General features: G+C 40.0%; 106 protein-coding genes, 2 pseudogenes and 1 riboswitch (2 of these 109 only partly in view). Of the genes and pseudogenes, 69 read left to right on the top strand and 39 right to left on the bottom strand.

What is annotated here, in order from left to right; translation table 11 throughout:
• Positions 1 to 1529 carry the 5' portion of a PTS transporter subunit EIIC gene (locus MUN87_RS11930; RefSeq protein WP_244740389.1) on the bottom strand. It extends 22 nt beyond the left edge of the window, so the window shows 1529 of its 1551 coding nt (coding positions 1–1529); its start codon is at positions 1527 to 1529; its stop codon lies off the left edge, out of view.
• Positions 1530 to 1637: 108 nt separating this feature from the next.
• On the opposite strand from MUN87_RS11930, the gene MUN87_RS11925 reads away from it, so the two are divergent.
• The 4 genes from MUN87_RS11925 to MUN87_RS11910 all read left to right on the top strand — a co-directional run bounded on the left by MUN87_RS11925 (position 1638) and on the right by MUN87_RS11910 (position 4171).
• The gene (locus MUN87_RS11925) at positions 1638 to 2138 is read left to right on the top strand and encodes a PTS sugar transporter subunit IIA (RefSeq protein WP_244740387.1); all 501 of its coding nucleotides are present in this window, start codon (positions 1638 to 1640) and stop codon (positions 2136 to 2138) included.
• A gap of 131 nt (positions 2139 to 2269) precedes the next feature.
• Entirely contained in the window at positions 2270 to 2833 is a 564-nt protein-coding gene (locus MUN87_RS11920) for a hypothetical protein (RefSeq protein WP_244740386.1), read from the top strand.
• 283 nt (positions 2834 to 3116) lie between these two features.
• Positions 3117 to 3416: a hypothetical protein gene (locus tag MUN87_RS11915; protein ID WP_244740384.1), complete on the top strand. Its 300-nt coding sequence runs from the start codon at positions 3117 to 3119 to the stop codon at positions 3414 to 3416.
• Entirely contained in the window at positions 3413 to 4171 is a 759-nt protein-coding gene (locus MUN87_RS11910; protein WP_244740382.1) for an RQC-minor-1 family DNA-binding protein, read from the top strand. Before MUN87_RS11915 ends, MUN87_RS11910 begins: the two co-directional genes overlap by 4 nt.
• A gap of 50 nt (positions 4172 to 4221) precedes the next feature.
• Here MUN87_RS11910 and MUN87_RS11905 read toward each other — a convergent pair whose 3' ends face one another.
• The 4 genes from MUN87_RS11905 to MUN87_RS11890 form a co-directional block, all read right to left on the bottom strand.
• Positions 4222 to 4485, bottom strand: a complete 264-nt coding sequence (locus MUN87_RS11905; protein WP_244740381.1) for a hypothetical protein — start codon at positions 4483 to 4485, stop codon at positions 4222 to 4224.
• Positions 4486 to 4502: 17 nt separating this feature from the next.
• Positions 4503 to 4868 (bottom strand): hypothetical protein, encoded by a 366-nt coding sequence (locus MUN87_RS11900; protein WP_244740379.1) that lies wholly within the window; start codon positions 4866 to 4868, stop codon positions 4503 to 4505.
• Positions 4869 to 5411: 543 nt separating this feature from the next.
• Entirely contained in the window at positions 5412 to 5591 is a 180-nt protein-coding gene (locus MUN87_RS11895; RefSeq protein WP_244740377.1) for a DUF3951 domain-containing protein, read from the bottom strand.
• Positions 5592 to 5614: 23 nt separating this feature from the next.
• Positions 5615 to 6358, bottom strand: coding sequence for an amidohydrolase family protein (locus MUN87_RS11890; protein ID WP_244740376.1), 744 nt, complete (start codon positions 6356 to 6358; stop codon positions 5615 to 5617).
• A gap of 145 nt (positions 6359 to 6503) precedes the next feature.
• Here MUN87_RS11890 and MUN87_RS11885 point away from each other — a divergent pair, with 145 nt between their 5' ends.
• The 4 genes from MUN87_RS11885 to MUN87_RS11870 all read left to right on the top strand — a co-directional run bounded on the left by MUN87_RS11885 (position 6504) and on the right by MUN87_RS11870 (position 8182).
• Complete coding sequence (locus MUN87_RS11885) at positions 6504 to 6986, top strand: DUF2975 domain-containing protein (protein ID WP_244740374.1); 483 nt, start codon at positions 6504 to 6506, stop codon at positions 6984 to 6986.
• Between the two features lie 10 nt (positions 6987 to 6996).
• Complete coding sequence (locus MUN87_RS11880) at positions 6997 to 7206, top strand: helix-turn-helix domain-containing protein (RefSeq protein WP_244740372.1); 210 nt, start codon at positions 6997 to 6999, stop codon at positions 7204 to 7206.
• 133 nt (positions 7207 to 7339) lie between these two features.
• Positions 7340 to 7804, top strand: a complete 465-nt coding sequence (locus tag MUN87_RS11875; RefSeq protein ID WP_244740370.1) for a helix-turn-helix domain-containing protein — start codon at positions 7340 to 7342, stop codon at positions 7802 to 7804.
• 78 nt (positions 7805 to 7882) lie between these two features.
• A complete protein-coding gene (locus MUN87_RS11870; protein WP_244740369.1) occupies positions 7883 to 8182 on the top strand; it encodes a DUF4306 domain-containing protein in 300 nt (99 codons plus the stop codon).
• A 646-nt stretch (positions 8183 to 8828) separates the two neighbouring features.
• Here the strand turns inward: MUN87_RS11870 and MUN87_RS11865 are convergent.
• The gene (locus tag MUN87_RS11865) at positions 8829 to 9017 is read right to left on the bottom strand and encodes a hypothetical protein (RefSeq protein ID WP_244740367.1); all 189 of its coding nucleotides are present in this window, start codon (positions 9015 to 9017) and stop codon (positions 8829 to 8831) included.
• 188 nt (positions 9018 to 9205) lie between these two features.
• On the opposite strand from MUN87_RS11865, the gene MUN87_RS11860 reads away from it, so the two are divergent.
• From MUN87_RS11860 to MUN87_RS11830, 7 genes are all read left to right on the top strand, one after another.
• Entirely contained in the window at positions 9206 to 9892 is a 687-nt protein-coding gene (locus MUN87_RS11860; protein ID WP_244740365.1) for a response regulator transcription factor, read from the top strand.
• The gene (locus MUN87_RS11855; protein WP_244740363.1) at positions 9867 to 11927 is read left to right on the top strand and encodes a HAMP domain-containing sensor histidine kinase; all 2061 of its coding nucleotides are present in this window, start codon (positions 9867 to 9869) and stop codon (positions 11925 to 11927) included. The genes MUN87_RS11860 and MUN87_RS11855 overlap by 26 nt, the downstream gene beginning before the upstream one ends.
• A gap of 142 nt (positions 11928 to 12069) precedes the next feature.
• Positions 12070 to 13434, top strand: a complete 1365-nt coding sequence (locus tag MUN87_RS11850; protein ID WP_244740361.1) for a copper amine oxidase — start codon at positions 12070 to 12072, stop codon at positions 13432 to 13434.
• Positions 13435 to 13507: 73 nt separating this feature from the next.
• A complete protein-coding gene (locus MUN87_RS11845; RefSeq protein WP_244740359.1) occupies positions 13508 to 14161 on the top strand; it encodes a class F sortase in 654 nt (217 codons plus the stop codon).
• A gap of 82 nt (positions 14162 to 14243) precedes the next feature.
• A complete protein-coding gene (locus MUN87_RS11840; protein ID WP_244740357.1) occupies positions 14244 to 14633 on the top strand; it encodes a hypothetical protein in 390 nt (129 codons plus the stop codon).
• 120 nt (positions 14634 to 14753) lie between these two features.
• Positions 14754 to 15212 carry a GNAT family N-acetyltransferase gene (locus MUN87_RS11835; protein WP_244740355.1) on the top strand — a complete coding sequence of 153 codons (459 nt, stop codon included), beginning with the start codon at positions 14754 to 14756 and terminating at the stop codon, positions 15210 to 15212.
• Positions 15213 to 15225: 13 nt separating this feature from the next.
• Positions 15226 to 15558: a CHY zinc finger protein gene (locus MUN87_RS11830; RefSeq protein ID WP_244740353.1), complete on the top strand. Its 333-nt coding sequence runs from the start codon at positions 15226 to 15228 to the stop codon at positions 15556 to 15558.
• A 21-nt stretch (positions 15559 to 15579) separates the two neighbouring features.
• Here MUN87_RS11830 and MUN87_RS11825 read toward each other — a convergent pair whose 3' ends face one another.
• Positions 15580 to 16158 (bottom strand): biotin transporter BioY, encoded by a 579-nt coding sequence (locus MUN87_RS11825; RefSeq protein ID WP_244740351.1) that lies wholly within the window; start codon positions 16156 to 16158, stop codon positions 15580 to 15582.
• A 336-nt stretch (positions 16159 to 16494) separates the two neighbouring features.
• On the opposite strand from MUN87_RS11825, the gene MUN87_RS11820 reads away from it, so the two are divergent.
• Entirely contained in the window at positions 16495 to 17991 is a 1497-nt protein-coding gene (locus MUN87_RS11820) for a right-handed parallel beta-helix repeat-containing protein (protein WP_244740349.1), read from the top strand.
• Positions 17992 to 18119: 128 nt separating this feature from the next.
• Here the strand turns inward: MUN87_RS11820 and MUN87_RS11815 are convergent, their stop codons facing one another.
• The 3 genes from MUN87_RS11815 to MUN87_RS11805 all read right to left on the bottom strand — a co-directional run bounded on the left by MUN87_RS11815 (position 18120) and on the right by MUN87_RS11805 (position 22751).
• Entirely contained in the window at positions 18120 to 18590 is a 471-nt protein-coding gene (locus MUN87_RS11815; protein ID WP_244740347.1) for a DUF4188 domain-containing protein, read from the bottom strand.
• A gap of 2 nt (positions 18591 to 18592) precedes the next feature.
• Entirely contained in the window at positions 18593 to 19147 is a 555-nt protein-coding gene (locus tag MUN87_RS11810) for a PadR family transcriptional regulator (protein ID WP_244740345.1), read from the bottom strand.
• Positions 19148 to 19316: 169 nt separating this feature from the next.
• Positions 19317 to 22751: a DUF2339 domain-containing protein gene (locus tag MUN87_RS11805; RefSeq protein ID WP_244740343.1), complete on the bottom strand. Its 3435-nt coding sequence runs from the start codon at positions 22749 to 22751 to the stop codon at positions 19317 to 19319.
• Between the two features lie 385 nt (positions 22752 to 23136).
• Between MUN87_RS11805 and MUN87_RS11800 the strand changes: the two genes are divergently transcribed.
• The 9 genes from MUN87_RS11800 (at position 23137) to MUN87_RS11760 (ending at position 27205) form a co-directional block, all read left to right on the top strand.
• Positions 23137 to 23589 (top strand): hypothetical protein, encoded by a 453-nt coding sequence (locus MUN87_RS11800; protein ID WP_244740342.1) that lies wholly within the window; start codon positions 23137 to 23139, stop codon positions 23587 to 23589.
• Between the two features lie 48 nt (positions 23590 to 23637).
• Complete coding sequence (locus tag MUN87_RS11795) at positions 23638 to 24138, top strand: hypothetical protein (RefSeq protein ID WP_244740340.1); 501 nt, start codon at positions 23638 to 23640, stop codon at positions 24136 to 24138.
• A gap of 145 nt (positions 24139 to 24283) precedes the next feature.
• On the top strand, positions 24284 to 24493 hold the full coding sequence (locus MUN87_RS11790) for a helix-turn-helix transcriptional regulator (RefSeq protein WP_305037392.1): 210 nt from the start codon (positions 24284 to 24286) through the stop codon (positions 24491 to 24493).
• A gap of 4 nt (positions 24494 to 24497) precedes the next feature.
• A complete protein-coding gene (locus tag MUN87_RS11785) occupies positions 24498 to 24818 on the top strand; it encodes a hypothetical protein (RefSeq protein WP_244740338.1) in 321 nt (106 codons plus the stop codon).
• Between the two features lie 118 nt (positions 24819 to 24936).
• On the top strand, positions 24937 to 25389 hold the full coding sequence (locus MUN87_RS11780) for a GNAT family N-acetyltransferase (RefSeq protein WP_244740336.1): 453 nt from the start codon (positions 24937 to 24939) through the stop codon (positions 25387 to 25389).
• A 76-nt stretch (positions 25390 to 25465) separates the two neighbouring features.
• On the top strand, positions 25466 to 25636 hold the full coding sequence (locus MUN87_RS11775; protein ID WP_244740334.1) for a Fe3+ hydroxamate ABC transporter substrate-binding protein: 171 nt from the start codon (positions 25466 to 25468) through the stop codon (positions 25634 to 25636).
• A 15-nt stretch (positions 25637 to 25651) separates the two neighbouring features.
• On the top strand, positions 25652 to 25882 hold the full coding sequence (locus tag MUN87_RS11770) for a hypothetical protein (protein WP_439649627.1): 231 nt from the start codon (positions 25652 to 25654) through the stop codon (positions 25880 to 25882).
• A 136-nt stretch (positions 25883 to 26018) separates the two neighbouring features.
• Positions 26019 to 26171: a hypothetical protein gene (locus MUN87_RS11765; protein WP_244740331.1), complete on the top strand. Its 153-nt coding sequence runs from the start codon at positions 26019 to 26021 to the stop codon at positions 26169 to 26171.
• 368 nt (positions 26172 to 26539) lie between these two features.
• Positions 26540 to 27205, top strand: coding sequence for a DNA alkylation repair protein (locus MUN87_RS11760; protein WP_244740329.1), 666 nt, complete (start codon positions 26540 to 26542; stop codon positions 27203 to 27205).
• A gap of 740 nt (positions 27206 to 27945) precedes the next feature.
• Here the strand turns inward: MUN87_RS11760 and MUN87_RS11755 are convergent.
• The 4 genes from MUN87_RS11755 to MUN87_RS11740 all read right to left on the bottom strand — a co-directional run bounded on the left by MUN87_RS11755 (position 27946) and on the right by MUN87_RS11740 (position 31343).
• Complete coding sequence (locus MUN87_RS11755; protein ID WP_244740327.1) at positions 27946 to 29250, bottom strand: TRAP transporter large permease; 1305 nt, start codon at positions 29248 to 29250, stop codon at positions 27946 to 27948.
• Between the two features lie 19 nt (positions 29251 to 29269).
• Entirely contained in the window at positions 29270 to 29758 is a 489-nt protein-coding gene (locus tag MUN87_RS11750; protein WP_244740325.1) for a TRAP transporter small permease, read from the bottom strand.
• A 4-nt stretch (positions 29759 to 29762) separates the two neighbouring features.
• Entirely contained in the window at positions 29763 to 30776 is a 1014-nt protein-coding gene (locus MUN87_RS11745) for a TRAP transporter substrate-binding protein (protein WP_244740323.1), read from the bottom strand.
• A gap of 312 nt (positions 30777 to 31088) precedes the next feature.
• Positions 31089 to 31343, bottom strand: coding sequence for a hypothetical protein (locus MUN87_RS11740; RefSeq protein WP_244740322.1), 255 nt, complete (start codon positions 31341 to 31343; stop codon positions 31089 to 31091).
• A 348-nt stretch (positions 31344 to 31691) separates the two neighbouring features.
• Positions 31692 to 31771: riboswitch (ZMP/ZTP riboswitch) on the top strand.
• 39 nt (positions 31772 to 31810) lie between these two features.
• Between MUN87_RS11740 and MUN87_RS11735 the strand changes: the two genes are divergently transcribed.
• A complete protein-coding gene (locus MUN87_RS11735) occupies positions 31811 to 32653 on the top strand; it encodes a class I SAM-dependent methyltransferase (RefSeq protein WP_244740320.1) in 843 nt (280 codons plus the stop codon).
• 278 nt (positions 32654 to 32931) lie between these two features.
• Here the strand turns inward: MUN87_RS11735 and MUN87_RS11730 are convergent, their stop codons facing one another.
• The 4 genes from MUN87_RS11730 to MUN87_RS11715 all read right to left on the bottom strand — a co-directional run bounded on the left by MUN87_RS11730 (position 32932) and on the right by MUN87_RS11715 (position 41794).
• Entirely contained in the window at positions 32932 to 33486 is a 555-nt protein-coding gene (locus tag MUN87_RS11730; RefSeq protein ID WP_244740318.1) for a hypothetical protein, read from the bottom strand.
• A 205-nt stretch (positions 33487 to 33691) separates the two neighbouring features.
• Positions 33692 to 36631 (bottom strand): phosphatase PAP2 family protein, encoded by a 2940-nt coding sequence (locus tag MUN87_RS11725; protein WP_244740316.1) that lies wholly within the window; start codon positions 36629 to 36631, stop codon positions 33692 to 33694.
• Positions 36632 to 36838: 207 nt separating this feature from the next.
• Positions 36839 to 40918, bottom strand: coding sequence for an endo-1,4-beta-xylanase (locus MUN87_RS11720; RefSeq protein ID WP_244740314.1), 4080 nt, complete (start codon positions 40916 to 40918; stop codon positions 36839 to 36841).
• 378 nt (positions 40919 to 41296) lie between these two features.
• Positions 41297 to 41794: a lactoylglutathione lyase family protein gene (locus tag MUN87_RS11715; protein WP_244740312.1), complete on the bottom strand. Its 498-nt coding sequence runs from the start codon at positions 41792 to 41794 to the stop codon at positions 41297 to 41299.
• Positions 41795 to 42405: 611 nt separating this feature from the next.
• Between MUN87_RS11715 and MUN87_RS11710 the strand changes: the two genes are divergently transcribed.
• Complete coding sequence (locus MUN87_RS11710) at positions 42406 to 44337, top strand: fructose-1,6-bisphosphatase (protein ID WP_244740311.1); 1932 nt, start codon at positions 42406 to 42408, stop codon at positions 44335 to 44337.
• Between the two features lie 54 nt (positions 44338 to 44391).
• Here the strand turns inward: MUN87_RS11710 and MUN87_RS11705 are convergent, their stop codons facing one another.
• Positions 44392 to 45438: an NAD(P)/FAD-dependent oxidoreductase gene (locus MUN87_RS11705; RefSeq protein WP_244740309.1), complete on the bottom strand. Its 1047-nt coding sequence runs from the start codon at positions 45436 to 45438 to the stop codon at positions 44392 to 44394.
• A gap of 237 nt (positions 45439 to 45675) precedes the next feature.
• On the opposite strand from MUN87_RS11705, the gene MUN87_RS11700 reads away from it, so the two are divergent.
• Entirely contained in the window at positions 45676 to 47304 is a 1629-nt protein-coding gene (locus MUN87_RS11700; protein WP_244740307.1) for a rhamnogalacturonan lyase B N-terminal domain-containing protein, read from the top strand.
• 155 nt (positions 47305 to 47459) lie between these two features.
• On the opposite strand, the gene MUN87_RS11695 is transcribed toward MUN87_RS11700, so the two are convergent.
• Positions 47460 to 48092 (bottom strand): YesL family protein, encoded by a 633-nt coding sequence (locus MUN87_RS11695; protein ID WP_244740305.1) that lies wholly within the window; start codon positions 48090 to 48092, stop codon positions 47460 to 47462.
• Between the two features lie 1034 nt (positions 48093 to 49126).
• Between MUN87_RS11695 and MUN87_RS11690 the strand changes: the two genes are divergently transcribed.
• The 6 genes from MUN87_RS11690 to MUN87_RS11665 all read left to right on the top strand — a co-directional run bounded on the left by MUN87_RS11690 (position 49127) and on the right by MUN87_RS11665 (position 55787).
• On the top strand, positions 49127 to 50089 hold the full coding sequence (locus MUN87_RS11690; protein ID WP_244740303.1) for a carbohydrate ABC transporter permease: 963 nt from the start codon (positions 49127 to 49129) through the stop codon (positions 50087 to 50089).
• Positions 50090 to 50108: 19 nt separating this feature from the next.
• Positions 50109 to 50942, top strand: a complete 834-nt coding sequence (locus MUN87_RS11685; protein ID WP_244740301.1) for a carbohydrate ABC transporter permease — start codon at positions 50109 to 50111, stop codon at positions 50940 to 50942.
• A gap of 46 nt (positions 50943 to 50988) precedes the next feature.
• Positions 50989 to 52308, top strand: a complete 1320-nt coding sequence (locus tag MUN87_RS11680; protein ID WP_244740299.1) for an ABC transporter substrate-binding protein — start codon at positions 50989 to 50991, stop codon at positions 52306 to 52308.
• Between the two features lie 75 nt (positions 52309 to 52383).
• Positions 52384 to 54177 (top strand): sensor histidine kinase, encoded by a 1794-nt coding sequence (locus MUN87_RS11675; RefSeq protein WP_244740297.1) that lies wholly within the window; start codon positions 52384 to 52386, stop codon positions 54175 to 54177.
• A gap of 11 nt (positions 54178 to 54188) precedes the next feature.
• Complete coding sequence (locus tag MUN87_RS11670) at positions 54189 to 55022, top strand: response regulator (protein ID WP_244740295.1); 834 nt, start codon at positions 54189 to 54191, stop codon at positions 55020 to 55022.
• A 12-nt stretch (positions 55023 to 55034) separates the two neighbouring features.
• Positions 55035 to 55787 (top strand): helix-turn-helix transcriptional regulator, encoded by a 753-nt coding sequence (locus tag MUN87_RS11665; protein WP_244740294.1) that lies wholly within the window; start codon positions 55035 to 55037, stop codon positions 55785 to 55787.
• A 39-nt stretch (positions 55788 to 55826) separates the two neighbouring features.
• Here the strand turns inward: MUN87_RS11665 and MUN87_RS11660 are convergent, their stop codons facing one another.
• Positions 55827 to 56156: a winged helix-turn-helix transcriptional regulator gene (locus MUN87_RS11660; RefSeq protein ID WP_244740292.1), complete on the bottom strand. Its 330-nt coding sequence runs from the start codon at positions 56154 to 56156 to the stop codon at positions 55827 to 55829.
• A gap of 254 nt (positions 56157 to 56410) precedes the next feature.
• Between MUN87_RS11660 and MUN87_RS11655 the strand changes: the two genes are divergently transcribed.
• Both MUN87_RS11655 and MUN87_RS11650 read left to right on the top strand, forming a co-directional pair.
• On the top strand, positions 56411 to 57616 hold the full coding sequence (locus tag MUN87_RS11655) for an MFS transporter (protein ID WP_244740291.1): 1206 nt from the start codon (positions 56411 to 56413) through the stop codon (positions 57614 to 57616).
• A gap of 3 nt (positions 57617 to 57619) precedes the next feature.
• Complete coding sequence (locus MUN87_RS11650) at positions 57620 to 58453, top strand: aldo/keto reductase (RefSeq protein ID WP_244740289.1); 834 nt, start codon at positions 57620 to 57622, stop codon at positions 58451 to 58453.
• A gap of 113 nt (positions 58454 to 58566) precedes the next feature.
• On the opposite strand, the gene MUN87_RS11645 is transcribed toward MUN87_RS11650, so the two are convergent.
• The gene (locus MUN87_RS11645; protein WP_244740287.1) at positions 58567 to 59832 is read right to left on the bottom strand and encodes an FAD-binding protein; all 1266 of its coding nucleotides are present in this window, start codon (positions 59830 to 59832) and stop codon (positions 58567 to 58569) included.
• 294 nt (positions 59833 to 60126) lie between these two features.
• On the opposite strand from MUN87_RS11645, the gene MUN87_RS11640 reads away from it, so the two are divergent.
• From MUN87_RS11640 to MUN87_RS22435, 11 genes are all read left to right on the top strand, one after another.
• The gene (locus tag MUN87_RS11640; protein ID WP_244740285.1) at positions 60127 to 60747 is read left to right on the top strand and encodes a YesL family protein; all 621 of its coding nucleotides are present in this window, start codon (positions 60127 to 60129) and stop codon (positions 60745 to 60747) included.
• Positions 60748 to 62079, top strand: coding sequence for an ABC transporter substrate-binding protein (locus MUN87_RS11635; protein WP_244740283.1), 1332 nt, complete (start codon positions 60748 to 60750; stop codon positions 62077 to 62079).
• Positions 62080 to 62144: 65 nt separating this feature from the next.
• Positions 62145 to 63071, top strand: coding sequence for a carbohydrate ABC transporter permease (locus MUN87_RS11630; RefSeq protein ID WP_439649626.1), 927 nt, complete (start codon positions 62145 to 62147; stop codon positions 63069 to 63071).
• On the top strand, positions 63068 to 63892 hold the full coding sequence (locus MUN87_RS11625) for a carbohydrate ABC transporter permease (protein WP_244740281.1): 825 nt from the start codon (positions 63068 to 63070) through the stop codon (positions 63890 to 63892). Before MUN87_RS11630 ends, MUN87_RS11625 begins: the two co-directional genes overlap by 4 nt.
• Before the next feature lie 1180 nt (positions 63893 to 65072).
• Positions 65073 to 66242, top strand: coding sequence for a ParM/StbA family protein (locus MUN87_RS11620; protein ID WP_244740280.1), 1170 nt, complete (start codon positions 65073 to 65075; stop codon positions 66240 to 66242).
• A gap of 9 nt (positions 66243 to 66251) precedes the next feature.
• Positions 66252 to 66842 carry a hypothetical protein gene (locus MUN87_RS11615; RefSeq protein ID WP_244740278.1) on the top strand — a complete coding sequence of 197 codons (591 nt, stop codon included), beginning with the start codon at positions 66252 to 66254 and terminating at the stop codon, positions 66840 to 66842.
• 178 nt (positions 66843 to 67020) lie between these two features.
• Positions 67021 to 67869 carry a ParA family protein gene (locus tag MUN87_RS11610; RefSeq protein WP_244740277.1) on the top strand — a complete coding sequence of 283 codons (849 nt, stop codon included), beginning with the start codon at positions 67021 to 67023 and terminating at the stop codon, positions 67867 to 67869.
• Entirely contained in the window at positions 67866 to 68219 is a 354-nt protein-coding gene (locus tag MUN87_RS11605) for a hypothetical protein (RefSeq protein WP_244740275.1), read from the top strand. The genes MUN87_RS11610 and MUN87_RS11605 overlap by 4 nt, the downstream gene beginning before the upstream one ends.
• A gap of 54 nt (positions 68220 to 68273) precedes the next feature.
• Entirely contained in the window at positions 68274 to 68459 is a 186-nt protein-coding gene (locus MUN87_RS11600) for a PspC domain-containing protein (protein ID WP_244740273.1), read from the top strand.
• A gap of 308 nt (positions 68460 to 68767) precedes the next feature.
• The gene (locus MUN87_RS11595) at positions 68768 to 69733 is read left to right on the top strand and encodes an iron-hydroxamate ABC transporter substrate-binding protein (RefSeq protein WP_244740271.1); all 966 of its coding nucleotides are present in this window, start codon (positions 68768 to 68770) and stop codon (positions 69731 to 69733) included.
• 54 nt (positions 69734 to 69787) lie between these two features.
• The gene (locus MUN87_RS22435; RefSeq protein ID WP_369414027.1) at positions 69788 to 69967 is read left to right on the top strand and encodes an ArdC-like ssDNA-binding domain-containing protein; all 180 of its coding nucleotides are present in this window, start codon (positions 69788 to 69790) and stop codon (positions 69965 to 69967) included.
• Between the two features lie 239 nt (positions 69968 to 70206).
• Here the strand turns inward: MUN87_RS22435 and MUN87_RS11585 are convergent, their stop codons facing one another.
• The gene (locus tag MUN87_RS11585; RefSeq protein WP_244740270.1) at positions 70207 to 70359 is read right to left on the bottom strand and encodes a hypothetical protein; all 153 of its coding nucleotides are present in this window, start codon (positions 70357 to 70359) and stop codon (positions 70207 to 70209) included.
• A 119-nt stretch (positions 70360 to 70478) separates the two neighbouring features.
• Between MUN87_RS11585 and MUN87_RS11580 the strand changes: the two genes are divergently transcribed.
• A complete protein-coding gene (locus MUN87_RS11580) occupies positions 70479 to 70754 on the top strand; it encodes a hypothetical protein (protein WP_244740268.1) in 276 nt (91 codons plus the stop codon).
• A 567-nt stretch (positions 70755 to 71321) separates the two neighbouring features.
• On the opposite strand, the gene MUN87_RS11575 is transcribed toward MUN87_RS11580, so the two are convergent.
• Positions 71322 to 72083, bottom strand: coding sequence for a TerC family protein (locus tag MUN87_RS11575; RefSeq protein WP_244747960.1), 762 nt, complete (start codon positions 72081 to 72083; stop codon positions 71322 to 71324).
• 221 nt (positions 72084 to 72304) lie between these two features.
• Here MUN87_RS11575 and MUN87_RS11570 point away from each other — a divergent pair, with 221 nt between their 5' ends.
• Positions 72305 to 72661 (top strand): DoxX family protein, encoded by a 357-nt coding sequence (locus MUN87_RS11570; RefSeq protein ID WP_244740266.1) that lies wholly within the window; start codon positions 72305 to 72307, stop codon positions 72659 to 72661.
• An 893-nt stretch (positions 72662 to 73554) separates the two neighbouring features.
• Here the strand turns inward: MUN87_RS11570 and MUN87_RS11565 are convergent.
• The 9 genes from MUN87_RS11565 to MUN87_RS11525 form a co-directional block, all read right to left on the bottom strand.
• Positions 73555 to 75276: a CocE/NonD family hydrolase gene (locus MUN87_RS11565; RefSeq protein ID WP_244740264.1), complete on the bottom strand. Its 1722-nt coding sequence runs from the start codon at positions 75274 to 75276 to the stop codon at positions 73555 to 73557.
• A gap of 75 nt (positions 75277 to 75351) precedes the next feature.
• Complete coding sequence (locus MUN87_RS11560; RefSeq protein WP_244740262.1) at positions 75352 to 76233, bottom strand: glycine betaine ABC transporter substrate-binding protein; 882 nt, start codon at positions 76231 to 76233, stop codon at positions 75352 to 75354.
• 16 nt (positions 76234 to 76249) lie between these two features.
• Complete coding sequence (locus MUN87_RS11555; protein WP_244740261.1) at positions 76250 to 77080, bottom strand: ABC transporter permease; 831 nt, start codon at positions 77078 to 77080, stop codon at positions 76250 to 76252.
• Positions 77077 to 78279, bottom strand: a complete 1203-nt coding sequence (locus MUN87_RS11550; protein WP_244740259.1) for a quaternary amine ABC transporter ATP-binding protein — start codon at positions 78277 to 78279, stop codon at positions 77077 to 77079. Before MUN87_RS11550 ends, MUN87_RS11555 begins: the two co-directional genes overlap by 4 nt.
• 88 nt (positions 78280 to 78367) lie before the next feature.
• Positions 78368 to 78841 carry a thioesterase family protein gene (locus MUN87_RS11545; RefSeq protein WP_244740257.1) on the bottom strand — a complete coding sequence of 158 codons (474 nt, stop codon included), beginning with the start codon at positions 78839 to 78841 and terminating at the stop codon, positions 78368 to 78370.
• 57 nt (positions 78842 to 78898) lie between these two features.
• Positions 78899 to 79843, bottom strand: a complete 945-nt coding sequence (locus MUN87_RS11540; protein WP_244740255.1) for an L-carnitine dehydrogenase — start codon at positions 79841 to 79843, stop codon at positions 78899 to 78901.
• On the bottom strand, positions 79843 to 80736 hold the full coding sequence (locus MUN87_RS11535) for a beta-keto acid cleavage family enzyme (protein WP_244740253.1): 894 nt from the start codon (positions 80734 to 80736) through the stop codon (positions 79843 to 79845). Before MUN87_RS11535 ends, MUN87_RS11540 begins: the two co-directional genes overlap by 1 nt.
• A 291-nt stretch (positions 80737 to 81027) precedes the next feature.
• The gene (locus MUN87_RS11530) at positions 81028 to 81564 is read right to left on the bottom strand and encodes a TetR/AcrR family transcriptional regulator (protein WP_244740251.1); all 537 of its coding nucleotides are present in this window, start codon (positions 81562 to 81564) and stop codon (positions 81028 to 81030) included.
• Positions 81565 to 82088: 524 nt separating this feature from the next.
• Positions 82089 to 82922, bottom strand: coding sequence for a TetR/AcrR family transcriptional regulator (locus tag MUN87_RS11525; RefSeq protein WP_244740250.1), 834 nt, complete (start codon positions 82920 to 82922; stop codon positions 82089 to 82091).
• Between the two features lie 98 nt (positions 82923 to 83020).
• Here MUN87_RS11525 and MUN87_RS11520 point away from each other — a divergent pair, with 98 nt between their 5' ends.
• The 9 genes from MUN87_RS11520 to MUN87_RS11480 all read left to right on the top strand — a co-directional run bounded on the left by MUN87_RS11520 (position 83021) and on the right by MUN87_RS11480 (position 95956).
• Positions 83021 to 86104: an efflux RND transporter permease subunit gene (locus tag MUN87_RS11520; protein ID WP_244740248.1), complete on the top strand. Its 3084-nt coding sequence runs from the start codon at positions 83021 to 83023 to the stop codon at positions 86102 to 86104.
• Positions 86105 to 86818: 714 nt separating this feature from the next.
• Positions 86819 to 88198: an amino acid permease gene (locus MUN87_RS11515; RefSeq protein WP_244740246.1), complete on the top strand. Its 1380-nt coding sequence runs from the start codon at positions 86819 to 86821 to the stop codon at positions 88196 to 88198.
• Positions 88199 to 88453: 255 nt separating this feature from the next.
• The gene (locus MUN87_RS11510; protein ID WP_244740244.1) at positions 88454 to 89257 is read left to right on the top strand and encodes a transporter substrate-binding domain-containing protein; all 804 of its coding nucleotides are present in this window, start codon (positions 88454 to 88456) and stop codon (positions 89255 to 89257) included.
• A 63-nt stretch (positions 89258 to 89320) separates the two neighbouring features.
• A complete protein-coding gene (locus MUN87_RS11505) occupies positions 89321 to 89974 on the top strand; it encodes an amino acid ABC transporter permease (protein WP_244740243.1) in 654 nt (217 codons plus the stop codon).
• Positions 89975 to 89976: 2 nt separating this feature from the next.
• Positions 89977 to 90699: an amino acid ABC transporter ATP-binding protein gene (locus tag MUN87_RS11500; protein WP_244747959.1), complete on the top strand. Its 723-nt coding sequence runs from the start codon at positions 89977 to 89979 to the stop codon at positions 90697 to 90699.
• A 487-nt stretch (positions 90700 to 91186) separates the two neighbouring features.
• Entirely contained in the window at positions 91187 to 92263 is a 1077-nt protein-coding gene (locus MUN87_RS11495; RefSeq protein ID WP_244740241.1) for a diguanylate cyclase, read from the top strand.
• Between the two features lie 207 nt (positions 92264 to 92470).
• Entirely contained in the window at positions 92471 to 93421 is a 951-nt protein-coding gene (locus MUN87_RS11490) for a collagen-like triple helix repeat-containing protein (RefSeq protein ID WP_244740239.1), read from the top strand.
• Positions 93422 to 93645: 224 nt separating this feature from the next.
• Positions 93646 to 95217 (top strand): histidine kinase N-terminal 7TM domain-containing diguanylate cyclase, encoded by a 1572-nt coding sequence (locus MUN87_RS11485; RefSeq protein WP_244740237.1) that lies wholly within the window; start codon positions 93646 to 93648, stop codon positions 95215 to 95217.
• 25 nt (positions 95218 to 95242) lie between these two features.
• Entirely contained in the window at positions 95243 to 95956 is a 714-nt protein-coding gene (locus tag MUN87_RS11480) for a response regulator transcription factor (protein ID WP_244740236.1), read from the top strand.
• A 12-nt stretch (positions 95957 to 95968) separates the two neighbouring features.
• On the opposite strand, the gene MUN87_RS11475 is transcribed toward MUN87_RS11480, so the two are convergent.
• Positions 95969 to 96115 carry a hypothetical protein gene (locus MUN87_RS11475; protein ID WP_244740234.1) on the bottom strand — a complete coding sequence of 49 codons (147 nt, stop codon included), beginning with the start codon at positions 96113 to 96115 and terminating at the stop codon, positions 95969 to 95971.
• A 111-nt stretch (positions 96116 to 96226) separates the two neighbouring features.
• Here MUN87_RS11475 and MUN87_RS11470 point away from each other — a divergent pair, with 111 nt between their 5' ends.
• The 3 genes from MUN87_RS11470 (at position 96227) to MUN87_RS11460 (ending at position 102420) form a co-directional block, all read left to right on the top strand.
• Positions 96227 to 101428, top strand: coding sequence for an ATP-binding sensor histidine kinase (locus tag MUN87_RS11470; protein WP_244740232.1), 5202 nt, complete (start codon positions 96227 to 96229; stop codon positions 101426 to 101428).
• A gap of 114 nt (positions 101429 to 101542) precedes the next feature.
• Positions 101543 to 101836 (top strand): hypothetical protein, encoded by a 294-nt coding sequence (locus MUN87_RS11465; protein ID WP_244740230.1) that lies wholly within the window; start codon positions 101543 to 101545, stop codon positions 101834 to 101836.
• A 59-nt stretch (positions 101837 to 101895) separates the two neighbouring features.
• On the top strand, positions 101896 to 102420 hold the full coding sequence (locus tag MUN87_RS11460) for an acyl-CoA thioesterase (protein WP_439649625.1): 525 nt from the start codon (positions 101896 to 101898) through the stop codon (positions 102418 to 102420).
• Positions 102421 to 102481: 61 nt separating this feature from the next.
• On the opposite strand, the pseudogene MUN87_RS11455 reads toward MUN87_RS11460, so the two are convergent.
• Positions 102482 to 103786: pseudogene (locus tag MUN87_RS11455) on the bottom strand (NtaA/DmoA family FMN-dependent monooxygenase).
• Positions 103787 to 103971: 185 nt separating this feature from the next.
• Here MUN87_RS11455 and MUN87_RS11450 point away from each other — a divergent pair.
• From MUN87_RS11450 to MUN87_RS11430, 5 genes are all read left to right on the top strand, one after another.
• Positions 103972 to 105546, top strand: a complete 1575-nt coding sequence (locus MUN87_RS11450; RefSeq protein WP_244740226.1) for an AraC family transcriptional regulator — start codon at positions 103972 to 103974, stop codon at positions 105544 to 105546.
• A 77-nt stretch (positions 105547 to 105623) separates the two neighbouring features.
• Positions 105624 to 106634 (top strand): iron-hydroxamate ABC transporter substrate-binding protein, encoded by a 1011-nt coding sequence (locus MUN87_RS11445; RefSeq protein ID WP_244740224.1) that lies wholly within the window; start codon positions 105624 to 105626, stop codon positions 106632 to 106634.
• 17 nt (positions 106635 to 106651) lie between these two features.
• Entirely contained in the window at positions 106652 to 107671 is a 1020-nt protein-coding gene (locus tag MUN87_RS11440) for a FecCD family ABC transporter permease (protein ID WP_244740222.1), read from the top strand.
• Complete coding sequence (locus MUN87_RS11435; protein ID WP_244740221.1) at positions 107655 to 108683, top strand: FecCD family ABC transporter permease; 1029 nt, start codon at positions 107655 to 107657, stop codon at positions 108681 to 108683. The genes MUN87_RS11440 and MUN87_RS11435 overlap by 17 nt, the downstream gene beginning before the upstream one ends.
• Positions 108684 to 108699: 16 nt before the next feature.
• Complete coding sequence (locus tag MUN87_RS11430; RefSeq protein ID WP_244740219.1) at positions 108700 to 109494, top strand: alpha/beta hydrolase; 795 nt, start codon at positions 108700 to 108702, stop codon at positions 109492 to 109494.
• Between the two features lie 104 nt (positions 109495 to 109598).
• Here the strand turns inward: MUN87_RS11430 and MUN87_RS11425 are convergent, their stop codons facing one another.
• Positions 109599 to 109964, bottom strand: a complete 366-nt coding sequence (locus MUN87_RS11425; RefSeq protein ID WP_244740217.1) for a GIY-YIG nuclease family protein — start codon at positions 109962 to 109964, stop codon at positions 109599 to 109601.
• Between the two features lie 4 nt (positions 109965 to 109968).
• Positions 109969 to 110736: a DUF2087 domain-containing protein gene (locus tag MUN87_RS11420; protein ID WP_244740215.1), complete on the bottom strand. Its 768-nt coding sequence runs from the start codon at positions 110734 to 110736 to the stop codon at positions 109969 to 109971.
• A gap of 172 nt (positions 110737 to 110908) precedes the next feature.
• Between MUN87_RS11420 and MUN87_RS11415 the strand changes: the two genes are divergently transcribed.
• Complete coding sequence (locus MUN87_RS11415) at positions 110909 to 111064, top strand: hypothetical protein (protein WP_244740213.1); 156 nt, start codon at positions 110909 to 110911, stop codon at positions 111062 to 111064.
• A gap of 202 nt (positions 111065 to 111266) precedes the next feature.
• Here the strand turns inward: MUN87_RS11415 and MUN87_RS11410 are convergent, their stop codons facing one another.
• Positions 111267 to 112430, bottom strand: coding sequence for a DUF4317 domain-containing protein (locus MUN87_RS11410; RefSeq protein ID WP_244740211.1), 1164 nt, complete (start codon positions 112428 to 112430; stop codon positions 111267 to 111269).
• A 128-nt stretch (positions 112431 to 112558) separates the two neighbouring features.
• Here MUN87_RS11410 and MUN87_RS11405 point away from each other — a divergent pair, with 128 nt between their 5' ends.
• The gene (locus tag MUN87_RS11405; RefSeq protein WP_244740209.1) at positions 112559 to 113428 is read left to right on the top strand and encodes a gamma-glutamylcyclotransferase family protein; all 870 of its coding nucleotides are present in this window, start codon (positions 112559 to 112561) and stop codon (positions 113426 to 113428) included.
• A gap of 231 nt (positions 113429 to 113659) precedes the next feature.
• On the opposite strand, the pseudogene MUN87_RS11400 reads toward MUN87_RS11405, so the two are convergent.
• Positions 113660 to 114154: pseudogene (locus tag MUN87_RS11400) on the bottom strand (GNAT family N-acetyltransferase).
• Positions 114155 to 114461: 307 nt separating this feature from the next.
• Between MUN87_RS11400 and MUN87_RS22370 the strand changes: the two are divergent.
• Positions 114462 to 115343 carry the 5' portion of a glycosyl hydrolase 53 family protein gene (locus MUN87_RS22370; protein ID WP_305037390.1) on the top strand. The gene runs 2268 nt beyond the window's last position, so 882 of the gene's 3150 nt are visible here — the first part of the coding sequence; its start codon is at positions 114462 to 114464; its stop codon lies beyond the right edge, outside the window.

Here is a 115343-nt window from a genome sequence, read left to right as displayed (position 1 = left end):
TCGACTTCATTTTTTATTCCAGTTACTTCTGGTCCATAGATAACTTGCACACCATTTCCACTTGTTACAACACCATGAGCACCTGTTTTCTTCAAATCGTCTTTGTTGACAAGGTCCGCCTGATTAACGGTAACTCGTAAGCGGGTTGCGCAGTTATCTACATCTTTAATATTAGCTTCTCCACCTAAACCAGCAATGATGGCACTGGCTCTTTCTGTTTTTGTGAAGGAGTAACTTTCCATTTCTTCTTCACGTCCTGGTGTTTTAAAGTTGAATTTTCTAATTAAATATTTGAACGTAAAGTAGTATAGGAAGAACCAAGGTATACCGATGATGGGTACCCAAATCCAGTTTGTTTTTTCCACCCCTTGAAGCACACCGAATAAAACGAAATCAATAAAGCCACCTGAGAAGGTTTGGCCAATGGTAATTTCAAAGATATGAGCGAACATAAAAGCAAGTCCGTCAAAAAAGGAGTGAATGACATATAGTATCGGTGCGACGAATAAGAACGAAAATTCCAGCGGCTCGGTTATACCAGTTAAGAATGAGGTAAGACCTGCAGAAAGCATCAAACCAAGCACTTTCTTTTTATGTTGCGGTTTAGCAGTATGATAGATTGCCAAGGCTGCACCAAGTAAACCAAACATCATCGTAATATGACGACCAGACATAAACCGTGCTGTTCCAATAAAGAATTGATTAACAGGTTCAGAGCTTCCTAGTTGAGCGAAGAATATTCGTTGTGTCCCCTCTACCAAAGAGCCGTCTACGATCATTGATCCACCAAGGCTTGTTGTCCAAAATGGCAGATAAAAAATGTGATGAAGTCCGAATGGTCCTAATAAGCGCAGGACAAAGCCATAAATTAAGGTGCCAATATATCCCGTTGCTTCGACTAAACCACCTAATGAGAAAATGCCTGATTGTACAATTGGCCACGCATAAAATAAAAGGATGCCTAAAAAGATGGAAGCAAAGGATGTCACAATCGGAATGAATCGTGATCCGCCAAAGAAACCTAAGAATCTAGGTAACTCGATTTTGTTATAACGGTTATGAAGATAATAGGCTAGCAAACCTAATACAACTCCACCGAACACACCAGTTTCTAAGGATTGAATCCCTAACACCATTCCCTGACCAACTTCAGCGATATTCTCGTTGGCCAATTTTCCTGTAATCACAAGCATCGCGTTAATGGTCGCATGCATCACCAGGAAACCTAACATGGCAGCGAGTCCTGCTGTTCCTTTATCCGATCGTGCAAGGCCGATAGCGATACCAACTGCGAAAATAACAGGTAAATTGGCAAAGATAATATTACCAGCAGTACTCATGATCGTAAATATTGCCTGCAAAAATGCTACATCTAAAAATGGATAAGCTTCAATCGTTGCCGCATTACTGAAAGCCCCACCAATTCCGAGAAGCAAACCTGCTGCAGGAAGAACTGCAATCGGTAACATAAAAGATTTACCAAAACGCTGGGCTTTCTCAAAAAACACATTGTTTTTCTTTTTACTCATAATAGCACCTCTTTCTTTAACGTGATAACTGTTTACAGTTTTATTATATTATCGTAAACTATTTTCATCAAGTCTTTTTTGAAATTGTCTTAAATCAGGAGTGATCATATGTTGAAAAAATTATTCGGTAAGAGAGAGGAAAAACAATGGAGTGTTTCGGTCTATGCACCAGTCAATGGAAAAGTAGTCCCGTTGGAGGACGTGCCTGACCCTGTATTCGCTGAAAAAATGATGGGGGAGGGGGTTGCAATTTGGCCGGATCATGATCTGGTTGTAGCGCCGGTCAATGGTACAATAATTCAGCTTTTTCCCACTAAACACGCCATCGGTATCCAAGCTGAAAATGGCGCGGAAATTCTCATCCATATTGGCTTGGAAACAGTAGGTTTGAAAGGAGAAGGATTCACTTCTTACGTTCAGGAGGGCGACAAAGTAAAAGTAGGTGAAAAACTGATCGGATTTGATCAATCTATTATTCGGGAGCAAGCTGCAAGCCCCATCATACCGATGATTATTACCAATTCAGCTGAAATGCGTGACATTAAAATGAAAGATGGCATTAATCAAGTGACAGCAGGTGTAGAGGAAATTATCCATATAAACAAATAGTATGCAGAAAAAGAGGATTTCTTTTAGGAGAAATCTTCTTTTTTTAAGGACGTAATTATCGGAGAATAATGATAAAATGTATATATATGTAAGCTGTCTACATATCTGATCCTACCGAGGAGCTGCTGAACGTGGGAAAATCATTCTTGCTAATAATGATACTGGTGTGTGTACTGGCGGGGTGCGGTCAAACATCAAGCACAGCCATTGATGATTACCTCCAGACAGGAACCCAATTGGGTGAAGACGTGAAAGACATCATGCCAGTGCTTGATGATTTGCCTGATTATGAGGATGTTGAATATGTCTATACGCACAAAAGAATGCTGTTGTTTCAGGCTCACTCTGCTGCATTGATTGTTCACTATGATCAGGAGACATACGAGAGTGAAAAAGAAAAATTAGCAGATCACTACACCTTTTTAAACCATGAAATTTCGTCTGATCATTCTGAAGGTATGATTATTCCTGATTTTGAATTTGCAATAAATAGTTATACCTTTAAGGTAGTGAAAGGAAACGAGGAAAGTCATACAGATTATCCAAAGTCCTTTGGGATGATCGCAAATTCTGATGAGAAACAGCGCGTTGCCTATTTATATTTCTATGATTTTGACCTGGATTTGATTGGAGATAAAGGGGATAGGAATGCGATGGTGGACTTTGTTAAGGATTATTTTGATTATGATTTTTAGGATTGATTCTTATGGACACTTTAATAGAGTTCGTTGAATTTTTGTCCATAAGAATTGATCTTATGACCATTTTAAAAGGGAAATCGGAAATCTTGTCCATAAGAATCAATCTCGCGACCATTTGAAAAGAGAAACAAAAAATTCTGTCCATAAGATTAACCAACAGAACTAACTAATGCAAACAGAGGGCGCCTCCTCTTATCACTAAAAGGAGTTTGTGGAAATTCTATTCAGAATTTGCTAGAATCGAAACAAACAAACTAGATTACAGGGGGCCATGTAAATGGCTAAAAAGAAAAATGCAGAGAAATGGAAAGAAGCGAAGAAAAAGTGTCGGCTAAATCAGGCGGATATTCAGATGGCGAAGGAATTGGGGTTGAATCCGAAGAGTCTTATCCGAAATATTCCCGGACCTAAAGAATTGTGGAAAGCGCCTGTGAAAGATTGGATTAGTGAATTATATGGGAAAAAGTTTGGAAAGGTGCTGACTGTAAAGCCTCAGCACAATAAAGGATCGAACAAAAAACAAGATAAGGTAAAAGAACCTTTTTACACAGAGGATTGGGAGGACTTGCCGTTTTGAAAGATACTAACAGAAATAACCCATCAGTCGAAGAAATCAAGGTGATATTGCGAGCAGCTGACGAGTTGATTGGACAAGGAGGGAAAACACTCCTTGCTAAGATTTTAAAAGGCTCACGTGAGAAAAGAGTATTAGAATTAGACCTGGACGAGTGCCCGGTTTACGGCTATTTCAAATCTGAAAAAATCGATGTAGTGAAGGAAAAGATCGATTGGATGATCGATCATAAATTCCTTGAGATCCAATATAGTGGCAAGCTCCCTATGATTATTTACACGGAACGGGGCTGGATCATTGAGCGTGATCAAAGGGTAGATGAATTCCTGGATGAGTGGCAGGAATGGATCAAGCAGGGCATGCAAGATGTGGACATGACCTATTTAAAAGGTCGAAACAGGGAAATGCTTTTTTTGTTGTTGGAAAAAGTGTATGAATCCGGCAATCAAGCGTACATCCCCTACTTGAAATTATGGAAGCAGGTTGATTACAAAAAGGTAAAAGCCGCGATCCAGGAAACGATCGAAGCATTGGAAAATCAGGCTCCGATTGATGAGGAAGCGATTCAGGAAAGAAATAATGAGATCAATAAGCTGTTAAAAGGTTACACCCCGCGAGATGAAACGTTAAAATGCTGGGAATGTGGAGAACGGTTTGTTTTTACGGTTGGCGAACAGCAATTTTTTAAGCAAAAAGGTTTTCATTGGCCAAAAAGGTGTGAATCGTGCCGCTTTGACAGGAAAATGCAACTTTTATAGAAACGTAACCACGCAGGACGCTTGTGTATTCAGGCGTTCTGTTTTTGTTGTTAGTCAAGCTTTTCTATACTTTTTATATAAAAATCATCCGGGTCCCAAACGTCTTCAGATGTTGTGTCAATGAATGTAACTTTTACTTTTTGACCAACGTGAAGGTGCGCAGTTTTTCCAACGTTAAATGGTTCTTCGTCTACATAAACCAATTTTTCGTCGATCTTGGTAATTTCACCAGTCTTCGTCAGTTCTTCCGAATAGCTGGAACACCCGACTAATAAAATCATGATAAGGAAAAAGACGGACTGAAGATTCATCATTGTTTTCCCCCTCGTTATTACCCTTCGACCATTTTCAAATAGACCCTTTCCTCCCCATCAACAATGGCGATGTACACAGGCGAATCTGTTTCAAATATCTTCGTTCCAACCGGCAGTTTATTCGCTGTGCCATTTGTGAACCGGATGGCCTTATTGGTTTGTTTGGTGATTTCACCGACATGCTTGCCTAAGGCATACTCTAATTCCTGTGCCCATTCAACATCTTGTGCATTGGAAAATACATAATCATCAAGCTGAAAAATATCAGCGTCGTCATACTGCAAGAATTCTCTCGGAGTGGGATTGCCGGTACTGCTCATTGTGCACCCGACTAAACAGATAGAAATGATCATGATGGGAACTAGATATTTGGAGAATGTCATGTGGATACCTCCTCGTAAAAGACTTCTGCTGTTTTTCAAGAAGTAAGAAAGCATAAAAGTACAGTCATAAAAGTAATCAATGCCGAACATGAAGATGGGTTCTTATAATATAGTTTATGTCAACTAGCCGCTTTATGCTTAGTGGTAATTTTGAAATGATTCATGTGCTGGGGTACCGCTCCGTCCAACCACTCCGCGTCCTGCGGGGCACGGCTGAAGCTAACTTTGTGAAGAAAGATCGCTTCACAAAGTTAGCTTCAGCGCCTGCCTGTCCCGCGGGAGTCTCCGTGGTTGGCCTACGCTAGGATTGGTGCTCTACAACCTTTGTAAAAGATAGCATATTGATCACTCATGACTATATATAACAGGAATTGCATGTATAACATAATGCCTAGCACCACTGCTTTTAGCTGTTTCAAATGATGTAATTATGGTGCGTCACTTCTGCACATGCTGTTAACATTACTACGGATAAACATAATAGCGATAAACATTACTTCATATCATTTTCTCCTCTAAGCGTTTGGCTCTAACGCGGTGCGGTCATTCATCATCATCTTCTTCCTTTTGTTCGTTACGAAATTCGCTATCCATCTGGCCAGTAATATGGTCGTATGGTGTATAGCTATTATTAGGTTTCCTTTTTCCAGAAACCATTTTAAAAATCGTAATGCTGACAACTAAAATAACTAACAGGATAAAAATAACTGCTATCGAAAACACCGTCCTTTCAAAAATGGTTCCGCTCACTTGCCATACCATTGTAAAGCATTGGTGTACAAAACCTTATCGGCTGCTTTTTCATCAAAGATGCGCTGGATCAATGTGATATCAGATATGGCAAATGGTCTCCTTGCTCTTGTCGATGGCAAATCTGTGCCAAACATAAGGGCGTCAGGATTTGCTTGATAGATCGCTTTCAACGCATGTTCAACATCGAGGTCGACACGGCCGAAGCCTGTTGCTTTGACATGAATTCCTTTATCGGCGAGCTGTAATAAATAGGGCAATCCTTCCTCAGACAAGCCTAAATGGTCAATAGAAATGGCAGGGAGCTGCTCAATTGTTGGCATGATTTCGGGTAAGTCTTTCGCGTCGATATACAGTTCACTATGCCAGCCAGCTACGTCATATACTCTTCTTGCCAAGTAATTGAGCTCGGATAACGTCGCCGAACCACCTCGTTTGATATTAAAACGTATGGCTCTGATTCCTCTGTTATGTAAGTGGATGATTTCTTCGTCTGTCACGGTTGCAGGTAATTGCGTGACACCACAAAAACTGGAGCCCAACTCATTCAAGGCATGTGCCAGATATTCCTGATCAAATTCTTGGAAGGAGCCAGATACAACCGCTCCACCCGCTACATGCAAGGCTGCGGTTTCCCTCTGATAATCGGAGACTACATAGTTCGGTGGCAAATAGCCCTGGTTCTCCTTGATTGGAAAGCTATCATCAATAATATGAAAATGTGCATCGAAAATTCGCATCGTATTTCCTCCCTAAGCAACCATGCCTTCATATTAACATAAAATACCATCTGTTAACACGTTTGATTGAAACAACAAAAATTTATTGCAAAACGATAAATGACGTGCTACATTATAATAGACAAAAACGAATTGAGGTGTTCTTATGAAAAAAGGATCTACCATTTTTCTAAAATTGGCTGTAATCCTGATGGGGGTTCCGGTTCTGGCTCTTTGTATATTTCTAGTTCCGAAAATTGGGGATTTCGCCGCAGAGCTGTATCCGGATTTTACTATCATAAAATATTTAGTCATGTTTGTTTTTTATGCGTCAGCTATTCCATTTTATTATGCGTTGTATCAGGCGTTTCGACTGTTGAGTTACATTGACAGAAATCATGCTTTTTCCACGTTGTCGGTTACGTCGTTACAACATATCAAATGGAGTGCGATTACGATTAGTGGTTTGTTCGTAATCGCAATGCCACTTTTTTATCTGGTGGCAGAAAGAGATGATGCACCAGGAGTGATCTTGGTGGGCATGGTACTTATATTTGCAGCGATGGTGGTAGCAGTCTTTGCTGCTGTTCTCCAACGATTGCTAAACGAAGCGATCCACATAAAATCTGAAAATGATTTAACGGTTTGAGGTGACGATTATGGCGATTATCGTAAATATAGATGTAATGCTGGCTAAAAGGAAGATGAGTGTAACCGAGCTGTCAGAACGGGTCGGAATAACGATGGCGAATCTGTCTATTTTGAAAAATGGTAAAGCAAAGGCGATACGAATCTCGACGTTAGATGCGATATGTAAAGCGTTGGATTGTCAGCCTGGGGATTTGTTGGAATATAGAGAGGACGAATAGTGAGCGTTTTGAACAGGAACTGCCAATGCCAGGCAGTTCCTGTTTTTAGTTATGCAAAAAAACAAGAGAACTTTGCCATTCAAGTTGACATATGACACTATTAGTGTAAAATTACACCAAAGAGGTGAGCGGAATGGAAAAAATGCAATTCGTTAAGCTGATATCTGACAATATGAAGTTAGTTCGAACAGAACAAGGTTTTTCTCAAGACAAAATGGCTGAAATACTAGGGATTTCCAAAAAAACGCTTGTGCAAATTGAAAAGGGAAGAACGACAGCTAATTGGACCACCGTGGCTGCCTTCTGTGCTTTGTTTCAACACAGTTCGTTGCTGTTTTCCATTATTGGCGATAACCCTGTCGATTTTCTTCAGTTAATTATTTCCGATAATCAGGCTATGCCAGGAGATAAGACGATGGGTGGTAAGATCTGGTGGAAAGATATTGAATCTACAAGTGATTTCCGCTTGCAACAGAACTTAATTAGTCATCATTATCGTATTTTAGATAAGCAGGATTATCGCTGGCATAGTTCTTTTGACAAGGAGATAAGTCTAAAGCGCCTTAATGAAATCCAGATTGACAAGAAAAATGTATAAATGTTGAGAATGTATCGCGGCGCTAACGGTCCATAATACCCCGCTTATGGTTGAGATTATTAAAAGGGAGTGGTTACGTTGAAATGGTGGATTCTATGGTTTTTGAGCATCCCATTGTTTCTCATTAGCTATTTGTATTCTTTCTTTATCGAATCTAAAATTGCATTCTGGTCACAGGAAGAGTGTAAGCCTGAATTTATTTTCACACCGAAAGACGTGGGTTATTGCAGTGATATCTATACAATTGATGTGGTTTTAATCGCTTTAAAGAATAACCCTGTTTCTTATGTATGCATTATTCTAGGTTTGTACATAATTGTTTTTTTAGTCTGTCAGGCAGTTAAATTAGTAAGGTACGTACGCAACAAATGGTTGTAAATTTAATGGAGGGTGATTGTAATGAGAAAAACGGATATTATCATAGTTGGCATTTTCAGTTTAGCAACTATTTTCGGAATATTCGGTCAATCTGTCGCTTATTTTTTGAATGGGGTTCTTGCAATAATTCCCCCCTCATATACTATTTAACTGTCGTCACGGTAACTAGTATTATTTTATTTATCAGTTCTTTTGTTTTGGTATATCTTCAATATAGGTAAAAAAGAATGAAAAGGGTTAAAATGAAAGTCTATTTTTCATTATTCTGTGTAAGTGATGGTTTATTTCCTGTTGGTCTATGTTTGTTTTAATTATGTGGTGGGGCTAACTTAGGTGGTAGAGGAAACCAAAAGAACAGATGCTTATCTATCCTTTTGGTTTTCTCCTACAGTTCACTTATTATCATCTTATTCTGCGGTTTGCATATCTTCAGGATAGTTTATTGTGTCAAAAACTTTACCATCGCCCTGCAGGACGCGAAGTGGTTGAACGGAGCACATCTAATATACCAAAGTGGGCGCAACGTTAGCATTAGATCATCCGCCGTATAAGTAGTTGTATATTATCCTGTTAGTGGACCACCGTCTATTTCAAATTGTCCGAAAACCAAATGATGTCAACCCCACAAAGTCTATATTGTCTCCTATTATAAAACAATCTCACATTTCAAGCTGTTTCGATTTACAATAATATATTTCCCTGTTGATTTATTCATCACTTGTGACACTTTCTTGGTATGCGTTATCTCACACCAATCATTTTGTATATCGACTAATAATTTTATTTCGGCATCACTTTCCCCGTATTTCACACCACTATAAGATAATTTCGTCATCAACATCATTCCTTTCTGCATCTCTTAATTAATTATACGAAACAATTCGTACGAAAACAGCTTTTTCTATTAAGAAAATCTTAAGAAATACATCATCCATATATTAAGATTTCCTTGCTATGATACCAATAGTACCGATCATAAAGAGGTGATATACTTGGAGAAAATACGTGTAGGAGTGGGCGTGAATGAATATATTGGTGTGCGATGACGATCAGGCAATAGTCGATGCGATCGCGATCTATCTGGAAAATGAGGGCTATCACATTTTTAAGGCGTACGATGGGACAGAAGCGATTGCGGTTGTCGCGGAGCAGGAAGTCCATCTCATTATCATGGATATTATGATGCCGAAAATGGACGGGATTAAGGCAACAATGAAGATCAGGGAGGACAATAATATTCCATTAATCATGCTCTCGGCCAAATCAGAGGATGCCGATAAGATTATCGGACTCAATCTGGGAGCGGATGATTACATTACCAAGCCGTTTAATCCCTTGGAATTAATCGCACGGGTGAAATCGCAACTGCGGAGATTTACTGCGTTAGGTGGTATGGAGACGAGAAGCGGTCTCTATCAGTCTGGCGGTCTGGCAGTCGATGATGAAAGTAAAACCGTGACAGTTGACGGTGATGAGGTGCATCTGACACCGGTGCAATACAAGATTCTATTGCTATTGACGACGAACGCCGGCAAGGTCTTCTCGATCGAAGATATTTATGAAAAAGTATGGAACGAAACTGCCTACAGTCCGGAGAATACCGTGTCTGTACATATTAGAAAAATAAGAGAAAAGATTGAGATCAATCCGAAAGAACCAAAATATTTGAAAGTGGTGTGGGGTATTGGATACAAAGTGGAAAAAATTTAGCCGGTCACGCATAACGAAGGTTATTCTGTTTGTACTGATGGTTGCCTGTTTTACAGCAGGCATTCATGCACTTATTGATGCCATAGAATCAACAAACGGCGAGATAGAAGATGTGTGGGTAGAGGATTATTATCAGAGTCAATCCTATATCGAGGAAAGTAACGTGCTGATCGAACATCTGACGAGACTTTTAGGAGAGTATAAGAGTGAGGAGCACATCTTAGAAGGTGGTACGATCAGTGCGGAAGATATGGAAATGAGGAAAAACGATTTACTTAACGAGCATTATAATGAGTTTCATGATTCGTCATTACCTGAAGAAGACTATATGGAGCAGTTTGAACAGGAGTATGCGGAAGAGATCGCAGAAGCAAAGGACGAGATGATTCAGGAGGATCTGCGGGAGTACCATTGGATTTTGCAGCAAATCGAACAAACAGGTCCGCCCTTATTCTATGCAACGGATGGTGAGAATGTCTTTACCAACACAACGATTACAGAAAAGAGAGAGTTTGAAAAACACCCGGCCTTTATGATTTTTGAAGGGTATGATCAATCAGTTTTTCCCCAATCAACGATGGAAAATGAGTCGTTTCACTGGATTACCAATTACCTGTCGAGCTTAGACCCGCAGGAAACGACGGTTTATTTAGCCTTTACCGAACAATCTCTAAATGAACTGGCGCACGATTGGCAGGAACAAAAAGAGCTGGTTAAGGACGCTGTCTATCAATTAGCCATATTTCTGATTGGGTTTCTGCTCACGTTCGGTTGCCTGGCATGGGTAATAGGCAAAAAATCCGAAGATGAAGCGATTCATTTTCACGGACTGGATAAGCTGTACAATGATATCAATATTGGCTTATGTTTTCTGCTTATCCTGCTTTGGTTTTACCTCATGGGTATTGTGTACCATAGCATGGATGTTATGCTTATTCCGGTTACCGCCCCGATCGCAGCGGTTGGCTTGCTTTTGATAATGTCACTCGTCAAGCATGTGAAGCATCAGTCATTTTTCAGGCATATGCTGCTGTATCGCTTGTTCTACCATGTTGTGAAGTTTGTCGGTGATGTCTATCGGAGTGGCGGGGTTGGGATCAAGACCGTCCTGATTGTAGCCGGTTATCCATTATTAGTAGCGGTTACCTTTTTCATGTTCCCAGTGACTATAGCTGTTGCCGCATGGTTTGCCTTCAAAAAGGTGAAAGAATTTCGTTCGATTCAAGCGGGAGTAGAAATTGTAAAGGAAGGGAAGCTGCATCATCGGATTGATGTAGAGGGGAAGGGTGAATTCGCTCGGCTCGCTTCCAATATTAACGGGATCACAGATGGCTTGAGCAAGGCGGTCGACAGCGAGCTGAAGAGTGAGCGGATGAAGACCGAGCTGATCACCAATGTCTCGCATGATATTCGCACCCCGTTAACCTCGATTATTACGTACGTCGACCTTTTGAAAAGGGAAGAGGATCCGGCTAAGAAAGAAGAATATATCGAAGTGCTAGATCAGAAAGCAAAAAGGTTACAGCTGTTAACCGATGATCTTTTTGAAGCGGCGAAGGCCTCCAGTGGCAATATTCCGGTTGAGTTGCAGCAGATTGATGTGGTGTCGCTGATCAGTCAGGGGCTTGGCGAAGTGAATGATAAGATCGAAGCGGCCGATCTGGATCTGAAATTCCGTCATTCCGATGATAAGTTATATGTGACAGCAGATGGCAGGCTGTTATGGCGATCGATCGAAAATGTCCTGTCTAACATTTTTAAATACTCACTGCGAGGGACGAGAGTATATATAGATATCGAGGACGTGGGCGATCAGGTCTGTCTGTCGTTTAAAAATATTGCGGCCTATGAATTGAATATTCCAGCTGATGAATTGCTGACACGTTTTAAGCGAGCAGACGAATCGCGCACGAGCCAGGGTAGCGGATTAGGTCTGTCGATTGCCAAGAACCTGATCGAGACACAGAACGGCAGCTTCGAGATCCAGATTGATGGCGATTTATTTAAAGCACTGATTTGTTTGCCAAAAAAATAAGCTGGGCTAAATGCCTGCTATGACCGGTTTCTGATAAGGGAACCGGCTTTTCTTTTAAACTTTTTTTCGTAATAAGTGATCCAACTCCACATTCCTTGCGTAAGCCTAGTAGATTTATTAAAAAAGGGAGAGTGGATTTTAAATGAATTGGAAAAAAGCATTAGTAGTCGTACCAATGAGTGCAGCTTTATTGATACCGACAACAGGGGAGTATGTCAGCGCAGCAAGTGAAGATTCGATGCCAACGGTTAGTACAGCAGGAGCAGACTTGCGGGCAACGCTTTCTACTTCATTATCTGAGCATGCGAACTTAGCCGTCATCACGATGCGTAAAGGAATTGAAGGTGCAGAAGATTTTGATGCAGCAAAAGCACAACTTTCTGAGAACACGGATGATTTATCTGCGGCCATTGCGTCCGTCTATGGCGATGAAGCAGGACAAGCGTTTAAAGATATGTGGAGCGCACATATTGGCTATTTCGTTGACTATGTAATGGGAACAGCAGAAGAAGATGAGGCGAAAAAACAAGCAGCATTAGATGAGTTAAAGCAATATCGTCAGGAATTTTCCACCTTTTTAGATGATGCAACAGAAGGACGTGTCGAAGCTGATGCATTAGCAGAAGGCTTACAGCAGCACGTCAATCAATTAATTGGTGCATTTGACGCGTATGTAGATGGCAATTATGAGGAAGCATTCAACTTGCATGCAGAAGCAAGTAATCATATGTTTATGCCGGCAAAAGGCTTATCAAGTGCGATTACCAGCCAATTCCCGGACAAATTTAACAACACGATGGCAGTAACACCAGCATCTGATTTACGTCAGACGTTAAATAACATTTTATCAAATCATGTTGTATTTGCGGTAACAGCAATGCAGAATGGTATCGAAGGGGAAGAATCTGCTGAAATTTTTGAAGCGAACGCAGCGCAATTGTCAGAGAATACCGATAAGCTGGCGAAGACGATCGAATCGGTATATGGTGCAGAAGCTGGGGAACAGTTCAAGTCAATGTGGAGTGACCATGTCAGCTACTTCGTTGATTATGTGAAAGCAACAGCTAATGAAGATGAAGAAGCAAAACAAGCAGCATTAGATGAACTGGCGCAATATCGCGAAGATTTCTCCGCGTTCATGGAAACAGCAACAGATGGCAACATTTCTGCTGATGCTGTAGCGGCCGAATTACAAGAGCACGTTAATCAGTTAATCGGTTCGTTCGATGCGTATGCAGCAGGTAATTATGAAGAGGCGTATGATTCTTTCCATGAAGGTTATGTCTATGCCAATGATATTTCCAAAGCACTGTCAGGAGCGATCGTGGCGCAACATCCGGACAAATTCGAATCATCCATGCCAAGCGATATGCCGAAGACCGGTATGGGCGGTACAGATAAAGATATGATGGACTACATTGCTTATATCGTAGCATCTGTCTTCGTCATCATGGCAGCAGCAGGATATACGACGTATCGCAGAAGAAATGCCGCACAGTCTAAATAACAGCTTAGAAGGAAAAGAGAGGGCATGGATCCTCTCTTTTCTACTTTAAATGTATGGGCGAGGTGAAGTGAATATGAAATGTCTGAAAATGATGATGGCTCTTTTCATAGTTGGCTTGATAGCTGGCTGCAGTCAATCGGAGCAAAATGTCAATGGTTCTGGTTCAGCGCAGCCATCAGAGATGGAGCAGAAGGAAGAGCGGAGTGCTGTGGAAACGGCGCAGTGGGAAGATATATATGCAAGTGGTGAGGCGGAAGATGATTCAGGGGAAAATGAAGGTGGAAGCATTATTCCTGCAACCATTTCAATCCCTGCTATCGACGTTTCAGCCGCTATCGAGCATGTTGGAAAACTATCGAACGGTCAAATGGGCGTGCCAGAGCAAGACGAAAATGTCGGCTGGTACGAATTCGGTGCCAAGCCAGGCGAGCAAGGCAGCGCAGTAATGGCCGGCCATGTCGATAACAAAACAGGACCAGCCGTTTTTTATCACTTGGAAGACATGCAGGAAGGTGACAAGATTCATATCACCAATGAGGAAGGCGAGCAGTTAACCTTCGAAGTCTATCAAACCAAGAGCTACCCAAAAGACGAAGCCCCGATCAGTGAAGTATTCGGCTACTCCGCTGCCCGAACACTGAAGTTGATAACCTGTACAGGTGAATTTCTCGATGATGTCGGCACACATGAGAATCGCCTGGTCGTCTCCGCACAGCTTGTGAAATAGAGATTGCGCTTATGCTTATGGACAGGAAAACGCGTAATCGTGGTGAACGAGTCCGGAAGATTGGACTCGAGGACAGAAAAATATGAAATTGGGAAAAGTTGTCCATAAGACCGGATCTCGTGGACAGAAAAATGCAAAATCGAGAAAAGCTGTCCATAAGACCGAATCTCGTGGACAGAAAAATGCAGAATCGGTAAAAGCTGTCCATAAGATCGGATCTCGTGGACAGAAAAATGCAAAATCGCGAAAAGTTGTCCATAAGATCGAATCTCGTGGACAGAAAAATGCAGAATCGGTAAAAGCTGTCCATAAGACCGGTTCTCGTGGACAAAAAAAAGCAAAAAGGGTAAAAGCTGTCCATAAGATTGCCTCTCAACAACAAGAAAAAGACTTACCAGCTAACATGGCCGACGAAAACCTCTGCATAATATGCTATCATGTATACAACGCTATTTTTTTATCACGGCGCTAAGTGGGGGATAAACGGACGATAACTTCCAGATAAGTTTCGCTAGCAATCAGTAGGAGCCAAAAGCTCCCTCACTGATAGCAGTCCCGCTTTATAACGCCAACAATAAAGGAGTGACCCGTCATGGTAACACTACAACCAATGACCACAGCTCAATTTCAACAATTTTTCCAAACAGCGATTACAAATTATGCAGCGGAAAAGGTGAAAGCTGGTAATTGGACAGAGGAAGATTCGCTTCAACATGCCAGGCAAGATTTTGATAACCTGTTGCCAGACAGGGAACACACGAAAGACCATTATTTATTTGCGATTATGAGCGAGAATGGTGATCAGGTCGGCATCATCTGGCTGGCCAGACAAACTGCCGAAAAAGGGTTCATCTATGATATTTTGATAGAGGAAGCATATCGTGGCAAAGGCTATGGGAAAGCGGCGATGCAGCAAATCGAGGTAGAAGCAAAGCAATTGGGCATGCAGAAAATAGGCCTTCATGTATTTGGCCATAACAAAACAGCTGTTCATTTATACGATTCATTAGACTATCAAACTACCAATATTGTCATGGAAAAAGAATTATAAAGAAGGTGTCGGTGTGAAGAAGATACATGGTGTCCATGTTCATGGAGCAGTTATAGATCAGGAAACTCGTTGCAAGCATTACCGTTTGCCGGAGGATATCGTTGCGATTAAATTTAAATGTTGCAACACGCATTATCCTTGCTACAAGTGTCATGAAGAAGAAGCAGATCATCCAGCCGAAGTATGGCCGGAAGAGGAGTACAATCAGCAAGCGATTCTCTGTGGGAAATGCGGGACAGCATTAACGATCTCCGCATATATGCAGTGTGATTCCGCATGTCCGCATTGCGGCAGTTCTTTCAATCCAGGCTGTCGACTTCACTCCCACCTTTATTTTTCCAGATGAAAAAGAGGTCTCCAAGCAAGCTTAGGAGGCCTCTTTTTTGGCGATGACTGGTGTGTTACGGTTGATGCTTTTATAGAGACGTGGTGCTAATGTGCCGGCGAAGACTGCGAGAATAAGGTCTTTTGGCAGAGGAGCTGCCATCCATAGCCATGCCACCTTGTAACTGATCTCCTCGGCGGAGGCCAAAAATTGATAGGCAAAGTACATCCAATTTGTGCCAAAGCCATAATTAATGCACAAACCGACCAGTGCAGCAATGACAAAATTCGTTTTGCTAGCCTTTCGTTCTACTATTTTTCCGACGACGTACGCTACGATAATGTAAGATAGAATAAATCCGAAGGTCGGACTGACGATGGCGGACCACCCGCCTGAGAAATGAGAGAAGACAGGTGCGCCAGCAAGCCCTACCAATGCATAGACTATCATCGAAATAGCCCCTAATCGGCTGCCTAGCAACAATCCTGCTAATATACAGAAAAAGGTGGTCAGTGTAATAGGCACGCCGCCAATGACAATGAAGGACGTAATATTGGCGCCGATTGCCATTAGGGAAGCAAACATCCCCGCTAGTGTGATATCAACTGCTCTTAATTTCATCTTTTTTTCTCTCCTCCACGGTAATTGTTTTTTCTAGCATAACGGAAAGTCTTATCTATTGTCAACTAAATTTAATAAAGGTTAACAATATTGACTGAGATAAAGTGGAAATGTTTTCGTACCAACGATTCACCTCTAATGTTGGAGTAAAGCAGAAGAAGCACGCTCAGACAATTTTCTGGAAAAATGGAACACTTTCAGAACATGAATGACAGAATTTATTACGCTATACTATTAATGTAATCGTTTTCATATAATTATTTTTCCGTAGAAGGGAGGATTATTAGCAGGCAACACTATGGAAAACTATCGCTAATAAAGAAGGGAGAACTATCGTTGAAGAAAATTAGTTTGACGTTGATTGGGGTTATGTTCGCCGTTATCTTTATGACAGGCACGGTTTATGCAAGTGAGGCGCATCATACTTATTTCATTTCTCCAACTGGCAGTGACAGCAATCCTGGAACGAAAGCAGAACCGTTTAAAAGTCTGATGAAAGCTCAATCTCAGGCATCTGACGGTGACACAGTATATATTCGTGAGGGAGTCTATGATGAGTTCGAAATAACTGAAACGGACAATCCGCTTGAAGATGTTTTTCACTATGTGAATGATATGTATAAGAGTGGCATTACCTACAAAGCTTATCCTGGAGATGATAGACCAGTTTTTGATTTTAGTGATATGCCTACCGATCAGCGTGTCATTGGTTTTTATGTTGGGGAGGATGTAACAGACATTAACTTTGAAGGTTTTGATGTGACAGGGATAAAAGTAGGCGAACAGAAGCAAGCTGCCGCCTTTAGAATGATGGGCGAAGCAAACTTTTGGAATATGTCTGTGCATGATAATGAGGCAATCGGTTTTTACTATGCGGGCGGCAATGCCTCAGGGATTGTCTACAATTCCGATGCCTATAACAACATTGGCCCTACTTCCAGGTCAGCTGGTAACATAGACGGTTTTGGTGCTCATGGAAAAGAAGTATTATTCATTAATAACCGTGCATGGAATAATAGTGACGATGGTTTTGACAGTATCAGTTCAGAGGGGAATGTGATTTTTCATGGGAACTGGGCTTTTGGACATCAGGGAAATCAGGATCGTTTAGGCGATAAAAATGGCTTTAAGGTTGGTGGGTATAGTTATAACACGACCGGTCTCCCGGACCCTTTGCCGGTTCATACTGTGCAATATAATCTCGCTGCCAATAATGGCGGGAACAACTTCTATGCCAATCACCAGCCTGGTCAATCCGCTTATTGGTATAATAACACGGCTTACCAACCTGGCTATGGTTCCAATTTTAATATGCTCGAGCGTGTCAGCCCAAGCAGTGAGGAGGACATTGCTGGGTACAGAGAGGTGTTACACGGCAATATTGCTTTCGAAGGTGTATTAACATCGAACAATAATACGCCGCCAGAAAATGAAACAAATAATTCCTGGACGATTGATGGAGGGCTAGCGCTGACAGCTGAGGATTTTAAAAGTCTGGATATGTCTGAGCTAACAGCACCTAGAAAAGCAGATGGAAGCTTGCCAGATGTTGATTTCATGGAACCTGCGCGTAGCAGTGCACTGTATCCGTACCACTTAGGATACCTGTCTTATCAAAAAGATCCGCTTCTAGCACTGAAAAGACTAGTAACGGTATTTGTTGAGAACGGAATGATTGATAATCTCGGCATTACTCATAGCTTGCAGAAGAAATTAGCGTACGAACATGTCACTTCTTTTAGCAATCAAGTAGAAGCGCAATCAGGCAAACATATCGATGATGGAATTGCCCGCGTGCTGCAGCTTGAAGCGGAGGCTTTGTTAAACAAATAGGAAAAAGAGAAGCACCTGCGTATACTTTTACAGGTGCTTCTCTCTTATCTAATAGGCGCTACTCGTTGCAAGATCCATCGGACGGTAATTTGCTCGATTTCACCTCATTAATAATATCAAAACAGACATCAGCCTAACCGCTTGCTTGCTGTTTTTCTGTCAGTCGTAACAGGTAAATGTTCCAAAGCCTTCCCAAGACCGTATCGTGGCATGTTGCCGTAAATCGATTCGTAATTGCCTTTCTGCAATCGATACGTTTCATGGTAAATGCCGACTGTTTCATTGTTACCGACTTTTGTGTTGAAATTTCTCCACGCGGTTAAATGCTTTTCGTTTTTTGCATAGGCTAGCAGGTCTTCGGTTGAACGCCAATATTGAATCATGACAGTGGTTCTCAGGCCGAAGTAGCTTTCCATTGACAGAAATCCCAATTCTTCCTTGTTCGTATACAGCTCTTTTATCATGCCAGGCATAGCGTTGAACACCGGTAACCACTTATGGATCGCCAACCGCTTATTTATTCTCATACCAATCAGAAACACAACGATATCCTCAGAATTATCAGTGGTATAACGCCCTGTATAGATTTCCTTTGGCATTACTATTCCTCCTTAGTGGAAAGTTGAGCAAGTGTTACATGACACCAATCGATCGCCGCTTGTGTCGACCTTTTTCCGTAGTCTAGTGTAAACAGCCAGTACTTCGTATCTTCTTCGTCCTCTTCGTGTTCCATAATGGATCGCTCAATGGCTTCATATGTGAAATACCGTTTTTTCAGCTCCTGTTTATAATCCTGCAGCAGTATTCTCGACTGTTCCTCGCTCTGTTGGCGGCCGAAAAAAAGTTTGAGCAAAATCTCATTTCGTTCTACAGGCAATTGCCCGGTCGGCTGCGCTAACCATTTTTTAAGCAGCTCCATGCCTTTCGTTGTAAGGTGATAATCCTTACTGGCTGGTTTTCCTGGTACAGATTCGGTTTGAACTTCTGCTAAGCCATCTTGTACAAGTAATTTTAGGGTGGGGTATATTTGGCCATAGCTGATTTTCCAGAAATGATTCAAGCTTTGATCAATGAACTTTTTAATCTCATATCCGCTTTTGCAATTAGTTGTTAAAATTCCTAATATGGCGTAGGTTGTATCGTTATATGTCTTCATTCTCACCCACCTATCTAAAAGATATATATCATTTAGATATATAGTAAAACATATAGGAAAAAAATGCAAGAGAAAAAAGCCCTCTGCTAATATAGCAAAGAGCTTTTTCTTTTATCTTTAAATTGATTCCTATTGTAAGTATGGCAAGGAAGAGTGAGGTGAATACAGATCAATTCCACTCTCTAAACCGGACAATCATCCCTTTTACTTTCTTCTCCAATCTGCCTTCATCGTCTCGTTGTTTTTTCCATTCATTGTAGCTTGCGATTGCAATTAACAGAATACCTGCCATTAACAGATACGCCCACCACGGCATATTGCCCCAGTAAGGTTTGGTCTGATAGATAACGTTGAACAGTAATGTCCCAAGCCCGATAAAGAAATACGATTTGATCTGAAGATACATTCCTGCCAGCAGCGATGCAAGTGACAGAACCCCGATGATAACCGCATCCCAGACCGTGTGACTAACAATCGCATCCTGTACGAGATATACGGTAATGAAGGCAAGTATGACGGTTTGCGCATGTGTCATGACGTATGGATAGGATCGCCAGACTTTCTTCGTTAACAGAATCGACAGGACAAACACAGGTACCATTGCTATTTCCGCATGGAACAGTTCTGGGATATAAGTTAAATATTCCTGATAAATCAGGTAATAGGCAGGCAGCAGGCATAGTGCTCCTGCTGACATGATCACCTTTTGCATGACAGGCTGACTGATCCGCTTCACCTGAAGGAACAGCCACCCCGCAATCAGTAAGTATGGCAGTATCCGAACCCATACACTGTCGATGGCTTCCGCATATGCAAAGGTAAACCCTGCATACAGTACGGCAAAAAGTGAATACCAGTCGATCAGAAGCTTGTGCTTGTCGTCATCAAATAACTTCTCGAATAAAACTCTTCCAGCTATCGTTAAGGCAACAAAACAACCGCCATAAATCAGCAGCATCCCGACATCGCCAGTCACATACTGTTGGCTTTGCCACATCAACAGCAACAGCATCAATGGTACAATCAGTGCTAATGTCCAGTTGCGTCGGTGCAGCAGATAAAGGTTCACTATCCCAAATCCAAATACAATCGCTACTTCACCCAGTGTTGGCAATGTTTCGAATGTCGTGACGATCAGCAAGCTGAGATTGCCAAACGGAATCAGATACCATTCCATTCGCTGCTTCCAATCGGTTTGGAAGAACAAGCTGATTAGTACAAGCAATACACTCGATGTAACAAAGCTAAACGCAATCGAAATCGTTTCTGTCCAGTCATAGAACAGGACGTGAAAGATGACCAGAAAAGAAATCAAAGTCATTGCCGCATAGAGAAACAGTTTAAGCTGCCATTCTGTTCGTTTTATCCAAATGCTGTAGAGATAAATTGTAAGTGGGATCAGGAACAGACCAGGGTGAATCGTGTGTATCGTTAATTGGTTCGCTATTACCCCGAGAATCGTATAGGCAAGCATAATATGTGCCGTCCAGAAAAAATAAGGCTTTAACGCAGTGACATATTTGCCGGCAACCCAATCTACCCCAAGTAAGAGCAATGGTCCAAACAGCATATACACAGTTATCGCGTCCATTTTGGTAATAGCGAAAGTGCTTGTTAAGGACATGTAAAAGGCAAACGTCATCACAGAGACAACGGCCCATAAATAATTAATTCGTACGTAACGTACCAGCCAAATAGCGATCATGATCCCGCCAAGCAGTATAGCTGGACGGATAAATTGTGTATCTGTCGCTGTGCTGCTTGTTAGTAGCATCAGTACTGCTAATCCATAGCTTGCTTGCCCCATATAGAAGACGGCTTGTGCCAGTATTTTTTGCTGACCCTTTTGCCACAACAGGCTGACCATCAGCAGTATGACACCAGAAATTGCAAGGTGAAAGGCAAGATGTAAGTGCTCTTCATAAGCAGGCAGAGCCGAAATCAGTTTCGGATAGACGATTAAACAGGCAAACAGCCCGCAGAAGGCATGTGTCCAAGGTGCGAGTGCTTTCGCTGACGTCTGTTTCGCCAGGATGGAGACGTAACCAGCTAGTAAGCTTGCGATAAACGTCATCCATGCCACTTCGATATATCGTGCTACTGTTATTCCTTGAATGACTGACAGCAGCATCACGAAGATAGCGAGATATGCTGTACTCGTTTTTATCGTAGGCAGAAACGACTTTTTACCAGGCATAGCATGGATGATATAAGATAAGACGGCGAACAGGAACATAAATAATTCGATGTTAACCGGCACAAGCTGTTCGAAGGCTACTTCCCAAAGTTGCATCCCGCTGAAAAAGAGAAACACCGGTGCCAGCCAGCGAAACACCTGTCTGTTGGTTATTTCGGCAAGATACAGGTAGGTACCTGTAATGACCAGATAAGCGAGCAGTAACACCCATGAATCCTGCTCCTGTCTGATCGCCAGTGCTTGAAAACTGATGAAAAGAAAGGCACAAAGCGATATCACACCACTAGTGTAGTGAAATACCTTCGCCAACGTCGCGTCTTTTTTTACGAGTGTTGCAAAGCCGAGATAGCTCGCCCCTAATATCCCGTAGATTAATAAATCAATATTCTCAAGCCATGTCTGCTCTGTCAGCTGATAGATACCATATGCAAACAAAGCAGAGAACACGAGCTGATAGGCTTTGGTGTTATAAACGAAGACCATCGCCATATACAAGGCAGCGGTCAGCAAGACATTAAAGCTGTAAAAGAGCGCAGAATCAAATACCACTAACATCAGTAACGTCGAGACAATCAGGTTTAACTGCGCATATGACGGTAACTCTTTGATAAAAAGAGGCAGCTTCGGCTGTTGGCGGAATCGGTGATAGCCGAACAACAGCGCGGCATTAAACAGCATAATCAGTAAATAGAATACGTCCGCTGACACGTCGATGGCAGCGATCGTAAAGCCGACAAAGAAGGATAAGAATAAGTAAAAGATCCAGACAAATAATCGGGAGTTATTTTTGACGGCATTGCGGAAATAAAGTGGTAATGGCAATAGGGTACACAGCATTCCCAAAACAAATTTTCCCTCGCCATATAAGCTCAAATAGGAGCCAAACAGCTCAAAGTAACCAATCGCAATGATCGCGATCGGCAACAGCAAACTGCCCAACGTCAAAAATGCAAAGGCTGTTTTACTAATTTTTAGGATCGAGGACGATATCCCGCTTAAGATAAAGAAAAATCCGGAAACACCAAGAAGTGTGACTACTTTTAAGGCGGCTCCCATTTGCTCCCACGTACTGGTGGCGACGACCAATCCACTGATAAGTAAGAAGGAGACACCGAGGATAAGGAGCCAGGTAATGTTCCGTTCTCTGATTTGTTCCGGGCTTTTCGGTTTTGGCTGCTTCGGTTCTTTCTTCGGTGCTTGTGTTTGGACAGGCTCTGCTGCAGGAGTTGCATGCGTGGCGGTAACCGGTTCAGCGGCTTTGACAGGTTGTGCTTCGTGTTGGGTATAGTCTTTGTAGGCCTTCATAATGTACATAAAATCTTGTTCGTTAATATAGCCAGCCTGCAGCAAGTTAACCATCTCCTGGCCAACTATTTTTTCTTTTTCCGATTTCGACTGTTTACTCACTTGTTCACCCCATTTTTTCACGGCGCTAACCGTCCGTAATACCCCGACATCAAGATTCGAGAGATAACTAAGAAGCGAAGTGCGGGATAAACGGACGATAACTTCCTGATAAGTTTCACTTTATCGTGATCACCGTTGTACTATGCATATGAAAAAATTAACAGTTTTTAGTACTGTTATTGTAACATGTATTTATTTGTTATAACATAAAGAAAATGGATAATTTTCACTTTTTAGAGTGGTTTATATTCGCTTTTATAGTGTTACGTAAGAAGACAGTAATTTTTTCATCAGTGATCCGCTTTGGTTTTTGGGAGTTGGCATGATACTGGTGATCGGTGTTGTGGTGGGCTGGAGACTATGAAGAAGGAAATAGCGGCAAGGGGTGAGGATAGTTCAATTAATCAACAATACGCAGGTTAAGAAATTATTAGCCTTTTTGTTATTGGCAAGTATCGTTGCGGGCATTTCTTATTATATGGTTTTCGAATTTCCCATTTTACCAAAAGGTTATTCTATTGTAGAAATGCAAAACAATAGCATGACATTGCAATCATACAATATAGCGGGGATTGAGAGGGATATCGCAACGGTAAGTTTCTCGGAAGAAGATACCTGGAAGATTGCTGCTATCGAACACGAAATAAAAAGACAAAAAGAATTCTTATGGCTGCTATATTTTGCGGTTATGGTATCTATCTTTTTGTTCTTTTATAAGGTTCGTAACAGTATGAAAGTATGGAAAGCAATATTAGATAGTAATCTTATTTTTTCTTTTTTGATACCGCTCTCTATAATAAGTAATTCGTTAGATCGGATCCAGCATTTAATGAGTTGATTTTGAACCAATAGCGGGGCAGGTAGATATAATCGAAGGAGTGGGTCTTTGTTTAAGCATCATGTAATCGAGTTCATTTTTAACGAAAACAAATTTAGATTAGAGAAGTTTTTTCTCCTGCTCGTTTTAGGATGGGCAGTTATCTATTCATATACGGTCTTTCGTGTTTCATTATTGGTACCTGTTTTCATACTGATTGTCACAACGTCTGTAATCAAATTAACGTGGTATAACAGGAAAGAGAATATAAAAGTAAAGGTGATCGATTGGATAGGAATCATATTATGTTTCATTGTTTTAACCACAGCGGTTTTTCTTCATCTGAAAGAAAATAAAGTGGAACAAGCTATACATAATGAGATTGAAGAAAAAGCAGGTAGCGAATCGTTTACTATTGAATCTATAGACGAGATGAAGAGCGAAGAAAATTATTATGTAGTTGGCTACACCCTAGAATGCGAGGACACTAAGTATATGGAATGGTATTATTGGCGGGATGGGGAGTTGATTCATAATCTTACTAGGAAAATTGAATATGACAATCGGTGAATATTATCAGCCTCAACAGGGAAGACAAAAATGCAACATTGCAAACCAACCATTGTGTAAAAAGTATTTGACAACTTGGTTGGTTTTTTTATTATATTAGGTGTAAAAGGTTTTTGACACATCGAGATAAGGGATTGATGACATATTGAAAAATAATATTAAACAATTAAGAGAAGGCCAAGGTATTTCCCAAGGAAAATTAGCTTTAATTTGCAGTGTAAGCAGACAAACCATTAATGCTATTGAAAATAACAAATATGACCCAAGCTTAGAATTAGCATTTGCGATTGCTGATGCTTTGGAAACTAAGGTAGATTCATTGTTTAACTATCAAAAAAATAAGAAAAGAGGATGATAATATGAATATTGTTTTAGTAATCATTGCTGGATTACTAGTATTGGCAGCAATAACATCTGCAAAAAGGTTATCCGGTGATGGTTCATCAAAGGACGACGAACGCCAAAAGAAAATTCTTAAAGATGCAGCACTTACAAGCTGGCAAGTAATAATGTTATATGCTTTTATTTGTCTTATGAACATGTTGCCATTCGTAAATGAATTGGTAGATCCATCAAAGATTCAACATATAGCTTTCTTTTCTAACGGTGGGGACATTCTTTTAATAGCTATTTTAGGTTACTTTATGGGTGGGATGATTTCCTATTTTCGCTATTCTTAATGCTTGAAACTATGGATGATTAAGTTGATGGGTAACTTACTTGAAATCATTTTTGTAACTTTAAATTAGCCACAACTTATTTTGGGTTAGTATAAGAATCGAAAGGAGATTACAAACAGTGAATTACAAAGCAAAAAAGCTCTCTAATCAAAATATGGAAGAGTGTACGCTTCTATATAAGGCGGTTTTTAACGCTGAGCCGTGGAATGATGGTTGGGAATATAAGGATGCCAAAGAAAGGCTAACGGATATTTTTAGTAATAGAAAATTTTTAGGTATAGGTATATACGATGATGATCAAAAATTGATTGGATTCCTGTTGGGCCATATAGAAAGATGGTTAACCAGTAATCACTTTTATTTAAATGAAATGTGTGTGAAGACGGAACTTCAAAGTAATGGAATTGGTTCAAGATTGCTATCAGAATTTGAGATTACTTGTAAGGAACATAATATTAGCCGCATCTACCTTTTGACCGCAAGAGAAGGACAGGCAGAAGCTTTTTATAACAAGAATGGATTTTATAAAAGTCCCAAAATGATGATGATGGCAAAAAGGTTAGAAGGTTAGTGCATAATCTAAGGAAATTTTCAGGGGTTATTTTCGTACAGGTAGTATGAAAAGCATTGTCTGGAGGTGTGTGAAAATGTTATGGGATAAACCAGCATGCACTTTTTGCAGTAAAGAAATCAAAGGGGATGACGTAGTCTTTGTCAAAATGCGTTATCCTAAGAAAAAAGGCATCACCGAAATCAAGGCGTACTTAAGCAATGAAGGGGAATTTATATGTGAAGCATGTTTTAACAATAATAAGTAAAAGGGAGTGAGAGGCTTGAAAAAGTATGTTGTATTCATTTTAAGTTTTGGTTTGCTGTACAGTATATTTCAAATTGTTTCAGGTTTGCTCCTGACAGCTTCTTTTACACCAGATTTTTCTTCCCTGAGCAGTAAGCTGAGTCAGGAGACCGTGTTTGGACAGACTTCCATCATGCCGTTCGTAGCCGTTTTATTAGTTGCTACTTTCGCTTACTTTTTGTCTCAACGAATAGTTAAATCGAGTTAGAGTTAGTGAGTATCAGTAAGAAAAACGGATGCTTCTCTCGAATTTGGGTAGGCGCCTCATTCGTATGTTTTTGTGATACAAGGTATACCAAAGTTATAGAATAGAAGTACCAATAAGAATGGGAGGCAGTTAATCTGTGAGTAAAAAGACGATACATGGTGTTAACGCTATCATAGGTGTTTTGCTTTTTGGATTTTCTTTATTTTTATCTTGGTTTGGATTAGTATTAGTGCCTGTAATGGATATAACAACAGGTATCATTCTTCCCATTATTATTCTTTCAATATGATTAACTGCATATTACCTGCAAATTAAATTTCGTACTTCTGTAGCCTTCTTATCTTCTGTAACTGTTGAACTCCTTGTTTTTGTAATCATAATAATGATGGCAAGCCAACAAATTGGTATAACGATAGTGGGATGAGGGTGGCACCTTAAACAAACGAGCAGACGTGGAGTATAATTCTGTATTAATGGAAATGGTGCGTGATTGAGAGTACTCGTAATTAAAAGAAGCAATTGTGATTAAAGTTAGTCACTCTATTATAAGTAGAAAACTGCAATAAGCTATATGCTACAATATAAATAAACCACTGCAATAAAACGCTTAACGAAATGACGTTCTAGCAGAGTGCTTTAATAAAGGAGTTGAATAAAATGGACGAAAAAAATGCAGTAACAAAACGCTCATCAAAAGCAGAAAACATTCTGCTTCAGATCAATAGTAATACCAAGTTAGGCGACTTACGTAAAATCGCGAAGGACATTAAAAAGGATCACGAATTAGCTATGGAACTTTGGTCAACGGAAGAATTTATGCCCAGACTATTAGCGATCTTAATTATGGACAAAAAACTTCTTTCAGAAGATGTGCTAAACAAGTTTGATAAGGATATGCAGACCCATACTTATGATGAGCGAAATAACTTAATGGACTGGTTATTGGCTAATCAGCTCACCAAAGACAAAAAGAAAATTGCGTTGATGGAGTCATGGGAAAATAGTCCGTCTGCTCTGCAAAGGCGAGCTTTCTGGTATTATCAAGGTCGATTGAGATGGATGGGAAAAACCTCGCCTGATAACACCGCAGACTTGTTATCTGCATTAGAAGCTAATCTTGCGCAGGAAGAACCGGAAGTTCAATGGGCGATGAATTTCACCGCTGGCTGGATAGGTGTTTATGATGAAAAGAATCGTGCACGTTGTATGCAGCTTGGTGAGGAAACGGGTCTTTACAAAGATGAAAAAGTAGCAAAAGGATGTACGCCCAGCTATTTGCCGGAGTTCATTAGGATTGAGGTTAACAAACGACAGAATAAGTAGTCACCTTAATGTTAAAAATACAGTAGTGTACGTGAAGTAAAGCGTTAGTTCCAGTTTATCAACTCTAATATCTAAAAAGAAGAGGCTGTGACAAAAGTATATTAGATAATCGATAGCCGAACGTAACAAGAAATGTTTCGAATTAACATTTGTGGTACGTTCGGTTTTTCTATTGTGCCGTATCTATATACTGCGAAGTAACAAGAACCGCGAAATATAGGTATCGCGATCAGCTAGGAGACCATTTTGACATGGTTTGTCTGCTAGAATGCCACTCCGTCCAACCACTCCGCGTCCTGCGGGGCACGGCTGAAGCTAACTTTGTGAAGAAGGGCGCTTCACAAAGTGGATCTTCAGCACCTGCACAATCCCGCGGGAGTCTCCGTAGTTGGACTACGTTAATGTTAGATACTACAATTAATGTAAGAGGACGCATGCTGAGCGGTATCCTCATGTGTTTATACTACTTTCTTGAAAATGTATGGATAGCAGCAGACATATTTTCTTATCGCATTTTTCCCGCTGTAATAAGATAAAGTATTGGAGGAACTGCCCTCTTTTGATATACATTGTATTACTTCGCAGTATGCTTTCACTACGGATTACGGTTAGATAGGGCAGTAACTACTTTTTTGGGATTGCTCGTATTTTACATCCGCGCTTCTGTTTTGTCACAGTCTCTTTTTGTTTTTTTATATTAATTAACAGTCACACAGCCGATCACGATTGATCCACTTCACTTACAGCCCCAACAAATTAGGCAAAAACAGACTAATCTGCGGAATATACGTTACCACCATCAATAGCACAAATATCGCAATATAAAAAGGTGCTAGCGGCTTGATCAGGTTTTCGACTTTCTCTTTCCCGACCATCGAACCGACGAATAAACCAGTTCCTACAGGTGGCGTGATTGTACCAACGCAGAGGTTCAAGATGAAGAATATCCCGAAATGGACCGGGTCGACACCAATGTTTTCGGCAATTGGTAAGAAAATAGGTGTAAAAATCAAGATCGCTGGCGCCACATCCATGAACATACCAACAATTAATAAGAAAATGTTAATCAGTAACAGGATCACCAACGGATTCGTCGATAAGCTGAGAATGAAGTCACTTAACGCGCCAGGAATTCCTGTGAAAGCCATGGCAAACGACATCATCGAGGATGCCGCGATTAATAGCATGACGACACCGGACATTTCGACGGATTTGATTAAAACTTCTGGCAATTGTTTCAGGCTTAACGAGCGGTAGTAGACCAATGCTAAAAATAAGGAATACACGACACAAACCGCTGATGCTTCAATCGCTGTGAACACGCCTGTTAAGATCCCGCCGATAATGATGAAAATTAATAGAATACTAGGGATCGCATCAAGAATGACTTTCTTCTTATTAATTTTGGCTAATTCAGCTTTATCCACTATCGGATAATTTCTTTTTTTAGCTGTGAAAAAAGCAACGGCCATAATCGTTACCGCCCACAACAAACCGATGATGTAGCCACCCATGAATAAGGCAGCAATCGATGTCCCCCCACTAATTAAGGAAAAAATGATGAACCCTGTACTCGGCGGGATCACCATGCCAGATGGGGCGGAGGCGATGTTAACTGCTGCAGCGAATTTTCGGTCATAGCCCTCTTTTTCCTGCAAAGGTACCATCACACCGCCGATCGCAGTAGATGCCGCGATGGCAGAGCTGGAAATCGAGCCGAATAAGGCGTTACCGACTACGTTTGTATGAGATAAGGAACCGGGAACTCTCCCGACCATTAATTTGGCAAAGTCGACTAATTTCTGGGCAATCCCGCCATTGTTCATAATCACGCCAGACAGAATGAAGAATGGCACGGCAATTAAGGAGAAACTGTCCAGACTCGCGACCATTTTCTGTCCTGTTGTAAAAACAGCGACATCTAACGGCAGCATTAAAAGTACTGTCGCCAGGGAAGCGATTGCGATACAGATGACAATCGGAATCCCTACAGCGAGTAATATAGCAAATACAAGGACTAACATAATACTGGCTTCTGCAACCATAGTGAAGTCACCTACTTTGTTAAGAGTTTTCTTGCGGTTGTGTTGGATTGCTGGTATCGAGTAAATTGATCACCGCATAGCAAAGGATGATGACACCTGATACTGGTAGTGCTAAATAGACATACCCCATCGGCAAATGCAAGGATGGAGATATTTGTGCCATTGTTAGGGATACGGCTTTCGTGCCACCTGTTACCATGATGATCGCTAACAAGATAAAGCTGATTTGAACGGTGATTTCCAGCCAACGCTTTTTCGATTCACTTTTTACACGGTCACGAAGAAAGGTAATCGCGATATGGCCTTTTTTGCCAACCACATAGGCACCAGCTAATAAGGAAAACCAAATCAGGCTGAATCGGAGAAACTCATCTGTAACAGAACTTGGGTTATTCAGGATATAGCGGCTGATAACCTGCCAGCTAGTAACGACGACCATCACCATCAGCAGTGTAGTAGTGATGATCTCGATCGTGCGGTTAAGGTATTTTCGAAAAGCTTGATTCATATAGTTACTCTCCCTCTTCGCTGGTACTTTCATTTCGAATCGCTTGATAAAGACCGCCTAATTCCTCGTCATCTTTAAATTGATCGTGAATAGGCTGAACCGCTTTCAAAAACGGTGCTTTATCGACGTCGTTGAATTCGACATTATATTTTTCCTTGGCCTCTTCTTTTTCCGCCTGAACGGCCTCTTCAAACACTCGTTTTTCATATTCGGTTGATTCTTTCGCAGCTTCATGAACCGCTTGCTGTTGCGATTCGGTCAGTTGATTTAATGTGTCATCGTTCATGACGACGATGTCAGGTACACGGGTATGTTCGTCATACGAATAGTACTTGGCCACTTCACCATGCCCAGCCGTAACCAGGACGAACTCGTTGTTCTCAGCACCATCAATAATGCTTTGCTGCAGTGAGGTATATACTTCACCACTTCCGAGTGGTACAGCTGTTCCACCCATTAACTCGATCATTTGGATAGCGGTTTCACTTTGCATCACGCGGATTTTCTTGCCCTTAATATCTTCAGGCGACTCCACAGGTCCGTCCATCATATAGAAACTGCGTTGTCCAGAATTATAATAGGTGAGACCGACAAATCCTAAATCTTTAGTAGATTGATAGACTGGCTTAATAATCTCTTCATTTTCCATGACACGGGTAAAGTGATCAATATCGTCGAACAGATACGGAATACCAAAGACAGAATACTGATCAGAAAAGCTTTCAAGTGCGGAACCGCTTACCTTTGTAATATCGATCGCACCGGTTTGGGTTAATTCAATTAATTCACGTTCGCCACCCAGCTGGCCATCAGGGAAGTATTCGACTGTTACTTCTCCATTTGTTTTCTCTTCGACTAACTCGCCGAATTTAGCCATGGCATCCTTTACTGGCTGTGCGTTGCTGGCATAGGCAAATCGTAAGACAACATGCTCCTTCGCTTGTGTCTGTTGACTGCATCCGGTTACAATTATCAGAATACTCAGACTCGTAAGTAACCAAAAGATTGTACGCTTCATGATAGTCCCTCCAAGCATTTTAGACCTTATTTGATAGATTAAGTGCTTACATTACCATTTAGTTAGCATTATACAAACGAACAAAAGCAAAGTCAAAAATATAAGAATATTTTTTGTTGAAATATGTGGTTTTGTTTCTGTTTTTTGTTCAATAAATTGTCACATTTTGAGGGGTTATGAAAGTGAATCGATTACTATCGCGAATCCATCGAATGAAAATATTAAGTTAAAACATTCGTAACATTTGGTAATATAGGATTAAATAATTCCGTTGTTTTATCATCCATCGAGCCCCGAAAGTTAATTTTCCTTTTATGGCATAGAGGAGATTGCTATCTCTATTAAACTTGTAACAACTAGCAAAAAAAACATAAAGGAACTTGAATACAGGATAAGCTTCCTTGTCATGTTTTTGTCTTTTATCTGTTTATAAGCAATAAAACCTAACACAATAGCAATAAACCATATAATCATACCCAACACCGAAAATAAATAAGGTGAATTTGCTAACCACAATACGCTAACAAATAAATGAAAAAGCATTAAAACCCAAGCTAACCGTTTCATATCATCTCTCCCTTTGTAATCAGTAATGCCTAATGCTATCAATGTTCAATTTAGTAAGTTTGTTCTTATTTACATTTTCGATATACCGTTAATGAAAATGCCATGATGCTCATCCCTTTCAAACTTTTATTTTAAAATAATATTTATTATTTTGCAATAAAAGTTTATTGAAATTTAATAAATATATTGTTTATTTATTTAGGTTTTAAAGAATTAATCAGCTTCACTAATTAGAAATTTTTAATAATTTAAGTGTATCTATCATTTAGTTTGGCAGCCCTCACAGAAATAGATGGCCAATCTTGGTAGTTGTATTTAGTGTATTGCTAGCATATAATAAAACCAATAATTGGTATGTGTAACTGGCGTAAATGTGGAAAACCACAAGGAAGCACATATCTATAATGCCGTACGCCTGGGCAGAGGTAGAGGATTTTTTTCTCTGCCTCTTTATTTTGGAGGAGGTTATGAAAATAAACAGTTCCTATCAATTTGACCGATTCAAACCAGAGCGAATGCAATCTGAAGGAAGAAGATTAACAAAAAATGTAGAAAGTCATTCTCAAACATTAATGCAATTATTTCTTGAGAAGGGTTTGTATGAAGCCCAAAAGGTATTAGATGTAGGTTGTGGAACAGGAGCGATGATTGATTTATTTTCGAATGTGTTAACAGATAAGATTTATTATGGCGTGGATAATAGTAGTGAAATTTTAGATATTGCCAAAAAACAGCATGAACGTAAAGAGGAACGGGTTACATTTGTCCAAAGTAATGCAAACCATTTACCATTCTCGGATAATAGCTTTGATTTTGTATATACTCGGCTTGTGTTAATGCATAACTCTAATCCAAATGATATTATCAGGGAAATGATAAGAGTGTGTAAGCCAGGTGGGGTAATTTGTGCGGTGGAGATAGATGATGGGACACAGGTATTCCATCCATATGGTGAAGAGCTTTCGAAGCTGATTAATGCCAATATAATGTATGCTCATTTAAATGGTACAGACAGGACTATTGGCAGAAAACTATACTCATTTTTTGTGAATGAGAACAGTGTAAGTGATGTAAACATAATCATTCAAACGAGTGATTATAGTAATAAAAATAGAAAAAATGAAGAAATGCCTATCTTATTGAAGTTTGCGCTAGGGGAAGATGAAGGAAAACGATTTGTGGAGCAAGGTTTATTAACCGAGAACGAGAGAATGGAATTAGTTTCAACGTTTATTCCTGAATTTTGCAGTGATCCAAATCGCTTTGAATCTTCCTCATTTATGTATGCTTTTGGAAAAAAAGTTGATTAATATTTTATGGTAATTAACCGTTCTTTTTATAGATACCGGTTTGCTTTACAAAATGTTATATTTCACATCCTTAGAATAATGAGGAAACAAAATGGTCGTTCCAATTCATTTTTGCTAAAAGGGAGAGCATTATTGTTGCGATAATGCTCTCTATCAGTTGAAGAAGAAATCCATATTGTTTTCATTTAATGTAAAGATACTTTTATGTTTCATTCTATCTCTCTGATAGCTTTCTTTCGGTTATACATGACGATAAAATCGTAATACGTTTATTTTTATTATTCATTGAAAATATTAGTTAAATCGCCATCATCAAGGTAATCAATTTTAGCTATTCTTGATTCCTCATTTACAATAGCTTTACCTGATATTTCGGCTTTTTCTTCTTTATTACCTTCCTTTTGATACAAAACATTAACTCTGAAGTCATAGGAACTTTCTGCTGATTCACTTTGTTTAACATCAATATTCTTCACGCTGATTTGATAATTTCCATAATAAGCAGAGGTTTGGAAATCCATTGCATATGCTCCGATGAATTTGTCATACATTGTATCAGTGAAATATGTTTTATATTTTTTTTCTAACAATTTGTCTAGTGCGGTGGGGTTTTCCGGGGGAGAGGTTTCTTCTTCTTTTATAATTGATGCATTTTCAGGCTTTTCCAATAGATTAATCATTTCTAAGTCTGGTCCTGTAAATTGTTCTTGTAATACTGTTTTTATAGTAGTGATATTGTTATCTTCTGCAATGGTTTGTGATTCTGAAGAGCAGCTTGCTAATGAAAACGTAGCTAATAATAAGCTAATCAAAAAAGTCGCTTTAATTTTCAAAATATCTATCCCTCCATATATTTTAGAAATGTCTTAACTTTATCTAAGGTATTACTATAATACGATTAAAACTATTGAAAGTTTCATTTTTTCACTACGACTATATTGTAATGATTAAATGGTGTGAACATACCAAAACAAAAGCAAACCAAATCAATGATGATTTGGTTTGCTAATTATTTTCATATATTTACTCAAATATCGGCTATGCTTTTCTTCTTATGAAGAGAAAGATCACGCCACTTAAGAAGAATAACATCCCTGCCAACAAATACTGATACGTCGAAGTAGCAGTGTCAGGCAATGTTTGCCCATCGTCCGTAGCAGGCTGCTGTTCTTTCACTTCCTGTTCGAAAACGGTATAGGTGCTGAAGTGACCGGTTTGTGCTGTCACGTTTCCATCCTGCCATTCTCCGCCAATTGCTTCCCATTCTTCAGTCTCTGGGTTCCAATAGAACAGTTGCACCTGATTTTTATCCTTTACGTTGTCGCTATCCACAGAAAAACGCAGCGTTACTTTTTCCTCAAAGGTATCTATTTGTTTGTCGCCTTGTTTGATTTCAAAGTCGTAGACCACACTTAATGCGTCATCGATATCAGCTAAACGTTCTAACTGGATCGTTGCTGCCTCGGATCCATTCGTGAAATTAACGGCAGCGAGTTGCAAGCTTACATTTTTCAACTGGATGAGGATCGTTATATCATGTTCCTTCAGCCATTTTATTTGTTCTGAAGTAAATGACAGGTTGATAGAGTCATTGTGGCCAGCTAAATCGATCGGTAATTCACCTTGATCGGCTAATATATGAAGCGAATCAGTTTCGATCGTTGCTTCGCCATTGGTAACGTCAGGTGTTAAGGTAACGCGAGTTTGTTTCTCCGGTTCTTCTGGATCTTCCGGATCAGCAGGATCTTTTGGATCTTCTGGATTGACGGGCTCTTCGGGATCTTCCGGATCAGAAGTATCGATTTCATCAATATGTGCAACGACACTATCATTGTTGTAAGTGACAGAGACATCGTAAACACCAGCTGTCACATTATCGAATGTACCTTTTACCTGGTTGGCAGTCATTAAAGTAATATCTGCAGACTGGTCTATTTCATAATCAGAAAGATCCAAGTTCAGATCGCCACCATCAAGGTATATCTGTCCATCTATATTTAATTGCGTTCTGTCATTATCCATTGCAATATTTAGGCTTCCGGCTTCCATTGTTACGTTGCCATTTACCTTCAGTTGTTCATCTGCATTAACTAAAACTGTACCATTTTCTACATAAAGATCGCCTTCTCCAAAAGCAGTCGCAGAAGTAGCTTCTAGCGTTCCCCCTTGTAGCAATGTGCCTCCTGAATAACTATTAGTACCTGTCAATGTAAGGGTCCCTGTTCCTTGCTTTGTAAGCATACCACTGCCAGTAATATCATTTCTCCACCAATCATGGGCATTGAATCTTCCTTTTGAAGCATCCATATTCACGGTTACATTGCTTAGAAACGCACCATATCCATCAGATGCTGTGACCAAATCAAGTCTGCCCCAACCATTGGATTCGTCTATGACAGGATAACCTGAATCAATTTCTGTGGTATATAATACTTCTCTGCGTTGGCTATCTGTTAAATAAGGCTGACGAGTTTCTAATAAAACTTCTGCCCCTTTAGGTACTACAGGGTCTAGACCTTTTGTTCCTGTTTGAGGTAATCCGTAAGTTAGTTTTTCCCGATAGAATGCTTTATTTGCTTCATGATCTTCCCACTTCTCTTCATCGTACGCACTTTCAAACGTATAATCCTCTGTTACGGTATGTGCATATTCGTACAAGCTCATATCTTGTGATGCAGCTATTTCACCGAATACTTGTCCAGCATTTTGATAAGCTTTATCCAATACCTCTTGGTTTTCGGAAAGATTGTATGCATAGGCAGTCATTGCGGTTGATTGTATTCTTGCACCGATAACATCAAGAGGAGAGTGCATGCCAGTCACAATTCTATTTTCTCCCATTTGAGCTGCTCTTGTTAAAAACTCAGCATATCTTTCTGGTGTTGCGTATGCAAATCCGAACGTGGAAAGATAAGAGGCACTTGTATGCCCGCTAGGAAAAGCTCCGTCTTTGCCTCTTCCGTCTTCTGCTTTTCTTTTTACATATTCTAACGCAGGAATAACTTCCACATTTGTTTCATATTGCTGATAATGTCTTTCTCCTGTTTCTTTTTTACCACCTGAAGGTAATTCTTCTACTGTACTTTCACCGCTGCCGATGGTATCCCAAACAGGTAAACCGTTCTCATCAACAACTTCTATCACTTCTCCGGTTGCATTCATTCTGTACGGTCTCGGAGAGGAGAAAAAGTACTTAGAAGGATTTGACGAAGAAGGATTTCTAAATCTGATTAAATGAACTAAATCCATTGCATCTGACAGTTCAGATTCCTCCCATTGTCCCATTCCTTGTGCCTGGTCCTCAACAGTCGTTTCTTCAAGTACGCTATTCATATCCTCTGCTGACCTGACAACACTTGTGACCGGATTGACAATATCTGCGTAGGTATTCGCTAAAGGACCATAAGCTTCCATCATACTGTATATCTTATCTCTTTGGTCATCATAGTAGGCTGCTAACGCCTCTTCATCCGTTCTGTCTTTCGTAACGTCTTCTACATATTTTATGTTAGCTGTCCAAGTCTCCGGATCCCTGATTTCTGCGTTAGCATATGTAAGCTTATCCGCTACTGCCTTTGTCTCATCATTTTTATATCCATCAAAATACACGGTAGGTCCGTCACCATATTTAGCAACCTCACCATTTGCACCAGGTATGGTTAACGCTGTTCCGTCTCTCCAATCTGATTGATTCATAGACCAGACCTGATCAAAACCATCTAAGATATTTATAAAAGGGTTAGTAGCAGATATATTTTTTAAGATAGAATCATTAGCATTTCCGCCATTATCTACTGCTGGTAAAGGTTGTTCGACATCTGGAGCATCTGTATTTAGTACTTCAGTAGTTCCTTGTGGTTTTGAAGGCTTTGATTGCTCCATATCAGAATATTGATTAGCGGCCTGAACAGGAAGCTGAGAAGGTGCCATAATCAGCACTGCAAGTAATATTATTGCGATTTGTTTTATGAATTTCATAACTTTTTGATTTCTCCTTTTCTTCTGCAAATTTTGAAATTAAGTAACCACACAAACCACTCTAAGGACTGTATGTTAAATAAATGTAGGGAAACTGTTAAAATTGTGTGAAGTTTATATTGATAGAGAGAGCGGAAATTGTAGTATCTTTGCACAAAAAGAAACAAACCAAATCATATGCGTGATTTGGTTTGTTTTTATATAAGATTATGCTTTTCTTCTTATAACGAGGAAAAATATGCCACCTATAAGGAGCAACATCCCTGCCAACAAATACTGATACGTCGAAGTAGCAGTGTCAGGCAATGTTTGCCCATCGTCCGTAGCAGGCTGTTGTTCCTTCGCTTCCTGTTCGAAAACGGTATAGGTGCTTAAGTGACTGGTTTGTGCTGTCACGTTTCCATCCTGCCATTCTCCGCCAATTGCTTCCCATTCTTCAGTCTCTGGGTTCCAATAGAACAGCTGCACCTGATTTTTATCCTTTACGTTGTCGCTTTCAACAGAAAAACGCAGCGTTACTTTTTCCTCAAAGGTGTCTATTTGTTTGTCGCCTTGTTTGATTTCAAAGTCGTAGACCACACTTAATGCGTTATCGATATCAGCTAAGCGCTCTAAGTGGATCGTTGCTGCCTCGGATCCATTCGTGAAATTAGCTGCAGCGAGTTGCAAGCTGACATTTTTTAATTGGATGAGGATCGTTATATCATGTTCCTTCAGCCATTTTATTTGTTCTGAAGTAAATGACAGGTTGATAGAGTCATTGTGGCCAGCTAAATCGATCAGTAATTCGCCTTGATCAGCTAATATATGAAGCGAATCAGTTTCGATCGTTGCTTCGCCATTGGTAACGTCAGGTGTTACGGTAACACGAGTTTGTTTCTCTGGTTCATCTGGATCTTTCGGGTCTTCAGGATCTGCCGGATCAATAGGATCTTTTGGATCTTCCGGATCTGGCTCAGCTGTATCGATCAGCGTAAGTTCACCGAAGACAGAGGTGTCCTGGAAGCCAGCCCCGGTTGTGTCGTTCCATGTAGCAGCGCTTTGGCGGGCGCCGTCTGCTCCGTCATTAATTTGGACATCAAAACCGATCTTTTGCTTGTTAGCCGGTGAAATATGACGCAACGGTATCTTCATTTCTACCATGTATCCATTATCTGATACATGTGTAGCAGATTCGAAGCCTTCTGCTATACTGGTTGGATTGAAAGAAGTTTCATTATCGAAATTAACTCGATATTGGCCATCATCGTCTTCATAGAAAGCTGTTTTGCCATTGTTCTCATCGATAAAAACTTCAACTGAATCCTGTTCCCACGGATTTTCGCTTGATTTGTCCAGTTGTGTATCACTGACCTGAACAAGGACGTATAAATGATCCTGATCCCATAGTGTTTTCGCAACACCGTTTGCCCCTTGCCACGCCATCTGGTAGCGATCTACAGGAAGCTCTGCTGCGTTGTCCCAGATGTCATCAAGCGTTCCGTCAATGACTGGTGTGCCAAATGTTGCTTCGCCTTGCCGTGCATCTTTTTCTACTGGGTCATAGTTGTCGATGAACGTTTCCGGATCAGCGATCGCATAATAGGCTGGTTTGGCCTGCAAGTTATCGTCAAATAATAATGGACTTTGCTCAGCCCGCCAGCTGTTAGCATCATTCAATCCCCAAAAAGTTACCCGGGAAATACTATTGGCATGTTCTTGATAGAGCTTGAATAATTGTGCATACAGGTACGCTTGCTCATTTGCTTCTTGTTCTGTCTGTTCATAATTGCTGCCTCCTGTCACATCAAGCTCGGTTACGCCAACTTCTACACCAAGCGAGATGAATTTCTCCATGGAACGGCGGACATTTTCAGGATTAGTATTTAAGTTATAGTGTGCCTGCATCCCAATACCGTCAACGAGCAGCTCACCATTGTTCTCTGCGGCATAGTTTGCATTAATTTCTTTGACCATTTGATAAATAGCTTCTGCTTTGTTTTGATTATCATCATTATAGTCGTTGTAATAGAGCTTGATCTCCCAGCCATTTTCATCAATGACTTCTTTGGCTGCCCGAAAAGCCTGTTCAATATAGTCTGGTCCAATTGCTTTATACCAGCCTGATTGGCGTAGGGAACCCTTCCAGTCTGATGGATTCGGCGGGTTGTCATTCATCGCCTCATTGACAACATCCCAAGAGATGACATTGCTGCCGAAGTGCTCTACAGATGTTTTGACGTGGTTTCTTAAATTTGTTAATGCTTCCTCGCGAGGTAAGGGATCGCCATTATCATCGGTATGCAGGGATTCATTGGATTGCTGGTGCCAGACAAGGACGTGTCCATGGATGTTGAACCCTTGCTCCTGCGCTTGTTGGACGAGCTCATCTTCTGCTGAGAAATCGAATTCACCTTGATCATTATAAGCAGCACCAGGCTTCATCGCGTTCTCTGCAGTAACAAGGTTATGGTGGTGCTTGAGCAGCTCTAGTCTCGTTCCTTCGAATTCAGTGGCGGATACCGCGTTACCGATCAGAAAATCATCTTGGTATATCTCTTTAATCGGTGTTAACTCTTTTTCAATGTCGACCGCATCAGATCCAGTCGGCTGGAATGAAATATCGTCGACATAGAAGGAAGCAGTTGCATTATTGGAACTTTCGATATAAATCGTTAATGCCCCATCACCGAGACTGCTGTAGCGATACGTACCTTCCAGCTTTACCCAGCCATCTGCTTTACTGACTGTTTTACTTTGTATACTATTGTAGCTGGCATTGTCACCTTCCCCTACTTGCGTGGAAAGCTGCAGCTCGGAATTGTCAGGAGAGATCAGCTTCACCCAGGCGGAAATCGTATATTCTTCACCTTGCGCTACATATTCGGCAACCGGAAGAGCGGGACCGTGCCATGTTTCGGTTCTGTCCTCGACTTTTAACGAAAAAGCACCATTATCCGTATGATTGGCTTCATCTGTTATGATCAATGTCTCTGTTCCAGATCGGCCTTCGAATCCTCCGGTTGATTCGTCTTCAAAAGTAATTGGTGCCAAGGATTGTGCCGGTGGTTGTTCCGGATCCTTTTCAACAGTAGTGATAAGGACATCACCAATATAGAAAGGAACGGTTGCACCTGCTTCGTTGGATTGAATGCGCAGCGCAGAATCTTCGGACGTATCGACCGTATATTGGCCAGATAGGTTAAAAGATTGTCCGGCGGCTAAGTCAACCCCGGCAATCCAACCGTAGCTGTCGATATTTTGCAGAAAAGCTTGGGCCCCTTCTGGAACGTTTGCGTTTTGATCTACATAACCTTTAACCGTAATGGTATACGTTTTGCCATCTTCCATACCTAAATCATCAAAACGTAGATCAACACCATCCCAATTGTTGGCCCGATCGCTGATTAATATTGATTTTCCATCCTCGTTCCCTTCATATAACAGATCGGATTTCGACGTTAAAGTGGCATTACCGGCTAGGATGGCTGCACCTTTTCCATCAGCGAATGTTTCGTGAAAAACAGTCGTTGTTTCATCGTCTGTTTGTTCATCTGGTGCAGGTCCGCCAATCCATTCCGCAATGTCTTGTAAGCTAGTATCTGTTTTGACATAATACCGTCCCATTGCAAAATCTCCTCCATTTGGGTGTCCGACTTTAAAAGCATACTTGATGCCATTTTCCTGATTGGCCTGTTCGGCTTGTTCATTATAAGCACCATAAGGATACGCCATCAAAACAGGATCCTGTTTCGTGATGGTTTTCAGATAGGTGTTCGCTGCTGCGATTTCTTCATTGGCCTGTTCGAGTGTAATGTTATTGGTCCATACACCATCTTCCGTATGTGTTTTCGAATGGTTTTGAAGACTTATATTCGGTTCATCGACAAGACTTTTTAATTGTGCTTCCGACATGCTGTAATCACCATCAACCCAGTCACTTACAACAAAAAGAACAGCCTGCATGTCATATTTCTTTAATATAGGTAGCACATTGGTGATAAAATCTGGGGTCGCATCGTCGAATGTCAGCAAAATTGATTTTTCTGAGGGAGCTCCTTTGCCATCCTGTATCTTTACATATTCTTCAGCTGATAAGGTTTGGTAGTCGTGGTCGTGAAGGTATTGCATCGTTCGTTCAAATTTTTCAATACTTGTATCGGTCCATTCATTGGACGGATTCTCGATGATTTTGTGATAAAGTAACACGGGGATGTCTGCACTTGCTGCTTGAGTGGTGAGAGTAAAGCTTGATGATGGGAAAACGAGCATAATGATTAACAATAGCGAAATCGATTTTCTACCCATAGATTCAATCCTCCATTTTAAAATATTGTGAAGCGCTTACAAAATCGTGGTGGTATGTCCGTTGTAATTGTAACGGTTTAGAGGAAGGGCGTTAACCCTTAAAGTATAGGAGAAACTTAGAAAAGTAAAGGGGTTAACAGCAAGGTGGTTCAATGGTTTGTCAAGTGGCCACATTCGAGCGAAAGAGAGGAAAGTGAGAGTTGTAGTGAACGAAAGAAAGTCTTCTTTAAACAAAGCGTTTTTTATTAACATTAGCTTTTATTCTATTAAGAAAATGTTATCAATGAAGCAGACTTAGCGATGAACATTCACTATGTACCAAGTATAATAAAAACGTCGGCATCCGCTAAGAATCGAAGCGAATGCCGAAACCTTTGCTTAATAAGCACCGTCAGAATAAGTTAATTCATAACTGTGGCTGTAAATCTCGATTAAATTACCAAAAGGATCCTCGCAATAGACCATTCTGTACGGTTTTTCGTTTGGATAATATTCGCGGACAGGCATTCGCTGTTTTCCGCCATGTGCGACGATTTTCTCTGCTAGTCCTTCTACGTCCGGGTCCTGTACACAGAAGTGAAAAATACCTGTTTTCCAATATTCAAAATTATTCTCTGGTGTTTCATTGTTTGCAAACTCAAACATTTCGATCCCGACTTTGTCTGAAGTGGACAAGTGTGCGATTCGGAATTGCCCAAATCCGGCACCGAAGACATCTGTACACATCTGGCCAATCGCACTATCGTCCTCCTCCACAACGGATGGCTCCATAATGACATACCAGCCAAGTACCTCGGTATAGAATTTTACTGCCTCGTCCAAGTCCGGAACAGACAGTCCAATATGTGAAAAAGCACGTGGATAGGTTTTATTCAATTCAATCATCTCCTTATATCATGTTGCTTGTACAGTGTAATAAAAATAGTGCGCCATGTGAAGAAGGCACTTTTTAGTAACCATCTCCTTATTCACTATACCCATTTTTGTGATTGATATAATCATAAGGAATTAATCGTTGCGTTGGTTTAACACAAAAAATAGCCCCCTTGTCCTCAGCAAATGGGTAAAGGCTATTTTTATTAGATAACGCCAATTCCCTAGACATATTCTTTATTTATACGTAAATATGTATTCCATCATTATTAAGCTCCAAGATCGAGAAAATAAAAATACGGGTTCCTATAATATGGATTATGTAATGCTAGCCATCGCTGCCAAGCATCCATATTGAGATTTTTAATGTGCTGGGATACCGCTTCGGCCAACCACTCCATATCAAAATGGACTTTTAATATTACAGCTCCACTTTACATAATCCGTACTATAGGTACCCCGTTAGACCAATCAGATGTATACCCCTAAATAAATTATTATATGCTTTTTAATTATTTGTGTTGTATTTTATAACATATCAATAGATATATGTTGTGTTTATTGTTACAATATAGGATATATTTTGTTAGTTGTATAAGGGGGATATTGTCACGGTGAATACGAAATACTTAGATTTGCTTGCAGAAAAATATGATTGCGAAGAGAAAGTAGTTACGGAAATTGTTAATTTAGAAGCGATTTTAAATCTTCCGAAAGGCACGGAGCACTTTGTCAGTGACTTGCATGGTGAGTATCACGCCTTTCAGCATGTGCTCCGTAATGGATCCGGGAAGGTAAAAGAGAAAATTACTGATATTTTCAAAGATAGATTAACAGATCAGGAGATTGATGACTTTGCCACGCTGGTCTACTATCCCGAAGATAAAATTAAATTAATGAAAAATAAATTCTCCAGCAAAGACGAGCTGCACGAGTGGTATCAGGAAACGATTTGTAACATGATTACACTGATTCCATATGCCTCATCGAAATATACGCGTTCCAAGCTGCGCAAAGCTTTACCAGAGCAATTCGTCTATGTTATCGAAGAATTGCTGTACAAATCAGATAAGTATTCCAACAAGAAATCCTACTATGAAATGATACTGCAACAAATCATTACACTCGGTCAATCGGAGAAATTAATTACAGGTCTCGCCTATACCATCCAACGACTTATCGTCGATCACCTCCATGTCGTTGGTGATATCTATGATCGGGGACCAGACCCTGATAAAATCATGGATACCTTGATCAACTATCATTCCCTCGATATTCAGTGGGGGAATCATGATGTGCTCTGGCTAGGTGCCTTTGCAGGTTCTAAGGTGTGTCTGGCAAATATTATCCGAATCTGTGCACGCTATGATAACCTCGACATTATTGAAGATGTCTACGGCATTAACCTTCGTCCGCTGTTGACGCTGGCTGAGAAATATTACGATGACAATGTACCTTTTCGCCCGAAAGAGCACAAGGACAAACCGCTGTCAGATCATGAAACATTACAAATCACCAAGATCCATCAGGCGATTGCAATGATTCAGTTTAAACTGGAAAGTCCAATTATTAAGCGCCGGGACTTTTTCAATATGTCGGAACGCTTGGTGTTGGAAAAGGTAGATTATCAGAATAACGAAATAACGCTTTATGGTAATACCTATTCGCTTCAGAATACCTGCTTTGCCACGATTGATCCAGCTGACCCAGCCAGGTTACTCGAAGAAGAAGAAGAAGTGATGAATAAGCTGTTACTGTCGGTGCAGCACTCAGAAAAACTGGCACGACACATGAAATTCTTAATGAAAAAAGGGAATCTCTACTTGCGCTATAATGGCAACCTATTGATTCACGGCTGTATTCCACTCAACGAAGCTGGCGAGATGGAGCAGATGGAGATCGAGGGCGAAACCTATAAGGGAAGAGCACTGCTCGATCAGTTTGAACACTATTTACAATATTCTTTTTCTCATCGGGATCGGACTGATGATCTGGCAACCGATATGGTCTGGTATTTGTGGACAGGGGAGTATTCCTCGTTGTTTGGTAAACGGGCAATGACAACCTTTGAGCGCTATTTTATCGATGACAAAGCATCGCATAAAGAAAAGAAAAATCCGTATTATTATTTAAGAGAAGACGAGGCGGTCTGTCGTAAATTACTGGAGGAGTTTGAGCTTGATCCCGATCAGGGCCATATTATTAACGGCCATACGCCGGTAAAGGAAATTGAAGGGGAGAACCCGATCAAAGCTAATAGCAAAATGATCGTCATTGATGGTGGTTTCTCCAAAGCCTATCAATCTACTACCGGTATTGCGGGTTACACGCTGCTTTATAATTCTTTCGGTATGCAGCTCGTTGCCCATCAGCATTTTAACTCGAAAGAGCAGGTGATTAACAACGGCGCTGACGTTCTTTCTGTCAGACGGGTAGTGGATAAAGAAATGGAACGGAAAAAAGTAAGGGAAACGAACGTTGGGAAGGAATTGTTAGAAGAGATTGAGATGTTGAAGCGATTGATGGAATATCGATATATGGATTAATTAGAAAAGGCGGTTCTGCCTGTGATGTGTCGCAGGAGAACCGCCCTTTGTATCTCATTCATAATATCCGTAATCCGCTAAGTCCAAGCTGGTATCTTCTCCAGATAGAAAGTCAGCTACTTCACGCCCGATAACAGGACCGGCCGTTAATCCTGTGGAACCCAATCCATTAACGACGTAGATATTGTCGTCGTTATAGCCGATGAATGGCAAGGAATCTCTCGTGAATGGTCGTAATCCTACAGAGACATGGTGATCGTCGATTGCTACATCTGGAAAATAGCGTTCTGCTTCATGATGTAAATAGGCCTTATTTTCCTGAGAAGGCGTAACGGAGAATGCCTCTGTTTTCTCATGAGTCGTACCGATTGCAAAGCTGTTGTCGGCACCTGTTCCAACAATATACATTGGACCAAGTCCCATCACAACCGGCGTGTCTGCAGAGTTTGCGTCTTTGTCCAGTTGAAAATGTAATAATTCCGCTCGTTGATGACGGACTGCTGGCTGATCGTGAAACTCACGAGCCCATGCACCTGCTGTATAAATGACGGTACCTTCGCAGTCACTGGGATCCACGTCATCCGTTAGCCATTTCCCTCCGTGTGCCAACACACCTTTTTTCAAAGAAGTAAGCAGGCTTTCGCCATCAATTTGACCGCCACCCTCAACAAATACTGCTGGGTAATAGTCAGTCAAGAAAGGATGCATTGCTTTTACATCTTCCTTCGACATTTTCGTGACGCTTCCCATCTCGGGAGAATCTGCCTGTTTAGCCGATATCCGCTCGTATGCCAGCTGCTGAATCCGATCATCCTTAAATAGACAGATAGCACCGTTTTGTTTGTACCCTGTCGGCTGATTCGTCGTTCTTTCCAATTCGTTAATAAATGCAGGATAGTATCGCGCACCTTCCTGGACGAGGCGGTACCATTTTTTATTGCGGCGCTGGCTGGTCCAGGGACAGATAATGCCGGCAGATGCGAATGTTGCCTGTCCTTGATCGAATCGGTCAAAAACAGTAACGCTGTGTCCTTTTTTGGCAAGGTGATAAGCGATGGATGCTCCTGCAATTCCACCACCAACTATGGTAAATTCCTTCATCTTCTCCGCTCCTTCAAGTGCTTATCAATTCTAATATTGTAACATATGCAAAGGGGTGCTGTAGTCCCTCTTGCATTACCTATAATTTCCATCAAGTTAGCAACTATTGAGGATTCTATTTTTTAACATATATGGTAATATACAAATGAATAAGGAAGGGGGTGCCCGTTTTTCTTACGCATAAATGTAAGCGTATTTATTCGTTATCTTAGCTTAATAATGATAGGAGGAGAAAGGATGAGAAGCAACTTAAAACGTAATGCACTCTTTATGATCTTCGCTGCAATCATCATCGTGGCAGGTATGGTATTTCCGGCTGAAAAAGGACAAGCTGCTACTGTTTACGTGACGGATAACGGTTCTACATTGGTAATTAATACGGGTGCTGGTCTGGAATACACAGTCGACAAAGATAATGGTGATATTACTTCTAGTAAAATGAATGGAGTAGAGCTGACCGGTTCCACAAAAAATTCCCATATTGCTTCCGGTCTCGGTTCGGGTGCAGATGTGACCTGGAGCAAATCGCCATCAGGCTCTACTGTACTTATTACCGTTAGTACTGATACACTTACACATTACTATTCATCAAGGGGCGGACAAAATATTATTTATATGGCAACCTACACAACACAGGAGCCGTCCGTTGGGGAACTGCGTTACATATTCCGTGGGAATGGTAACGTGTTAACCGATGTACCGGAACGCTCGAACAATAGAGGAACAACAGGGGCGATCGAGAGCTCTGATGTGTTTGGTCATTCCAATGGCTATACCACTTCGAAATACTATGGCAATGATCAGGCCAAGGATTTAACGATAAAAGGTGCGACAGGGAATAATGTCGGTGTCTTTATGGCGTACGGTAATCGTGAAAAAAGTTCTGGCGGTCCTTTTTTCCGGGATATTCAATTCCAGAGTGGAGGAGACACCGAAATTTATAATTATATGAATTCAGGACATGCTCAGACAGAGGACTGGCGGATGGGGCTTCACGGTCCATATGCATTAGTATTTACGACAGGTTCAACGCCAAGTATTCCTGATTTCAGCTGGATGTCGAGTCTGAATCTGCAAGGTTGGGTTTCCAGCAGGGGAAAAGTGGTATTAAACGGCTTGAGTGGTATGGATTCGAACTATGAATATACGGTTGGATTTTCCAATGATAATGCCCAATACTGGACGACTGCATCTTCTTCTGGAACCGCAGTGAAAGACGGCATGATCCCAGGGACGTATACGATGACCGTTTATAAAAAAGAACTGGAGGTATACAGCGAACAGGTGACAGTATCGGCTAATCAAACGACTACGCTAAATACGAGAACCATCAACAATGATCCGAGCGCAGACGTTGCGATTTGGCGGATTGGAGATTGGGACGGAACACCTTGGGAGCTGAAAAATGGGCAAACGATTCCGCTCCGTCATCCTTCTGACAGCCGAAACCAGAGCTGGGGGCCTGTGACATATGCAGTGGGAAGTGCAACGAACAAATACCCGGCGATTCAATTCCGTGGTGAGAATTCACCTACAACAGTGACGTTCAATCTGACTGCAGCTCAGGCAGCTTCCTCACATGAATTAAATATTGGTATTACAACTGCCTATAATGGTGGCAGACCAAGTATTACGATGAATGGTTCATCATTAGGCTTTCATAGTCCATCCAATCAGCCGAATTCGCGTAGCTTCACGATTGGAACCTACCGAGGTAACAATACGACATTCTCCTGGACCGTTCCTGCTTCTGATCTGGTAGAAGGAACGAATACGATGACGATTACGCCGGTTAGTGGTTCCAGTGACTTAGGTAACTGGTTAAGTGCTGGCTGGGTGTACGATACGGTGGAATTAATTGATTGATCACGGTGCTAACCGTTCTGTATGACTCCTACTTTAAGTCTCGAGTATCGCAAAGAAGCTAAGTGGGAGTAACCTGATAAGTTTCGCTAATGATCAGTGGGGGTCAAAAACCCCGCTGATCAAAGTCTCACTTTATAAGCAGCGGCTCTCCTGTTTCATTTTTGTGAAACGGGGGAGCTGCTTTTTTGTTTGCGTTCGACTTTGCGATACGATAGATTCGCAGATGACAGAATAACCAGTGCTAAGATACTTGCGGAGAAAAAGAAACCAGTGCCAGGGATGTTGGTCAGTAAAAAGTAGACAGCAGCAAACCCGAAGATGATGAACAAACTAGGAACAGGGTTATACAGCGTTAAAAGTATCCCATTTTTTATCAGCATGGTTAATGTTTGCTCAAACTCTACATAAAGAGCTAAGGTATAACAAATGACGAGTACGGAGAGACAGCACATTATGATCCAAGTGTATAACAGATAGATGGAATCAATAGTTTGGATAAAGGAGAAGTTGATAAAAAGTAATAAGCTTATCCCAGCTACTATTCCTCCGACTCGGTTGCTTCTCCAGAACTCTTCTTTATAATAACCCCAGAAAGTACTCCAGATAGCAGGAGAGTTTCCTTTTAAAAATTGTCTTAATGTTGCGAGTAAGGCAATTGTCGCTGGAAAGAACCCCAACAGAATGCCCCCGATTAACGTAAAGCATATCCAAAGCAGATTCAGATAAGCAAGCCTGGCAAACCAGTTGCAGAACGTATAAATGGAATTGGTGAATGTACCGAATTGCATGTCCTCACCTCTTATATATAGTTAAATAATTTTGTGACAATCATGTTGCCGTCCAGTCGCTACGGTCCTAAACGAGCGCTTGCGCTTTTCTTATCAGTAAAGAAAGTATATAAGTCTGGTCACAGCAGTAATCATATTGAACATGATTGGAGTTCCTATAATATAGATTATGTCAACTAGCCACTTTATGCCTAGTGGTAATATTGAAATTCTTCATGTGCTGGGATACCGCTCCGTCCAACCACTCCGCGTCCTGCGGGGCACGGCTGAAGATCCACTTTGTAAAGAAGATCACTTTACAAAGTGGATCTTCAGCGCCTGCCTGTCCCGCGGGAGTCTACGTGGTTGACCTACGCTATGATGTGGACTCTACACAATTTGTAAGAGATAGCATGTTGATCACTGTATATATAACAGGAAGAATTGAATGAATAACATAATGCCTAGAACCACTGCTTTTAGCCGTTCCATACGTTGTAGCACTTCCCTCAAGCGTAGGAAATAGGCGGAGACTCCCGTGGAATCAGCGCGAGCTGAAGATCCATTTCGATTGTGCCTGTGTCTGCAAGTAGCGCTTCGAAGTGAGCTTCCTCGGCACAAGGCAGCACAGATGTTGTTCAAGTAGTAGCCTAGCTGAAGCCGTGCCACAGGACGCGGAGCCTATTTCCGGAGCTTTGCAACGCAGATAAAATATTTCAATATGACCGTTTTGCCATATAGCCTTAGTTGACATAATCCATATTATAGGAAGTTGTTTATTAATGAAGTCAACTAGGACCGGGTGGTTTATGCCTAGGTTTTCTTATCATAACTATAACATCAGTGCTGGCGATGTATATCATCTATGAACGATGAAGTAAAAATTTTTTCAATGTGGTAAAAATAGTGCACCGTTTTTGGTTTGCTCAAAAGTCCACATGATGAAACACGGAAAAACAGGTAAATATTTTACGCAACAGGTAAAAAATATGGATTGTTGAAAGCGAATTCAAAATCTATACTGAGGCTACTATCAGAAAAAAGAGGTGAGCAACGTGAAGACACAATCTGAAGCAATTGATCTAACAGAACAAAAAAAGAAAGCACAGAAAAAGGCACGAAAAAGAAACGGTGATCCTTTTAGCGGCTGGAAAGAGAATATGTCAGGTTATCTGTTTATTGCTCCTATGTTTCTCGGTACTTCTTTGTTAGTACTATTTCCGATATTCGCATCACTAGCGCTTAGTTTTACCGATTGGAACTTTGTTTCCGGCTATAACAATGTGAATTTTATCGGATTCGATAACTTTACGGCACTTTTTTCGAATGGGCTATTTTTAAAAGCCTTGAAAAATAATTTTGTTTTATTATTGGCGATACCGGTTACGTTAATGGTTTCCTTGGCTTTAGCCGTTATTATTAATCGGTATGTGTATTTGAAAGATTTATTTAAGGTCATTTACTTTATGCCATTTATATCGAGTATTGTAGCGGTTGCGGTTGTCTTTCAAGTTATGTTTCATCCTACGCAAGGGCCAATCAACCAATTGCTGATGTCAATCGGAATCGATCACCCACCTGAATGGATTGCCGATGTAGCCTACTCCTTGCCATCTGTCATGTTGATTATGATATGGACAAGCATTGGATTCAATCTGATCATCTATTTAGCTGGGTTACAGAATATCCCTAAGGAATTATATGAAGCTGCCCAGATAGATGGCGCTTCCGCATGGTTCCAATTCACTAAAATAACAATACCATTGGTGTCTCCGACGACATTTCTACTTTTAGTCACAGGAGTCATCTCGAGCTTTAAAGTATTCGATTTAATTATTGTACTGACAGAAGGTGGACCAGCCAACTCGACATTGACACCAGTCGTATATCTTTACCAGCAAGCCTTTATCGAATTGAAAACGGGATATGCTTCTGCTATTGCATTAGTCATGTTTATCATTATCTTAATCATCACATACCTTCAGTTTATTGGACAGAAAAAATGGGTGAATTATTAAGCAGAAAGGAGTTCATGATATGACATTTCGATTTGACACGAAAAAATTGATCACAACTATTATAATGGCTATTATCGGTCTTGCCTTTTTAATGCCGTTCTTCTGGATGATATCCGCATCTTTAAAAGTCGAAGAAGAGGTTCTTACTTTTCCGATCCAGTGGATTCCTGAAACGTGGCATGCAATCGAAAATTATAAAGAAGTCTGGACCGGTTCCATGCCGTTTTTCCTGTTATATTGGAATTCGATTAAAGTAACGGTGTTGACAACACTGACTTCCGTTACGATCTCGTGTTTAGCGGCATATGGGTTTGCCAAAATTAATTTCAAGGGAAGCAATGTATTATTTCTAGTGGTGTTGGCTACTTATATGATTCCGCCACAAACGTTGCTAGTTACCCAATTCCTGCTTTATCGCTGGATAGGGCTATATGATACACATACAGGCCTGATTCTGTTGAATAGCTTTAGTGTGTTTGGCACCTTTATGCTTCGTCAATTTTATTTAGGTATCAGTAATGAAATTATAGAATCAGCAAGGATGGATGGTGCGGGTCATTTCAGAATTTTTACTGCGATTGCCTTGCCGTTGGTCCGCCCGGCAATTGCCACTTATGCGATATTACGATTTATCTGGACTTGGAATGACTTCCAATATCCATTAATCTTTTTGCGGACAGAGGCGCTCTATACGATACAGTTAGGTGTGCAGAGTTTTTCGGATCAACATGGTAGCGTTTACTCGCTGATGATGGCAGCTTCAGTGTCAGCGATACTACCGTTATTAATTATCTTTATTATTGGTCAGAAGAATGTCATTGAAGGCATTCAGCTCGGTGGTGTAAAAGGGTGAGTCCTCTTTTAAAAGAGGTTTATATAAGAAAATCAGGAGGGGTTAGATGAAAAAAATAAGTTGGTTTGCTTTGATTGGGATGTTACTAATGGTGTTCTTAGCAGCTTGTTCAGGGAATGACGAAACATCCAGTGGAGAAGATGGTTCATCCTCAGATGATCAGATCACCTTGAAATTCGTGCATTGGATCAATGATGATGTTGGGAAATGGGAGTCGCTGATTGCTAAATATGAAGAAGAAAATCCGAATGTAAAGATTGAATCGATGCCACTCGTCGAAAATATGAACTCGGAGGACTATTTTAAACAGCTGGATTTGATGGCATCAGCAGGAGAAAAAATGGATCTGGTCATGTTTTCTAATATGAATGACTGGGTGAAACGAATTGATGCAGGTTTGGTCGCGCCAATCAATGAATACCTGGATGCAGAGGGTATCGATATTAATGAGGTATACAATAACACGTATCCAGCGATTGATGGAAATTATTATGGCTTACCAATGAAGAATGTAACAAATCTCGTTATGATAAATAAACAGCATTTGGATGAAGCGGGTTTAGAGATTCCTACCGAGTGGACTTGGGAGGACTATCAGAAGTATGCCGAGCAATTAACAACAGATGATCATTATGGATCTTATTTACACAGCTGGCATAACACCCACTCTTCCCTGAAGCTGTTAAGTAAACCTGAAAATACCATGATTTTAAAGGAAGATGGCTCATCTAATGCGGATGATCCGATGTTAAAAGCGTCGCTAGAATTAAGAAATCAACTGGAAAATGCCGATAAAACATCGGTACCGTTCACGGAAATTCTCTCGCAGAAATTAGATTACCGTCAACAATTCTTCAGTGGAGAGGCGTCTATGATTCCGATTGCCAGCTATATGATTACTGAGTGGGGACAGTTTACACCTGATTTTGAGATTGCCTGGGCACCATGGCCAAAAAATAGCGCCGACGATGAAGCATATTCAGCTATGGGTGGTGACCTTGTATCGGTAGCGCAAAATTCCGAGCATAAGCAGGAAGCCTATGATTTCATGCGCTGGTTAACGACAGAAGGAATCGTGGAACAAGGGGTTTGGGTGCCTTCATGGAAAGAAGCGGATTTAGACACGGTCTTGGAGAAACTGGCGAGCGGAACAGAAAATCCGGATGCGATAGATATGGAATCGTTGAAGAATGCACTGACATCTGTTCAGCCTAGTAAATCTTTTGCGCCTCCTTCCTATGTAACGGAAGCCTATACAGAATTTGATGCAGAAGTTGAATTATATTTATTAGGAGAACAAGATTTAGAGACCACGATGCAAAATATCCAGGAGAAGGTGCAAGCGGTGGTGGATGCGAACCAGTAGCGGCACTTTGCTATAATAGAGAGAAAACACAAGTTTTCTCTCTATTATGCATTTGTTAGGAAGTGGTGTTGTATTGTGAAGAATTACTTACTTAAATTAAATCAACTGTCACTACGGACAAGGCTTATCATTGCCGTTATTTTATGCATTTTATTACCGTGGATAAGCACGTATCTGGTATCCAATTATTTCACAAAGGACGTGCTTGAGGAACGGGCGGCGAAACAGTCTGAAGATGACTTGCGCATGATTGAATCTGGTATTAAAAATATTTTAGACGATATGATGTACACGTCGAATTATATTCAGTTTGACACGAACATGAATAAATTACTCAAGAAGCAAGAATTAATTAAAGCAGATTCGCCTAGAGCATCGCAACAAACGGCCGTGAACTACCTGCATATCTCGAATGCGTTAGCAGGTTTGACCGATATGTTAACACCAGCCTATATTTCGATCCTTTTTAACAATGATTTATACTATACCAATTATTCAAGGGTTGATTTCAATCCGTTGCAATTCAAAGAGCAGGACTGGTTTGATAAGCTGGATAGCTTGAGCTTTTATGATACGTTATGGATCGGTGCTCACCAAAATTATATAAAGTCAGAAAGGAAGACAGATCCCTATCTAATTACAATAGGACGAAAAATTGAAAGTTCTACTTCATTGGATGCTTATCTGATTATTAGCTTTAAGGAAGAGCAAATAAAAGAAATTTTTGAGAATATGCAAAGTGACCACCATACAAAATTGTACCTGACTAACCAGTCTGGTGAGATTTATTCTAGTGTGGATAAGCAAGAGATTGGCGAAACATTACCTTACAACGTTTCAAAGAAATCCTATCAGGTTGTAGACTATCAAGATGAATCCCATTTACTTGTTTCCTATCCTGTATCGTATGCAGATTGGAGATTGGTTAGCCTGGTACCATATAAAAGCACCATTGGTTCGATAAATACTGTTACACGAACGACTATCCTGATTCAGGGCGGTTTTCTTGTGATTTTTCTAATTGGCTTAATTGTATTGGTACGAGAAATGACAAAGCCGTTGGTCAAATTAACGAATGTAACAAAATCTGTTGAGAAAGGCGATCTGTCAGCTAGGTTCGATATTCCTGGCAATCACGATGTCGCACAATTAGGTCATTCATTTAATCATATGCTTGATACGATTGAAACCATGATTGAACAAGTGCGGATCCAGGAAGAAACCAAAAGAAATGCAGAGCTGGATATGCTGCAAGCTCAGATTAATCCACATTTTTTATTTAATGTGTTAAATGCGATTCGTCTTCAAATAAAGATGAAGGGGGATGCGGATAGTGCAGCGGTGATTTATTCGTTGTCCGCATTACTTCGGATGACTATTAATCGCAATAATGCGTTCATCCCGTTAAATGAAGAGCTGTCTATTGTTCAGCACTATGTTGACTTGATGAATTTTCGACACCAGCATGATGTGAAATTGCTCCTCTCTGTAGATGAGCAAACCGCAATGAAAGAGGTGCCACGTTTTTTCTTACAGCCGATTATTGAGAACGCTATCATTCATGGTTATAATGAAAAGAAAGAGACGATAGAGATAGATGCTTTTCTGCAGGAGGATGGTTATCTCGAAATATTGGTTCAAGATAATGGAATTGGGATGGACACGGCAACCCTGCAAAAACTGCGTACTAAAATATCGGATACAACGTATGCCGATTGGAAGCGAAAGAATGCCCAATCGTTTAATGGTATCGGGCTGAAGAATGTATACCAACGGATGAAGCTGATATATGGGGATGCTTTTGATATGGTGATTGACAGTCTGGAAGGAGATGGAACGATAATTGTCTTTCGGATACCAGTGGAATGAGGAGGAAGAAGATGTATCGGGTAGTGTTAGTGGATGATGATGCACTGGTTATTGAGTTTCTGAGAAGAATGATACCATGGCAGCAATGTGGTTTTGAAGTGATAGCAAGCTTTAAAGATAGTCAGCAAGCATTAACATATTTAGAGAATAATAGCTTTGATGTGCTTATTACGGATATTGGGATGCCCAGGCTTAATGGCATTGAGCTAATCTCACAGTTAAGACAACAAAATATAACATCCTATAATATTATTCTTTCCTGTCATGATGAATTTCGTTTTGCTCAGCAAGCATTGAAGCTAGAGGCATATGATTATATATTGAAAGAATCGATGGAAGAAGAGCACTTAATGACGGTATTAGAACAATTAAAGGATACAATCGATCAGGATCGGTTATCTGTAAGCAAACAACATAAGCTGACAAAATTTCTGGAAGATAATAATGCTCTTTTAAAAGCAAAATTCCTTGAAAAAGTCATGCAGGAGGATCAGTTGCAGCATACGGATTGGCTGAAGGAACAGGAACAGTTATTAGGAATTAATTTTTGTCAGGAAGCTTATACAGTGGTACTAACGTATATTGATCAATATTATGATGCCATGGAGCATTATGCGAATGACACCATCCTTCAATTTGCTGTAAATAATATTGTCGAAGAAGTCCTAGGAGAATACCAGCAGCATGTGCAAGTGTTTTATTTAAAAGGAAGATTCCTCATGCTTTTTCCGAATGGTGCGGAAGGCATTCGTTATACAATGGAAAAGATACATGCTCATATGGAACAATTTCTACATATTAGTGTGACGTCTGTTGTGAGTGACGCGGATCTCCAGCATCAATAACTGATTGAGAATATGCGATTATTATTAAATAATAAAGATGAACGATTCTATTATCCACATACCAGTATACAGACCTTTCACCCTGCATCTTATAGTCAGGAAACACTGTTCACTAACTATGTAGTTTTTATTAAACAGTTGAAGGACCATATACTAATGGAAAAACAAGATCCACTTATGCAACTGCTATCAGACGAATTTGAGGCTATTAAGGATAAAAAATACGCTCCTGCTATGGTAAAGGATTGGGCAATGAAGGCCATTCTGGATATGAATATATCGTTGAACGCCTTGAGAGGTTTTAAAGCAGATTCTCTGGATACGATGACAGAGTATATAATGTACAAAGTAGAGACGATCGAACATCTGGAAAAGGTAATGAAAACTATTTTTAATCAGTTTATTGAACAGGTGAAGGAGCTGGATGTAACACAAAAAAATGAAGATATTGTTAAAGTGCAAAAATACGTACAAACCCATCTTGATAAGAAATTATCCTTAACAGCAGCTGCAGAACACCTGCATTTAAATGCCAGTTATTTTAGCAGAATGTTTAAGCAGGAGACAGGTGAGGGTTTCATTGAATACGTAACAAGACTAAAAATGGAAAAAGCATTGGAATTAGTAGATCATACAACAAAAAGCACTGAGGAAATTGCCTATGCATTAGGGTTTGAAACCAAAAGTTATTTTTTGAAATTGTTTAAGAAACATCATGGATTCTCTCCGAAGGATTACAGGTATCGGGAGGAAGCTCGGTTATAATAAAGAAGAGTGGAACAACGAAATAACCAGTTGTTCCACTCACATCATTTCTGCTTCTGTCTTCTCAATATGCTGTTCTCCCCATGAACAGAGCATTTGCATAGCCGGGCGTAGCGAATCACCATATTCGGTTAAGCCATATTCCACTTTTGGCGGCACCTGGTTGTATACCGTTCGCTTGACGACGCCATCTGCTTCTAATTCTCTTAATTGTTGTGTCAGCATTTTTTGGGTAATGTTCGGCATTCTCCGTTTCAGTTCACTTGTCCGCATAGTGCCGTGGTCGATCAAATGACAAAGAATAACCACTTTCCATTTACCGCCGATGACTTCTAAGGCGGCTTCTACGGGGATATTATATGTTTTCATTTCCAACTACTCCTTTCGCTAATCTTTTATCTATATTTATCATCGATTTTTCTCACATTTGGGAGCTTATGTATCATAACATGCTCCTTTTTATTTTTCTATAGTTAGAACTTACAGGTACTTTTCAGTGCCTACATTACTTTAAAGTGCGTACTTCCATTATGGTTGCTGCCGTTCTAGAATAGTGAAACAGGGTTTTGAAAGGCGCCTTCGAAATGCTGTCACATCTATGTTTGGAAGGGAAGGAATTATGTATGCATGCAACAACGATGGATCAGGCAGCAGCTAAATCAGGTAAGTTAGCTTTGATTGCGCTGGCGATCAGTGCTTTCGGAATAGGTACAACTGAATTCGTTCCGGTTGGTTTATTGTCTGCTATTGCCGATGATTTAACCATTTCAATCACGTTGGCTGGCTTGCTGATTTCTGGTTATGCGATTGGTGTAGCAGTCGGTGCGCCTGTTTTAACAGCATTAACGAATAAAATGAGCCGTAAAACTTTACTTATGGCACTTATGGTCCTGTTTATTATCGGTAATACGGTTGCCGGGCTGTCAACGAGCTTCGGCCTGTTACTGGCGGCTCGAATCATTACCGCTTTTTCTCATGGCATCTTTTTTTCAATTGGATCTACCATTGCAGCGGATCTGGTTCCTGAGCATAAGCGGGCTAGTGCGATTGCTTTTATGTTCACGGGTTTAACAGTCGCCACCGTCACTGGTGTGCCACTAGGTACCTTTATCGGACAAACCTTTGGCTGGCGAATGACCTTTTTAGCTGTGGCACTGCTTGGTGTAATTGGAATTATCGCAAGTTCTATATTAATTCCGAAACATTTAAAAGAAGCACCGCCAGCAACGTTTCGTGATCAGGTAAGGATTGTGACGAACCGTCGTTTATTACTGACTTTTGCCATTACTGCGTTAGGCTACGGTGGGACATTCGTTGTCTTCACTTATTTAACCCCATTATTACAGGAAGTGACCGGCTTCAGTGCGAAATGGGTCAGTGTGATTCTGCTTCTATATGGTATTGCGGTAGCAGTCGGTAACGTTATTGGTGGTAAAGCATCGGATAAAAACCCATTGCGTGCATTGCTGTGGATGTTCGTACTCCAGGCTATCGTGTTATTGATGTTAACCTTTGCCGCACCTGCCAAAATAACGGGATTAATCGTGATTTTTTTAATGGGATTATTCGCCTTCATGAATGTGCCAGGCTTGCAGTTGTTAGTGGTTCATTTTGCAGAAAAATATGTGCCGTCTGCTGTTGGAGTAGCGTCGGCTTTAAATATTGCCGCCTTTAATATCGGGATCGCGATTGGTTCGTCTGTTGGCGGAATGATTGTCGACGGTATTGGTCTGGAACACACGCCTTGGATTGGCGCAATTATGGTAACGGGAGCCGTGGCGTTGACTCTGTGGCTGCAGCTAATAGAACGAAACAAAGAGGAGGATTAAGAAATGACAGTGAAAATGTTAAATAATGGAGTGGAAATGCCGGAAATAGGATACGGTGTATTTCGAGTAGAAGAAGGGGAAGCATTGGAAGATGCGGTGAAAACCGCCATTAAATCAGGGTATCGCAGTATCGATACGGCTTCGATCTATGGCAATGAACGTAGTGTAGGTAAAGGAATCCAACAGGCAATAGCGGAAGGGATCGTGACAAGAGAAGAGTTGTTTGTTACTTCGAAAGTATGGAATGATGGTCTTAGCTATCAGGATACGATCGCGGCATATGAGGAAAGTCTTGCAAAAATGGGATTGGCATATCTTGATTTGTATTTAATTCATTGGCCGGGAAATCAACAATTCCTGGAGCCGTGGACAGCATTTGAAACGTTATATAAAGAGGGGCGTGTCAAAGCAATTGGCGTAAGTAATTTCCAAGTTCATCATCTGGAACAGTTAATGGAAGAGGCTGACGTGACACCTGCTGTGAATCAGATTGAGTTCCATCCTAAGCTGACTCAGCAAGAGGTTAGAGCGTATTGTGAAACACAAGGGATTCAAGTAGAAGCATGGTCGCCATTAATGAATGCGGAGCTGTTAACTAATGAGACAATTGGCAAGATAGCCCAGGCACATGGCAAATCAGCAGCACAAATTATTTTACGCTGGGATTTGCAGCATGGTGTGGTGACTATACCAAAATCAATGACACCTTCACGAATAAAGGAAAATCTCGAGGTCTACGAGTTCCAGCTTACCGATCTTGAGATGCAACAACTCGATGCGTTGAACGAGAATAAACGCAGTGGACCAGATCCGGATCAGTTTCATTTCAAGATGTAACGATAGAAAAGAGCCGTCTACCTTGTTAGACGGCTCATTCTATAGGCAGCTATCGTTTAGCCTGTTTTGTCTATAAAACGACAAAATATTTCCCAGGTAATGAAACCGATATGTTACTCACCAAAAATGTATTGATTTAAAAAGGCGTTGCGGAATTTTCCGTTTGGATCGTATTTTTGCAGCAATGATCGGAATTCCGGCAATTTTGGATATTGAGCTTGTACTAGTGCTGGTGCCATGGTGAAGAGCTTGCCCCAATGCGGACGAGGCTCAAATGCTTCCAAGGCTTTTTCAATTTCTGGTAGAACTTGCTGAACACGTTCCCAGTCATCTTTCCAAGTAAAGTGGATACCAATCGAGTCTTGCTGATAGTTCATGCTCATCCAGAGATCGTCCTGGGCAATAGAACGGAGCTCGCAGACATAGAGTAACGGTGATATTTTCCCGCCAAGCTGACCGACTGCTGTTACTGCATCGACAATGTGCTGGCGGGGAATAATATACTCTGTTTGTAATTCTTTTCCACTGCTCGGTGTGAAATTCATTCGGAAGTGAGGCATCCGATCGTGCCAAATCCCGGCTACGCCTAATTGATCTGTACAATGTTCAGCACCGTGGCCGGCAATTGGGTGCATTTTTTCCGTTGCAAGAGTTGCTCCAAATAAGGCAGGCGCTGCTTGAGCAGATGCACCTTCTGCAACTTTTTCTTTTTGCCATACTTGGTTGAACCCAGGGCTGCTCCAATCTGTAAAAAGACTGACACTGTAAGCACTGGCGAAGATTTCTTCAACATGCTCTTCAAAAGAAGCGAGTGTCAGGTTGTGATAGACATTTTGTTTGATGTGGTATTCAGGTACCAAGTCCAAGGTAAGCTTGGTAATGACTCCGAATCCGCCAAGTCCAACAACGAGCGCTTTCAGTGTTTCTTCGTCGTCTTTTCGTGAAAGATGAACCAGCTCTCCATTGGCATCGACAAATTCGATAGCGCTGACAATTGTCGCCAGATTGCCGTTACGATCACCGGAACCATGCGTTGCCGTCATACATGCGCCCGCAACAGATATGTGCGGAAGCGATGCCAAGTTATGAAGTGCTAATCCAGTACCTTCTAAGTATAACGACAAATCACTATATTTCATGCCAGCTTCGACGGTTATCGTTTGTGCTTCTTTATTAAATGCTATTACCTGATTGAGGTGCTCAAGTGACATCATATGATGCTCGGAATCAGCGATGCTGTTGAAAGAATGCCGGCTGCCCACCACTTTTATATGATTACATTCCTTAACTAGCTGTTGAATGTCTGCTACATCTTTCGGTGTATGCCAGTTCGTTGTGCTGTACGTGTAATTTCCTGCCCAATTTTGCTGTTTTTCCATGGTTCTTCTGCTCCTTTATCAATCTTTTTGTTATGTAATGAATGGGTTTACATTCGATGGTGCTGAAAAAGGTTTTTCTCTTAGTATTAGGATAGCATGGAATCAAAGAAAATACATGAACAAACTATTAATGATAGAGTGGAGAACTGTCGATATAGTAGAAACAGAAAAAGTCTGATTTTGTTGATTCATCTGTTTATCTGTTTGTATTTGTTGACTTGTGTTTGTTTCTGTTATAAAGTATCCAATGTAACCAGCTTTTTATAGAAATAGAAAATGAAGGGATAATCTAATATGAAAGAATCTGTGATTTTAGTTGGGTGCAATTGGGTTGTACGTTTGGCTTATATAAATGTCTTATGGTGTGTGTTTACCATGCTTGGTGGTATTATCTTTGGATGGGCACCTGCCACTGTCTCTTCATTTACTATCATGAGGAGGTGGATGGAAAAGGAAGAGTTCCGCATTCTTCCGTACTTTTGGAAGATCTATAAGAAAGAATTTTTACAAGCAAATGCAAGCGGTTTAATAAATCTGGTAATCTTTATAATCTTACTCACAAATCTCCTCATACTCTCGAATACTTCGAGCCTGTTAACGCCAGTTTTTATCATCGGCAATTGGTCCCTGTTCCTGTTATTTACGATATTTATGCTGATATTCTATGTGGTGTACACGTTTGTAGAGGGGAGTACTCTATTGAAATACCAGCAAGCACTATTTTTCTCGATTTCGAGATTACCGATCTCTCTATTAATCTTGCTTGTCAATGCGTCTTGGGTCTGGATATTGTTTCAGTTTCCAGGTTTAATTCTACTGTTTAGTGTAAGCGTTTCTTTATTATTTACGTTTGTTTTAGCCAGATTTTCCTGGTTGAACATGATAGCGAACTATTACAAAGGGAGTGCAATCTGAATGCGAAAATCTAGTAAACTATTCCTGTTATTCAGTGTTTTGATAGCGATAACATTGTTTGGATGCAGTAATAACACAGAAGAAACTGCCGGAGCAACAGAGATTCCAGAGAATCCGGAAGATGTATCAGGAGAAATTACCGTATGGGCCTGGGCACTTGAGGCAGACTTCTTGAATTCGATCATTGAAGATTTTAATCAAACGTATCCGAACGTGACGGTTAACATTAACAAGCAAGGTCCGGATCAGATTTTTCAACGATTGGTAACTGGTTTAGGCTCTGGCCAGGAGAGTCAGCTGCCGGACTTAGTCCAAATACAAGATACGGATATTGCCTCATTTACGAGCAAGTTTCCTGATTCTTTTGTGAACCTAAGTGAAGTAGGGTTTAGCGAGCATGATGGATCTTTTGCCGAGTCCAAACAAGAGATGGTAAAAGATGCGGATGGCAACTATATTGCTTTTCCACGTGATTTAGGTCCTGTCGGTGTATTTTATCGGAAGGATATTTTTGAACAAGCAGGTGTAGATGCCGAATCTATAAAAACGTGGGACGACTATATCGAAGCAGGCGAAGTCATTATGGAAGAAACAGGAGTGCCGATGCTAGGACTTGCATTAAACCAGCAAGTAGCTTTGGCAAGATTTATGATTCATCAGCAGGAAACGTTCTACTTCACGGATGAAGGGGAATTAAATGTAGGATCGGACGAGTTACGAAAGGCAGCGGAAAAAATCAAAGAAATGAGCGATAAAGGGATTACGACGAATGTAACGGATTCAGAAGGTCAGATGGCTGCGATCAAAAATGATGGTGTTGCAACTGTACCTAATTCTGTCTGGTACAACGGTTCATTGATGGACCAGGCACCGGAATTATCAGGGGAGTGGGGGACATTTGCATTACCTGCTTTTGAAGAAGGTGGCGTCCGCGCTGCCAATAGTGGTGGTTCAAGCTTTGCCATACCGAATTCGTCCTCAAACAAGGAAGCAGCTTACGTATTTGGTGAATTTCTCTCTACCAATGTTGATATGGAGGTAAAAGGACTGCAGGAATTTGGTCTGTTCCCATCGTTAGAAGCAGCTTACGACGATCCAGTATTCGAAGAGGGCTTAGAATACTTTGACGGTGAAAAATTCTATCAACAATTTGCTGATATCGCGGTGAACATCCCACAGGTTACCTATACCGGTGATTATCCAGAAGTGGATGATACGGTTAATGAAGAAATGGCCAATATGCTGTTAAATGACGGAAACCCGGAAGAAATGCAGCAAAGATTGGTTGAACGGATTGAAGCAAGTACAGGGGAAGAGGATGTAAATCAATAGAGATGGTCGTTAGCAGCTAGTCTGCTAATGATTTAACTAAGATATCCAACGAAAGGATGGGAATTGTGAAGAATTCTTCTTATGGAGAAGCAGTTAATGAGTCAGTCGGGAAAAATACTGGCAGCAAGCGATCCTTTGATAATCCGCGTAATGCACCCTATATTTTCTTAATGCCGGCATTACTATTTTTCTTGTTGTTCACTGGCTATCCGATTGTGTATTCCTTTATCTTAAGCTTGCAGCAGTCAGAAGGGAATGTGACGACATTTGCTGGTTTAGATAATTATATTCGGCTGTTTCAGGATCCGATTTTTTATGAATCGCTGAGTAATACCTTGATTATCTTAGTGCTTCAAGTACCGATTATGTTATTCTTCGCGCTGATATTAGCGGTATTAATGAATTCGACCATGTTAAAGGCAAAAGGATTTTTCCGTGTTGCTTATTTCTCGCCTGCAGTCGCGTCGCTAGTATCAGCAGCGGTTATCTTCTTGCTGCTATTAAATCCGGATTACGGCTTAATCAATTACTTATTGTCCTTTATCGGGATTGATAAAATCGGCTGGCTGAATCATCCGGTTTGGGCAAAGATATCGATCGTGCTCGTCATGATCTGGAGATGGACGGGCTATAACATGGTTATTTTACTAGCAGGTATGCAAAATATTTCAAATGATTTGTATGAAGCAGCTCGCATCGATGGAGCAGGAAAGGTACGACAGTTCTTCTCGATTACGATTCCGCAGCTAAAACCAGTTATTTTATTTACGGCGATTGTCTCAACGATCGGAACGTTGCAGCTGTTCGATGAACCTTACAACCTCACAGGTGGTGGACCTGTTAATGCAACGACAACGATTACGATGTATTTGTATCAGAATGCCTTTGAATATTTTGACTTCGAATATGCTTCTGCCATTGCGTATGTGGTGGTCGTATTAATCGCTGTGCTGTCATTCATACAATTTAAACTGGCAGGTGATGATGAATGAGAGTAAGTGGTCTGCAAAAAACGCTTTTCTATACGGTATTGATTTTGCTAGTGCTTCTGACGATTGGTCCGTATTACTGGATGCTGGTAGGGGCAACGAATCCGACCGGTAACATGTTAAATACACCACCGAGTTTTATACCGGGTGATTATTTTATGGAGAATTTAAGAAGCTTATTGAGTCAAATTGATATTTGGCGATCGTTATTCAATTCGGCGGTAACGGCAGTGAGCTTCACGTTCATCAGTGGTATTATCTGTGCGGCGGCTGGTTTCGCTTTTGCAAAGTATCAATTTAAAGGAAGAAATATTATTTTCGCCTTGTTTCTATTATCGATGATGGTGCCGTATCAGGCGTTGGTTGTGCCGCAATTCCAATTATTTGCGAGCTTTAATTTGCTGAATTCCTATACTGCGATTATTTTGCCGCAAATTGCCTATCCATTCGCGATATTTCTTATGAGGCAGAACATGCAATCGATTCCGACTGCGCTGATCGAGGCAGCGAGAATTGATGGCAGCAGTGAAACAGGGATTTTCTTTAAAATTGTATTGCCAACGATGGTACCGGCAATCGCTGCTGTTTCTATTTTCTTATTCACTCATCAATGGAACAACTTCTTGTGGCCGCTGATTACGATTACGACTCAGGATATGTATACCTTGCCTGTTGCACTGGCTACACTCGCTGGGCTGGAAACAGTCGATTACGGTGTATTAATGATGGGTGCGGCGATATCTGTATTGCCGATATTTATCGCCTTTCTATTCTTGCAGCGCTATTTCATAGCAGGGATAATTGGCGGATCTGTTAAGGAATAAATGGACACGACCTCCCTTTGTCTACAGGTATCGATCTGTAGCGAAGGGGGGATTTTTGTTACTGTTATCAGGCGTAATACCACCCGCTTCAAGATTCGAGAGATAAGAAAAACCGGGCATACACCACCCGGTCCTAATTGACTTCATTAATAAACAACTTCCTATAATATGGATTATGTCAAATGGAACTGTCTGACATGGAGTCAATTATGATAGTTTTCATCTGCTTAGCAAAGCTCCGGAAATAGGCTCCGCGTCCTGTGGGCACGGCTTCAGCTAACTTATGAAAGAAAATTCTTTTCTTTCATAAGTGGATCTTCAGCTCGCGCTGTTTCCACGGGAGTCTCCGCCTATTTCCTACGCTTGAGGGAAGTGCTACAACTTATGTAACAGTGAAAAGCAGCAGTGCTAGGCATTATCCATATTAAAGATGAGGTATAGACACTAAAGGATACCGATCAAAATATTAGCTGTATTATTAGTTGTAGAGCAAAGCCATAGCGTAGGCCAACCACGTAGACTCCCGCGGGACAGGCAGGCGCTGAAGATCCACTTTGTGAAGTGCCCTTCTTCACAAAGTTAGCTTCAGCCGTGCCCCGCAGGACGCGAAGTGGTTGGACGGAGCGGTATTCAAGCACATAAAAAATCTCAATATGGATACTTGGCTAGTAATGCTTAGTTGACATAATCCATATTATAGGAACTAAAATTCATGTTCCATATGATTACTGCTGTTACCGCACTTTTATACTTTCTTGACTGATAAATAAGAAGCTAAGCGGGGGATAAAGGACGATAATTTCCTGATAAGTTTCGCTAGCAACACTTTAAAAAATTGGGAATTACTAAGCAGTGCAGCAATTCACAGATGAAATTATTGCCAGGATTATTAAAAAACAGTCACAATTTAATGACGTTTGCATTTCAGTTTTCTTGCAAACATTGTCGTTTACGCTATACACAAATAAGCTTGCACGTATACAAACATGTACACAAAACGTCCGAAAGGCTTGTACATAGGTTTGTAAACGTGTAAGCCTTTTTTGTATACAAATTTTGTTTTTTCAAAAAGATTACGGTTGTCTTTCTTTTTAGCTGAAGGCATTGATGAAAAGCGAATAATCCCATATCCTTTGAAGTATGACGTTTTAATAGAACTTCATGAAAGGAAGGATAAAGAATGAGTCAAACAAGATTAGCAGCGATAGACGTAGGTAATGATTCTGTTAAGGCAATTTTTGGAGAAATGGAAAGAGAGGTTCATCTTCCTAATATCATCGCAAGAGATACGGAAGACCGTCCTGTTATTGGAATAGAAGATTTAGATGAGAAAGATCCTGCAGATGGGTTACATATTCGTATACATTCACCAGCACTGAAAGAGAACAACGCTATTTACCGGGTAGGGAATCTAGCAACGAAAGCTAGCAATTCTACTGAGCTAGATCCTGGCAGCAGCAAATCAGAAGAGGATCAAACGTTGGTCATGCTGTTATCAACAATTGCGTTAGATGCAGCAAAAGCGTATACTTCAAGCTCCAATCAAGTAATTGATGCCAATTATACGCTAGGGACAGGTTTACCTCTACGTGAAGTGAAGGAAGGCAAGGATGCTGGTTATCGTTCTAAGCTGATGGGATCCGTTCACCAAGTGGAATTCCTGGTAACGCCACAGCATCAAGGTAAGAAAATCAACATTCGCTTTGATGAAGCAAAAGTCTATCCGGAAGGCTTCGCTGCATTCATTAACCTTGTAATGGACAAGGATTTGAAAATTATCAACAAAAAACTAATCGATAAGCAAATCCTGATTCAAGATATCGGTGGCCTTTCCACAGATATAGCCGTTATCCGCAATCGTACTGTCGATGATGATAAAGCACAAGGCTTTAACCTTGGAGTATCTGAATCTCTTGAGACGATTCGTGAAGAAATCTTTACGAAACACGGTGTAGAATTAGACAGCCGTCGTGATGTAGTAGACATTATTACGAGAAAGAATGATCGAAATCACATCATGGTTAAAGGCAGCCGAACGAGCGTACATGATACGACAGATAGACTATTGCTGGAATTAGCGAAGAAGCAGTATCGCCTGTTACGTAATGTATGGCAAAAGAACTCCCAATCAGAAATTTGTTATTTCGTTGGCGGTGGTTCTAATGTCCTCAAAGAATATATAAAGACTTTAAACAACAACCTGGACGGCTATAACATTGAATTCTTTGAAGATGAAAAAGAAAGTATCTGGATGATGGCGAATGCTTATTATAAACTGGTTATGGAGTATTTAATTAAAACAGAAGATACGCGGAAAGAGAAGAAAGAATCACAACCGCAACAATCATAAGGTGATCATATGAAGAATAATTACCAAATTAATAGAGGACAAACGATTTCGTTTCGTATTCCTAGCGACACACCGGAATATGTCCTAAAGGAATTACAACGCTTGAAGAAAGAAGAGCGCCGTAATTTTTCGAGTAAGATGGCAGAGTTTGTCCTAAAGGGTGTAAATGAAGCCAGCTCTGTTCAACAGGAAACTGTTACGGTACCACTGCCAAAACGTCTGACAAAGGCACAGCGTAATTGGATAAAGCATGAACATTCCGAAGCGTTGTTAGGCAGTATCCTGTATCATCTGTTAAATGATCCCCGACGAGCAACATCACTGCTCACTTCATTAAGCAGCAGTGCAACAGATATTGATGAAGCTTTGTATTTACAGGAGGATATGCAAGCTGAACCAGATGATCTGGAACAGGTTGTCAACGCAGAATCGAGTGATCAGAAACAGGACTCGCTCGATGACTTTGATACGATTGACTGGAACAAAGCATTAGACCAAAATCGTCAATCCAATCAGGAGAAAGAATCAGAAGCAAAGGAAGAGGAAGAAGAAGGCCTCGGCGATCTGTTAGGTGATTTCCTGACGAAGATGAACAAATAAAAAGTTAAACCCCCGAAAAGGTTCCGTTTCTTTATGAGCGGAGCCTTTTTTTGCACGTTAGGAAAGCTGTAGAATTTTGCTCGTTTTTGACGGAAAGATTTAGTGCTTTTTTCCTGATCCATTCGATAACGTGTATATAGGAATAAAAGTTCATTTCATCGTTAAGGGGGAATTCGTTATGTCTACAGTGATTGCTACGATCAATTTAAAAGGTGGTGTTGCGAAGACGACGACAACGGTTGGCTTAGCAGAGGTTTTATCGGCTACCTATCAAAAGCGGGTACTGGTGATTGATCTGGATCCACAGACAAATGCAACCACCATGCTAATTGGCGAGGAGAAATGGCAAGAACTGAATGAGCAGGAATATACATTAGCTCGCTTATTTCAAGATGCGATCGAACCGGAGGAAAACAGGTTTAATCTGGAGAAAACGGTGCAGCAGCATGCTTCCAATGTGAAAGAGGTAACATCGTTGTCCTTGTTGCCGTCGAGCTTAGATTTAATCGATACACAGGATGAACTGGCAAATGTCCCAAAAGGTCCGTTTTACAGTGATAACCCGGTAGATGTATTAAAAAAGGCGATCCGTCCCATCATGGATCAATATGATTATATTTTAATCGATTGCCCACCTAACCTCGGTATCATTACATTAAATGGGCTGAGAATTGCTGATGGCTATTTGATCCCCACCATTCCTGATGTGCTCTCTACATATGGTATCCCACAAATCATTTCCAGAATCCGTTCTTTTTCAGAGACCATTGGAGAAGAAATTGAACCGCTTGGCATCGTGATAACCAAATTCAGACATCAATCCACCATGCATAAACAAACGATTCAACAACTGAAACGGGAGAAGGATGCTCGATTATTTGATACGATTTTTCCTGAAAACAATCAAATAGCCAGTGCGGCAGAATATCATTATTTTGCAACGTTAAGACAGAAATGGGGCTATCAGGGGCAGTATGATCAGTTTTGTCTGCTGGCTCGCGAAATTCTTGCGAGGTATGAGGCATGAGTATAGACAAGAAATTGGAGGATTTATTTCAAGTGATCGTCCAGGAAGCGAAGGACAATCAGGCATTTGCAAAGAAACTGGAAAAGCTGTTCCCGACCAAGCCCGCAGCTAAGAAAAGGAGAAAGCGCGCACCTGCTCTTTTTAATCCGGTGATAGTGCTGGAGGAAGGGGAAGACCAGTTACAAACGCGATTGGAAACGTTAGATATTTATCAACTCAAGGATATTATTGCTGAATATGGTATGGATCCATCCAAGCTTGTCATGAGATGGAGAAAAAAGGAGAAGATCATCCATCATATTGTTGAGACAACAGCGCAGAGAGCAAAAAAAGGCGATGTCTTTCGTTGACCATATGATATACTAATAACAGGAATATTTATCAATTAGTGGGAGTGGGCTCTATTGAAGTTAAAGAGGTCGGCGACTGATACTTCTTTACACGGTGTTTGTGGTGGTATTGCTTCATTTACTGGAATATCTTCTTTTGCAATTAGACTGCTTTTTGTCGTAACTTTTCCCGGTTCTTTCTGGATATATATAATTCTAGCCAACACATTAGAATGTGAAATACCTGCACTTAAACAGTAGCAGGTATTTTTGCGGTAGGAAAGCATAAAAGTTTAAGTTATCGTCCAAGTTCACGCGGAGGCCCAGAAACTAGGCAACTTCCTGCATCGCCCTATGATAATGAAGATGAAGTTGAATTACAGGTGCCTTTATCATATACTTCAATTTGATGTGGGTTAAGCCTATTCTTTAAAATCTTGAAATCAAAAAATCTTTATTGAAAAGTATTGACAATCATTATCAATCACCGTACTATAAGTGATAATGATAATTGTTATCAATATAATAATTAGGCAGTTGGCCAGTACATAAAAAGGAGAGGGAATAGCTTGAAAAAAGTACTTTTAACATTTTTATTTGTAACAGCACTTTTATTAGCGGCTTGTGGCAACACGGAGGATTCATCAAGCACAGATGATGCATCAGCATCTGAATCCGATTCTGGAGAGAATACTAACGAGGAGCAAGCAGAAGAAGCTTCATCGGAAACGATCACATATGAATCAGAGGACGGTCCTATTGAAATACCTTCTAATCCACAACGTATTGTTGCGTTAGCTAATGGACCGAATGTACTTGCATTAGATGGAAATGTTGTTGGTGTGGATGAATGGACATATAATAATCCATTAATGGAAGGCAAACTGGACGGTATTGAAGTCGTATCAGACGAAAATTTAGAGAAAATCATCGAATTAGAGCCAGATTTAATAATCGTTGGTTCCTGGATGAAAAACATTGATAAGATGAAAGAAATTGCACCAACTATTGTTTCTACCTGGGGCAGCTTAAATTACTTAGAACAGCAGGTAGAAGTAGGTAAAATTATTAACAAAGAACAGGAAGCAAAAGACTGGGCAGAGGATTTCGAAACACGTGCGAAAGAGGCTGGAGAAGAAATCAAAGCTAATATTGGTGAAGATGCAACTGTTTCTGTTTTCGAAAATGATGCAAAACAGCTGTATGTATTCGGCGACAACTGGGCACGTGGTACGGAGTTACTTTACCAGACAATGGGATTAGGTATGCCTGAGAAGGTAAAAGAAAAAGCGTTGGCTGAAGGGTATTATACGTTATCACTTGAAGTTCTTCCAGAGTTTGCAGGAGACTATGTGGTCTTAAGTAAGAACCCTGATGGGGACAATTCTTTCTTCGAAACGGAAACTTGGAACAACATCCCGGCAGTCGAAAATGGTCAGGTACTTGAATTGAACACAAAGGCCATTACGTATAGTGACCCCATTACAATGGAATATCTGTTAGAAGAATTCCATAAATTCTTTCTAGAGGAATAAAGAAAAGCAGTGGTGTGATCGTTCACCACTGCTTTTTGCTTGTGAGATAAGTAAATAAAAGAGGCATTCAAAAGCGGTATTGCAGTCAATTGGAAAACACAAAAGGCATACAGAGGGATTAATACGTTACTCCTGGGTGGTGGAGAGTATGCGATCTTTAAACAAATAAAAGAAGCTGGCGGAAAATTAAAGAAAGGTAAAAAAGTCAAATCGTTGTTTTTGGGAAATGTTTAGAGGTGGAAGATGAAGAGACATAAGAAGAAAAAAGATTACTTTTCTACGTTATTACCGAGTTTTTGAAATCGGTTCGCAAGTGGAAGGATTAAACCTAAAACGAAAAATAGAAACTTTCGATCATGACCCGATCGAGGAAGCCGAGAAAGTCAAACAAGATTATATGAATGCTCCATCTTACAGCCATATAATGGGTGGTGCATGGTATAAACCTTTTCAAGATCAGATAAATGTACCCCCTAAAATTGCTCTCCCTTCAATACACCACTTAACTGCTTGGATTGATCCAATGCTTGTCCATTCGCTTGAAGGCAGGAATCTTTCCAAGCCTCAATCTGTTCCCGATAGAGACCTTTCTTACGACAATACTCTCCAAGCTCTGACTCATTCATCGAGAACGTCTCCATCACGACTGAATCATTTGAGGATGGCCAAACAGTTGTAAATTTATAGCATTTTACCTAACCTATTAATCAGCTCCCACCTCATCCCGTTACGGTTAGATACTTTGGTGAATGATAGTACTTATTTACAGCATGCTTCACTGGTCATTGAAGCTATTACCATTCAGGGTGGAATAATAGATCGTTCTATGAAAATAGCCGGTACCAATATGAAAGAATTACCTCTTTCACATTTAGAAAATGACGAGCAAGAAAAGCTAAAAAAAGGGATGGAATTTAATGAGGTTTTTGTAATGCCGAAGGATGTATTTGATGATCTAGTTGCTAATCCTTTATTAGATGTATTAGATGTACCAACAAATTGTATGATTTTATTGAATTAAGTTTACTTTTTCTTAGTGTGATAGAGATATTTCTACAATGAATAATGACTATCAGAATGAATATAAATCACAAATAATGTCGAACAAGTCTATTAAACTTACATATATGCTATAATAGATACAACAATAGATCGGCTTCATATGAGGGGTGACGCACCGGTATTACCTTCTTTGATTAGTTCAAGAAGGGAGGTGACGCTCATGGATATAGAAAACGTTTTGACAATAATGATTTCGTTTTTGTCACTAATGATCTCTTTTGGGATGTTAGTTGCGTTATCATGTCCAATAAAAATGATAAAAAATAACCCCTCATATGCCGGCAAGCGTGTAGGGGTTATTTACTCTATTTAGCGCCGCCCCTCTTATCGGGGTTCGGTCTATTGTAACCGTAAACGTTGTAGCGTCTGCGGTTTTTATTATGATATGACTTTCTATTTATATTATACCCGATTGCAGGATTTTAAACAATCCTTACTTTTATTATGTCTTTGATTGCAAAATATTTAGTGTCTTCACCAGTATTGATTTGTGTTTGAAGATGATCTATCTTAATAATTTTTCCTTTTACGCCTTCATCTTCTTCGAGGAGTGGTTATCTGATAAGAACCAGCCACCTACAGCAATTGCTAGTAGAACTCCCCAGAATATAACGGTCCACAAGGTGCTATGTGGGAAGTGTGCGTCTAGTACACCTACCGATGGATGTGACAGCGTAATGACTGCCAGTTTGATTCCAACCCAGGCAACGATCGTATATGCCGTTGTTTCTAAACCAGGTCGTGCATCTAATAGTTTCACAAACCATGTTGCAGCGAATTTGATTAAGATAAGTCCAGAAACACCTGCTAATAAAACAACGATAAACTTAGCTGCATCCATACCACCAAAGTCTGGTAAACCGGAAGCTGGTAATGCTAACGCCAACGCTACTGCAGCAAGAATGGAATCTATTGCAAAAGCCAGGTCCGCTACACCAATTTTTAGCACTGTCGGCCAAAAGGCTTGTCCAGGCTTATCTACTTTCTCTGCTTCTTCCTCCACGCCTTTTCCAGCGGGTATAATGTGCTTCAACCCAAGATAAATCAGGTAAGCAGCACCAATTGCCTGCACTTGCCAAACGTTTGCGATAAAGGATATAGCAAATAATGCCCCAAATCGAAAGACGAACGCCATGATGATCCCGTAATTAATCGCCTTCTTTTTCTGATCATCTGGCAAATGCTTCGCGATCACTGCCAACACAAGTGCATTGTCTGCTGATAAAAGTCCTTCAAGTCCTATTAAAACTAATAATGTCCAACCATACTCGAGCCAAACTGAATCCAACATTACTCCCCCTCTAAACGTGCTTTCTTCCTATATTTAGAAAAATTGTACAGTTCAAATACTGTTAATTATAGACCAAATTTTATCGTTTGTCACATTAATATCCAGTTCAGGCAAAACTGCTTCAATTCTGATTCCTGATTAAAATTCGAATAACTAGCATAGTCCCTCTGCTTGTCTGCATACATTAGAAGTAACTTAATCGAAGGAGGGGTGTTATTATGCCCAACCATGTGACTGCCCATCAATTAATTCGATATGCTGTTGGCTATGTCTTCATTGCTTCTGCGATAATGAAACTTGTAATTTCAGACTTTACCGGTACATTTGCCGGTTTTGGACTCCCATATCCAGAGTTAGTCGTCCTGCTAGTCGGATTGACAGAATTAATCTGTGGTGGATTAATCCTTTTTAATTATTATGTCAGACAAGCGGCGATTCCATTATTTATTATTATGGTGGCAGCTTTCTTTCTCACGAAAGTGCCTATCCTGGAAACCGGCTTCTTTCAATTCTTGTTTGATGCTCGATTAGATATTGTAATGCTAATTCTTTTATTTATACTATGGAAAAAGTAAATTTGAAAAACTCGGCATTCGTTTCACCTCTAGCGAGTGCCGAGTTTTTCCTATACCTGCGTATGTAAATACGAATTACATTCGTCACCTTTCCAATTAAATGGAACAAATTTATTGAACATTACTAATGTAATAGCTGCAAATGAAAAATAGCATAGAATGCAACCGTATTTAAGGATTAAGTTACTTATAGAGTTACATAAGAAAAACGGGCATAAACCACCCGGTCCTAATTGACTTCATTAATAAACAACTTCCTATAATATGGATTATGTAAACCGGAACTGTCTGACATGGAGTTAATTATGATAGTTTTCATCTGCTTATCAAAGCTCCGGAAATAGGCTCCGCGTCCTGTGGGCACGGCTTCAGCTAACTTATGAAAGAAAATTCTTTTCTTTCATAAGTGGATCTTCAGCTCGCGCTGATTCCACGGGAGTCTCCGCCTATTTCCTACGCTTTATGGAAGTGCTACAACGTATGTAACAGTGAAAAGCAGCAGTTCTAGGCATTATCCATATTAAAGATGAGGTATAGACACTAAAGGATACCGCTCAAAATACTAGCTGTATTATTAGTTGTAGAGCAAAGCCATAGCGTAGGCCAACCACATAGACTCCCGCGGGATTATGCAGGTGCTGGAGATCCACTTTGTGAAGCGACCTTCTTCACAAAGTTAGCTCCAGCCGTGCCCCGCAGGACGCGGAGTGGTTGGACGGAGCGGTATCATACCACACATAATATTTCAAAATAGCCACTAAGCTGTTAGTTGACATAATCCATATTATAGGAACTCCACTTCATATTCCATATGATCACTGCTGTGACTGCACTTTTGTGCTTTCTTAATTGATTAAAGAAACCGGGCTGTTCAAAGCCCGGTTTTCTCATGCTTACTCTGATTTCGGAATCACTGGCAGCGTGATCGAAGATGGATGCTCGCTGTCATGGTAGATCACTTGATCGGCTGTTACCATTTTATCAGTCGTCATAATGGTCTCGCCGGTATTCGGATTGACGTCATACCACGGATAATTACTGGAGGATACTTCGATTCGTATCGCATGTCCGGGTAAAAAGACGTTACTGGTAGCCCAAAGGTCAAGTTCGTATTCGACAATTTCTCCTGCTAGTGGTGCAGCTTCCTCTGATCCATTACGCCACTTAGCTCTGACGATGCCGTCTGCTAGATTATAGGCTTTACCATCAGGAGCAACATCGACTAACTTCACAGTGAAATCTGTATCTGGTGCATCGGATGACGCCCAGATATTTGCTTTGATCCAGCCCGTCACTTCTAACGGTTCTTTCATTGGTTCAGACGTATAAATGAGCACGTCATCACGCTCTTCTATCACTGATTGGTCACGTGGACCTGCATTTTTTCCGTTATAGAATAATACGCCGCCGCCATTTGTTGGCACGGGGTTGTGCGGATCGTAGACAAACGCATCAACTTTTTCTTCACCTGGAATTTCTGTTGATAAACTGCCGGATGTATGGTGTGCTTCTCCATCACTATGCAAATAGAACGGAGTATATTGTGTATCCGGAATTGGCCAAGCGGACTCAGATCGCCAAGTATTTGTACCCATTGTAAAAATGTAAACAGGATCTTCAGTATCTAATATTGACGATTCTTGATCCTTCAACCAACGATCAAACCATTTAATGTGCAAGGAGGTGATGTCTTCTATTCCATTGATAGCATAGCCGGAGCTGTAGATACCGAAGGAACGCTCACCAATATCAGAATGGAACATTCCATGAGCCCAAGGGCCGATGATCAGTTTCTGATTGTCATTGAGCTTGCTCATTTCCTCGTAATTTAAGATTGTCTGATTTAAGAAGTTATCATACCAGCCAGCTAGATGAAAGGCGGGCATGTTTAATGCTTGCTCATGATTATAGGGATTATCCCTTACTTCATCTAGTAATTGATTGTTAATGTACTTTTGGAAAAGGTCACGTAATTCCGGGTGTTTCATGACAGGTGGCCATTCTTGGATTGGTTTGTAATTATACCATTCTTCAATATGATTAAGGTCGTGGACGATTTCTTTAACCGTTTCGGCATATTGTTCTTCTGATTGTTTTCGTTTTAAAAAGTCCATTGCTACCGAATCGAGTATCCACGTTTCGGAAGAAGCAAATTGGAATACACCGTTTTGGTTAAAGGCATCACCCGTAACATTGCCTGTCATGGCAGGGAAAATAGCTTTTAAGGATGGAGGCTGTTCCAGCGTGCCGTATATTTGGGTGAAGCCGTAATAAGACAAACCAAACATCCCTACTTTTCCATTGGAATGTGGCAATGCAGCTGCCCATTCCACCACATCGTAACCGTCTTCAACTTCTTGTGCAAAAGGTCGGAACTCGCCTTCGGATGCGAAGCGTCCTCTCACATCTTGAATAATTACAATGTAGCCACTCATCGCTATTCGGAATGGGTCCACATATCGATGTGAAAAATCAGGAAGGTTTTTATTATATGGTAAACGACATAAAAGTACTGGATAAGTACCTTCATCACTTGGACGATAAAAGTTAGCGTAAAGCTTGACACCATCTCTTAGTTCACACGGTACTTCTCTATCCACAATAATTTGTTGCATGTTATCCCCTCAATTCCTTCATTATAGTTAAAGCAAATGCTGTACTAGTAGTAACCAGTACAGCATGCATCATTCTTACTTCCCTAACATTTCGTTTACTTTATCTTGATTATTGTCGATCCACTCTTGTGCTACTTCTTCTGGATCTTCACCATCATCTTCAATTTTCTTAATCATTGCTTCTACATCATCGATTGGAATGCTCCAGTTGCTTAAGAACTCATATGCATCTGGTGCAGAATCTTTTAATTCTTTATTCGTAACGACGTGTACAGATGCTGTATCAAGTACATTCTGATCATCTTCTAAAATTTTGATGTCAAGTTTGTTGAACATCGTGTGTGGCCTCCAGCCGTAGAAAAGTACTGGTTCTTCTTGCTGCATAAGCTTCATTGCCTGTGCAAGCATTCCACCTTCAGATGAGTTAACTTGCTCTAAATCTAAACCATATTGATCAATAGCATCGTTTAGGACGCCTGTTACACTAGCACCTTTTTCAATCGAATAAAGGGTGTTATCAAACATATCTTCTTTGCCTTTTAAGTCAGAAACTTTGTTGATATCTTCCATATAAGTTGGTACAACTAATCCTGCATCTGCTGGAGCATAGCTTGTTGCTGTTTCTTCAATGGAATCACTGTATTCATCAAGGTATGTTTGGTGAACGGGAAGCCAAGCATCCATAAATACATCAATATCGCCACGTGATAAGCCTACATATACACTACCTGCGTCAGCACTTGTTTCTTCAACAGTATATCCCATATCTTCAAAAATTAATTTCGCAATTTTTGTAGGAGGTACTGTACTTGTCCAAGGTGTTACACCTAATGTAATGGTTTTGTCACCTGCTGCTGCTTCATTGTCACTACCTGATGTACCTTCGTCTGATGATCCACAGGCAGCCATTACGAATACCATGGTAAGAGCTACTAAACTTAATAATAGTTTTTTCATTAAAAATCTCTCCTTTTTATAATTTATTTCCAAGTCCTTGCGTAATACGGTCAAGGATAATAGCGATAACTACAATTCCTAATCCACCAGTTAAGCCAAGACCAACGTTAACCGTTGAAATACCTGTTAATACAGTGTCTCCAAGACCTGGTGCACCGATCATGGATGCAACAACGGCCATTGACAGGGCAAGCATAATCGTTTGGTTGACACCAGCCATGATCGTTGGTACTGCTAATGGAAGCTGTACTTTAAATAATAGCTGGGAAGGCGTAGAACCGAAAGCACGGGATGCTTCTACTACTTCTTCTGGTACTTGTCTAATTCCTAAGTTTGTCATTCTGACAGCAGGTGGTGCTGCGAAGACAAAGGTTGCAATAACGGCAGGTACGCCGCCAAGTCCGAATAATAGAATAGCTGGAATTAAATAAACAAAGATTGGCAATGTCTGCATAAAATCCAAAATTGGTTTAACAATCTTATTTATTACTGAATTCATCGCACTTAAGATACCGATCGGGACACCAAGTACTACAGATATAATAGTAGAAACGAGTACGATCGCTAGTGTTTGCATGGATTCAGGCCATAAATCAACAGAGCCTAGATAGATGGTACCAATCAGTGTGAATAACGCCACACCTTTTCCGGCTGTTTTCCATGCTAGTAAGATTAATACAATGGCGATAATTTCCGGTGGGATGAAGATTAACAGATTGGTTACACCATCAATGAAAGCGCCAATCCAATCACTGATACGGTCGAATAAACCACTGGTTACCGGAAGCAGCCAGCCATTTACAAAATCGTTCGTCCATTGTTCTAACGGTAAGTCGAAGTAATTCATGACGTCACCTCCTCAGATGGTTTTTCTTTTCCAAGTACGAGACCAGAAAGAATAGAAACTCTTGAAATAATACCTAGCAACACGCCATCCTCAAGAACTGCTATTGGATACTTCGTGTCGGCGGCAATCCCGATTAAATCATCCAATGGAGTGGTTGGTGCAGTAGTGTATACTTCTTCTACGAGTACTTCTTCAATCGTCATTCCTTCTTTATGTGCGCGAATGGCGTCATCGATCGTAAGAATACCTTTATAGTTATCTTGTTTGTCTACTACAAAAATACTGGAGACACCGGCTTCTTCCATTTTGCGGACAGCCATACGTGGACCGTCTTTGTATGTTGTTAGGACTTTTGGTTTTTTCATGACGTGAGATGCTTCAAGAACTTTGGAGCGATCGACGTCTTTTACGAATTTCGTTACATAATCATTAGCTGGGTTCTCCAGGATTTCTTCCGCCGTACCAACTTGTACAATGCGACCATCTTTCATAATTGCGATGCGATCGCCAAGCTTCAATGCTTCGTCTAAATCGTGTGTAATGAAAAGTACGGTTTTACCTAGTTTGTTTTGCAGTTTCAATAATTCATCTTGCATCTCGGTACGAATGATCGGGTCTAATGCGCTGAACGCTTCATCCATTAATAGGATGTCGGGGTCATTTGTTAAAGCACGAGCCAAACCTACACGCTGTTGCATACCACCACTAAGCTGGCTTGGAAGACTGTCTTCATAGCCTTTAAGGCCGACATCTTGAAGTGTTTGCTTCGCTCGTTCTTCACGCTCTTGTTTTGAAATCCCTTGAAGCTCTAATCCGTAAGCAACGTTTTGCAGTACGTTACGGTGTGGCAATAAACCGAATTTCTGGAATACCATTCCTAATTTCTGTCTTCTTGTTTCCGTAAGTGTTTTTTTGTCCATTTTGGTAATGTCTTCACCGTCGATGAATACTTCCCCATCAGTTGGTTCGATCAGACGGTTTACCAAACGGATAAGCGTTGATTTACCACTACCAGACAGACCCATGATAACGAAAATCTCACCTGGTTTTACCGAGAAGGAAGATTGGCTTACACCTACCGTCATTCCGGTTTCTTCTAATATTTGTTCTTTTTGTTTTCCATCTTTCAACAGTTTCAATCCTTGTTGAGGATGTGAACCGAATACTTTTGTTAACTGATTAACTTCTATTTTATTCATAAACATACTCCTCTATTTTTCATCCGACATCATCTCTTATCGTGTTACGGTGATAAGAGCCGATTAATAAAACGATGTGAATCAAGTTTTATTTTATCCCGATTTGTCTTCCTGCTTGTTTAGGGGCTGCCAAATGTTTATGGTCGTTCCATATTGTGTCGATAACTTCTGCTATTGTCTCTGGAAAAGGTGCAGGTCTTCCTTGCTCCATATCCATCCCCATCAGCATTTGTTCACTGGTTGCAATGAGATGCTGTTGATTATCAGCACCCGCGTACATTTCAAAAAATACGTGAAGCCGTTTTGCATCTTTGTTTAATAACTGTAAGGTTACGTTGATCTCTTGTGTTTCGTGTGCTTCCTGCAAGTAGCAGATGTGTGTTTCTAATGTAAAAATGGAATAGCTTAACTTCCTACGGGCTTGTTCATCCAGCCCGATATGGTCAATTAATGCATCTACTGCCAGGCTAAATACTTTCGCATAGGCTGCGTCATTCATATGACCGTTATAGTCCACCCATTCATTGCGGACAACGTCTTTATATGTGAAGTTATTCGGCATGGTTTCACCTCATATCTAATGGATTTCCAGTAATGAGGGGGAGAGCCCCCTCGATCACTAAATTTTAGACTCTGGCCAATAATCTTCCACTAAATCTAGTAATTTTACTAAAAACTCATTACGTTTTTGCTCTAATTCTGTGATGGAAGTATCGCCTGCGTGACTTTCACAGCCTTCGATAACTTTCTCTTTTAATTCATCTGTTAATTCAGGCGCTTCTAACTTCGTCCATGGCAATTTAAGTGCTGGTCCGAATTGCTCGAGCATATGGCGCATTCCTTGATCCCCACCAGCTAAGTGGAACGTTAAGAAAGGTCCCATTTGTGCCCAGCGAAGTCCGGCACCATAAATAATAGCAGCATCTGCTTCTTCTGTTGTCACGATGCCATCGTTTACCAGGTGAAGCGCTTCACGCCACAATGCTTCCATTAAACGGTCCGCCACATGACCTTCGATTTCTTTGCGGATTACTAGTGGCTTCATGTTGATCGATGCATAGAAAGTTTTAGCTGCTTCTAAAGCTTCTTCGCTCGTCTCTTTTCCGCCTACCAATTCTACTAGAGGTAATAAATATACAGGGTTAAACGGATGGGCTACCATTACACGTTCTGGATGTGTCAGCCCTGCTTGCAAAGTAGATGGCATAATGCCTGAGGTGCTTGAGCCAATAATCGCATCAGATTGTGCATATTGGTCAATGGATGCTAATACGTCTTTTTTCAGTTGTTCGCGTTCTGGTACATTTTCTTGAATTAGATAGGCATCTTTTACTGCTTCTTCAATCGTAGGAACAAAAGATAAACGTTCTTTTGATGCATTTTCAGCAGTACCTAATTTTTCAAGATCTGCCCATACTTGATCGATTACTTTTCTTGTGCGTTGTTCTGCACCTTCTGCAGGATCAAACGCGATGACTTCATGTCCTTGTGCAAGGAATCTCGCAATCCATCCATTACCGATGACGCCAGTTCCGATGACGGCTATTTTTTTGATTTCAGCCATTATTTGCCTCCTCCGTTAGGGTTTCGTAAACCATATTGCTCTCTCGCTTCAGCTGGTGTCATGATCTCGATGCCATTTTGATGAAGCATGTTTGCCGCTTTATCAACGAGCTGATCATTACGAGCTAGTACACCTTTACTTAGATAAATATTGTCTTCTAATCCTACTCTTACGTTTCCGCCAAGCAATGCTGTTTGCATCACGATTGGTAACTGCATACGTCCAATTCCAAAAGCAGACCAATGTGCATTGTCTGGAAGGCGATTTTTCATGTAGAGCATTGTTTCAACATCTGCATCCGCTCCCCAAGGTATTCCTAAGCAGAATTGAAACATTGGGTCATCATCAATCAGACCTTCCTGGATTAATTGTTTCGCAAAACGAAGATGTCCTGTATCGAAACATTCTAATTCAGGTTTTACACCAGCTTCTTGTACAAGCTTAGCCTGTTTACGAAGCCAATCGGTCGGGCTCATATAAATCATGTTGCCGAAGTTTACCGATCCGCAATCAAGGGTACACATTTCAGGGAGTAATTCTCCAACTGGCTGATGTCTTTCCTCAGGTGTTTGCATATCGGTACCATCTCCACCGGCTGCAGGTGTTTGCAAGCTCGGAATGAAATCGCCGCCTCCACCAGAGGTAATGTTAATGATCACATCTGTTTCTGCGTCGCGAATGCGATCTACAATTTCACGGTAGTGATTGACATCGTGACTGATGCCACCTGTTTTTGGATCACGTGCATGTACATGGGCTACTGTTGCTCCTGCTTTTGCAGAGGCAATTGCTGCATCGGCAATTTCTTTCGGAGTGACAGGGACATGTGAACTCTTTGTCGTTGTGTCTCCTGCGCCGGTTACTGCTGCTGTCAGCATAATCTTCTTCGCCATATGTTCACAACTCCTTTTCGTTCAGAATTTTTTATTTGATAATATATGTCGACTTTGAAATTTTTATGTCGAATTTGGCACAAGCAAAACTATACCATCCGGACGGTAATCTTTCAAGTTGGTATTGTGATGAAAAGGCTTACTTAGGCGGGTTTTGCAAAGTTTTTTGCATGGTTTATCGCTTTAATAGCAAGCGATCGATCATTTTTTAAATGATTTTGTAATTTTTTTGTCACAATCCATAAAAAAAACACCTTTCCATGTCTTCGGTACGTGGAAAGATGTTCATCCTTATTCATCAATTGATGATAGCAATACTTTATAAATTTCTTGTTTTTTTTCTTCTTCGATATGGTAGATATCAAAAAGTTCAGCTAACCAGATTCCATCTGTCGCGAGGCGGATAATGGTAGCTTTCATTGGATCGATTCCTTCATTTTCGATCTGTTCTTGCCATTCTTCATATAGCTTGCGGATGGGATCCAGTAAATCTGGATTAACGGCTTTGGCAGCAAGAAGACCTGCGTTCATATCTTTGTTTTGATAGGTTTGATTAAAGGTAACATCCACATAGGAACGGATCCATCTGCCTGTTTCCTCTGGATCTTGTTTTGCGTTATCTTCTATTTTCTCTTGATAATTCACAGCTAGATGCTGAACCATTCCTTCTACAAGTGCTTCTTTGGAAGGGAAATGATAAAGTAATCCGCCTTTACTGATACCGGCCTGTTTGGCAACGGCATCTAATGTTAATTCGAATATACCGCGTTCACTTACAACCTTGGAAGCGGCATTTAGAATCTCAACCTTTCTTGAAACTCGGCTCATATAAACACCTTTTCTTTAATAGAATATTCGGACTGTCACCCTACTATACCATCCGGACGGTCAAGTATCAATTGGAAAAGTGATACTTTTTATGAAATAGTTTCACTTTTGGCTAAATGGTCAGACTTACGGTAATCTTATGCCTTTTTTGGAAAAAGGTCAACATATCACATGGTCATCTGTATGTTAATTAGTATTCAGGAATACACTCTCCTAAACAAATCCTTGCAAACTTTATTATGGTGAAATTTTATTTCAAAAGCGGCTGAAATTCGGGTGGGTGCAGGTTAATGGTGGAGGGATCCGGTTACAGGGAGGATGAAAATAATGCCCGCTTCGCTAGAGTTTTGCTTGCAATTACCACGGGTAGCGATAAGCAGAAACGAGCATTGCTATAGAAACTTGTAATGCAGTCCAAATAAACCGGCTGTAGCACTAACTTCATCGTGCTACAGCTGGCATTGTTTTTCTTTTTCCTACCATACTTATCAGCAGCTCTTTCATCCATTTTTGAACAGAATCCTTTAATTATTTCTTACAAATACTTCATAAATATAGCCGGTCCATTTTGACGAAGATTCTGTTCGTAAATTTTTCAGTAATCCTTGAACTACTGCCTCAGGAAGAGCGCGAGCATGCAAGTCCTCTTTTAATAACGTTAAGGATTCCAGTGTGACAGAATCGTTTGTTTCTTCCATATTGCGTTCAAGTAATCCAACTAGTTCCTCTTTAGAAGGAACTTGCACGGCAGGGTGATGGATTTCAAAATATTCGGTGGGAATAATATGAATCGTGGCATGCTGTGCAATAACTGTGGTGCGTTCAACCAGTGCTTTACATAAATTCTCTAAATCAATGATCTGATTGGAAGAAAAAATGAGATCGGCATACATTTTGAGGAATGCTTTGATCACGTATACCAAATCCGGGTACATACTTTTGTCTGTCTGATCAAAATACGTATTAACCATCGTGAAAATAATTGTATTTAGATGCTTGTCATATTTCGTCAGGTTAAGAAGGAGGTCGGCATCAAATGAGATGTATTGCTCTTTCATCAAAATCTGGGCAAAATGCGAGTGTTTCTGCAGTGCGGCATAGTATGTGAAATAAAATTGATATAATAAGTTCTCTTCCAATTTTTTGTTATTGACCGACTGTTCAACATCTGCAATTAGCTCGCTGAGAAAATGATCCATGATACCTATGACTAATTCGGATTTAGATTTATATGCCAAGTAAAATGCGCCTTTTGAAATATTACATTTTTCAGTGATTTGCTGTACGGAAGTGGCTTCAATACCGTATTCCGCGAACAATTCCAATGCATTTTCCATGATTAATTGTTTTTTCGCCAATGTCTAGTACCTCTTTCTTATATATTGACAAATGACCGACTAGTCATTATTATAAGATAGTATCACAATTTAGTCAATCTAGGGGAAGGTGTTAAGCTTTGAAAGGTTTAATAAACTTTGTCCTGAAAAATAAACTTGCAGTATGGTTGCTGACAATCATTGTAGTAGCTTCTGGTTTATATTCAGGAACGAAAATGAAAATGGAAAGTATTCCAGATGTGTCGATACCATACTTAATCGTAATGGGTGTTTATCCAGGTGCTACAGCAGAGCAGGTAATGGATGAAATCTCGATACCAATGGAAAAAAATATCGAAGGTTTAGACGATGTTAAGGCGGTTTATTCCAATTCATCAGCCAATGTTTCACAAGTACAGGTGGAATATGATTATGGCGTTGACATGGATGAGAAGAAACGTGAATTAGAAGCGGCGTTGGACAATGTAAACATGCCGGAGGACGCAGAAGAACCGTCTATTATGGCACTCAATATGAACATGATGCCAGTTGTGGCGTTATCGATCAGCAGTACAGATGAAGATATTGTCGCATTGTCGTCCAGAGTAGAAGATTCGATTTTACCGAAGATAGAGAATTTAGAAGGGGTAGGATCTGCAACTATTACGGGACAGCATGTGGAAGAAGTGCAATTCACTTATGACCAGGAGAAAATGCAACAGCTTGGTCTGACAGAAGATACAGTAAAACAAATGGTACAGGCTAATGATATGGCTGTATCGCTAGGTTTACAGGAATATGAAGATGGTGAAGAAGCGTTAGCGGTTGATGGTGATATTAAAACGGTTGAAGCATTAAAAGAATTAGTGATTCCTGTTCAGATCGGGTCACAGCCTTTCACTACACTAGGTGATATTGCAACGATTGAAACGGTTGGTAAGGTACAATCGATTTCCCGTACTAACGGTGAAGATGCGATCGCGATCCAGATTACCAAAGGACAGCAAGCGAACACGGTAGATGTCGTGAACGCTGTGAAGGATTTAGCGGCAGATGAAGAAGAGGCGATTGATGACCTTGCAATTGATGTCACCCTGGATCAAGGAGAACCGATCGAAGAATCTGTGTTTACCATGCTTGAAAAAGCGTTATTCGGTGGACTATTCGCTGTATTGATTATCCTGTTGTTCCTACGTAACTTTAAATCTACTATTATATCCATTATATCGATTCCGGTTTCGATCTTAATGGCGATGCTATTATTAAACTGGATGGATATTACATTAAATATTATGACGTTAGGTGCGATTACGGTAGCGATCGGACGTGTTATTGATGATTCGATTGTTGTCGTGGAGAATATCTACCGGAGAATGTATTTAGAAAGTGAAAAATTACGAGGAAGAGCGTTAATTCGTGAAGCAACGATTGAGATGTTCAAGCCAATCCTGTCTTCTACCTTAGTAACAATCGCAGTATTTGCACCACTAATGCTAGTCGGTGGTATGGTTGGTGAGTTGTTCCAGCCGTTTGCCTTAACGATGGCCTTCGCATTAGGTGCGTCATTAATTGTTGCGATTACGATTGTACCAGCTTTGTCCCATTTCTTATTCCGTAAGAACTTATATGCGGATAAACAAGTAATGGAACATAAAGAGGTTGGTAAGCTAGCAAACTGGTACAAAGGTGTGCTGTCGAAAGTGTTGAATCATAAAGTGATTACGTCGGTTGTTGCCGTATTAATCCTTGTTGGATCAGTTGCGATCACACCATTGATTGGATTCAGTTTCTTAGGTTCAGAAGAAGAAAAAGTGATGTATTTAACCTATACGCCAGCTGCTGGTGAACTTGATGAGGATAAAATTGAACATGTTGAAGAAGTCGAACAAGAGTTAATGAAACGTGATGATGTGGATATTCTTCAAGTTTCCATTAATGATAGTTCAAGTGCCAGTGCTGACATGTCATCGATGATGATGGGTGGAAGCAACGGTGCGTTAATGTATGTTATTTTTGATGATGAAATGGAAAATTTCGCAGAAGTCAAAACAGATATAGAAGATTATGTCACGAACATTGATCAGCCTGGTGAATGGCAATCACAGAACTTCTCTACAGGTGGTATGTCAAGTAATGAAGTAAGTTACACCCTGTACAGTGAAGACCTGGATGAGCTGAACGAAGCTGTTAATCAGGTAACAGGTGCGTTAAGTGATGTAGAAGACTTAACAGATGTAGAATCAGATATGGAAAATCCATACGTAAAAAATGTCTTGAACGTGGATCAGCAGGATGTGCTGCAATATGGTCTGACTACCGCACAAATTGTCGGGGCATTATCTGCTTCAGGATCTGAAGAAGTGTTGACAACAGTAGAAAGTGATGGAGAAGAAATCGATGTTATCGTCCAACGTGAAGCAAAAACAGATGCTGCATCGATGGAAGAGTTGCTGGAAACACCAATTCCAACGGCACAAGGCTCAACGATGGAGCTTGGTGAATTGGTATCAGTGGAAGAAGGTACAGCTTATAACACATTAGCGCGTAGTGAAGGAGAATATTACGCTACCGTTTCTGGTACAGTGACGACAGATGATGTCTCATCTGCTACATCTGCTGCAGATGAAAAATTGGATGAACTCGAATTGCCTAACAGTGTCCGTGCTGATGTTGCTGGTGTAGCAGCAGATATGCAAGAAACCTTTACACAGCTTGGTGTAGCGATGCTGGCTGCGATTCTGATTGTATACTTCATTCTCGTTGTGACATTCGGAGAAGGTCTTGCACCATTTGCAATCCTGTTCTCCTTACCATTCACGGTAATTGGCTCATTCGTCGGTCTTTGGATCGCGGGAGAAACAATTTCTGTTTCCGTCATGATGGGTATGTTAATGCTGATTGGTATTGTGGTCACAAACGCTATCGTACTTGTGGATCGAATCATCCATTTAGAGCGTGATGGTATGTCGATTCGTGAAGCGATTGTCGATGCAGGAGCAACCCGTTTACGCCCGATCTTAATGACAGCAATTGCGACAATTGGAGCGCTCCTGCCAATGGTATTCGGTGCCGGAGGATCAGCCTTCATTTCAAAAGGATTAGCTATAACAGTAATCGGCGGTTTAACATCATCGACCATCTTAACATTGGTTATTGTGCCAATTGTCTATGAAGTGCTATCGAAAATGATGAAAAAAGATCGTAAAAATATCGAAGAAAACTAAATGATACAAGCAAACTGCTGTTCTGGCTATCTAGTCAGGAACAGCGGTTTTTTTATAGGATCAGAATATATAATCAATTTATTAAAGATGTGACAGTAGTAAATTAAGATTTCAAAAATAAAATTGGCTTCCGATATTCCGGATTATGTCTAGCTTCGTAGTATTTATTTTGAAGTGATTCGTGTGTTAGGATATCGCTCCGGCCAACCACTTCGCTTTCAGTGGGAGTCTCCGTGATTGGCCTACGCTATTGTTTAGGCTCTATAACTTATACATGAGCTACCATATTGAACTGAACTCCATTCGAATTCTGCATAACAATACTAGAACCTCTGCTATTAACTGTGGCTAATGTTGTAAAACTTCCTTTAAGTGTAGGAAGGCGAAGACTCCTCATCTGTAGTATCTAGTTGAATCCGTGCACACAGGACGCGGAGCCTAATTCCGGAGCTTTGCTACGCACTAAATACAGTCATAGAAGAAAACATGCTAAACATGATTGATGGGTTTTTATACTATTGATTATGTTAACTCCCTCAGTTTAGAAATCATTTTGACATGTTTTTAATGATATGATAACGTTCCGGCCATCATAACTATAAAATCACACTTTATTATATAGAAGAAACCGGTTATAGACGCTGCTGAATGAATAAGCTGAGGTTGGAAATAATCATAGGAGGGATCTGATCACGAAAAAGGAGAATGGTTTTAATGAGGAATCATCATGTTATCAAGCAAGTTGTTAAGCATAAGCAGAACAAACAAATAAAAAAAGGAGAAGGACATCTCCGTTGGTGGCAGCTTTCTTTGATCGGGATTGGATCAATTGTTGGTGCAGGTTTTTTTCTTGGCACAAGTCTTTCTATTAAAACAGCAGGTCCATCTATTTTAATCGGCTATCTTCTCGCTGGTATGACGACATATATTGTGTTCAGTGCATTAGCAGAGATGACAGTGAATGATCCTCAGGAGGGATCGTTTCGTACATATGCAAAGAAAGCTTTTGGTCATTCGGTTGGATTTATGTCAGGTTGGATGTATTGGTTATCGGGTATTCTGATTATGTCGAGTGAGATTGTTGCCTTGTCCACCTTCACCCAATTTTGGCTGCCAAATATTCCACTCTGGGTTTTCTCTGTTATCTATGCTTCTTTAGGCTTCGGCATTAACCTTTTAGGGGTGAAAAACTTTGGACAGATTGAATCATTATTTGCTGTTGTGAAAATTGCTACGTTAGTTATTTTTATTGGATTTGGTTTGATGTTTTTACTAGGTATTATTAGTCCGTATGATGAGGTTTCAAAGTCAAGCGCTGTGGTGGGGACATTTTTCCCTCATGGTCTAAAAGGGCTGTGGTCTGCATTGATTTTTATCTTCTTTTCATTTGGTGGGATTGCGGTGATGGGTGTCACATCCTCCGAATTGAAACATAAACGAGATATACCTAAGGCAGGTAGGGGTCTGATTATTGCTCTAGTTACATTATTTACATTATCGTTGTTTTTTGTCATGTATTTAGTGAACTGGAAGCAAATTGATGAATCGGAGAGCCCTTTTGTTACAGCGTTATCGGCTTTCCATATTCCGTATTTAGATTCGACATTTAATATCATTATCATAAGTGCTGCTTTTTCGACAATGGTTGGTACGTTATTCTCGATTAGTCGTGTGCTGGTATCATTATCAGAAGATGGCGATGCACCGAAGCAGCTTCAGGTCAAAAATAATCGAGGAGTTGCTTTGAAGGCTCTGCTGTTAACTGCTATTGGATTGTCGGTATCGATTGGGTGCTCCTTCATTTTGCCGGATTCCATATATGAGTTTGTCACCACATCAGCGGGTGTCATGCTCATTCTTAATTGGTTACTCATCCTCGGCTCTCATATTAAGCTGCACCCAACCTATCAGGACCAAAAAAATACATATAAATCAAAAGGCTATCCATATACTTCGTGGATAGGTATTGTGTTCATTCTCCTAACTATTTCAGGGGCAGTTCTTCATGCTAATGAAAGAAGTGGATTAATGATCAGCTTAGCTTTGCTTGCCGTAATCTGGTTATGCTACAAACTGTTTTTGCAAAATAAATAAAAGAGTGGGCAAATAGTTATACGGAATTTCCTATATACACCTTGTAGTATTTATCCAATTCACGCATATCTCGAGTATTTGTTAGAATACGCAAATCTTAGCTAGTATTTCTATAGATATGTAAGATTAGCTGAGGAGAGATTGAAGAATATTAGTATATGCTTACATAAGGTTGCTTATCTCATTTGGGTTCTTTTTGTATGTTCGATAAAATTAATAGTGTCGTTTAAAAAATGAACAGGGGGATTTTACGTAATGAGTGAAAATAAACAGCAGACGTTACGGCGTCGAGTATTAATGTTCATAGTAGTAAGTATTATTGCAATCGCTCTATCAGCTTGTGGAACAGGTGAAGAAGATAGTGGGAATGCGGAAGGTGACAGCGCAGAAGAAATTACTGTGGCGGCTGTACAGGATTATCCACCTTTTGAGTATAAAGAAAATGAAGAGCTAACTGGTTTTGATGTGGAGTTAGTGGAAGCTATTGCGGAGAAGGCCAATTTAAAAGTAAACTGGAAAATTATGAAGTTTGACGGAATTATCCCAGCACTTCAGGCGAATCAAGTAGATGCCGCTGTATCTGCAATTGGTATTCGAGAAGACCGTTTAGAAGTCGTTAATTTCTCTGATCCATATTTTGAATCAGGTTTATCTTTAGTAACAACGAAAGATGGTTCTGTTCAAAGTGAAGAGGACTTAGAAGGAGCTACGATTGTAGCTAAACAAGGGACATCCAGCTTGAAATTAGCTAATGAATTAGCTGAAAAATATAATGGTGAAGTAACTAAATTACAAGATGACGCAACGATGTATATGGAATTGGAGAACGGTAATGCCGACGCATTAATTAATGATTATCCGAGTGTAGCATACAAGATTAAACAAGACGGAGAGGATTCTGCTCTTCACATCGTAGGAGATAAGTATCCAAGTGAAGATTACGGTATTGCCATTTCTAAAGGAAGCGAAGGCTTAGTGGAGAAACTAAACACTGGTTTACAAGAGCTTAAAGACAGTGGCGAATTCGATGAAATTTATAATAAATATTTTGCAGAATAAATAAAGTGGAAAGGGTGTGGCTATCTCGTCACACCCTTTCTAAAAGAAGGCAGGTAAGTATATATGGAAACCATCAATGTGATTATAGACGCGTTACCCACGCTATTAAAAGGAATGGGACTAACGGTAGAAATTACGGTTATTTCCTTGATTTTAGCAATGTTTATTGGGGTAATGCTAGGAATATTCAGTATTACAAAGAGTAAAGTATTACGTTTTATCTCCACGGCCTTTGTCGATATTATTCGGGGGACGCCGTTACTAGTACAAATACTATTTATTTATTTTGGTTTACCCAGCGTTCTCAATATTAGTTTAACTGCATTTGCAGCAGGTGTGATCGCGATTACGATTAATGCAGCAGCTTATTTAGTGGAAATCTTTCGTGCTGGTATTAACTCCATCGATAAAGGACAAATGGAAGCCGGGAGAACGATTGGTTTTTCTTATAGCCAGACCATGCGATTAATTATTTTACCTCAAGCATTTCGTCGCATGATTCCCGCATTTGTGAACCAATTTATTGTAAGTATTAAAGATACCTCTCTCCTTTCTGCTATTGGGTTAGCTGAATTAACCTTATCAGGTCAATCCATCTATGCAGTTAATTTCCGTGCGTTTGAAATTTTAACAGTAGTAGGAATTCTGTATTTCATTATTATTTATTCATTAAGTATCTTATCACGCTTGCTTGAAAGGAGATTGAATGTATCATGAGTATGATACAAGTAGAAAATTTAAAGAAATCATTCGGTGATCTGGAAGTATTGAAAGATATTAATATAAAGGTTGATCCGCAAGAAGTAGTATGTGTCATCGGCCCTTCTGGTTCCGGAAAAAGTACACTGTTACGCTGTCTGAATTTGTTAGAAGAACCAACTGCAGGTAATGTCTTTATTGAAGGTAATAATCTTACCGATAGTAAAACAAACATTAATCAATTAAGACAGAAATTAGGTATGGTGTTCCAGCAGTTCAACCTTTTTCCTCATAAGACAGTAATGGAGAACATTACATTGGGGCCGAAGCGTCTTAAAAGCAAGTCGGAATCAGAGACTCGTGAATTAGGAATGCAATTATTAGACAAGGTAGGGCTAGCTGAAAAAGCAGATGTCTATCCTGATAAGTTATCTGGTGGTCAAAAACAACGTGTCGCGATTGCAAGAGCACTTGCGATGGAACCAAATATCATGTTGTTTGACGAACCAACCTCCGCACTTGACCCGGAAATGGTAGGCGAGGTACTTCAAGTAATGAAGGATCTGGCTGAAGAAGGCATGACTATGACCATCGTGACACACGAAATGGGATTTGCAAAAGAAGTGGCAGACCGAGTTATTTTCATGGATGAAGGATTCATTGTTGAAGAGGGGACACCAGAGCAACTTTTCCAATACCCGAAAAATGAACGTACGCAAGCCTTTTTATCAAAAGTATTATAAAAATAGTTGAGTTCCGATCAGAGAGGTGGTCGGAACTCTTTTAATGTCTGTTGTGAACAAGATTTATATAGATATAAGGGAGCTCATGTGCTGAGCACAGCAGAGGAAGCTCGCTTCGGAGCGATAATCGCAGACGCAGGCTCAGACAAAACGGCTCTTGATTAGTACCAATTAGTGATATACTTGATTTTATTTTATATAATAAATTTATATTATAACTTCAGGCTGAATGAAGTTCGAGCAAAGACCAAACGCTTGAAGAAGCCACAACATCAAGCAGGAGAACTTTTTCGCGGGTGTGAAATGTTTGAACTAAAGCCTGTTTGTAACTGTGATTTTACAAAAATAAAATACATCTACGCTTCTCTTACATATAAAAACTAAATATAATAGTAGTAGTCAGCTTTACCGATGTTGCATTTATGTCATATTATATATTTTGTGCTATATTTTACTTAAAAGAAAAAATGCTAGTTGAAATTCAGGAGTGTGTAGATTGTTTGAAAAGCTTTTTGTGAATTTGTGTGTCTTGTTTACGTTGATTTTTGTTTATGTTCAATTAAGGTCAAAGTTTAATATAAAGTTGAAAAAGCCAACTGTATCATTGGTTTATGATGGGATTGCCGGTGGGGTATTAGGCATTGTATTGATGTATTTTTCTATTCAAGTAGCCGATGTAACGAAAGTTGATTTACGGTATTTACCTGTGATGCTGATTTTGCTTTTCATAGGTACATATCCTGCTCTGGTGTGTGCTGTAATTATTATAATTGGAAGATTAAGTTATGGTATTAATGAATCGTCAATAGCAAGCATCGTTATTATGATACTTGCTTTCCTGGCTTTTGTTGTTATTAAAAATGTAACGAGAGAAGGAACGGGTCTTTATAGCAAGAGTTTATATATGATTTTAACTTATAATCTTATATTTTCAACAATAAGTGTATTTATTATTGGAGATTTTCAAAGAATACATTTGTTGCTTATCAATTTCTGGTGTGTTTCCTTCATTGGAGGATTTGTAAGTGTCTGGTTTATTGATTATCAGAGAAAATCGAACGAACTACTCAAAAGATATGAAGAAGAAGCAGCAATTGATTTTTTGACTGGATTGAATAATGTTCGGAAGTTTAATCAAGTGTGGAGTACCTTGTTAACAAATGCTAAGCAAAAAAACGAGAGATTATCATTGCTGATTATTGACATTGATTATTTTAAATCAGTGAATGATACTTATGGCCATCCTGCGGGGGACAAGGTATTAATTGAACTAGGAAATGTATTAACAAACACAACAAGGTCGTTTGATGTTGTGTCAAGAAATGGTGGAGAAGAATTTTCAGTGATATTACCCGATTGCCCTAATCACCAGGCTGTTGATATTGCGGAACGTATACGAAAATCTGTAGAAAGCCATCTGTTTGAAATTTCCCCAACAGAAATCATCCAGATCACAGTTTCCATTGGTGTAGCTACATATCCCATTAATGAAGCGATTGTGGATATAGCTGATCAACGCTTATATGAAGCAAAGCGGCTTGGCAGAAATCGCGTTTGCTATTAGATGTAATACTATGATGACAGCAACTCAATAAAGTAGTTGCTGTCATTTTTAATGTGTAACCTATTCCTAAAACCGAATATTTCTTTTATCTTCAGGAATTGAAAGTCTATTTTTTGAATTGTGCGTTTCTACATGATATATATCCCATTCAGAAAAAAACAGCAAACATATGATAAAAAGAAATAAAATGGAAAGGAGTGAATGTTTATGTCACAATCGAACATTCCTAATATTACACCTGAAATTACGCTTACCAGAGACGATTCCGTTAATTTACTTTTAGCATCGATTGCACTAGAAGAATTAGGTCTCAGTCATATATTGAATGCGGAGGGTGAGAAATTACAATATGTACTTGGTACGTTGCCAGGAGTTACATCTCCATCTGCTACAATTAGTGATATATTGAATGTTAACAGCAGTGTGAGAGATATGATTCAAGGTTTGACGAAAAAGGAATTCATCTTGGAGAATAAATTAGAAAACATATTACAAATACCAAGTGCACAAAATGGTGTTACCGGCCCAACCGGCCCACCTGGTCCAACCGGTCCCACGGGTCCAGGTGGTGTTGGTGCAACTGGCCCAACCGGCCCAACCGGTGCACCTGGCCCAACCGGTGCACCTGGCCCAACTGGTGCAACCGGTCCAAGTGGTGCAGGAACACCATTGTATCAAACTGTAGAATTAGGAGACATTAATGCAACAATTGATTGGAATGAAGGTGGGGGTAATAGCCAAGCAACTGCGGCTGCAGTTTTCTCGGGCAACGGGGAAACTATTAGCAACTTAGCCACCTATGTAACACAGGAAGGAAATGTAACCGGAACATTCCAAATGGCAGTATTAGAAGCCACAAGCAACACAACAGCTACAGTTGTCGGGGCAACTGCTGTAATTAATATGATTTCAGGAGGGGTGTTATCATTGCCGCTTCTAGCACCTGTCACACTTAACCCAGAACAAATTTACTATTTTGCTGTTTTTAATCAAGTGAATGGTTCTTCTGTGGGTGGGAGATCCACAGGCCTGGGGACAGTTGTCGATGCACCACCTGTTAATTTTAGAGCACAGAATTTAGCTGGATTTACAATAGGAGCTACCATTTCTGAAAGTGATGTTGATTTAATGCTTTCACCATGGGTTGCAGGTTACTAATTTAAAATAGATTTAAAAACTTGCTGGATAGGTGAATAAAAATATGAATCATTCTATAAAAACTTTTATCCAAACATTAATCTTCAGTATTTTATACCCTGTCCAGCTTCAAATAGTTCAAAAAATAAACAATATTCGGAAAAAAAGAGGTAAAAATTCCACCACACCTAAACAAATATGCTATATTATAGTATGAAACTACTATCTAAATGAGGTATGACATTGTGACTTCTTCAATAGCAGCATTTATTGCTTTGGTCTGTTTATCGGGTGTACTAAATTTGTGTCTTAGCATTTATGCATTTAGCAAGCGTCATTTATATACAAATATTGCATATTTTTTTATTGTGTATACCGTTATTATTACAATTTATTGTTTTGCCTCTGCTTTTGGCTTTCTATCCATGACATTGGAACAAATGAAATTCTGGACGATCATTCAATACATTGGTATCGCATTTGCTCCGCCAATAGGTTTATTGTTTATTATGAAATATCTGGACAGGAATATGAATCCTAAAACCTATTTTACTTTCCTTCTTATTCCCTTTATTACACTTATAATGGTTGTTACAAATGATTTTCACCATGCTCATTATCGAGTGCTTGAAATCGATTCACAATTAGGTTTGCCATATTTTTATCAAGAAATAGGTCCGTGGTATATTGTGCATGGTATTTATACGTTTGGTTGTATGTTTGTTGCTTTTTCTCTGCTTCTATTGCAATGGAAGGAAACAACAAAGGAATACATGCCGCAATTGATTGCCTTACTGGTAGGTCAATTAGTACCTATGTTCACTGCTTTTTTCTATTTGGTCGGTGTAACACCAGCGGGTGTAGATCCGGTGCCAATGGTATTATGGCTTTCGTCCTTTCTTTATTTATGGGCTATTCATTCTTCCAGGCTATTTTCTCTTCTGCCGATTGCTAAAAATACAATTTTTAATAGTATTAATGATGGTGTAGTAGTGTTAGATTCGCTTAACCGTTTAGTGGAATATAATACCGCTTTCAGAAAGATGCTTCCTGAGCTGGACAAGTCTTTGTTCGGTGATCATTTTACTGAAATTTGGTCTAGAACCTTCAATGAACGATTTCCATTAGATTTGACAGGTATGACTGATACCAAAGAAATCACGTTAAAACAAATGGATTTTAACAGTATTTATCAGGTGAGCACTACTCCTCTGAAAGATGAAAAAAATAAAAAAGCACTAGTAATTGTCTTTACTGATATAACAGATATAAAGGAACTACAGTTAAAATTGGAATATCAAGCTTATTACGATGATCTAACACAAATCTGGAATAGGCGTGCTTTTTTTCAGAGAGCTGAGAAGGAATTAGAGGAGGCAAGAAATCAAGGAGTCCCATACTTAATTATATTATTAGATGTGGATCACTTCAAAAATGTAAATGATACATATGGACATGACGTAGGTGATCAGGCGTTACGACATGTGGCAAGCGTATGTAAATTGTCAATAGGGGAAGGAAGTCAGTTTGCTCGTTATGGTGGGGAAGAATTTGTTTTGGCCTTCATGGAATTATCATTGTCTGAAGGAAAAAAGACAGCAGAAAAAATTCGAGCAAATATGGAACAAACGCCACTTATAACTTCTAAGCATGTCATTCCACTTACTCTAAGCATCGGTGTTGCAGTAACATATATTCAAGGTCAGGAAAGTTTACAGGAGCTTCTGAAACAAGCAGATCAGGCACTATACAATGCAAAGCGGCAAGGGCGAAATCAGGTACAAGCGTTTGCTCCGGTAGCAAAGGTATTCATTTAATTTATAGAGGAGAGGAGGAAAAGAGATGGCAGGGGAAAAAATCCTAATAGCAGATGACGATCACGATATTCAAATAATTATCTCAATGTACATGAAAGAAAATGGCTATCAAGTCCTCACTGCAGCAGATGGTATTGAGGCCTTGCAGATAGTGGAAAAGGAAACACCAGATTTAATCATTTTAGATGTAATGATGCCTAAATTAGATGGCTATGAGCTTTGTCAAGCACTACAAAAGATAACAGATGTGCCTATTCTTTTCTTTAGTTCAAAGCATGAGGATGTTGACAAAATACTTGGCCTTGGAGTAGGCGGTGATGATTTTATTGAAAAGAGTACAAGCCCATCTGTTCTTATCGCAAAGGTGAAAGCGCATTTGAGAAGGTACCGAGACATAGGATTACCAAGGAAACAAAGAGGTTATTCTAATCAGAATACTGATACAATAGAATTCCCGGGATTGCAAATTAATTTAGATAGTGCAGTAGTCAAACTTTATGATAAACCGTTACACCTATCAGCGAAGGAGTTTCAAATTCTATGTTTGCTAGCACAGAACCCTGAGAAAGTCTTTAGTGTTGAGAAGATTTTTGAACTGATTTGGGATGAGAATCACTTTGGAGATTACAGGACTGTGATGGTTCATATCAGCAATTTAAGAAAAAAATTAGAGAATAACCACGGTAAAATCATATATATTGAAACGGTACGCGGAATTGGATACAAATTTAAAGCGTAATCATTAGTAGTATTAAATTGTTTTATTGCTTTTTTCTTTTATGAATTGTGCCAATTCATGTGCCCGTATTCCTTTCATTCTGGCAATTGTTAACAGGACTAACCATTCCTTGTCTAGCTCATGCTGGTGTTTGCAAATCGGTTTCATTGAATTTTTCATAAAAATCCCTTCCCCCTTTTTAAAGCAACAATCATATTTTATCGAATCATTTTAAAAATTGGTTTAAAAACAGTTAAAAATATCTTAAAAGTCTAAAAATATAAAGGTGAGATGATGAAACTATTAGATTATCAAGTTACGGATCAATTAGTCACTACTAGTGATTGGGAATTGTGGAGAGCGATATCTCAAGGTGATCAAAAACCAGTGTTGATTAAATTATTACGTGCTAACGCTAACTCGCAGCAAAAATCGGTATTTATCCATGAATTCTATACTATAAAAGATCAGCAAATTTATGGTCTGCTAAAACCGATTACGCTGGAACAAGAGAACGCTCAACCATTTATTGTAATGGAAAATTTTTATTCCGAATCTTTTTCCGATTGGTTAGCTTCTGCTTCTTCTATGTTTGAGTTGTCTCATTTCTTGAGACAGGCTATTCAATTAACAACTATACTGTTTTCGGTTCATCAGCATCATATTATCCATCAAAGGGTACATCCTGACCACATTCTGATCGATCCTAAAAGTCAGCAATTCAGGTTGACAGGATTTCATCAATCGACGAAGCTATCGAGAGAAATGTTACCAGTAACCGATCATACCTATCAGATAAATGACCTTGCTTTTTTGTCACCGGAACAAACCGGCAAGATGAACCGACCCGTCGATTATCGTACAGATTTATATTCTTTAGGTATTCTATTTTATCAAATGGCTACTGGAAAGCTCCCATTTAACAGTCAGGATCCATCAGATGTCATTCACTCACATCTTGCCCAAACAGCTGTCCCACCTCATCGCATCAATACAAATATTCCTGAAATAATCTCACTAATTATCATGAAGCTATTGGAAAAAATGCCAGAACACAGGTATCAGAGTACTTCAGGTTTAAAGAAAGACCTAGAAAAATGTCTTCGAACATATCAATCCAGTGATCGGATTGATTCATTTCCTTTAGCAGAAAGTGATGCACAGCCGTTGCTGGAGAAGTCTTTGAAATTATATGGAAGAGAACAAGAGCTCTCTCAGTTACTAGAAATGTTCGAAGGTCTAAAGCATGGTGTACCCTCTCTATTACTAGTGCCAGGACCTTCCGGTGTCGGAAAAACAGCGCTGATTCAACATCTCCATAAGCCGTTACTTCATAGAAAGGGCTATTTTGTTTCGGGTAAATTTGTTCAATATCAGCAGCGTATACCATATGCACCAGTGCTGGATGCCTTCCGGTCATTAATTAGACAAGTACTGACAGAGGACAGCAGCAGAGTTCAATTGTGGAAAGAAAAACTTGAAGATGCTCTTTCTCATAATGCGTGGCTTATTGCTAATTTTATTCCTGAAATTGCGTGGCTTATTGGAAGTCAGCAAGGAGAAATAGATCTTCCACCACAAGCGATTCATCACCGCTTTTTAAGGGCAGTACGAAAATTCGTGGAAGTTTTTGCATCAAGTGATCATCCATTGGTTTTATTTATTGATGATTTGCAGTGGGCAGACAATGCTACTTTGGATTTAATTGACCATTTGTTAACCAATCCAGATGAAAGAAATCTTTTGATTATTGGTGCCTATCGTGACAATGAGATAATTATGGGCCAACCATTTGAATTATTCCTAAAGCAGCTACATGAGAAAGAGATAAGTATGTCGGCTATTCCTGTAGCGTCATTAACAAAGCAGAATGTAGAAGAATGGCTAATGGATGTGTTTTCGTTTGATATAAACAAGGCACAATCATTAGCAGAAGTAACCTACCGCGTTACAAAAGGAAATCCTTTTTTTATCAATCAATGGTTGCAGTTGCTTAATCAAGATCAGGTTCTTCTATTCGATATAAGTACAGCTACTTGGCATATTAACCCTCACCTATTACAACAAATATCTGTGACTGATTCGATGATTGATTTAATGTTGAATCAATTAAACAGATTGCCAACTGACACAGTAAAGCTCCTGCAGTTAGCTTCCTGTATTGGTTCTACATTTAATCTTAAGTTAGTATCAAAGGTCTCGCAGCAGAACTTCAGGGAAAGTGCAACACGTGTATGGGAGGCGATGGAAGAAGGATTGATATTGCCGTTGGAGAACCGTTACAAATGGTTCTACCCTGATAGTGACAGGCAATTATTAGAGGGGGAATCACCAAGCTACCGGTTTTTACATGATAAGATTAGACAAGCGTTTTATACATCGATGACGGAAATAGAGAGGGAGAGACATCATATTGCTATTGCGGAAGTATTGATTGATCAATTTTCTGATCAAGAATGGGAGGAAGCTATCTTTTCAATTGTAAACCATTTAAATAGTGGGCTGGATCAATTAGACGATAGACAACGGATAGATTTAATTAAATGGAATCGTCTCGCAGGTTCCAAAGCAAGGCAGACTGCGGCATTTGAGTCAGCACTCATGTTTTATCAACAATCTTATCAGTTATTACCTGAACAGAGTTGGCAACACTTATATGAAGAAACATTTCGGGTAATGTTTGGATACGGAGAAGCATTATACCTGAACAGAAAGTTTAGTGAAGCGGAAACAATATTTGAAGAAATGCTGTATCAAGCCAAAACCAAGCGGGAGCAATTGTCTATATATAACTTAAAAATTATGCTGTACAACCATATACATGAAGTGGAAAAGGCAGTAGATTCCGGGTTGACCGGTACAGAATTATTTGGTTTAAAAGTGAAGGAGAGACCAGGTAATGCCATGATTGCGTTAGAATATTTGAAAACAAAGCTTGCATTACAAAAAAAGAAAAAAATAGATTTATTAAACTTGCCTGTTGTGTTAAATCAAGATGAAAAATTGATTATGCGAACTATGATTAACACGAATGCATCTGCTTACCATGTTAATCAAAATTTGGCAACTGTATTAATGCTGAGAGCTTTACGCTTGATTTTGAAATTTGGTGATATGGATGTTGCTGCTTTGGTCTATAATAACTATGCTTTAACATTAGGTGCTGGCTTTGGAGATTACAAGGCTAGCTATCAATTTGGACAGCTTGCACTTCAACACGTAAAGAAGTCTGGAGACAGAGCGCTGCAGGCACGTGTCTATTTTGTCTATGGTACGTTTATTAATCATTGGAAGCATCACATGCGTTTAAGTCTAAATTATTTAGAGCGGTCGCAACAGCTTTGTATCGAAACAGGAAACCTTCATTTAGCTGGTTCTAACAGTGCATTTATTGGTTTAACACATGTGATTAAAGGAGATCGATTAGATGAAGTAAAAGCAGGGATAGACCGACAACTTATTTTTGCTAATAAAAATGAATATGCACTTTCAGATGACTTATTAAAAGAAATATTAGATTGGATAGGGATTTTATCGGATGAAAAAATCCAGCCAACCTGGAATTTGCCTGGATTTACCGATGATTTGTCAACGACTATTATTCATAAGACACTTCGGTTACAGATGGCTTATCTGTTTGAGGAAGACGCGGTTGCCAAGATATTAATAGAGGAATTAGAGGTTTTGGTTAAGGGAAACCGCTTAATCCTTGTTATCATTCCAGAATTTTATTTTTATCATTCCTTATGGTTGATAAGATTTATGCAAAGTAATAAGAAAACAAGGAAAGATAACCGCAGAAAGCTGAAAGACAATCTGAAAAGATTAAAGAAGTGGGCAGTATATGCGCCAGATAACTATATGCACAAGTATTTACTTGTGAAAGCAGAAATGAAGCAATTATCTGGTAATGATCAAGGAGCTGTAGAAGACTATCATCAGGCGATATCCTTAGCAGAATCTAACCGTTTTTTACAAGATGCAGCAATTGCTAGCCATCGGGCTGCTGAGTTTTATCTCTCCAGAAAGATAGATCGTACAGCAAAATCTTATGCAACGGAAGCATATAACGGCTATTTGTACTGGGGGGCAAGTCATTTGGCAGAAAGGTTCAGACATCAATATTCCCATTTATTGTTGCAGGTGAAGCAGGATCAAACAGAATCACCCCATGTTGGTCTCACAGAAAAGCTTGATATGGAAGCGTTATTTGAAGCTGCACGGCTTTTATCGAGTGAAGTAGTATTTGATCAATTAATTACAAAGTTGATGGATGTATTTATTAAATATGCAGGTGCAGAGCATGCCTCCTTCCTGTTGCAGTATGAAAAAGACTTGAGATTAGTCGGATTTCATCATATGGAGCTAGGTGTTGAAGTTTATCAACGGGCTAGACCTATTGAATCCCATTTATGTTTGTCCAGTGCTGTGGTTCACTACGTGGCAACAAGTCGGGAGGCAGTTGTATTGGATCATGCAACAAATATAGGGGCATTTACGGAAGATGCTTATATTAAAAGAGAGCAAGTAAAATCTGTTTTATGTCTGCCGTTAATGCATCAGGATAAATTAGTTGCTATCTTATATATGGAAAATAATAAATCTACACATTTATTTACCCATAACCGTTTGAACAAATTGTCTTTCATTGCTTCTCAGGCAGCTGTAGCGATTGAAAATGCTTATTTATATAGAGAATTGGAAGAAAAGGTGAAAAATCGAACACAGTTATTAAACGAATCCAACAACCAGTTAACCATCGTGAATCAGCAACTTTCTCAGCAAAAAGAAAAAATACAGCATTTACTGTCCAATGTGTCCCATGATTTACAATCACCTATTGCGGTTGTTAAAGGGTATATAAGTACTTTGCGGGATGGGTTGGTGCAAGATCCTATTAAACAAAATGAATATTTACACATTATGCATGACAAAATCCATGGCTTAAATAAGTTGATTAAAGATCTGTTTGATTTATCAAAATTGGAGTCAGGTAATTTGCGTTTTTCAATGGATATTATACCTGTTAGACAATTGTATGACCACTTGGCTAAGCATTTAAAGAGCGATGTTGAACAGGCGCATTTGCACTTCAAGGGTTGGTATGATGAGAAATTAATAGACGCATCACCATTGATTGAAGTAGATCCAAGACGGATAGAGCAAGTCATGATGAATTTAGTTTCCAATGCTATCAAGCATACCGCTTCTGGCAGTATAGAGATAGGAATCGTAAAAGAGGAAACAGAAACAGTTACTTTTTTCGTTCGTGATACAGGAAAAGGGATTAGTCAATCAGACATTCCATACCTTTTTGATCGTTATTTTACTAAAAATGACAAGGAGGGTAATGGGTTAGGACTTGCTATTTGTAAAGAGATTGTTGAATATCATCAAGGAGAGCTATGGGTGGAAAGTAAAGAGCTTATAGGCACAACTTTTTATTTTTCGTTACCTGTTGTTTTCAGTCCTTTATCAGTAACAGATGGCTAACCTCCAAAAAGCTTCTGGGTGGGTACTATTCATTAACGACTAAATAAAGAGAGTAATTCTTCGCCATTCTGGATATAATAATCAAAGCAAATTGCAATACAGGAGGAAGAAAAAATGCCTATTCAAAATGGTCATGAAATCGAACAGCTTGCAAAACGTTCTTATCAGCTGGAGGAGGCTACGAGAGACGTCAGGAACTCTGCTGACCCTGATTTGGTACAGAAATTACAACAACAGCTAAGAGAAGTGCAAGTACAGATTCAAGATGCACGAGGGAAAGCGATTAACGGCAGTGGCACCTCAACGGAACCGTTGTTTAATGCGCAATTACGGATTGAGGAATGCCAGCATGAGTTAAGACGAGTGGAGACGAACTTACAGGCAGGACAGGACGATGTTACACCTTAACATGTCGAATCGATTCGGTTGTCACCGGTAATTTGATATACTTAAAAATAAAAAAGGTGATGAGCATCATGAAAGATTCCTATATTAGAGAGACCTTAGCAGTTAAAGTCAGTCACGTCTTCCCGCCTGACACGAATAATCATGGAACACTGTTTGGTGGAAAATTAATGAGTTATATTGATGATATTGCATCTATATCTGCCATGAGACATTCCAGAAGCCCTGTTGTGACAGCTTCTACCGATTCGGTTGATTTTCTGGCACCAATTGGCACGGAAGAGTCGGTCTGTTTAGAGTCATTTGTTACGTGGACAGGAACAAGTTCCATGGAGATATTTGTGAAGGTATTGGCGGAAAATTTAATCACTGGTGAACGAACTATTGCAGCTACAGCTTTTCTAACGTTTGTTGCCATAGATGACAACGGCAAACCAGTGCCTGTTCCAAAAGTCATCCCACAATCAGAGGAAGAAAAATACTTACACGAAACAGCCCAGAACCGGGTAGCAGAACGGAAAAATCGTAAAAAAGCTAGTAAAGAACTGGCCGGCTTTATCCATAAAGGGAAACCTTGGGAGTCCTAACAGCTAAGAGCTAAACCAATTTGGTTTAGCTCTTTTTTGTGCGATGGGAAAGCATAAGCTTTTAGCAATGTAGATGCTCACGCAATGTTTTTCCTTTATAGTCTTCTCTAAATAATCCTTTTTCAACAAGCCTAGGTACCAACTGTTCGCAGAATAACGTTAATGATTGGATGGAACCTCCTGGGAGTGCTATAAATCCGTCGATTGTATCGGCTTCTGCCCATTCGGTAATCGATGCAAGGGCATCCTCTACCGTTCCAACAATTACCCAGTGACCAGACCCTACTATCTATGGCCTCGACAATAACTCCTCTACTGTTGGCTGTTTTTCAGAAATCAGCTTTCTTATTAAATTCGCATGCGTTTGACTGCCTGCGGAAATAACATGATTCGGTAGCAGATCAGCTGTGACTCTCTGGTCAAGCGGCATATCTCTTAGATCTAACCCTATTATGGCTTCTGCAGATTCGTATTTTTTCTCCAGTGTGATGTGAGCATGTGCTCTCGCATGAAGTTCGTATGCTTCCTCTCGTGTGTCAGCCAGGAAAAAATACAAGCCAGGCAAAACACGAATGGCATCAGCAGATCTTCCTTCCTGCTGTGCCTTTCCTCGTAAATCATCCCGTAATTCTTTTGCAGAAGCAATATCTGGCGTTGCTGCAAAGACGGCATCTGCAATTGATGAAGCAAATGTCCTGCCGGAAGGTGATGCCCCTGCCTGCAGTAACGGAAGTGGCTCGCTATTATAGGACGGCAGCGTCAAGGGACCTTTCACATGAAAGAACTCACCAGAATGATCGATTGCTGAGATTTTTTCCTGGTCGGCAAATTGCCCCGACTCTCGATCGTTTAGCACCGCATGATCAGGAAAACCTTCCCATAGGCCATTAACGATTTGATGAAATTCCTTCGCTTGCAAGTATCTTTCAGAAGAAGAAGGCATGTCACCTTCTATAAAATTCTCCGCTCCACCAAGCGACGTGACAATGTTCCAGCCAGCACGACCTTTGCTAATCCAGTTAAGTGTTTGCAACTGTCTTGCTACAATATAAGGTGGATAGAACGTAGATGATATGGTTGTAATGAAACCTATTCGTTCTGTTTCACGCGCAATTGCTGTTAGCAAAACAGTAGGATCAAGACTGCTCCACCCCGGAGAACTGTCTAATATCTCCTTTTGCAGAAAAAGCGCATCTGGACTGAATACAAAATCTAGCTTTGCTCTTTCCGCCATTTGTGCCAATTCGACATAGAAATCACTGTTATATATTTCTTCTACCCTGCTGTTCGGGTCTTGCCATCCGTCGCCTTTTAACCATGTAGCAGATAAAGATAGTCCAATATGTAACTCTTGTGAATAACTCATAACTATACTCTCCTAAGATGCAATTTTATTTAGTCTCATTATAGCCTTCCTTAGTACATGCCAACATGGACTTATTTCGTATGTTATTTGGACAATCTTCTTATTTTCTGTCTCTTTTTCCAACATTTTATGTTATAGTTTTAATTAAGAACGATTCTCAATTGAGAGGAAGAAGGTTATCAACCGTGCATGAAATCAAACAATTTAATCACTCCGTCTATTCTTTTACACTAAACCGGTTGGAGTGGGTGAAAAAAGATCACCATTACCGGCTTCGATTTACATGGTGTAATCACTATTTATTGCTATATATCGCAAAAGGTGAAGGATTTATTTATATAAATGAAGAGAAAATAGCTGTTAACCAGGAAGAAGTTTATTTTTGTAAGCCTGGTGATACATATGCGCTGCATTTAACTGCGGGAATTGAATTGTATGCTTTTCATTTCGAAGTAGCTGGTGAACCATGGCAGCGAATGAATACAATTGTCAGATTGCAGGCGGTAGATCCGGTTTGGAGCTATTGTAATCAGTTGCATTCTCTGAGCGAGCCAGATAATCAATTAGAAAATTTTCGTATGCAAATCGTTTTTCAGGAGCTGTTCTATTTTATATTAAGTAGTGAGAGCGGTGCATCTGAGAACAGATTGTTAGAAGCCAAAAAATATATGGATCTTTATTATGATAAAACGATTCAAATCGAACACTTAGCCCGCATTGCTCAAGTAAGTGAGCATTATTTTGTTGATCTATTTACGAAACAATATGGGGTAAGCCCGATACAATATTTGCACCAGCAAAGACTGGCAGAAGCTAAAAGACTACTCATACAATCAGATGCCAGATCAAGAGATATTGCGAAAAAAATCGGTATAAGTGATGAGTATTATTTCAGTAGATGGTTTAAAAAGAAAGCCGGTATGTCGCCAAGTGCATTTCGCAGCACGCATAAGACCTATATTGCGGTTAGCCATCGAGATTACATGGGTCAAATATTGGCATTAGACATTATCCCTTATGCAGCTCCCTTACATCCGAAGTGGACGCCTTTTTACTATGAACATTATCGGACAGAGATTCCTGTCCACTTAAGTGCATATAAAATCGATCAACACCATCAAGCTAATATGGAAAAAATGAAGCAATATCGACCGGAAATTATTATTACCAACCAGTCTGACAGCAGCCAATTAGATCACAAGCGGCATGGGAAGTCGAAAATACTGCGTTTAGAAGAGGAGACAACTTGGCGAATGCAACTTCAGGAAATAGCAGCGTTTTTAAAGAAGGAAGATAGAGCTGCTAAGTGGCTGCGCAGCTTCGATCGAAAAAAGAATAACTTAAAAATGGAATTACAGAGCAACTATTCAGATTCGTTCTTTTTGTTCTTGCGTAAATTCAAGCAATCCTTTTACCTGACATCCAGTCGCTCGGTGTCGGAACTCTTCTTTGAGGAGCTTGGAATGCGGTCCGCTTATGGTCAACAGCCGGTACATGAGCAGGAAATTCAGCTCGAAGAAATAGTGGAAATGAATCCAGATCATATTATATTAATGATCTGTCAGGAGCAGGAGACGTTATATGATTGGAAACAGCTGCAGCATTCGATGGACTGGATGAAAATAAAAGCAGTAAACGAAGAAAATGTTCATTGTATCGCAACAGATCCGTGGTTTGAGTATTCAGCAGTTGCGCATGATCGCATGCTTCAAATAATCCGTGATCTATTAATAGAATTTTGTCCAAATGATGATCAGTAAATTGTCCATTTTCAATTCATCTATCACACTCTATAATTGAGAATGATTATTAGTATCGAAAGAGGAGAGGTTCATAGATGTTGAAACAAAAATGGATTTATATTATTTTACTAGTTTCACTTGTTACGATGCTTGCTGCATGTCAGCAAAGTGAGACAGAAGATGCTAGTGCAGAAGGTCAGGATCAGGCAGAAACAGAACAAGGTCAAGAAGAAGGAACGGATGCGGAAGCTGATTCGGAATCAGAAAATCAAACTATTTCTTATTTAGGTGAAGAATATGAAGTGCCACAGGATCCTTCTATTGTTATTACAGGAGCTATAGAGGCAATGGAGGATGCGTTGTTGTTAGATGTAGAGCCGATCGGTGCCATTACTGTCGGTGGCGAATTCCCGGAAATGTTTAGTGATATCGTTGGGAATGCCGAATCGATTGGTGAAAAACGTCAGCCCAATGTTGAGAAAATACTAGAGTTAAACCCGGATGTTATTTTAAGCACGACTAAATTCCCTGAAGATGTAAGTGCAAAACTAGAAGAAATTACGACCGTTATTCCGGTATCTCATATCTCTACCAATTGGAAAGAGAATCTGTTATTAATGGGTGAATTAACCGGAAAAACAGACCAGGCAGAACAAATTCTGTCAGATTACGAAGCACAGTTAACAGAAGTGAAGGATCAAATGTCAGAGGACGTTGCGAATCAGTCAGTCGTAGCGGTACGTATCAGAGCTGGTAATGTGATGATTTATTCACAGGACACGTCGTTCAACTCTGTTTTATATGAGGATTTAGGCTTGAAGTTACCAACTGTAATCGAACAAGCAGAGGCACAGGAAGCGATTTCGTTAGAGAAACTAAGTGAATTGAATCCGGATCATATTTTTGTTCAATATGCAGAGTCGGAAAATGCAGACAACCCGACAGCTTTATCTGATTTAGAAGAAAATCCAATTTGGCAAAGCTTGCAAGCTGTACAAAATGATCAGGTCTACGTTAATGCAGTTGATCCATTAGCACAAGGTGGTACAGCTTGGAGTAAGCAGCAGTTCTTACAAGCATTTCAGGAAAATGTCTTAGCGGAATAAAAAAAGGAGCAGGAGCTATGCAACAGTTACGACTAAAAATGCCAATCATATTCATAACAGTAGCTCCCGTTACCATTTTGCTAAGTCTGTTCCTATCGATCATTTTTGGTTCAAAAGCGATTTCGATGGTTGTCATATGGGATGCCGTCTTTCATTTTGATCCATCGAATGTCGATCATCAAATCATTCGTTACTCGCGGATTCCAAGAGCGCTAGGTGCGTTATTAATTGGCTGTTTTTTGGCGGTATCAGGCTCCATTATGCAGGGGATGACAAGGAATTATCTTGCATCTCCTTCTATTATGGGGATTTCTGATGGTTCTGTCTTAATGATTACATGCTGTATGATCTTTTTTCCGGGGTTACCTAATTTGACAATGGTATTGTTTTCCTTAGCAGGGTCAGCGTTTGCTGCTGTGGTCGTTTATTTATTGGCATCTTCTATTCCAGATGGAATGAAGCCGGTGAAAATGGCGATCATTGGGACGATAATAGGTACCTTTCTGAGCAGTATTGCAACAGCACTTGCTACCTATTTTCAAACATCTCAGGATATTAGTTTTTGGTATAATGCGCGATTACATCAAATCAATCCAGATTTATTAAAAACGATTCTACCCTTTGTCATTGTTGGCTTGATTATTGCGTTTGGTATTTCGAAGCAGATGACAGTGATGTCTTTGGGGCGCGATGTGGCAGTAGGATTAGGTCAGAAAGATCTTCTGGTGAAATCACTTGCGATATTGTCTGTCGTATTGTTAACAGGCTGTGCAGTGGCATTGGCAGGTAATATTGGTTTTGTCGGTCTGATCATTCCGCATATCAGTCGTTTTTTAATAGGTGTGGAATATAGCTGGACGATTCCTTTCGCCGGTTTACTTGGCGGTGTATTTCTTGTATTCGCTGATATCGGCAGCCGTTTTATGAACTATCCGTTCGAGACACCGATTAGTGTTGTGACAGCAGCAATTGGTGTTCCTTTTTTCCTCTATCTGATTAAGAAGAGAGGAGGAACGTCCCATGCAGGCGCGAAATAGACGAAAAAGATTTCTGCAAGTTTTTTCAGCATTAGTGGTGTTGCTTCTCGTTAGTAGCTATTTGAGCTTAACCTATGGTGAATTCTCCATGACCGTATCTGAGGTACTGGAGACATTGTTGTTTTTAGATCAAAGTCGTGAACACAGTATCGTTATATTCAGTTTCCGTTTGCCGAGGATTATCATCGGCATGTTTGTCGGTTTGGGTCTGGGGATAGCAGGTGCGGTTATACAAGCATTGACTCGAAATGAATTAGCAGATCCAGGTATTTTAGGAATCAATGCAGGTGCTGGATTAGCAATTGTTATCTATATGTTCCTGGCAAGCGAATTTGCATTGGGTTCAGAGCTGGTCTCTACGTTTACCATGCCGTTATTTGGTTTGATTGGCGGAATGGCATCAGCACTGTTTATCTATGCTTTTTCCTGGAATAATGGGCGGCTCGATTCGAATCGCTTATTACTGGTCGGGATAGCTATAGGGTCAGGTCTGGGTGCCATCACCCTATATATTTCTCTGAAAATGGACCCGCAAGATTTTGAAGCAGCTACGATGTGGATGACAGGATCGATTTGGAGTGCAAATTGGCAGAAGATTGTCTCGATTATTCCTTGGTTCGTCATCATTTTACCTTTTATTTTAATTAGAGCATCACACTTGGATTTGTTTTATTTAGGGGAAGACACAGCGAAGAATGTAGGTTTGTCTACAGAATGGGAGAAGAGCATCTGGCTGTTAGCAAGCATCGGTTTAATCAGTGCTTGTGTATCGGTATCAGGCAGTATCGGATTTATTGGGCTACTTGCCCCGCATATCGCAAGGCGGCTAATCGGACTTTATCACAAGATGGTGATCGTTATATCAGGATTAATTGGTATGGTGCTGGTGACGCTGTCTGATTTTATTGCTAAATCTATCTTTTCACCTGTTGAATTACCAGTTGGTGTTGTTATTTCCATTGTTGGAATCCCTTATTTTATTTATTTATTACGAAGAAAATCAACGAGATAGAGAAAGGTGAGCTTTTATGCATGTTACAATTCCAAATACAGAACGGCACAAAGTAGAGGCAGACTATCATAATCGGGCATTTCAAGTCGACGTGTATCAACCGAATTCACCTGTGCCGGATGAAGGATTTCCCGTCATCTATTTGTTAGATGGGAATTCTACTTTTTCAACGGTAGTAGATGCAGTTCGCCTGCAATCGAGAAGGCCGGAGAGGACAGAAGTCCATCCAGCGGTTGTTGTCGCTATTGGTTATCCAACTGAGGAACCTTTTTCACCAGAACGTTTTTACGATTATACCCTTGCAGAACCAGAATTCGATGTAAGAAAAAAATGGGGAGATCGTGAAATTCCAGCGCATGGTGGCGCCGATACATTTATGGAATTTATGGAGAATGTGCTGAAGCCGATGATTGAAAGTAAGTATAGCATTAATAAACTGAAACAGACGATATTCGGTCACTCGCTAGGTGGGTTATTTGTATTGCATGCATTGTTTACAAATAGCCAGGCATTCCAGACATACATCGCGGGAAGCCCATCTATTCATTGGAATCAAACAGCTATTCTAAAGGAACGAGATCAGTTTATGCAGGGAAAACCGAAGCTCGATAAACCAATATCAGTGCTTATCGCAGCAGGAGAACGGGAAGGTAACCATGCCTCCTATATGTTAGAAAACGCCAGGCAACTGACAGATGAACTGAAGGATGTACCTGATTTAGAAGCATCGTTTCAAATATATGATAACGAAAACCATATTTCCGTTCTGCCCCGTTTAATCAACCAGTCCCTAAAAATTGCCCTGAAATAGTTAGCAGGAAAAAGCCGACACCATTCGTATGATGTCGGCTTTTTGGACAGTTGCGCTTTACTTCGCGTTAGATTAGCGAAGAGGCGCTTATACGTAGTGAAAATTTAAAGAGTACTCTTATGGTGCTTGTTGTATCCTTTGTCTCCATATGGTTGAAGCTTCTCTAACCATTTCTCTTCCAGTTTGTTTAATTCATCTTTTACTGTAAAAACAGGTCGATCCTCTTTATCCAACCTTTCCAAAATATCAATGGTAAAAGCATCCATGCCATATTCATTCCATTCCTGCTGAAGTAATTTGTTGGGCATGTAGGAATTGGTATTGAGCATGAATTTCAGTCCATTTATTGTTTTGAAATTCATTGTGCTGACAACCATTATTTTTTGGTTGATCGTGTTTTTAACTTGATAAACCCCTCCGTCTATCGGTGCCTCTTTATATTGCTGTTTTAATGCTTTCTTGCGATCCATCTTGTCACTCCTTCGTATTCTTTCTTAACCAGTACTCACTTCCGTCCGGTTTGCGACTGATAAATCCGTACTCTATCAGATACCTTCTGATCTTTACATAATCATGGTAGTATTGCTTTAGTGATTCATTGAACTCTTTTTCTGAATAACGGTGTTCTGCATCAAGCTGTTTTGCGATTTCACCCAGAATAATCATCCGTTGTTTTTCTTTTGGAGGGAAGTTATGGAGTCCGTTTCCCACACCATCCGGGAAGAATTTATCGATTATTTTAGTTTTTTCCGTTTTTGTCACATTATATCGGTCATCAACCATTGTCGCAGTGGGATGGACCGGTGTGAACTGTGGTGCATACTGATCCTTTTCCCTTAATAATTCCATCATGGCTAAGAAATTTCTAGCCTGTCTTTCTTTTTCTTTTAGTGCAAAACGGTGGTGACGAATCGTAGAAGAACTGCCGATTTCCAGCTCCGTTTGTATTTCTTTATCATTTTTTCCAAGGTAGAATAGTTGTAGCAAGCGTTTCTGATGCTCCGTGATTCCGGTTAATTTGCGATCCATTTTCAGCAAATAATCAAAAACAGATTGATGAGATTCCTGAATATGGATCTTCATATATTTTTCAGCATCGTATAATGAATCGTGATGCGGATAGATGACACCTTTTTCGGTATGAGTGCCGCATAGAAGGCAGGCGAAGTGATCCTGCTCTTCTATATAGCCTTTTTTTAATTCCTTGATCGATGCTTGCCAAAATTGTTCTGACATTTCCATGATGCTGCCTCCTTAACAAACGATTGTTTGTAATGTTTGTTTATACATGAACATTTTATAATTTTGTTTGAGGCTTGTCAATGGTGCGGCAAACAATTATTGTTTTTGTTTGTTATGTGTTAGCTGTTTTGTGTATTTGTTTGTTTGTGAAAATATTAAAAGGAGGGTTTTGATGAAATTAATTGTGCTAAGTATTGTCATAATTGTTATTTTGTACATTGTGATTGAAACAGCAGTTAGAAGAGGGATTAATGCCTCGAAGCTTGGAAGGTATATTGATGAGCAAACAAAACAGCAAGAACAAGCGAGAAAAGATTTAGATGATTAAAGAAATGTATTTTTTATGGAGAAAAAGCTAAAGGTGTTCGCTCTTGTCCGACAGAAAGAGAGGTTCAATCGGACAAGAACGAGCCAAAAAGAGACTCAGCTGTCCGATAGCGATGCCCAATCGGACAAGGACGAGCAGAAGGGAGACCTGGATGTCCGTTAGCATCCCTGTAAATAGTACGCGCATGTAATCCAAAAGCCTTTTATTTAAATGCTTCCGGAATCATCGTGAAGCCATCAATCACGGTATCTTCTTCGACTTCGATCATTAAGTATCGTCTGCCGTCAAATTGAACTTGTCTTACGTGGCGGAGATCTTCTGGACTCACGGCAATATTTGCTACTTTCGTGTTGATTTTAATGGATTTGGATGAATACTTCGGCACTATATTGCGTGCTTTTAATTCATAGCCAGTATTGTCGATGACATTTTTAAAAGCTGTTTCCATTTTTTCAGTATCAACATCTTCAACACCGCTTGATTTCAAAACGCGCTCGACATCTTTGTAATCGAGTGTTGGTGTTTCTTCCTCTTCATCTTCTGTCATACGATGGATTTCCTCATAGACATTTGCTAAGGTGGAGGAGTTAAGCTGATGGCCAATTGCATCACGGACTACTTCCTCGAAGACGATTTTATCTTCTTTGGCCGTCATGGTTTCTTCCGCATTTAATACGTCCTCAACAAAAGCTTCATCTGGCTCATTCGCTTTGCCGGCTGCATAAAGGATGTGATTCACATCTGCTGCATGATCCGTGAAACAAGGGAACAAAAAACCGCCAATCGGAGCATTCAGGTTAATGACAGGATCGACTACCACATTATATTTAAATTGTTTTTCAATATAGTCGAAATGCAGTTCTTTTTTCGGATCTTGGGTCTTGTTGATGCTGCATAAAATAAAGGAATGCGAATACACCGAGTCCCGTTCACTGTCTTCTGATTCCTCGCTTCGGCGCTTCATTGGTTTGTAATATTCTCCTCTAATGAAGGTAACGACAATATCCATTTCGTATTGTCTGTCTTGCAGCATTTTTTTTACGATTTCGAGCATTTGTGTTTGCCAGTCTTCACTTTCAGCTGTCAGCAGTCCTTTATGTAAAATCAGCTGAGTAGGGTTATCTACATCGGATTGAAATTTTAGCTCAAATAGTTTTTCGTCAGGTTGGCCTGTCAGCACTTTTTTGAAATTGGTCATAAACAATTCCTGTTCATCCTGATCAAGCATTTCGAATGCCTGGCTCTGCTGGTGATAAATATCACTGGATTCTTTCATGATGTAAACGTTAAAAATGTCATGAATCTTCATCAGATCATTATCTATTTTAAATTGTTTGCGAATATCAGCTATATCTTTCTTGTTCATTTGTGACACTCCTCTACTTTGAATCTATTGTTATTTTATCATACAAGAGAGAGATGGAAGGGAAAAAACATCGTTGTAAGCATGGTTGTAATTTAATAAGATGGTGAGTAAGAAGGGAATGTGGGCGCATGTCGAAAAAATTAGTATTCGTTTATGGAACGTTAAGGAAAAATCAATCCAATTCATCTTGTATGAAGCACGCTGTATTGGTCGCTTCACAATGCTGGACATCAGGCAGATTATATGATGTTGGAGTCGGGTATCCCGCAATGGTGAGCGATTCGGAGCAAAAAGTATATGGAGAATTGTATAAAGTAGATGTCGATACGTTACGAGAAATGGATCTGCTAGAAGGCTATCACGGTCCAGGGCTCGATAATCTGTATGAGCGCAGACAACAGACTATTTATACCGATGTTGGCAAAAAACAGGCCTATGTGTATACCTTTCGCGAGGAACAAGCGACCGGATTACGTGAAATAAAAGGTGGGGATTGGAAAGTCGATCACCTGTTAAAAAAGAAACAGTTATATTATTTTGCTTATGGTTCCTGTATGGATCAGGAGCGAATGGTGGAGCATGATGTGGCTGATTATTTCACGAACGTATTGGGCAGAGGGAATTTACAGTCGTATCAATTAGCTTTTACCATAACGGCTGGGGATGGCGGCAGAGCAGATGTTGTCGAAAGTGACGGTAAGGCAGAGGGGAAAGTGTATCAGATTGGTTCCGAAGCTCTTGCGTATTTGCTTGTGCGTGAAGGAGTGGAGGAGGGGAAATATCGTCCGTCTTTTGTTGACGTTGAAGTAAATGGCGTCATGTTGCATGATGTTTTGACATTTGTAGTGGTAGATAAACAATCGGAAACCGCACCACCTGAGCATTATGCAAAAGAAATTATTCGAGGGGGAAAAGATTATCTCAGCTCCTCCTATCTGCAAAAACTCGAAAAGGAATGGAAAGAAAAATTTGCGATCAATATACAAAAATGGCTGTAAAACAAACAATGAGGCAAGGAGAAATATGTCAGCTTATTAAATTTGATCCGCAATAAACAAGCTTCATGCTTTTTCTTTTGTATTTGTCTTACCATATACACTTGGTCAGAGTGGAGTGGTATCCTGGCACTCGCTATATATCAAAGTGGTGTCACAGCATATAAAACGCTTAGATTTTTCTGAGCGTTTTTATCGTATTATTTAATTTTGTTTATCAGCTAAAGCATTCCGTTACTTGAAGAATTCGTGTTTAAGAATACTCATTCTTAGTCGATCAACAAACTCTCCATTTCTCAACCGATCTTGTCTTAAAATTCCTTCCTCTGCATAGCCTGCACGTTTATAAGATTTGATTGCTTTTTCATTATCCAATTCAACTCTTAACCAAATCTTATTTAGCCCCAGTTCATTAAATCCCCATTTTAGCATTTCTTTCATTGCTGCAAGTCCAAAACCTTTGCCCTGATAGTTTTTATCGCCAATCGCAATACCTAATTCAGCATGTTTATTTAACTTATCTATGTTCTTTAAATCAACCCACCCAATGTGTTTTCCTTCTTGTGTTAGGATGGCTTTTTGTTCATATCCGTTTGTCTTATTTATACACATCTCAATCCAATTTTTAGTTTCTTCTCTGCTAAAAGGTGGCTACTTCTCCGGCATATTTAAGTGCTTTGTCAGTTCTTTATCTAAACACCATTGATAACGGTCTTCCACGTCTTCCAAAGTTAACTCCCTTAATTGTACTAGAGGTCAATTGTTTGTTTTCATCTCTCTATCTCCCAAAAGTTATTTCTAATTACTTTAATTATCTTGTAAGCCCATTTGATTTGTAATTTATTATTTTTGTCTCTAGAACCAATTACCATAATATCACATTCTCTTTTCCCTTTTAATAGAGCTAAACAAAATCGAAAGAAGCCGGCTCCCGTTTCATTTTCTGAAACTCTATCCGAATAATTTGATATATATCAATATTTGAAACCGCTTTATAATAGAGTGTGAACTTATTTCATTTCAAGGGGGCATTTATATGCTGAAACGTTTAGGACTATCACTAATGGTGTTCCTGCTCTGTTTGACCACAATCCCGTTTTATTCTGTGGATCATGCAGAAGCGGCAACACAAAACTATTTATCTAATGGTGGATTTGAAAGCGATTTCTGGTTGGAGGACTCTGAGTGGAACCTCTCTTTTTCTGATCAGGAAATGGTAGATGCACCGCACTTCGATTATCAGAATGATGAATGGATCGAGAAGGACGAGGGCAGTTATGCGTTTAAATATTGGATTAATGAATCATCGACTGTTGCACAATCCTTCACACTCTCTCAAACCATTGATTCACTTCCTGCAGGTGACTATCAGCTATCTGTTCGATCGATGGGAGGCCTTGCTGGCGAATCAGGACAGGTGAAGTTGTTCGCAGGTGATAATGAAGCAGAAGCAGCAGCAACAACGGACTATAATAATTGGGAAACCGTCACATACGAATTTAATGTCGAAGAAGATGCTTCCAATTTCGCAGTAGGTGCAGAAGTTTCAGGTGAACCGAATGCATATGGTTACCTGGACAGCTTTCAACTAACCGCATTGGACACAGAAGCACCAGTTGATGCAGATATATTTGTGGAAAAAGTAGAGGGAATGTCTGAAGATTTTATAAAAGGTGTAGATGTATCCAGTATCATTTCATTGGAGAACAGCGGGGTTGATTTCTATAATGAGGCCGGAGAAAAGCAAGATATCTTTCAAACAATGGCTGATGCTGGTGTGAATTATGTGCGTGTCCGTGTATGGAATGACCCATACGATAGTGATGGCAATGGCTATGGTGGCGGAAATAATGATTTGCAAAAAGCAATAGAAATTGGAAAGCGAGCAACCGCAAATGGAATGAAAATGCTGGTTGAC

This window comes from Gracilibacillus salinarum, from assembly GCF_022919575.1.
Lineage (GTDB): Bacteria > Bacillota > Bacilli > Bacillales > Amphibacillaceae > Gracilibacillus > Gracilibacillus salinarum.
Note: the sequence above shows the minus strand (reverse complement) of the source record. Positions and strands in the feature narration are given on the sequence as shown.

Bases quoted from the DNA above. Each gene is read 5' to 3' on its own strand.
- MUN87_RS11840 (WP_244740357.1), top strand. From the start codon at position 14,244: ATGAAATTGGGAAAAGTTGTCCATAAGACCGGATCTCGTGGACAGAAA.
- MUN87_RS11685 (WP_244740301.1), top strand. From the start codon at position 50,109: ATGACATTTCGATTTGACACGAAAAAATTGATCACAACTATTATAATG.
- MUN87_RS11465 (WP_244740230.1), top strand. From the start codon at position 101,543: ATGCCTATTCAAAATGGTCATGAAATCGAACAGCTTGCAAAACGTTCT.
- MUN87_RS11925 (WP_244740387.1), top strand. From the start codon at position 1,638: ATGTTGAAAAAATTATTCGGTAAGAGAGAGGAAAAACAATGGAGTGTT.
- MUN87_RS11545 (WP_244740257.1), bottom strand. From the start codon at position 78,841: ATGCCGAATAACTTCACATATAAAGACGTTGTCCGCAATGAATGGGTG.
- MUN87_RS11440 (WP_244740222.1), top strand. From the start codon at position 106,652: ATGCAACAGTTACGACTAAAAATGCCAATCATATTCATAACAGTAGCT.
- MUN87_RS11420 (WP_244740215.1), bottom strand. From the start codon at position 110,736: ATGGAAATGTCAGAACAATTTTGGCAAGCATCGATCAAGGAATTAAAA.
- MUN87_RS11540 (WP_244740255.1), bottom strand. From the start codon at position 79,843: ATGGCTGAAATCAAAAAAATAGCCGTCATCGGAACTGGCGTCATCGGT.
- MUN87_RS11640 (WP_244740285.1), top strand. From the start codon at position 60,127: ATGAAAGAATCTGTGATTTTAGTTGGGTGCAATTGGGTTGTACGTTTG.
- MUN87_RS11505 (WP_244740243.1), top strand. From the start codon at position 89,321: ATGGAAACCATCAATGTGATTATAGACGCGTTACCCACGCTATTAAAA.
- MUN87_RS11760 (WP_244740329.1), top strand. From the start codon at position 26,540: ATGGACGAAAAAAATGCAGTAACAAAACGCTCATCAAAAGCAGAAAAC.
- MUN87_RS11435 (WP_244740221.1), top strand. From the start codon at position 107,655: ATGCAGGCGCGAAATAGACGAAAAAGATTTCTGCAAGTTTTTTCAGCA.
- MUN87_RS11610 (WP_244740277.1), top strand. From the start codon at position 67,021: ATGTCTACAGTGATTGCTACGATCAATTTAAAAGGTGGTGTTGCGAAG.
- MUN87_RS11650 (WP_244740289.1), top strand. From the start codon at position 57,620: ATGACAGTGAAAATGTTAAATAATGGAGTGGAAATGCCGGAAATAGGA.
- MUN87_RS11705 (WP_244740309.1), bottom strand. From the start codon at position 45,438: ATGAAGGAATTTACCATAGTTGGTGGTGGAATTGCAGGAGCATCCATC.
- MUN87_RS11635 (WP_244740283.1), top strand. From the start codon at position 60,748: ATGCGAAAATCTAGTAAACTATTCCTGTTATTCAGTGTTTTGATAGCG.
- MUN87_RS11700 (WP_244740307.1), top strand. From the start codon at position 45,676: ATGAGAAGCAACTTAAAACGTAATGCACTCTTTATGATCTTCGCTGCA.
- MUN87_RS11625 (WP_244740281.1), top strand. From the start codon at position 63,068: ATGAGAGTAAGTGGTCTGCAAAAAACGCTTTTCTATACGGTATTGATT.
- MUN87_RS11900 (WP_244740379.1), bottom strand. From the start codon at position 4,868: ATGACATTCTCCAAATATCTAGTTCCCATCATGATCATTTCTATCTGT.
- MUN87_RS11645 (WP_244740287.1), bottom strand. From the start codon at position 59,832: ATGGAAAAACAGCAAAATTGGGCAGGAAATTACACGTACAGCACAACG.
- MUN87_RS11815 (WP_244740347.1), bottom strand. From the start codon at position 18,590: ATGCCAAAGGAAATCTATACAGGGCGTTATACCACTGATAATTCTGAG.
- MUN87_RS11425 (WP_244740217.1), bottom strand. From the start codon at position 109,964: ATGGATCGCAAGAAAGCATTAAAACAGCAATATAAAGAGGCACCGATA.
- MUN87_RS11660 (WP_244740292.1), bottom strand. From the start codon at position 56,156: ATGAAAACATATAATATCCCCGTAGAAGCCGCCTTAGAAGTCATCGGC.
- MUN87_RS11755 (WP_244740327.1), bottom strand. From the start codon at position 29,250: ATGGTTGCAGAAGCCAGTATTATGTTAGTCCTTGTATTTGCTATATTA.
- MUN87_RS11500 (WP_244747959.1), top strand. From the start codon at position 89,977: ATGATACAAGTAGAAAATTTAAAGAAATCATTCGGTGATCTGGAAGTA.
- MUN87_RS11745 (WP_244740323.1), bottom strand. From the start codon at position 30,776: ATGAAGCGTACAATCTTTTGGTTACTTACGAGTCTGAGTATTCTGATA.
- MUN87_RS11475 (WP_244740234.1), bottom strand. From the start codon at position 96,115: ATGAAAAATTCAATGAAACCGATTTGCAAACACCAGCATGAGCTAGAC.
- MUN87_RS11735 (WP_244740320.1), top strand. From the start codon at position 31,811: ATGAAAATAAACAGTTCCTATCAATTTGACCGATTCAAACCAGAGCGA.
- MUN87_RS11560 (WP_244740262.1), bottom strand. From the start codon at position 76,233: ATGAAAAAACTATTATTAAGTTTAGTAGCTCTTACCATGGTATTCGTA.
- MUN87_RS11750 (WP_244740325.1), bottom strand. From the start codon at position 29,758: ATGAATCAAGCTTTTCGAAAATACCTTAACCGCACGATCGAGATCATC.
- MUN87_RS11620 (WP_244740280.1), top strand. From the start codon at position 65,073: ATGAGTCAAACAAGATTAGCAGCGATAGACGTAGGTAATGATTCTGTT.
- MUN87_RS11670 (WP_244740295.1), top strand. From the start codon at position 54,189: ATGTATCGGGTAGTGTTAGTGGATGATGATGCACTGGTTATTGAGTTT.
- MUN87_RS11615 (WP_244740278.1), top strand. From the start codon at position 66,252: ATGAAGAATAATTACCAAATTAATAGAGGACAAACGATTTCGTTTCGT.
- MUN87_RS11740 (WP_244740322.1), bottom strand. From the start codon at position 31,343: ATGAAACGGTTAGCTTGGGTTTTAATGCTTTTTCATTTATTTGTTAGC.
- MUN87_RS11585 (WP_244740270.1), bottom strand. From the start codon at position 70,359: ATGAATGAGTCAGAGCTTGGAGAGTATTGTCGTAAGAAAGGTCTCTAT.
- MUN87_RS11890 (WP_244740376.1), bottom strand. From the start codon at position 6,358: ATGCGAATTTTCGATGCACATTTTCATATTATTGATGATAGCTTTCCA.
- MUN87_RS11510 (WP_244740244.1), top strand. From the start codon at position 88,454: ATGAGTGAAAATAAACAGCAGACGTTACGGCGTCGAGTATTAATGTTC.
- MUN87_RS11570 (WP_244740266.1), top strand. From the start codon at position 72,305: ATGCCCAACCATGTGACTGCCCATCAATTAATTCGATATGCTGTTGGC.
- MUN87_RS11410 (WP_244740211.1), bottom strand. From the start codon at position 112,430: ATGAACAAGAAAGATATAGCTGATATTCGCAAACAATTTAAAATAGAT.
- MUN87_RS11905 (WP_244740381.1), bottom strand. From the start codon at position 4,485: ATGATGAATCTTCAGTCCGTCTTTTTCCTTATCATGATTTTATTAGTC.
- MUN87_RS11490 (WP_244740239.1), top strand. From the start codon at position 92,471: ATGTCACAATCGAACATTCCTAATATTACACCTGAAATTACGCTTACC.
- MUN87_RS11885 (WP_244740374.1), top strand. From the start codon at position 6,504: ATGAAAAAAGGATCTACCATTTTTCTAAAATTGGCTGTAATCCTGATG.
- MUN87_RS11480 (WP_244740236.1), top strand. From the start codon at position 95,243: ATGGCAGGGGAAAAAATCCTAATAGCAGATGACGATCACGATATTCAA.
- MUN87_RS11775 (WP_244740334.1), top strand. From the start codon at position 25,466: ATGTTATGGGATAAACCAGCATGCACTTTTTGCAGTAAAGAAATCAAA.
- MUN87_RS11725 (WP_244740316.1), bottom strand. From the start codon at position 36,631: ATGAAATTCATAAAACAAATCGCAATAATATTACTTGCAGTGCTGATT.
- MUN87_RS11655 (WP_244740291.1), top strand. From the start codon at position 56,411: ATGCATGCAACAACGATGGATCAGGCAGCAGCTAAATCAGGTAAGTTA.
- MUN87_RS11915 (WP_244740384.1), top strand. From the start codon at position 3,117: ATGGCTAAAAAGAAAAATGCAGAGAAATGGAAAGAAGCGAAGAAAAAG.
- MUN87_RS11530 (WP_244740251.1), bottom strand. From the start codon at position 81,564: ATGAGCCGAGTTTCAAGAAAGGTTGAGATTCTAAATGCCGCTTCCAAG.
- MUN87_RS11555 (WP_244740261.1), bottom strand. From the start codon at position 77,080: ATGAATTACTTCGACTTACCGTTAGAACAATGGACGAACGATTTTGTA.
- MUN87_RS11405 (WP_244740209.1), top strand. From the start codon at position 112,559: ATGTCGAAAAAATTAGTATTCGTTTATGGAACGTTAAGGAAAAATCAA.
- MUN87_RS11810 (WP_244740345.1), bottom strand. From the start codon at position 19,147: ATGAAGACATATAACGATACAACCTACGCCATATTAGGAATTTTAACA.
- MUN87_RS11430 (WP_244740219.1), top strand. From the start codon at position 108,700: ATGCATGTTACAATTCCAAATACAGAACGGCACAAAGTAGAGGCAGAC.
- MUN87_RS11550 (WP_244740259.1), bottom strand. From the start codon at position 78,279: ATGAATAAAATAGAAGTTAATCAGTTAACAAAAGTATTCGGTTCACAT.
- MUN87_RS11850 (WP_244740361.1), top strand. From the start codon at position 12,070: ATGAATTGGAAAAAAGCATTAGTAGTCGTACCAATGAGTGCAGCTTTA.
- MUN87_RS11470 (WP_244740232.1), top strand. From the start codon at position 96,227: ATGATGAAACTATTAGATTATCAAGTTACGGATCAATTAGTCACTACT.
- MUN87_RS11515 (WP_244740246.1), top strand. From the start codon at position 86,819: ATGAGGAATCATCATGTTATCAAGCAAGTTGTTAAGCATAAGCAGAAC.
- MUN87_RS11460 (WP_439649625.1), top strand. From the start codon at position 101,896: ATGAGCATCATGAAAGATTCCTATATTAGAGAGACCTTAGCAGTTAAA.
- MUN87_RS11445 (WP_244740224.1), top strand. From the start codon at position 105,624: ATGTTGAAACAAAAATGGATTTATATTATTTTACTAGTTTCACTTGTT.
- MUN87_RS11785 (WP_244740338.1), top strand. From the start codon at position 24,498: ATGAATATTGTTTTAGTAATCATTGCTGGATTACTAGTATTGGCAGCA.
- MUN87_RS11695 (WP_244740305.1), bottom strand. From the start codon at position 48,092: ATGCAATTCGGTACATTCACCAATTCCATTTATACGTTCTGCAACTGG.
- MUN87_RS11860 (WP_244740365.1), top strand. From the start codon at position 9,206: ATGAATATATTGGTGTGCGATGACGATCAGGCAATAGTCGATGCGATC.
- MUN87_RS11665 (WP_244740294.1), top strand. From the start codon at position 55,035: ATGCGATTATTATTAAATAATAAAGATGAACGATTCTATTATCCACAT.
- MUN87_RS11605 (WP_244740275.1), top strand. From the start codon at position 67,866: ATGAGTATAGACAAGAAATTGGAGGATTTATTTCAAGTGATCGTCCAG.
- MUN87_RS11825 (WP_244740351.1), bottom strand. From the start codon at position 16,158: ATGAAATTAAGAGCAGTTGATATCACACTAGCGGGGATGTTTGCTTCC.
- MUN87_RS11865 (WP_244740367.1), bottom strand. From the start codon at position 9,017: ATGACGAAATTATCTTATAGTGGTGTGAAATACGGGGAAAGTGATGCC.
- MUN87_RS11880 (WP_244740372.1), top strand. From the start codon at position 6,997: ATGGCGATTATCGTAAATATAGATGTAATGCTGGCTAAAAGGAAGATG.
- MUN87_RS11845 (WP_244740359.1), top strand. From the start codon at position 13,508: ATGAAATGTCTGAAAATGATGATGGCTCTTTTCATAGTTGGCTTGATA.
- MUN87_RS11835 (WP_244740355.1), top strand. From the start codon at position 14,754: ATGGTAACACTACAACCAATGACCACAGCTCAATTTCAACAATTTTTC.
- MUN87_RS11680 (WP_244740299.1), top strand. From the start codon at position 50,989: ATGAAAAAAATAAGTTGGTTTGCTTTGATTGGGATGTTACTAATGGTG.
- MUN87_RS11720 (WP_244740314.1), bottom strand. From the start codon at position 40,918: ATGGGTAGAAAATCGATTTCGCTATTGTTAATCATTATGCTCGTTTTC.
- MUN87_RS11565 (WP_244740264.1), bottom strand. From the start codon at position 75,276: ATGCAACAAATTATTGTGGATAGAGAAGTACCGTGTGAACTAAGAGAT.
- MUN87_RS11875 (WP_244740370.1), top strand. From the start codon at position 7,340: ATGGAAAAAATGCAATTCGTTAAGCTGATATCTGACAATATGAAGTTA.
- MUN87_RS11535 (WP_244740253.1), bottom strand. From the start codon at position 80,736: ATGGCGAAGAAGATTATGCTGACAGCAGCAGTAACCGGCGCAGGAGAC.
- MUN87_RS11415 (WP_244740213.1), top strand. From the start codon at position 110,909: ATGAAATTAATTGTGCTAAGTATTGTCATAATTGTTATTTTGTACATT.